This window comes from Pseudarthrobacter sp. PS3-L1 (assembly GCF_030063285.1).
GTDB lineage: Bacteria > Actinomycetota > Actinomycetes > Actinomycetales > Micrococcaceae > Arthrobacter.
In genome coordinates, this window is record NZ_JASISU010000005.1 from 1 (window position 1) to 115,343 (window position 115,343).

Below are 115,343 nucleotides of genomic sequence, written 5' to 3' on the forward strand. Positions count from 1 at the left end.
GACTACTTGCCGTTGGAAGCTCGTTACCGGGAGACTGCCAATAAGGCTTATTCGGGGTCCTAAATGAGAACGTCCGCTCATATATGACTTCCATAAATGATCGAACTACAGCGTCAGGCTTCAGCGCGTCCAGTTCCTCGACGGTGGTGATGGTGCGGGGCTTCCGGTAACCCGCGGCAAGGAGACCGTCGGCCACTTCAAGCCCTCCGAGCGTTGCGGGCCCATCTATTGCCCGGATAATTTCTGCCAGTTCGTCGCGTTCACTCATGGTGTTTTCCTTGTTCGTCGTGGCATGGGTGGTCACTGGCTTACGAGATTCATGGAAGTCTGCTCGCTCATTACGGCCTCTGCTTCTGGCCAGACGCAAAACCCTTCGCCTTGGACCCTGGCGCTAATCCAAGTAGTTCCTGGCACGTCGCACACAGCCGCTATGTCGTGATAATCCCAAGAATGGGTTCGGCATTGGGTGAAGTGTTCGGCGCAGGAAAACATTGTGTAGTCACTGGGTCCAGTCTCGGGGGAACCTGCGTAGTGGTGGTGTTCGGCCGGTTTCCCGCATATCGGATTTCCGTTATCTCCGCCGTCAAAGCCGCATAGGTGCTGCATTATTGGCTGGTATCTTCCCGGCTCTCCCGGCTTGCGAATGCAGCTCATTGCTCTTCTTCCCATGCGAGTAGGTCAAGGCCAAGCCATTGGGTGAAGCGCGCCCAGAAGGTCATGTTTCGCCTTTCTTTTCCCAGATGCGGATGATTCCGTGTCTGCGGGTGGGGTTGGTGGATAGTTTGTATCCGACGCAGTGGATGAGGTTTTGGGCTGCTGCTGCTTGGAACGCTGCCCCGGTCATGTTAGGGACGGGTGGTTTGCGCATGTCGCGGCTGATATCGTCCGCCGAGAACCGTTGACCAGACTCGGCCAGCGACTCAATCAGCGCCGCACAATCAGCCGACCAGTCAAGGTCATCGAGGGCTAACGGCTTCACCTGCCCCGCTCCTTACGCACAGCATCCGCGTAGTTCTCAGCCTCGTCCTCGGCCTGTTCAGCGAGGCACGGCTCACACCAACCACAATTACCGTCACAGTCCAGCTCGTCAGGCGGGACCATGTTCTCGTAGGCACGCTCAGCGGCCTGGAACCCTGGAATCATCACGCCCGCCGATCTATTGCACGGTTACGCATTGACTTTTCAGACACGCGCCGCAACTCGGCTAGACGCCTATCCGCAGCGTCCAGGCTGTATGCACGGCGGTAAATGAACGGGGCGACGACAATGACCGCCACAAACAACAACACCAAAATAGACGACGGGATCACTTGGTGGCCTCGTGCTTCCTGTTGTGCGCGGTTGACCAATCCAACGCCCTCTCCAAACTGTCGGTGTTGTACCCAATCCCGCACTCTTTGCACTCCGACTTCCAGCCGGACGGCCTGCTCGTTACCAAAGCGCTCACCTTGTTGCCTCTTTCGCTAGTTTCTTTGCTGCTGCTATGTCTTCTTCCGCCCGCTGCTTACGTGCCAGCTCCAACATGAGCGGCAACGAATCCGGGTCATACGGCACCCTGGCTGCCCGGCGTGACCTCGGGACAGGGTTCTCAACCGGGGCCGAACTAGCCCCGCGAGACAACGCGTTACGGTACGTGCGGACTAACACTTGGGATTCCTTGCCGTCAGGACATACGCGACACCGGCACCAATGCCAGCGGAATACCAAAGCATCCGAATGACATCAGGTGTTGCCGTCAAAATCTCCCGGATATACGCCGGTGTGATGACCGCCAGCATCAGCACGCCAAACCAAAGGCTCCACCACCTCATGCCGATACCAACTCAAGAGTCGGGGCCGACAGCGCGCCGTACTTACGCAGATACTCAATGAGCACGTTGTCAACAGCCGACTCGCCCGTTACGTCGGAGCAATCCCTGTCGTAAACCTCATCCGTGGCCGCAGCGAACAACGCCGCAAACTCAGTAAGGGCGATACCCTGAGCCAAGCGGTGGGATTCGCGGGAAGAAATAGGCGCACCAGACGCCAAATACATCGAACGGATCTTGTTTTTCATCGTCACAAACGGGATTTTGGGCATGACAAATAACCTCTCTGCGGCCGCTTGGCCTGCCGTCAAACGACGGACTTTAGGTGAAGTGGGGTTTGGTGCCCTCAACGGGGCAGGGAGCCGGCTAAATTAGCTGCGGCTTGGTGCTATGTGGTGGGCTGGGTTTCGATCCAGGAACGAACTGCGTCTGAGCGGTACCTGACAAATCCGCCGATACGAACGAATGGCGGACCCTTGTGGCTTGTGCGCCAGTTGGCGATTGTGCCTGGCTTCACCTGCAAGAGTCGTGCGAGGTCATCCGATGTGAGCCAATGTGTTTCTGCGCTTTCGACTTCGGCGGTCATGATGCCAACTCCGCAAAATGCGATGGGACGAGCGTCGAGGGTCGGATGCTCAGTGCATTCGCGATGTTCGAAACTTCTTGGAAGTTCAGGTGTCGCTCTCCGCGTAGGCTGCGGAGGAGTGGGCGGTATCCGATGCCTGATGCTTCGGATAGTGAGCGAATGTTTGACCCGTCGAGGACGAGTGCAACCTTGATTCGCTGTGCAATTTCAGCGTCCGTGCCTTGCTGGTCCACGGCGACCTTTGGGGTGTTCATATAAGTACTCTATGTGTCCGATCGGATACACGCAAGTCTAAATCAGTGTCAAGGCAACTTAGTTTTTCGGGGTATCGTCGCGCGTAAGCGTGTGCGCGTGTGACATACGTCATTAACAAAAATGTTGCAATACGTCCCGATGCGATACTAAAGTTTCAGATATGGAAACTTACGGCGAACGCATGGATGCTGCACTCTCAACCCAGATCAAAGTTGAGATGGCAGAGCGAGATATGACCCAAGCCGACCTAGCTGCCGCAGTGGGCGTTGGACGTCCCGCCATGAACCGCTACATGAAGGGCCACCAAAGCATGCCCATGCCAACCTTTTACAAGGTGGCACAGGCCTTTGGTATTACCGCTCACACGTTGATCCAGCGGGCTGAGGACCGCTTGAAATGATCAGGCTTGCGACGGTGACCTGCCGTGCTGCGGCGACGTTGCCCAGCTCGCGGATCGTCATAGCCATGATGTCGATATCTGCATTCATGTTCTGCCCCGTTTGTTCGAAGATTTGTTCGAATTGAAAACCATACACGCCGCCCCTGACACGCACAGCGGGCGGCTTTTTGCAATCACGAAGAAGGTACCAAATGCGAGGAAGAGCGCCGCTGCCAATAGGAACCAGTGGGCAGGTTTCATACTCAGGACCGAAAGGTAAGGTAGTCGCACTGACCCGATTCCGGGACTTTGACGGTCAGACTCGCAGGGTGTCGGCGCAGGGGCAGTCGCGTGCCGCAGCAGACGCGGCGCTAAAGGAAAAGTTGAAATCCCGCACCCACCTAGGCGGGCTGGAACTAACCCGCGATTCAACCATTGCGGAGCTATCCGCACGCTGGCTGCCGACACTCACGCAGTCTCAGGCAACGCAGGACGCATACCGCCAGAAGGTAGTGCGCTACATAATCCCAGGGATGGGTGCTTGGAGGCTCTGGGAGGCCACTACGGGCCGTTGTGAGGCGTTCCTAAGGTCGTTGCAGGCTACCGCTCCTGCTATGGCTTCACAGTCCCGCGTGGTGCTGTCCCTCATGATGGGCCTTGCCGTCCGTTACGACATTATTGAAATGAATCCGGTACGCGAGGTCATGATGCAGGCGGGGGAGCGTAAGCAGGTCTCCGCGCTGACTGTGGAGGAAGTTCAGGCCTTGCGGATCCACATTGCACAGTGGGCCGATGAGAAGGCTGGGCGGGCCGCAACGCTTGACGCGATGGACCTGTTCCTAGCTACAGGCCTACGTCCTGGTGAGCTGCTTGCTTTGCAGTTCTCAGATGTTGACTTTAGGGCCGGGACGCTAACAATTTCCGGGACGGTCAAGCGGGACTCGGTGAACGGGCTCCACCGGCAGAAGTTCCCCAAGTCGGAATCTGGAAAGCGAGTCCTGACGCTCCCACTGTTTGGGGTTGAGCTTATTCGACGCAGGAAGGCATCCGTAAAGGGTGATCTGATATTTCCGAACCGCAACGGGGATCCGATGGAGCCGGCGAACTTCCGCAGGCTATGGCGCGAGGCTCGTGGTGACGTTTGGGAGGCCGTAAAGCCGTCGTCCTTCCGTAAGGCCGTCGCCACGCTGATTGAGCGTGAGAGTGGATCTCTGATCGCCTCTAAGCAGCTTGGGCACAGTTCTGATGCGATAACAAAGAAGCACTACATTGAGCGGGATAGGAATGCGCCCGACTCGTCGCTAATTTTGGAGAAATTGAATCAGAGGGTCATTGTGGTCCACGATCCTGCCGTTTGATACACGTTCCAAAAGACGACTAAACGACGAGTTGGGCCGCTTTTGGGCAATAAAAAAACCGCCCCAGTACCGGGTTTTGACCAGTACTGGGGCGGTTTTGGGCACGTGCACCCCTCGGGACTTGAACCCGAAACCCATTGATTAAGAGTCAATTGCTCTGCCAATTGAGCTAGAGGTGCTGGCGATGTTTTGGCAATCTGCGGGGGATTTCTCTTCCGCGGCGATCTCCGCAACGACATGAAACTCTACACGAACTTTCCCCTGCTGTGAAATCGAAGCACGAGCTTGCGGGGAAGCTACCCCGGTGGCTGCAAAGTCAGCACAGAATCAGGGTTTTCCCGGTTCGTCAGCACCCACAGATCGCCATTAGGGGCCAGGGCCACGTCCCGCAGCCGTCCATATTCCCCCGTGAAGTACGCCACAGGTTCACCGGCCGTGGCACCGTCCAGGGGAACTCCCCACAGGCGTTCACCCCGCAGGGCACCGAGATAGGCAGTATCCCCAACGATTTCCAGCCCGCTAGGGGAGGAATCCGCCGTCGAGGGCCATACCGTCTTGGCATCCTTGTACTTCGCGTTGCCGGGAGCCCCCGTCACCAAAGGCCAGCCATAGTTTCCGCCTGCCTCGATCAGGTTGAGCTCATCGTTGACGTCTGGACCGAACTCGCTGGACCACAACTGCCCCGAACTGTCCCAGGCGAGTCCCTGCACATTGCGGTGACCCAAACTGTAGACAGGGTTCTTGTCGCCGAACGGATTTCCGGCGGCTGGGGCGCCGTCGGGGGTCAGTCTAAGGATTTTGCCGCCCAGGGCGGTGGGGTCCTGGGGCTGTTCCCGACGTTGCGCGTCTCCGGTGCCAACGTAGAGCATTCCGTCAGGTCCAAACCGAAGACGGCCACCGTTGTGCGTTGCGGATTTTGGGATTCCGTTGAAGACCACCTCCGGATCACCGACCGTCCACTGACCACCCTGTTCGTCCATGGGTAACCGGGCCACCCGGTTGTCGTCAGCGGCGGTGAAATATGCGTACAGAAAGCCGTCTGTTGCGAAGTCGGGGGACACCGCAAGGCCCAGGAGTCCGCCTTCGCCGCCGGCCACAACTCCTGGAACCGTGCCCAGGGATGAGTCGACGCCGTCCCGGATGGCGATCAGGCGAGCTGAGTCGCGCTCGGAAATGATGGCTGTCCCGTCGGGAAGGAACGCAGTGGCCCACGGCATTTCCAACCCAACATCGAGCGACTGAACCTCTTCCCCTGGAGCGGTGCTGTTGTTTGATGGCGGAGCCACGTCGGTGCAGGCACTCAGTCCCAGGACTGTGGCGAGGACCAGGGCGGACTTTCCGGCCCGTTCGCGGATCAGCGCAACAACTGATCGCCTGGCTGCCCGGCGAATGCGGAGCTTTGGAGGTATGGGGCGCATCGAGCAGGCCTTTCTTCGAAAAAACGGAAGAGGGTGGAGCGCCGGAGGTTCCGGTGCTCCACCCTCTTCAACGAACAAGGTGCAGAAGTGTGCCTGGAATGGCTAGTTGCGGGTCCTGCGCGGTTCGCGGAATCCGGCAGCCTCAGCATGCGCGGGGGAGAGGAACCACACCTCGGCGTGGGCCGAGTCGAATCCGTTGTGGTCCTCGTCGTGGTAAACCATCGTGGTGGTGTCGGCCTTGACGGTGTATCCCTCGGGTCCACTGCCGTCTGCTGCGGCTGTTGCGGAGCCTTCGCCATAAGGTTGCCCGCCAGAAGCCTCCGCGTCGGTGACTGTGATGTCATCAACAACTATTGGCTCAACCGAGATGGATTCAACCACCGGTGTGGGCTCTGGCGTCACGGTCCCGGCGTGTACGTCGGCATCATGGGTTGCACTCTCCTCCATGGATGCTGACGACGTGATTCGATCCTTCATCTCGGCGTCAGCCATCGACTGTGAGCCAGCCTGTGAGCCATCCGGTGAACCCGACTCAGGCGTCGCTTCGGGCCCAGTTTCGGCTGCCGCAGATTCCGCTCCGGGAAGCGTTGGATTGTGGGCACCCGTGTAGGTCCCATCGTGTGCGCCAGGAGCAGCCGAAGACCCAGCCGGGGGTGCCGATGCTTCATCAACCTGCTTGTCATGATGCCCCGACTCGTCATGCCCCGGCTCGTCGGCAGCATCGGGAACGGCTGCTTGGGACCAGTCGGTCTGCCACTGATCGTGGTCCACCTGGGTTGGCTCTGCCGCAGGGATAGTGGTTTCCTGCGCTGGCGCGGCTGTATTTTCCGCGGCCGGGGTTGCGGTCTCTGCTGCGGAGGCCCCGGTGTGGCCCGAGTCAGCGTGCCCGGTGGCATCCGTCGATGGTTCGAAGCTGCCCTGATCTGCTGAGGAGATCACCGGCACATTTTCTGACGTGCCTGAAGGTGACGTGCCGGTAGCAGGTGCCGCCTGCTGGTCTGAAGCCAGCTCATCGTGCCGGAATGTGGTGGGACTCGGAGTGCTCGTGCTGTCATCCGCAGTGGTGGGCGCATTCTTGTCCGCGGGGATATTGAATCCAGCAACGCCGGGGATTCCGGTGGTCGCCGCCGCCACCGCAGAGGAAGCGGTGCTGCCGCCGCCGCCGACGGCTCCGTGTGAATGGGGCGCCGTCGACTGCTCTTCACCCCGGGCATGGCTTTCACCATGCACGGCAGTGCCCGCCGACTTCCTGCGGTTGAGTACCCACCAGACAACAGCTATGAGTAACACCACAACAATGATTAAAATAATGATTTCCAAGGCCGAACCTCCTGTTAAAAGTGACGTGTCCGCCGTCCCTCGACGTTACGTGCGCTGTGAGTGCAGTGTCCAGCATGGACGCTGGAATAGGCAGCCAACCTGCACAGTTGTGTTCCGATCTACCCATATGTCCAATATGTGGGATTCATGTCCATCATTTGAACTAAATTTTCGCGTAATCCTGCGATGTCGGCCGCTATTGGTCGTTTCGCCGCTTTGCGGAGTCATAGACTTTTAGCCATGAGTGAGGACACGCAGATCGCAACCCCGGCAACACCAGACATCAAGCCCCGTAGCCGCGTCGTAACGGACGGCATTCACGCCGCACCCGCGCGCGGAATGTTCCGTGCAGTGGGCATGGGAGACGACGACTTTGCAAAGCCGCAGGTTGGCGTCGCAAGTTCATGGAATGAAATTACCCCGTGCAACCTTTCGCTGAACCGCCTTGCTCAGGGTGCCAAGGAAGGCGTCCACGCTGGCGGCGGGTTCCCCATGCAATTCGGGACCATCTCCGTCTCCGACGGCATCTCCATGGGCCACGAGGGAATGCACTTCTCCCTGGTATCGCGTGAAGTCATTGCCGATTCCGTTGAAACGGTCATGCAGGCAGAGCGCATTGACGGCTCGGTCCTGCTGGCCGGGTGTGACAAATCGCTGCCGGGGATGCTGATGGCAGCAGCACGGCTGGATCTTGCCAGCGTCTTTCTCTACGCCGGCTCCATCATGCCCGGCTGGGTCAAACTTGAAGATGGCTCCGAAAAAGAAGTCACCCTGATCGACGCCTTCGAGGCCGTGGGAGCCTGCGCTGCCGGCAAGATGAGCGTCGAGGACCTGACCCGGATCGAAAAGGCCATCTGCCCGGGCGAAGGCGCCTGCGGTGGCATGTACACGGCCAACACCATGGCCTGTATTGGCGAGGCGCTGGGAATGTCCCTTCCCGGCTCTGCTGCTCCGCCGTCGGCAGACCGCCGTCGTGATGAATTTGCCCGCAAATCCGGCGAGGCAGTGGTCAACCTGCTCCGCCTGGGCATCACTGCCCGCGACATCATGACAAAAAAAGCCTTCGAAAACGCCATTGCCGTCACCATGGCCTTCGGCGGTTCCACCAACGCCGTCCTGCACCTCCTGGCCATTGCCCGCGAGGCTGAGGTTGAACTCAATCTCGAAGATTTCAACCGGATCGGCGACAAAATCCCGCACCTGGGTGACCTCAAGCCGTTCGGCCGCTACGTGATGACCGACGTCGACAAGATCGGTGGAGTGCCGGTCATCATGCGCGCACTGCTCGACGCCGGACTGCTGCACGGTGACTGCCTCACCGTCACGGGCAAAACTGTGGCCGAGAACCTCGCGGCCATCAACCCGCCGGACCTTGACGGTAAGATCCTCCGCGCCATGGACAACCCCATCCACAAGACCGGCGGCATCACTATCCTCCACGGCTCCATGGCTCCGGAGGGTGCGGTCGTCAAGAGTGCAGGCTTCGACGCAGATGTCTTTGAGGGAACTGCCCGCGTCTTCGAGCGCGAGCAGGGTGCGCTGGAGGCGCTGGACAACGGCAACATCCACGCCGGTGACGTCGTGGTGATCCGCTACGAGGGCCCCAAGGGTGGACCTGGCATGCGGGAAATGCTTGCCATCACCGGAGCTATCAAGGGTGCAGGACTTGGCAAGGATGTCCTTCTACTCACCGATGGCCGATTCTCTGGTGGCACGACCGGCCTGTGCATTGGCCACGTCGCGCCGGAAGCCGCTGATGGCGGTCCTATCGCTTTCGTCAAGGACGGTGACCGCATCCGGGTCGACATCGCAGCTCGCAGCTTCGACCTTCTGGTGGAACCCGCGGAGCTCGAATCCCGCAAGGTTGGCTGGGAACCGCTCCCTGCCAAGTTTACCAAGGGCGTCCTGGCAAAGTACGCAAAGTTGGTTCACAGTGCCAGTACGGGTGCCTACTGCGGGTAGCACCTGTGCCACGTGACTCGCAGCGGGCATCGCTAAAAGCCTGGAAGGGCGCGCCGGCTGCGAGTTCGTGGGCCCCATTCCCAACTGGGTAGTGCTAACCGTCGTTATGAAGGCTCACGACGACGATGTGCGCGACCGAGTAGGGCAGGGAACCACAGAGTGGACCTAGAAGTCCACATAGTGAGACACGGTAAGGCCCCGTTGACACGTGTCTCACCCAGAGGGAACACTGAGTGCATGATCATTCTCGGAACCGTCGGCGTCGTCCTCCTTATGGGGCGCGTGGCTCTCTAGCCGGCTGGTAACGACAGGTCACGCGCAACCCCTCGAAAAGCCTTTCGGCTGAGGGGTTTTTTTATTGCCAGAAGTATTGTCCGGAAGTTGCACAGCCAAGCGCTTCCACCCCAAGTACGTTTCCCCACCCAGAGATCCACAAGGAAGAGTCCGATGAGCAAAGGATCGCCCATCAGCCCCTCGCTGATGGCTACCAAGTCCGCTGGAGCCCCTAAAGCCCCAGAACGCGCTGACCGCACGGCTGAAAACTCCGTCGTCGAAAACGCTGCTGTCTCTCCTGTCCTTGGGCCGAACACCGTGGTACCCCCAACGGTGATGTCAGGCTCGCAAGCAATCGTCCGATCGCTCGAAGAACTCGGCGTCGACGACATTTTTGGTTTGCCCGGTGGAGCGATCCTGCCCACCTATGACCCCTTGATGGCTTCCCGCATGAACCACGTGCTGGTCCGTCACGAACAGGGAGCTGGCCACGCCGCGCAAGGCTACGCCATGGTGACCGGGCGGGTGGGAGTCTGCATTGCAACTTCCGGCCCCGGCGCCACCAACCTCGTTACCGCCATCATGGATGCCCACATGGACTCCGTGCCCCTGGTGGCCATCACCGGCCAGGTCTCCAGCAGTGTCATTGGGACCGACGCGTTCCAGGAAGCCGACATTGTGGGCATCACCATGCCCATCACCAAGCATTCATTCCTGGTGACGGACCCCAACGACATTCCGCACGTGATGGCTGAAGCTTTCCACCTGGCGTCCACCGGCCGCCCCGGTCCTGTTTTGGTGGATGTGGCCAAGGATGCCCAAGTTGGCCAGATGACCTTCTCCTGGCCGCCCAAGATTGACCTGCCCGGCTACCGCCCAGTGACGCGCGGCCACAACAAGCAGGTGCGTGAAGCAGCAAAGCTCATCGCAGCGGCTACCAAGCCTGTCCTCTATGTGGGCGGTGGCGTCATCAAGGCGCATGCTTCCGCTGAACTGATGGAACTGGCCATGGCCACAGGTGCACCCGTCGTCACCACGCTGATGGCCAAGGGGGCGTTCCCTGATTCGCACCCGCACCACATGGGGATGCCGGGCATGCACGGCAAGGTTTCTGCTGTTACTGCACTGCAGCAGTCGGACCTTCTGATCACGCTCGGAGCACGCTTCGATGACCGGGTTACAGGCGTTTTGAAGTCCTTTGCCCCACACGCAAAGGTGATCCACGCGGACATCGACCCTGCGGAGATCTCCAAGAACCGCACTGCCGACGTTCCGATTGTGGGGTCGGTCAAGGAGATCATCCCGGAGCTCACGGAAGCCGTGCGCACGCAGTTTGAGCAGACGGGCGCTCCGGACCTCACTGGCTGGTGGACGTTCCTGAACCACCTCAAGGAAACCTACCCGCTGGGCTGGACGGAGCCGGAGGACGGTCTCTCCGCTCCGCAGCGCGTGATCAAGCGCATTGGAGAACTCACGGGACCTGAAGGCGTTTTTGTTGCAGGCGTGGGCCAACACCAGATGTGGGCAGCCCAGTTCATCGAGTACGAGCGCCCCCATTCCTGGCTGAATTCCGGTGGTGCCGGCACCATGGGCTACGCCGTGCCTGCCGCCATGGGTGCCAAGGTGGGCAACCCGGATCGCGTGGTCTGGGCTATCGATGGCGACGGTTGCTTCCAGATGACCAACCAGGAACTTGCCACGTGCGCCATCAACAAGATTCCCATCAAGGTGGCAGTCATCAACAACTCCTCGCTGGGCATGGTGCGGCAGTGGCAGACCCTTTTCTACGAGGGGCGTTACTCCAATACCGACCTCAACACCGGCCATGACACCGTCCGCATCCCGGACTTCGTCAAACTGGCCGATGCCTATGGCTGTGCGTCGTTCCGGTGCGAACGCGACGAGGATATTGACGCCACGATCGAAAAGGCCCTGGCCATCAATGACCGGCCCGTCGTCATCGACTTCGTGGTCAGCCCCAACTCCATGGTCTGGCCGATGGTGCCATCCGGCGTCAGCAATGACCAGATCCAGGTAGCACGCCACATGACCCCGGTGTGGGAAGAAGAGGACTGATCATGACGACCCGCCATACCCTCTCTGTCCTGGTTGAGGACAAGCCAGGCGTCCTGACGCGCGTGGCCAGCCTTTTCGCCCGCCGTGCCTTCAACATCAACTCTTTGGCTGTCGGACCCACTGAAGTCCCCGGAATGTCCCGGATGACCGTGGTGGTCGACGCCGACGGTGAACTCATCGAGCAGGTCACCAAACAGCTGAACAAGCTGGTCAACGTGATCAAGATCGTCGAGCTCACCGCAGAATCTTCCGTTCAGCGCGACCACATCATGGTCAAGGTTCGTGCGGATGCCGCAACTCGCCTGCAGGTCACCCAGGCTGCAGACCTGTTCCGTGCTTCAGTGGTGGATGTGTCCACCGACTCAGTCGTCATTGAAGCTACCGGCCACCCTGAAAAACTCACTGCGCTGCTTTCGGTGCTGGAACCTTTCGGGGTCCGCGAAATCGTGAGGTCCGGAACCCTTGCCGTTGGACGGGGATCCCGCTCCATCAGTGACAGGGCCTTGCGCTCAGCCTAGGGCAGGGCACCGCGCCCGGCAGTGGCCAGGGCGCCTTTCCTGACTGAAGGACGACGCGTAGGGCTCAGCACGCAGCAGCCTTTTGTACGCAGCAGTTAGTGACACAGCAGTTGGTAACGCAGCAGTTTTTTCCTACCTTAGTAATCCACTCCAAAGGAGACATCCAAGTGACTGAAATGTTCTACGACGACGACGCCGACCTGTCGATCATCCAGGGCCGCACCGTTGCCGTGATCGGTTACGGCTCCCAGGGCCACGCCCACGCCCTGAGCCTTCGCGATTCAGGCGTTGACGTCCGTGTTGGCCTCAAGGAAGGCTCGAAGTCCCGCGCCAAGGCAGAAGCGGAAGGTCTCCGGGTCCTTTCTGTTGCAGACGCCGTAGCAGAAGCGGACCTCATCATGGTCCTCACCCCGGACCAGGTCCAGCGCCACGTCTACGCCGATGACATTGCACCGTACCTGCAGGCAGGCGATGCACTGTTCTTCGGCCACGGTTTCAACATCCGCTACGGCTACATCAAGCCTCCGGCCGACGTCGACGTTGCGCTGGTCGCCCCCAAGGGCCCGGGCCACATTGTGCGCCGCGAGTTCGAAGCTGGCCGCGGCGTTCCGGACCTGATCGCCGTGGAGCAGGACGCCTCCGGCAAGGCCCGCGACCTGGCACTGTCCTACGCGAAGGCAATCGGTGGCACCCGCGCCGGTGTCATCGAAACCACCTTCACAGAGGAAACCGAAACGGACCTCTTCGGCGAGCAGGCCGTCCTTTGCGGTGGTGCGTCGCAGCTTATCCAGTACGGTTTCGAGACCCTCACCGAGGCTGGCTACAAGCCGGAAGTTGCATACTTCGAGGTCCTGCACGAGCTCAAGCTCATCGTTGACCTCATGGTGGAGGGCGGCATTGCCAAGCAGCGCTGGAGCGTCTCCGACACCGCTGAGTACGGCGATTACGTCTCCGGCCCCCGGGTCATCACTCCCGAGGTGAAGGAAAACATGAAGGCTGTCCTCGCGGACATCCAGAATGGCAACTTCGCCAAGCGCTTCATCGATGACCAGGATGCTGGTGCGCCGGAGTTCGCTGAGCTGAGGAAGAAGGGTGAGGACCACCCGATCGAGAAGACCGGCCGCGAACTGCGCAAGCTCTTCTCCTGGATCAAAACCAGTGATGACTACACCGAGGGCTCGGTTGCCCGCTAAGGACACCGACATGGTGGGGCCCAGGTTGTTCACGGCCTGGGTCCCACCACGGACGTTCTTATCCAGCGATGGCGTCAGCAAGGACCTCGGCACCCCCTCGCTGAGCTATGGGACAGGGTCAATGGACAGGGTCCGCCCCAGCGAATTCCCTCTGACCTGCCTTTTCTCTGTGGGCCGAGTCCCTGTAGTTCGTGTCCCTGTAGATCGTGTCCCTGTGACGTGCCGCGTCGCTGTCCCCACGTGTTCTTCGGGCCCTGCCCGAGGCCTTCGCTGGGAGATGGCCAAGCCTTCGCTAAAGACGGCGCGTAGCAATTACGCGTAGCAATTAAACGGACATGTCCGTTCGGGATAGGCTCAAATGAGAGCTTTTCCCGGTGCCGAAGCCGGATCCGGAATGAACTGGGTCCGGCTTCTGCCACGTAGAGCCTGATTCGCCAGCATCCCCACCTGAACATTAGAGAGCTAAAGAGGTCACCGGTGACAAGCACCAAGCCTGTAGTACTCCTCGCTGAGGAACTTTCGCCTGCCACGATCGAGGCCTTGGGCCCCGACTTCGAAATCCGCCGGACCGATGGCGCCGACCGATCCCAGCTGCTCTCCGCGATTGTGGATGTGGATGCCATCCTGGTCCGTTCCGCTACGCAGGTGGATGCTGAGGCGCTTGCCGCCGCAAAGAACCTCAAAGTTATTGCCCGTGCCGGTGTTGGCCTGGACAACGTGGATATCAAAGCCGCAACGCAGGCCGGTGTCATGGTGGTCAACGCGCCAACATCGAACATTGTCTCCGCCGCGGAACTCACGGTGGGCCATATCCTTTCCCTTGCCCGCCACATCCCGCAGGCCAGTTCAGCGCTGAAGAACGGCGAATGGAAGCGGTCCAAGTACAGCGGAATTGAACTCTTCGAGAAGAAGATTGGCATCATTGGCCTGGGCCGGATCGGTGCCCTGGTGGCAGCACGCCTGCAGGGTTTCGATACCCAGATCCTCGCCTATGACCCCTACATCACCTCGGCCCGGGCTGCCCAGCTTGGTGTCCAGCTGGTAACACTCGACGAGCTGCTTGCACAGGCGGACTTCGTGACCATCCACATGCCCAAGACCCCCGAAACGCTGGGCATGCTCGGCGCAGAAGCGTTCGCGAAGATGAAGCCCACCGCGTACGTGGTGAACGTGGCCCGTGGTGGCCTGGTTGACGAAGAGGCACTGTTCACGGCGCTGCAAGACAAGCAGATTGCAGGTGCTGCGGTGGACGTCTTCGTCAAGGAGCCCAGCACCGACCTGCCGTTCTTTGCGCTGGACAACGTCATTGTCACCCCGCACCTTGGCGCCTCGACCGATGAAGCCCAGGAAAAGGCTGGGGTCTCCGTGGCCAAGTCCGTTCGGCTGGCATTGTCCGGCGAGCTGGTCCCCGACGCTGTCAACGTTGCCGGTGGCATCATTGCTCCCGAGGTGCGCCCCGGAATCCCGTTGATCGAGAAGCTGGGCCGCGTCTTCACCGCACTGACCCACACCTCACTCACCCAGGTGGACATTGAAGTGGCGGGTGAGATTGCCGCCCTTGATGTCAAGGTCCTGGAGCTCGCCGCACTGAAGGGTATCTTCGCCGACGTCGTGACCGAACAGGTCTCCTACGTCAATGCCCCCGTGATCGCAGAGCAGCGCGGCATCAATACCCGCCTGATCACCACGGCCGAGGCGGAGGACTACCGGAACGTCCTGACGCTCCGGGGGGCCCTGAGCGATGGCAGCCAGATCTCCGTTTCCGGCACGTTGACCGGACCCAAGCAGGTTGAGAAGCTGGTGGGACTCAATGGCTACGACGTTGAAATCCCCATCAGCGACCACCTGGTTGTTGTCGCCTACTCCGACCGCCCAGGCGTGATCGGCACTATTGGCCACATCCTGGGCATGAACAACATCAACATCGCGGGGATGCAGGTGGCCCGCCAGGCCGAAGGCGGCAAGGTCCTGGCCCTGCTGACCATCGACAGTTCTGTCCCACAGCAGGTCCTGGACGCCATCAAAGCCGGAATCGGTGCTGACATGGTCCGCGAAGTAGACCTCGAGGACTGAGGCCGCCGCGCGCGGTCGCCGTGTGACACACCTCGTTTCTCCACGGCACGTATGATTGGCCGGTCTGCACAAATTGGCATGGTCCCTCACCGGGGCCAGCCACCGCAGGCCGGCCAGTCCTTTTACACCTACGGCCACACCCCACGGTCTTGCCCGTCCTGCAGTACTGCAGTGGTCCGGTGTGTGCCCACATCCAGCTTTCAGGGAGCCCCATGAACGCCCTCCAGAGGTTCGTCAGAAGCCGCGTGCTTCTGCTGACCGCTGCCATTCTGATCGTCACCATGGGACTCTCTGTCCTGGTCCAGGGCCAGTCGCAGGCCTCGCTGGACCGGACCGTGGATGAAAACTCACGTGGTCTCTACGACATTCTGGTCCAGGCCAAGGCAGGCTCTGGCGCACTGCTGCAGCCGGAAATCGCCAATGGCACCGGAGGCATCAGTTTTGACCAGCTCAACGGCATCCGGGACCTGGCAGGGACTTCCATTGCCGCTCCCATCAGCCTGGTATCCCGCGTAACCCAGAACCTTGAGGTACCCCGGCTCGACGCCATGGATTACCTGGGCTACAACCCAGCCCTGGCTGGCAGTGCAACTGCCGATCAGCCTGACGGTGTTGCTCCGACTGACTGGCCGGCGGCAGAATCCGTTTTGACAGAAGAGCCCAAGAAGTACCGCGTCACGGCCAGCGCCGTGAGCTCTGACGGGGCAAATGAACAGACCATGTTCAAATCCAGCTCCGAGGGCACCCTGGGCAAGTCCAGGCTGGTGGAGGAGAAGTCCAACGGCGGCACAAGCGTGCAGATCGAAAAGGCTGCGGGGGAGACTGGCATCAAGTTCCCGTCCCCGGCCGGGGGATCCGAGCACACGCTGTTCAACCTCTCCATCGCCCTTCCCATGGCCCCGGAAGTCACGGAATCGGTGGTGGCTGTTGACCCTGTTGCGGAGCGCGCGCTGCTCGGTGACGCCGGTGAGTTCCTCGCCCCGCTCGAAAAGGCACCACCTGCGGACGCCCGGAATGCTGGCGCCGTCGGACGTCACTTCGAGAGCCTCTTCACGCAGGGAATCACCACCAAGGAGCTCGAAGAAGGCCCAGATTTCCTAGGCGTCAAACTCAAGTACTGGGCACCGCTGATGTCCCAGTACCAGCAGGCAAAGGTCAGCGGAGAGCTCACCGAGGACTCCCAGGCCATCCCGCTGATTGTCCGTTCCGGGACTTCGCTGGACTTGCGCTATGACGTCAAGATCGAGGAAATCGACGACGCCGGCAAAGTGGTCCGCGATGTTGGCACCGCCAGCCGCTCGCTGGGTAGTGACTACCTCCCGTTCGTCTCCAAGTCACCCTTTGCGCTTTCCTGGCCAGGGTCCACCGACCACTCGGAACTTCTGGGCAATGCCGGAAACTTCAACCAGGGCCTCTACACGCCAGCGACTTGGAGCAACGACTTTGCTTCCGCTCCGCAGTACACGGACATGGGAACCGCGGCCAACGGTGCTGTCGAGAAGTCCGCCACGCCACGTGACTGGGTCACCGTGAACCGCCTCCCGGAGAAAAGCCAGGATGGGTCCCCGGTGGACCAGACCCAGCGCGCACCCGTCGATGAACGCTCCTACCGCGACAGCGTTGCCGAGGGCGACAAGGTAGCCGCGCCGCTTGCCATGGTCTACGGAACGTTTGATCCCGCAGCAGTCCAGGCCGCCGCCGGGGACGTCAACCGACTCCCTCTTGGAGGCTACGACCCCACTCCGATGACCATGGTCAAGAACGCCGCCGGGGACACTGTGGAAGCCAGCACCCTCAAGCCCTCCCTGAGCGCGACAGGGCTGGCCAGCCAGTCTGCCGGGGCCATCACCGACTACTACGGACTCGCTGCTGCCCGCGGCTTCGAAGCGAACACCGAAGTCATTGACGCCGTCCGGGTGCGGGCAAAAGCTGAAGGCAGCTGGAAGCAGGCCCAGCCCGACGTCGAGACCCTCGCTGATGAGATCCGGGACATGGGCCTGGAAGCAACAGTGGTGGCAGGCTCCGCCCGCGAGGACGTCAGTATCTTTGTCCCCGGATATTCCAAGGACGCCGCCGGCAAGGAATCGCCGCTGGGCACCGTGTCCCAGTCATGGGTCCGCCAGGATGCAGCTGGTGCGGTCTCCGGGTCATTGACCGGCACCAACACCACGCTGCTGTTCCTTACCCTGATTGGAGCAGCGCTGCTGACAGGAGCCTCAACCGTCAGCTACGTCCGCAAACGCCGCCGTGAAGCGGGAACGTTGCGTGCCATGGGCTGGACGCAGGGCCGCATCCGCACCTGGGTCCTTGAGGAGTTTGCCATCGGTGCAGCAGGGCTGGCCGCAGCCGGAGTTGTCCTGAGCCTGCTCAGCTGGAGCCTGACAACCGTCATTGTCTCCGTGTCCGTGCTGGTGCTCTATGCAGGGGCTGCATTCATTGCCGCCCAGCAGCTTCGGCACCGCGAGGTGGTGGACCAGGAACCGCAGCATGATGAGCGCCTGATCACCGTGGACTCGCCGCTGACCTTTGCGAACCGCCAGCTCAGCACCAACAGGTTCAACACCGTCGCCCTGGCCATTGCGGTTGGAGTGTTCGGGGCAGCAGTGGGAGGGCTTATCGCCCTGCTGATCGACATTCCCCGGGCTGCAGGAGCCAGTGCACTCGGTGGCCTCGCAGCGGCCAGCATCGCACTGCCCAGTATCATCCTCGCCGTCGCCGGCGTGGCAGTGGGCCTGATCCTGACGCTGGTAACGGGCCGCTTCGAACTGCAGGCCAAGCGACAGTACCTGGGGATCCTGCAGGCCATGGGCTGGAACCCGGACATGCTCCGGCAGGTAAGGTTTTTTGAGAACGCCCTGGTGGGCGCGTTCGCCCTGCCAATCGGTGTCCTGGGCGCCCTAGGCATTGGCCTGCTGCTGGCACCCTACGCCGCGCTTTGGGCAGGAATCGCCGGGCTCATCGCCGTTATTATCTGGATACCCGTAGCAACGAAAGTGGTCCAATGACACAGGAATCCGCACGCCAAAGGAACCGGGACCGCAGCCAGGCTGATGCTGGGCTGCAAACCAGGGCAAACACCATTGTCAAGGCCTCGGACCACGCCACGCCGCTGGAACTGAGCAGCCTTACCATCCGCTACGGCGGCGGAAAGAGCGGTGCAGAACCCGTCAGCGTGGTCGAAAACTTCGACCTGACCCTGCACGCCGGTGAGATGCACTGCGTGGCCGGCCGCAGCGGCTCCGGCAAGACCAGCATCCTCACTGTTGGCGCCGGACTGACGCTGCCGACGTCGGGCCGTGTCTTCTGGGAAGGTGATTCGCTCGAGAGCATGGACGACGACGAAATCGCCGACCGCCGTCGGGCCCTTATTGGCTACGTCGACCAGGGCGGTGCGCTGATTGACGGCATGAGCGCCCTGGAGAACGTCCTGCTGCCCGCCGTACCCGAGGGCGAGGTGGAACAGCGCCGCAGCATGGCCAAGGACCTGCTGGACCTGGTTGGACTGGGACGACGCATGCGCCACCGTCCCGAGCAGCTGTCCGGTGGCGAGCGCCAGCGTGTGGCCATAGCCCGGGCCCTGATCCTTGGCACGCGTGTCCTGGTGGTGGATGAACCCACCGCCAGCCTGGACCGCGCCTCCGCGAATAAGATCATCGGTATCCTCAAGGACACCTCCAATGATGGCATTGCAGTGCTGGTGGCCTCCCACGACCATGAGCTGGTCCGTCAGAGCGATACCCTTACCGAACTGATCTAGGCGCCCTTTCTCACGTCACCTCTTCCGCCGGACCGTAGTCCGGACGTTCACCCGTACGTTTCCCCGCACCGAAGGCAGCCCCACCCGTGACATCCGCCGAAAAAGCACCGTTCTATATCACCACCGCCATCACCTACCCCAACGGTGTGCCGCACATTGGCCATGCCTACGAATACATCGCCACGGATGCGATGGCACGGTTCAAGCGCCTGGACGGGCATGAGGTCATGTTCCTGACCGGCACGGATGAGCACGGCATGAAAATTGCCCAGGCAGCCGAAAAAGAAGGCATTACGCCCAAGGAACTCGTGGACCGGAACGCGGAGGTCTACCAGGGCGCCCATGCGGCGCTGGGCATCACGTACGACAGGTTCATGCGGACCACCGACGCCGACCACTACGCCGCGTCGCAGGCCATCTGGAAAAAGATGGAGGAGAACGGGGACATCTACCTGGACAAATACGAGGGTTGGTACTCGGTCCGGGATGAGGCCTACTACGTTGAGGACGAGACAGTCCTGAAGGACGACGGCGTGCGGTACTCGAAAGAGACAGACACCGAACTGACGTGGACAGCCGAAGAGAGCTACTTCTTCCGGCTCTCCGCCTACCAGGACAGGCTATTGGCCCTGTATGAGGAGCAGCCAGAGTTTGGGGCTCCGCAGTCGCGGTTCAACGAGGTCATCAGCTTTGTACGCCGCGGCCTGGAGGACCTGTCCATCAGCCGCACCACCTTCGACTGGGGCGTACCGGTTCCGGGCAACGACAAGCATGTAATGTACGTGTGGGTTGACGCGCTGACCAACTACCTCACCGGAGTCGGCTATCCAGACACCGACTCAGCTCAGTTCCAGAAGTTCTGGCCGGCTGATGTCCACGTCATTGGCAAGGACATTTCGCGCTTCCACGCCATCTACTGGCCTGCGTTCCTGATGAGCGCGGGCATTGAGTTGCCCAAGCGGGTCATGATCCACGGGTTCCTGAACAACAACGGCGTCAAGATGTCGAAGTCGTTGGGTAACGTGGTGGCGCCGGCTGATTTTGTGGAGCAGTACGGACTGGACCAGGTCCGCTATTTTTTCCTGCGCGAAGTGCCGTTCGGTGCCGACGGAAGCTACAGCCACGACGCCATTGTGGGCCGTATGAATGCCGATCTGGCCAATAACTTCGGGAACCTGGCTCAGCGTTCCCTGTCCATGGTGGCCAAGAACTGCGAGGCGCAGGTCCCCACTCCGGGCGAGTTCACCGAGGCGGACCATGCCATCCTGGGGCAGGCCAACGCCCTGCTGGAAACAGCACGTGCGGCTTTCGCCCGGCAGGAGTTCAGCCGGGCCCTCGAGGCAATCTGGGCTGTGCTGGGCGATACCAACGCCTACTTTGCAGATCAGGCGCCCTGGGTCCTGCGGAAGACCGACGTCGCCCGTATGAACACGGTGCTGTATGTGACCCTTGAGGTGCTTCGCATTGTCGCGATCCTGGCCCAGCCGGTCATGCCTACGGCTACTTCCGCGCTCCTGACCAGCCTGGGGCAGGCCGACGACGCGCGCACCTTCGCGGCATTGCCCACCCCGATTGTTGCCGGCACGCCCCTGCCCGCGCCGGCCCCCGTGTTCCCACGGTACGAGGAACCTGCCGCCTAGGGCGCATGACCAGCTAACTGCGTCACGCGACCTAGGTAGCACCACCCGGGTAGCACCACCCGGGTAGCACCACCTGGGTAGCGCCACCTGTTGTTGTGCGGCCATAGGCCCACTGTTGGCGCTACCGGATTGGGGGGAGTGGGCAGGGTGGAATGTCGGGCAGGGAGGATAGTCGAGGTGCCCGGTGGATTACCGGGTCGGATTGCCGGGAAGTCTGCTCCAGCCGCCGTGCCGCTAGCTTGTGGCCAGTCCCGCCACCGGAGAGAGCCGCGCGGCACGCCTGGCCGGAACCACAGAGGCGAGCAGGCCGGCGATAACTGCCACAGCGAGCACCCCCAGCAGTTGGAGCCACGGGATGGACGGCGTGACGTCGGCCAGGCCACCGAGTGCTGACATTGCACCAAGCCAGCCATAAACGACGCCCAGGGCTGAACCGAGAATCGCTGATACCGCCGCTACCAGTACTGCCTCGAGAGCCAACATGCCGCGCAACTGCCCCCTGGTGAGGCCGAGGGCCCGTAGCAGCGAGTTCTCCCTGGTCCGCTCCAGGACGGACAGCGAAAGGGTGTTGGCAACGCCGATGAGTGCGATCAGCACAGCCACACCCAGGAGGGCTGTAACAACCAGTAGCAGCACGTCGATGATCTGGTTGAAGGTCAGCCGTTCAATGGCGGCTCCGCTGATGAGACTTTCAGCGGTACCCAGGGTTTCGCCCACTGCCTTTTTGACTGCTCCCACGTCGGTGCTCGTGGGGGTTGTGCCAGAAGAATCCGCCAGCTTCAGCCAGACGGCTTGCCCAGCTTTCCCGGGACCCAGGTCCTGCGCGGTCGCGGTGCTCACCAAAGGCGGCATGTTCCGGGTTTCCAGGACGACGGCTGTCAGCTCCCGGGTGCCGTTGCTGCCGGTCACCGCCACAGGACCGGCGGTTGAGCCTTCGGGCAGGTAGATCTTCCCCGGTTCAAGGACCAGGCTGGCATCTCGCAGAACAGCCGAGGCCTGATCGGCAGGTAGTGCCAAAACTTCCTGGCCAGAGCCAAAGGTTTCGATGGTGCCCACAGCCGGTAGCAGCGCGGCGGTGTCTACACCGTCGATGGAACCCACTGCAGCGCGTTGGGCTTCCGTAAATTTCGGCGCATCTGGCTGATCCGCGGCGCCTGGTGTGCCGGAGGCGGTATTGCCGTCGAAGGCTGCAGATCCCTGCACCGCGACAGCCATATCGACCGGGTAGTTCTGTGCCAAGGCTTTGTCGAACGCTCCACGCGAGGTAGCGGCACCTGTCATCATCAGTGTTACAAGGGTGACGCCAATCAGCAGGGCAGCGGCGGTGATCGAGGTACGGCCTGGGTTGCGTACTGCATTGAGCGAGGCCAACTTCCCGGGCACACCTACGGGGGATGCGAGTTTGCCCACCAGGGACACCATCGAGGGAATGAAGAGAGATGAGCCCAGCAGCACGCCGCCGAAACTGAGCAACCCACCGCCGAATGCGAGAACCAGGTTGACCTGCAGGGCCCCCAAGACCAGAAGCGGGGTACCTGCCACCAGGAACACCAGCCCAAGAATCAGCCGGATGCGACCCTTCGAGTTCTTCAGGGAAGCGTCGTCCGTGGGGCGAAGGGCTGCCAGTGGGGCAACAGCTGTCGCGGCGCGAGCCGGGACGGAGGCCGCCACAAGTGTCAACAGAACGCCCACGCCGACTCCAGTAATGATGGCCAACGCCGGCACGGCCAAGGTTGCGAAAGTGTAGTCGGGTTGGCTGCTGGCCCAGCCGATCAGGCCCGCCATGAGTCCGATTCCCGCCAGCACGCCCAGGATCGAGGCGACGAGGCCAACAATCAGTGCTTCCAACAGGACCGAGTTGCGGACCTGGTGACGCCCTGCGCCCAGGCAGCGGAGTAGGGCTAATTCCCGGGTCCGCTGGGCTACGAGTACAGCAAATGTATTGGAGACCACCAGGGCCGCCACCACCAGGGCAATGGCGGCAAAGACCAGCAGGATGATGGTCAGCTGGTCCTGGCCGCCGGTCATGCCTGAGACCTGGTGGGTTACCTCTTCGTCTGCTGTGCGCAGGGTGGCGCCGTCCGCGCCAGCACCAGCCAGGGCCGAGACCAGGGCGGCCTTGGCGGTATTCGAACTGGTCTGTGGTGCCAGGACAATTTGCAGGCTGTCCACGCCGGGAGCCCCAGCCTCGTCACTGCTGTTGGCGGCCAGGGTATTAACAGTCGGTGTGAGCGCCACCAGTTGGGCCATGGAACTGGAGAACGGATCGTTGCTGGCCCGAAGGATTCCGGAGATGGTCACAGACACTTTCATGCCCTCGACACCGGGGGAGAGGGCCAGCCTGTCACCTATTGCGAGGCCGTAACGGTCCGCCGTCGTCCGATCCACGGCAATTTGGTCAGTCGACGCGGGAAGGGCGCCGCTGTCCAGGGTGGACGGTTCCAGCGCCTTGGGCGCCACGTTCCGGATTTGACCAAAAATGTCCGCTCCACCACCAAGGAAGGAGGCGTAGGCCGTCTGCTTGGCGTACAGCTCGCTGACGGCAGGATCGGCTGTGACGGCGTCCAGGGCGGCCTGGCCAAAGGAGGCACGCTGGCTGCCGTCACCGCTGGCAGGAGTGGCAACCAGGTCCGCCTTTTTGTAAGCCTCTCCGATGGAGGCGCCAAGGGATGCCTGGGTGCTGGAGCTGACCATCAGGGTCGTGGCGAGGAAAGCGACGGCCAGCATGACGGCAAGGCCAACGGCTATGAACCGCCTGCTATGGGTCCGGAGTTGGGACAACGCTACCTGCAGCACTGTTACGCCCCCAGCTTTCCAAGAGCAGCGAGGACCGATTCGGTGGTGGGATCTTCGATTTCGCCCACCAGGTTGCCGTCGCTCATCAAGACAACGCGATCCGCGTAGCTCGCGGCGACCGGATCGTGCGTGACCATAATGATGCTCTGGCCCATTTCCCGGCTGCTGCGACGCAGAAGGGATAGGACTTCACCGCCAGCCTGGGAATCGAGGTTACCTGTGGGTTCATCGCCGAAGATCACATCTGGCCGGGTCAGGAGGGCACGTGCGACGGCGACACGCTGCTGCTGCCCGCCGGAAAGTTCGTGGGGGCGGTGCCTGAGCCTGTCGCCAAGGCCGAGAGTGCTCACCACATAGTCAAACCATTCCTTGTCTACAGGCTTGTTTGCCAGCGCCAGGGGAAGGGTGATGTTCTGTTCGGCGGTGAGCGTGGGGACAAGGTTAAAAGCCTGGAACACAAAACCAATGCGCTCACGGCGCAACAGGGTGAGCTGCTTGTCGTTGAGGGCAGTAATGTCTGTCCCACCAACGCGGATCCGCCCGCCATCGACTGAATCCAGGCCTGCCAGGCAGTGCATCAGTGTCGACTTGCCTGAGCCCGAGGGGCCCATGATGGCCGTGAACTTGCCGGCGGCGAAGCTCAGGCTGACATCGCGAAGGGCTGTGACGCGGGTGTCTCCGCGGCCATATGTCTTGGCGAGGCTGGTAGCCTCCACGGCCGCGTTGGGACCTGTGAGATGCGGGTGGATCGGCTGGACCGCCGGGTGGGAATTCTGCCGGAGAGTCTGCGGCTGGGGTGCGGGATTTGTCATGCTTCCACGCTACGTTTTGGGCCCAGCCAAAGGATCGCCCCACAGGTTGGTTCTCCGCGGTATAGACCTCATCCCCTGGGGGGAGAAGCCCGCCTCCTGGCTCAACCCCTGGGACTGACAACGCCTGTCTCGTAGGCGATGACCACAATCTGTACCCTGTCGCGTGCGTCGAGTTTTGCCAGGATGTGTCCCACATGCGTTTTGACAGTGGCTTCGGACAGGAAGAGCCCGGCGGCGATTTCTGGGTTGGACTGTCCGAGGGCAATGAGTTCGAAGACCTCGCGCTCGCGGGCTGTCAGGCGGGCGACGGCGGCCTGATGCTGCGGCTGTTCGGCGCCATGGGAGCGCAGCATGGGAGCCACATGGTCCAGGAGCCGGCGCGTGGTGGACGGGGCAATGACCGCGTCACCGCGGTGCACGGTGCGGATGGCCTCCAAGAGCTCTTCCGGGGGAGCATCCTTGAGGAGGAAACCACTGGCGCCCGCGTGGATGGCGGCCAGGGCGTACTCGTCCAGGTCAAAGGTGGTCAGCACAACGATCTTCTGCTCCGCCCGGGCTGATCCCGCCGGGGCACCTGCAGCCATCTCCATCAACTGCCGGGTCGCTTCAATGCCGTCCATGCCTGGCATGCGCACATCCATGAGGACGACGTCGGCCGTATGGTTCCGGAGGGCCCGCACCGCGTCGGCACCCGTCCCTGCCTCAACAACGACAGTGAGATCTGGTTGGGAATTAATCAGCATCCCAAAACCGGAGCGGACCAGTTGCTGGTCATCAACCAAGGCCACCCGGATAGGCGCAGGGCCCGGTTCTATGGGTCCGTTGTAACCGTGCTGGGAAGGCAAAGTGGATTTACTGTCGCCAGTGTCCTGGCTGTGGGTGCTGGTGCTGGTGCTGTGCCTGTTGGTTCCATGACTGCTGGTGCCTTGGCCGTTCGTCCCAGCTCGCGATGATGGCTCCGAGTGGGGGTCCGCCCCTGGCGCCTGCGCGTTGTGATCGGACATGCTCAAGCCTCCGTATAGGGGATGTATGCGCAGACGTGCCAGCCGCCTCCGGTGGCCGGTCCGGCCTTCAGTGATCCATCGTAAAGGCTGATGCGCTCCTCCATGCCGCGCAGCCCGTTGCCGTCCGCGGACTGTGGGTCCGCAGCGGCGCCCCGGCCATTGTCGATGATGTCCAACTGCAGGCCGCGTGCTGTCCACCCTTGGCTGGTGGTGGCCTGGGCATTGGGACCTGCGTGCTTAAGGACGTTGGTCAAGGCCTCCTGGATCACGCGGTAGGCCGTCAACTCCGCACCGGAGGGCAGCTGCCTGCGGGGTTCGCCGGTCAGCTCGTACCGGAGTTCGAGCCCGGAGGCGCGGAATCCGAGGAGGAGTTCGTCCACGTCTGCGAGTCCAGGAAGAGGGCGCAGGGAAGCTTGGTCGTCCTGCCGCAGGACACCCAATAGCCGCCGCATTTCCGCCAGCGAACTGCGTCCTGTCGCGGCAATGGTTTCCAGGGTTTGCCGGGCAATGTTTGGATCCGCGGCCGCCGCATACCGTGCTCCGTCTGCCTGCGTGATGATCACGGAGAGCGAATGGGCGACGATGTCGTGCATTTCGCGGGCAATGTGGGAGCGCTCATCTGCAGCTGCCAGGGAACGTTCCTGCTGCTGTTCGATTTCCATCCGGTGCGTCTGTTCCTGCAGGGCCTGGAGTTGGAGCCGTCGCACCCTGGTGAGGTCACCTAGAGTCCAGACCACGGTAATCAACATCCAGATCAGGACCGTATACAGCGCGGCGACGGATAGATCCAGCACTCCTGATTCGGCGTTGCTGGTGTACGTGCGGGTGGTGAGCATGACGGCGCCCACGAGTCCCAGGACCAGCACCGAACGGCTTGCCCAGGCAGGGCTGTAAGCGGCAACGGCGTAGACAATCAGCGGAACAGCGATTTGCCCTGCCAGGGCTTCCGTTCCCGCTATCCACTGCACCAGGCAGACCGCGACGATTGCCGCCGCGGCGTGGACTGGTTTGGTACGACGCCAGGCGAGGGGTACAACCAGCCCGGTACAGAGAATGGCCTGCCAGGGCTGCCCTGCCAGGACATAGAGTGGGATGAAAAGTAGCAAGAGCAAGGCCATCCCGGTGAGGTCCACTTTGAACTGGTTGTTCCGAAACCACCTGTACAGGGCATGCCGTCTATTCACGCTAAAAACTCTAGTTTGCCGTGCGGTCCGGGACATCATGCCGAGGGTGGAGATTGAGGTCTTGGGTGCACCGTTTCTAAACCATCATCACGGGTTCGTATCCTGAGACAACTTGACCACAATGTGGATGCCCTGTTTAAGCTGGATCCATGAGCGCATCCACCATTGATCTGGCAGTTATTCCCGGCGACGGTATTGGACCCGAGGTCACCGCCGAGGCACTCAAGGTGCTGGAGAAAGCCGTGGCGGCCGACGGCGTCGAACTTTCTCAGACTCACTACAGCCTGGGCGCCGAGCATTGGCTTGCCACGGGGGAGACGCTCCCCGCGGAGGTCCTTGCTGATATCCGCACAAGGGATGCCATTCTTTTTGGTGCAGTGGGCGCAGCGCCGGGTGATACCAGGATCCCCTCCGGCGTGATTGAGCGTGAGCTGCTCCTTAAATTGCGCTTCAGCCTGGACCACTATGTGAACCTCCGTCCATCAAAGCTCTACGGCTCGGTTGGCAGTCCGCTGGCTCATCCTGGTGAGATTGACTTCATTGTGGTCCGCGAAGGGACAGAGGGGCCCTATGTTGGCAACGGCGGCAGCCTTCGCGCTGGCACGCCCCACGAGGTTGCCACCGAGGTTTCCCTCAACACGGCGCATGGTGTGGAGCGCGTGGTGCGAGACGCATTCCGTCGCGCCAGCGAACGTCCTCGCCGGCACCTTACGCTTGTCCACAAACACAACGTCCTGGTCTTCGCCGGACACCTGTGGAAGCGCACAGTAGAAGCTGTCGCCCAGGAATTTCCCGAGGTGACACACGACTACCTGCACGTCGATGCGGCCACGATCTTCATGGTGACCGACCCCTCGCGCTTCGATGTAATTGTGACGGACAACCTCTTCGGCGACATTCTTACCGACTTGGCCGCTGCCATCACAGGTGGAATTGGATTGGCAGCATCAGGCAACATCAACATGGACAGGACCGCACCGTCCATGTTTGAGCCGGTCCACGGTTCAGCCCCCGACATTGCAGGCCAGGGCAAAGCGGATCCCACAGCGGCCATTCTTTCGGCAGCGCTGCTGCTGCACCACCTTGGCCACCATGGCGCAGCAGAGCGGATCGAGGCTGCGGCCGCGGCCGACGTCGAAGCCCGGGATGGCTCGCCGCGCAGTACCAGCGATGTGGGCGACGCCATTGCAGCCAGGCTCTGATGCGGGAAACTCACCGCCGTTAGTTGTTCCGGGAAGGAAGCGTCATGGGGTGGAGCTGTCCAGGGTGTGGCATTTTGACGCCAACTCCCAGACCCCGTGGTGAGTCCGCGCGGGGCGTAAGCTTGTGACGAATCACCAAATGCTGCCCGTGGAGTTCGTAGAGGAACCCATCGAAGGACAGCCGATCGTGGAGGAACCATGACTCAGACCGCCCATGGCGTCGAATTCACCCAGCAACTCACGGAGACCCCCAAGTCTGCTGATGAACGTGCTGCCATCCTGGCAAACCCAGGCTTTGGCAATTACTTCACTGACCACACAGCCGTTGTTGACTACTCGGTTGATACCAAGGGTGAGGGTGGCTGGCACGATCCTCGGATTGAGGCCTACGGCCCCATCAGCCTGGACCCGTCTGCAGCCGTGCTGCACTACGGACAGGAAATTTTCGAGGGCCTCAAAGCGTACCGCCACGCAGACGGCTCGATCTGGACTTTCCGTCCCGAGGCCAACGCGGCTCGCCTGAACAACTCTGCGAGACGCCTTGCGCTTCCCGAGCTTCCCGCAGAGTACTTCCTGAGCGCCATCCGCGAACTAGTCTCCGTGGACCAGGAATGGGTTCCGTCCGGCGACGGCGAGGCGCTCTACCTGCGCCCCTTCATGATTGCTACCGAGGCATTCCTGGGTGTACGTGCAGCACGCGAGGTTTCTTTCAGGGTTATCGCTTCACCCGCCGGCAACTACTTCGGCGGCGAACTTAAGCCCATTTCCATCTGGATCTCCCGCGAGTATGCCCGGGCGGGTCGCGGTGGCACCGGCAACGCCAAATGTGGCGGCAACTATGCAGCATCCCTGATCGCCCAGCAGGAGGCGGAAGCCAACGGCTGCCAGCAGGTGCTGTTCTTGGATCAGTTCAACGACGACGCCGTCGAGGAACTCGGTGGAATGAACGTCTTTTTCGTGATGAAGGACGGGTCCATGGTCACACCGGCGCTCTCCGGCACCATTCTGGAAGGCGTGACCCGCTCCTCCGTCATCCAGGTTGCGCGCGACATGGGACGTGAAGTCACCGAGCGCAAAATCACCGTTGACGAATGGCGCGACGGTGTTGCTTCAGGTGAGATCGCCGAAGTGTTCGCTTGCGGTACGGCCGCCGTGATCACCCCGATTGGTGTGCTCCGCGACGCCAACAACACCATCGGATCAGCCGATGCTGTAGCCGGTGAAACCACGATGGCCATCCGCGGTCAGCTCTTGGGAATCCAGACAGGGACCGTCGAAGATACGCACGGCTGGCTGACACGCCTGGTCTAAGAATCTTGGTGGGAGGACAATGCCTGCCAACCCAGCCGGGGAGCGGGATTAAGGAACCTGGCCACCCAGCGGGGCTCGGAAGTCGGTCTCGGAACTCAGTACCGGCCTCTGGCATGTAGTTTGGTTTACCGGTTCGATCCAAGGTTTGCTGTCTAAAGGTTTCGTACAAGGGTTTCGTACAAGGGTTTCGCGCGAGGGTTTCGTGCACGGGTCTTGTCCCGGATGGAGTGATTGGAGCGTCAGCCCACATCATCGTCATCAAGCGAATTCATCACAACGGAAGGCACCTGACGTTTGTCGGGTGCCTTCCGTCGTGATGTGGACTGTGCTCGCGACACGCTCGCGCGCTCTCTCTTTCTAACGCTTTCCCTTTCTAACGTTCCCCTTACCCTCGACTTCTAGGGCGCTGAAGAGTCTTCGTGAGTGGTCTTGGCTCAGATCGGCACGGGATCGGGATGCGGTATTTCGGGTGGCTCCCAATCCTGGGATTCGCTCCGATATGTCCGTCCTGCGGGGGAGATCCATCCGGGAGGGTCATGCTCGGTGGCAGGGGTCGGCGTCCATGTGGTGTTGTGCTTGAGCTGATGATGCTGGTGGCAGGGCTGGCCCAAATTGGCAATCCCTGTGTGACCTCCGTTGTGCCAAGCCAGGAGATGATCGGCGTCGTTATCCAGCGAGGGGCTGCTGCATCCGGGGAATGGGCACTTACCGTCGCGCATCCGTAGCCACTGGCGCATCGCTTTGGGAACGCGGTAGCTGTTCCTGCCGATTTCGAGTGGTGCACCGGATCGGGGGTCAACCAAGACCCGGAGAAAGCTGTCCGCGCCGTTCGCAACAAGATGCCGGGCCATGGTGGCGGGGACTGGACCATAGCCATCCAGCGTGGCGGGCTCTTCCGTCAGGCCCATCAACGAGAAGACGGGAACAGTGACCAGAACTTGCGCACGCGGTGCCGGCACGTCAGCACCTATGCCCGTCGAGGAGTCCAGCAGCCAGTGGGCAGCGATGTCTGCCCGGAGCTGCGGGAGCGTACGGACTTCGTCAGGATTCTGCAGTGCCCGGGCTGCTGAGGTGGTGTGCTCCCAGATCCCGGAAGCGGTGTCCGCACCAAGGTAGAGAGACAACCAGGCCATACCGTCGCGCGCCGGTGTGTATTCGACATGCCTGTCGGAAATGCACTTAGCGTGCCGCTTTTCAATGGACTCGGGATGGTGCCGTTCCCGAAAGATTCTTGCCTTGACCCGGAATCGGCCCGGGGTCAGCTCGCTGATGGGACAGCCGCGGGCGGGATTGGACACGGTGGGATCAAGGAAGTGCGATTCGAAGGCACCAGCCGCGGCGCATTCAAGGTCCGCTGTCTCCTCGACCATGGTGCGGGCATGCTGCCACGAAAGATCACCTGAGACAAGCGCGGCACGAGTTAGAGGCAACGCGGACGTCAGTTGCTGGGCAGCCTCCAGAAAAGCTCCTGCCACTGGTCCGCTGACGGTCATCACGCAGGCAACTTCAGCGATCATCGACCTCAGATTCATTGCCTTATCGGCGAACGTTGCCTCTGGCGGCTCAAGGGACTCGCCGACTTCTACATACCTGGCCGCCAACGCTGCCTTCAGCGCAGCAACCTGGTGCTCCAACCTACAAGCTAGTTCGAGCCCGTCCAGGCACGCTTCGCTCTCAGCTCGCAGGGGATCAACAGAACGCTGATCAACAGAACGCTGATCAACCGAACGCAAATCAACCGAAGACTGGTCAATCGTGCCCTGTTTGATCGAATCCCGCTCAAACGCGCTCGGGTCACTGCAGATCACACCAGTCGAGGGCCTGCCACCAGACGGTGAAGGGGCAACCGGGACCCCGCCAAACTGGCTGGGCTCACCTTCATCGACGTCCGAAATTCCAGCAGCCCGGCAGTCCGCCCAAGCTTCGGCGCCCGGTTTCAACAGCTGCAGTTGCGCGACGGACGCCGTGATGGAACCTAGAGACGGTTCCATCACGGCCCACGCATCCCCGATGTTTCCCATACCCCAATTTTCCGGCGCTCCACCCTTACCCGCGGCAAAGAACTTTAGCTATGTGGACAACTCCACCCACAAAGTGCCGGCCATCGCTTAAGGAAGGAAGGCGGTCATTGCGTCAAGGAATGACCTACCGTCGAGCGGCCTTCCGAGCGGCGTTCTTCAGTGCTTTCCGCGAAACGGGTTTCAGTGCCTTGCGTGCGGCTTCTTCGGCGAGCGCGTGGTTCCGGCGGGCGTCGATGATGTCGTTCCACAGGGTGGTGGCAAAAACGCCGCCCTCCTGCGTGTAGACCTCGTATGGGTAGTCAGCGAAGATGGCCGACGACGGTGCTCCGGCAGGCAGTTCAGCTCCGCCCGACTGCGCAACGGCATCGCCCACGGCCCACGTGCGGGTCAGGTACGGTGTGAGGTTTTCCTGCACAAAAATGGTGGCGTCGCTCGATTCTGCGGCACGCTTCAGCAGCGCCTCCAACTCGGCGGCAACCAGGGCAGCTCCAGCTTCTTCCGTAGAGGAGGAGGATGAGGCGGAGAGATCCTTCGACGCGGCGGCTACAGCATCGTCCCAGTCGGCTGTCTCGCGGAACTTCTTCCATGTGGGGAACCAGACGATTCCGCCTGTTGCATGGTTATGGATGTGCTGCAGCCCGCTGTTCTTCTCGGTAAGGGCGTGGTCGTGACCGGCAGCGTCCGCCTCGGCGAGGAGATCGGCAACGGTAGGGGCTTTGGTGCTCATGGGAGGGGTCCCAGCTTCCTGATAGCGAGTAGATGGTCTTCACTGATGGTCAACAGGCAGCCGACGGCGTTCTATTCCACCGGATAAACCACGCACCGCTGATACGTCCAACCTGGGCCCGCTGACACGGCAGCGCATTCCTGGCACCCACCGGTGCAAGGATGGGACTGTGACTTTTTCCAGCCCCACTCCTGCAGACGCCCCCGCCGTGCAGCGCAGCTCGGCCTTGACCGAGTTCATCCTCGCGCCCAATCCAGGCCCGATGTCCCTCGACGGCACCAACTCGTACCTGATCAGCCACCCGGACAGCCACGAGGCAGTTGTGGTGGACCCCGGGCCCCTCGACGAAGCGCACCTGCAGGCCCTTGCTAGCCACGCCCGCGTTGTCCTGATCCTCATTACGCACCGCCATCCTGATCACACAGAGGGTGCCCGGCGCCTCCACGAGATCACCCAGGCGCCGGTGCGGGCAGTGGAGCCGCTGCACTGCCATGGCGGGGAACCCCTGAACCACGGTGAAAGGATCGAGGCAGGGGGCGTGGGCATCACAGTCATTGCCACGCCCGGCCATACATCGGACTCTGCCTCCTTCCACCTCCCAGCTGACAACGCCGGCATGGGTTCGGTACTTACGGGCGATACCATCCTGGGCCGGGGAACCACTGTGCTGGATCATCCCGATGGCACGCTGGCCGATTACCTTGCCAGCCTCGAAACGCTCTCGGCGTTCGCTGGCAGCATGGTGCTCCCGGCGCACGGCGCGGTGCTGCCGGATATCGCAGCGATCACTGCTGCCTATAAAGCCCACCGTCTCGAGAGGCTGGCACAGGTCAGGATGGCTGTTGAAAGCCTTGGCGGAACGCCCGACGTCGGGACTGTCACCGACGCCGTGTACGCCGACGTCGACCCTTCCGTCCGGAGGGCCGCTGAGCTTTCTGTGGCGGCGCAACTTGCGTACCTCCGCGCACAGGCGGCACGGCAGGCCTGAGACAGGCACCCCGTGCCCAAGACTGTAGGCTTTTGGCATGCGTATTGCACGGTTTGTTGTAGATTCTGACCCTTTGTATGGCGTCGTCGAGGGGGAGTCCGGCACTGAAATCATCACTGTCATCAGCGGCGATCCCTTCTTCAATGGCGTGGAGCGCACTGGTGTGCGCCACAAGCTGGAGGATGTTCGGCTCCTGGCGCCGATCATCCCGCGCAGTAAGGTCATTGGCGTGGGGCGTAACTATGCAGAGCACGCCAAGGAGCTCGGCAATGAGATCCCGGCACAGCCATTGTTGTTCCTGAAACCGAACACGGCAGTGGTGGGTCCCAACGATCCGATCATCCTTCCCGAGTTCTCCGAGGACATTTCCTTCGAAGCTGAGCTCTGTGTGGTCATTGGCCGGATCTGCAAGGACGTTCCGGAGAGCCGCGTTGATGATGTGATTTTTGGGTACACCTGTGGCAATGACCTGACCGCCAGGGATGTCCAGAAATCTGATCTCCAGTGGGCGCGTGCCAAGGGCTTCGATACGTCGGCGCCGCTGGGACCGTGGATCGAGACTGAACTGGATACCGAGGACCTGGAGATCCAGGGCCGGCTTAATGGTGAACTGCGCCAGGACGGCAATACCAGCCAGATGATCCGTGGGGTCCGTGAATTGGTGTCCATTGTGTCCCAGGCGTTCACCCTTCTGCCCGGAGACGTCATTATGACGGGTACCCCGGCGGGTGTCGGCTCCGTCAAGGCGGGCGATCGCTTCGAAGTTGAAATTGAGGGCATCGGCCGGTTGTCCAACCCCGTCGTGCGCCGCTAGCCGTTGCGAAGAGTACCGTCCGACGCCGGAGCATGGGGCGCCACGCGAGGCCGCCAGTCAGGGGCGCGCACTGTGAAGTCGTTTCTGACGTTTGCGCTCGGCTCCGCGGGCACTGCCATCATTGCCATTCGCGCAGTGGGGTATCTGAACGGTCCGCCATGGCTGGCGGTACTCTTTGGCCTCCTGGCGCTGGGTCTCCTGTGTTGGTACAGCGTACGGATGGTGCGTACCAGTGGCTGGTACCTGCGTCGTGCGGCGAAACAGGCTGCGCGGCAGGCGGGCACTCCGCAAGAGGAAATGCAGGAGAAGGCGCGGAAGCGCCAAAACTGAAACTCCAGAACTGAAGCATCAAACCTGAAGCGCCAGAAGCTCGGTGGCGGCACGCGGTAATGTTGGACCCACTATGACTACTGCTCCAGTGCCTGCCCCCGCCACCATTCCTGCCGTCACGGCCAATACCCCGGTCCGCGTGCGTTTCTGTCCCTCACCTACGGGGACCCCGCACGTGGGACTGATCCGCACTGCGCTGTTCAACTGGGCCTATGCCCGGCACACCGGCGGCAAGATGGTTTTCCGAATTGAGGATACGGATGCGGCGCGGGACAGCGAAGAGAGCTATCACCAGCTCCTGGACGCAATGGGCTGGCTTGGCATCAACTGGGATGAAGGTGTGGAGGTGGGTGGCCCGCACGAACCTTACCGGCAGTCACAGCGCGGTGAGCTCTACCAGGACGTCATCGCCAAGCTGCGCGAGGGTGGCTTCATTTACGAGTCCTATTCCACGCCCGCCGAAATTGAGGCCCGGCACAAGGCAGCTGGCCGCGATCCCAAGCTGGGGTACGACGGTTTTGACCGCGAGCTAACCGAAGAGCAGGTGGCGGCGTTCAAGGCGGAGGGCCGCGAGGCAGTCCTGCGGTTGCGTATGCCTGACGAGGACCTGACCTTCACGGACCTCGTGCGCGGCGAGATTACCTTCCGTGCAGGATCGGTGCCTGACTTTGCCGTGGTCCGTGCCAACGGCGCCCCGCTGTACACGCTGGTCAACCCGGTTGATGACGCTCTGATGGGTATCACCCACGTGCTCCGCGGTGAGGATCTGCTCAGCTCCACGCCCCGCCAGATTGCGCTGTACCGTGCGTTGCATGCCGTGGGCGTCGCCAAGTACATGCCCGAGTTCGGGCACCTGCCCTACGTCATGGGCCAGGGTAACAAGAAGCTCTCCAAGCGCGATCCGGAGTCCAGCCTGTTCCTGCACCGGGAGCGTGGCTTCATCCCGGAGGGCTTGCTGAATTATCTGTCGCTGCTGGGCTGGTCGCTGAGCGCTGATGAGGATATTTTCACTGTGGAGCAACTGGTGGCGAACTTCGATATCCACGATGTCCTGGGTAACCCGGCCCGCTTTGACATCAAAAAGGCTGAGGCTATCAACGGTACGCACGTGCGGCTGCTGGATCCGGCTGACTTCCAGGGCCGTCTGGTGCCGTACCTGCGCGAAGCGGGGCTGGTGGGGGAGACCTTGACTGCCCGCCAGGAAGAGATCCTGGCAGAAGCTGCGCCGCTCGTGCAGGAGCGCATCACCCTTCTGGGCGAGGCGCCGGAAATGCTCGCATTCCTGTTCAAGGCAGACGACGCCATTGATGTGTCAGAGGATGCCAAGAAGGGGCTCCCAGAGAACACCACCGAGGTCCTGGACGCCGCGCTCGTTGCACTTGAAGCGGACAGCCAGTGGAGTGCTGAAAGCATCCAGGCAGTGCTGAAACAGGCGTTGGTGGAGGGCATGGGCATCAAACCGAGGCTTGCCTTTGGCCCGGTGCGGACGGCAATTTCCGGCCGCCGGATATCCCCGCCTCTGTTTGAGTCCATGGTGATCCTGGGCAAGGACTCTTCCCTGGCCCGCTTGCGTGCTTTCCGCGGCTGATGGCTGAGGACTCCGCCGTCGCCGGCCCGGCTGCTCATTCTGTTTCTGCTGGTCATGGCCTGGACCCCCGGTTTGGGGATATCCAGGGGGTGCTCTTCGATATTGATGAGACCCTGGTGGATCTTGAGTACGCCATGTCCACTGCCTTCCGGGCGGTCAGCGAGCATCTGCTGCCGGGGCTGGATGCTGCCGGTTGGCAAGGCGTGGGAAAGGTTTTCACGCATGGGACCACCCACTTGTATGACAGGTACCTGGCGGGTGAGCTGAGCTTCAATGAACAGCGGATCCTTCGGGGGCGGGCAGCGTTTGGGTACGTCGGCGTGGATTTTCCCGACGATGAGGCGGCCCAGCAGTGGGTGGAGTCCTACGCGGAGACCCAGCATGGACACCTGCGCGCATTCGAGGACGTGGTGCCGCTCCTGGATGCGCTGGATGCGGCAGGGGTGCCTTACGGTGCCGTGAGCAACAACGTCCACAACTACCAGCGGGCCAAGCTGGACCGGGTGGGGCTGCAGCGCATCACGCATCTGGTGGGTACCGATACCGTGGGCGTGCCGAAGCCTGATCCTGCGATCTACCTCGAAGGCGTCCGTCTCCTGGGCACCAGTGCTGCCCGGACGCTGTATGTGGGAGATAACCTGCTGCTCGATGCACAGGGGGCAACGGCTGCGGGCCTTGTAGGCGTGTGGCTGAACAGGGGAAGTGCCCTGGACGAGGATTTTGCCGGAGCGCAAATCGCGAGCCTAGGGGAGCTGCTGGGCGGGCTCTGAGCCGCAGGTTTTCGCCACCGTATAAACCCAGGCCAACCGCAGAGATCGTTTTTGCTGACTGCTAGGTCTCTAGCTTAGGAAGGTACTTTAGAACTCGACCGGGCACACCACCCACAAGTGAATTTGCCGGAACATCCTCTGTCACAACCGCTCCAGCAGCGATGATGCAGCCTTCACCAACTGTCACGCCTCCGAGCACCATCGCACCTGCTCCTATCCATGATCCACGTCCAATGCGGATGGGTAACTTGACCGGTGTCCCTGTTCTCCTCACTTTGTCGCTTTGTTCGTGCGTATCCGAAATGAGCTTCACAAACGGTCCCAAAGATACATCCTCCTCGATCACCACATTCGGCCTTATATAGCTGTCTCGGTTAATGAAGACACGATTGCCGACCTCAATGGGACCCACCCATTCTCCACCGCGATACACCTGGACGTGATCTCCAATAATGATTTCAGATTCTGCGTGGCTGGCCATCATCCTGACTGTCGGATCGATCCATGCGGTTTCCGAAACATTCACATGATTCGTTGAAGGCCTCGCCAGGACGCTTTTCTCGAGTTGCTCTACGCGCCGGATTATTTCTCTGACTGCTTCAGTTTCTTCTTCACAGTTGTTTGTGGCAGTAGGTTCTTCCCCCAAAGTCTCCGGCATGGAACCTTCTGCCGCGGATGAGGGATCGTCCTCCAGTTCTGGCGATAGAAAAGCAATTTTTACGGGGTCTAGTCGCTCAGGATGACTTTGCTGTTTTCCTTCGCCCAGCCAAGTTGAGGTCTCCTCCGGAGACAGAGCCTGGCAAACCGAAGCAGTGAAAATATGCGGCGGTGGTGGACCATGGTTGAAGCTTCCAGCATACTCAAGTGTGGATATTCGAGAAAGGTTACCGCCACGCGCGCACGCCGCCAGCATAGGTAAGTAGTGCTGCTCATACTGAAACTCGTTAATGTTCTGGACCAGGATTACTTTGTTGTTTACCGGGTGGCTGTAACGATCAAGGGCAGAAAGACGAGGGGATACCGAACCAGTCCAGTCCTCGCGGAGTTGCTCATCGGTGACGTCGGGGCTTATCAGATCGGGCCAAACAGTACGTGCATAAGATTTTTGTGCGGCCAGAGACGTTCCGCCGTTCATGTAGTAATGAATTGCTGTCTGTGCGTTGAAGGCGACAGCCACGGAGCCGGGTATTAGTGAGCTGACTTGCAATGCGGCGAATCCGCCACCAGAGGAACCGGTCAGGACTAAGTGTGTTCCCGAAATTGCTTTTAGGAGCCGACGAAGCACATCGGCCGCTACTTCCTGAACATTGAAGTCGGACCACCCGGTGAACCAGGCCAGTTCAAGGTCGCCCGCGAGATATAGTGCTGGATCCGAGAAGCAGATTATTGACTTGTTTAGTTTCAACAAGGTGTTGAGTCTCTCGAAACGCGGAATCTCCTGCGTAGTACGGTTGAGTGCCCCGTGGAAGCTGACCAAGATCTCATCGGTGCCCCTATTTAGGACGAATACGTCAAAGGGGACATCATCCTTGTTGGTGGGCAGTTGCAACCATATCGCCTGATCTAGAGGAAATTTTAATGTCAGGAGAGCCTCGTAATCCACCGCGTTCGGATGGAGGATGCGCGGATCGAAATCGAACTCATCTTTATTTATGTGTAAGGAATCAAGCGCACCAAATTTTTCTTCACTCATACGCTCACTCTCAAACCGAGTGCATCAAACATCGCTTCCCTGACAGATAATTCGCTGCGGTGCAATTGACATGATGCTCTCGCTATCTGGACAATTTCGTCGTAGGTGCCTGATTTGATGATGTTTCGCAGGTCGACTGACTGGTCAGATGGATTGAAGCGTGGACAGCCGTGGTCGCCAAAGTTGCTCCAGATACCAGCGCGCAAATTCTTGCCATACTGGATTCCTACAGACCCTTGGGCGCCCACACCGAGGGCCAAAGTACCAGCCGCGAGTGCTCGGACGCCGCCCATACCGGCAACGCAAGCAGCGACAGCCTTATTCATCCGGATGGGCACTTCATCTGGTTCCACCCAGCCTGACCATTGAATTTCTATGTTGTTAAATGAAGCGAAGCCCTGTTCAAAACGTCTTTCAAAATTGTTCCGAAGTGGACCGTCACCCATCACGTCCAGTGTCCACTTAATACCAGGAAACTCTGAGGCTAGGTCGGTGACCAACGTGATAGTCGGATCGATCTGCTGGATCTTATCCGGCGCTAAACGCGCGGCAGTCACTACAGTAGCTTTGCCACCGCGCAACTTTTCTTCAAGTGGGATTAATGGAAGACGAAAAACTTTGTCCGGCACGCCATTAGGAACAACGGCAACTTTCCACGGTTCGACTTTCCCGACGCGAACAATGAAATCTTGAATCGAGGGGCTGGCAGCCAGAATCAGTTCGGCTTCTGGCGACCAATCGTTGACTTGGTCGAGATAGGCGCCGTGAATCATATGGTACGTAGGAATCCTTAATTGCCGTCCCACTCTTAGGGCCACATCTCTGGCTATGGGCCCATGGGAGAAGATAAGATCCCAGCCTCCCTTGTTAATCAAATCCTTGACTGTAGGTAGCCAGTCTTCCCAGCGAATAGTCGCGTAACCTGCGCCAGTCTCCAGAATGCGGTCGCGAAACAATCCCTCTTTGCCGACAACAACTACGTCTATTCCTTGAGACAATAGGTCTTCGACCGCGGATAGGGCCCATTCGTGAACGCCGCCCCAGTCAGCGACCGTTCGAACTGGCATGAGGATTTTAGTTTGCATGTATGAGTTTCCCATCTACTGACAAGAGAATATCTACTGCGTTAAGGATGCCAGCAATTCGCCGGATATCATCCGTACTGCACTTCGCGAGGAGCCGGTTGGGTACATCAATTCGGGATGCGCTCAAATCCTGCGCCATAAGGACAGGGACAGCTAGATGGACGCCAAGCGAGCTTGGCGGATAATTTGATTCTACTTCAAAAAGCCACGAATTCGACGAGACGATAAACTTATCAAACGTGAATAGTCGACCGGACGAGCTATGGGTCGGCAGCTCGCGAAATAAAATACGCCTACGATCGCCCTGACTTGGCGAGATTACTTCTTCGAGACTATTGGGACCAATAACTATTTCCACAGAGCCTGTATGAATGGCAAGTGGAATATCCGTTCCATCAGGAAGATTAATCTCATCATTGTCCAGATATTTTCTAATCTGGACTCCTAAAGAGTTTGATATTGGTCGACCCACTCGCAGGTGTCCGGTAACAAGATTCCCTAGGAGCAGAATTGTTGCGGCGGCGATCCGATCGCCAGTTAAGGACTTAGGTTGGCCATGAAATATGAGTGCTGGAAGTATAGGAGTCTCTACACCAAGTATGGACTCCATGAAATTCAACTCAGTTTCGCCGCGGTGATTGAAAACTGCTTCGACCCTCATTTAGGCGATTCCAAAGTAGCGGCTCGAAAGATCTTCAAAATCATATGTTGATGGAACAAGAATTTCCCATGTGAGATCGGAGTATTCCAAAAGCCTGCTGAATTCTTCCGCCATGCCGATTGTTTTGAAACCCAACAAGACCAATTCCTTGCGTTGATTTTCGCCAAAATTTACTGATATTTTCTTTGCGCTGAAGCAGCCTTGAATATCGGTTACATTCACATCGTCCAAGTTGAAGCTGTTAACAGTGAGAAGTACACCTGCGGGATGGATCTTCGTAATTCGTTTGAGCTCGAGTGCTTTACGGTCGCCAACGAGAAATACTTCTCCCGAAGATTTCGGAATCTGGTTCGCTTTTTCGTCCTTGACGAGCTTTGGCGAAGCCCGGAATCTACAGCCAACAATTCCCTTGCGCCGAATCTGGACCATGTCAGCAAGTGTAATAGCCTCTGCGCCACCAAGCTCTAAAGTGGATTTGCCCGTCCACATGTCAGTCTCTGCGGCAATAAAGCTAAATCGGTCATGAAGATCCAAGGAGAGAACCTTCTTTCCGACGAGTCCCTGGAAAACCAAGTCCCTATCAACGAGATGATCGGGAAGGTAAGCACCAAACAAGTGGAATAGCTTTGTTCTGTCTGCGGGAGCGGGAAATCCGAGCGCCTTGCCTTGGTCAGTCATGGTCCGGAGCGACGTGTGATCAGCGCCAAAGCTGTTTGCGTAGCGAGTAAGAACTGCAGCTGCCCGTTGACGTTTGGTGTCAGTCTGGCTGACCTGCGCCGGGTGGATGCGCCTGAGAAACAGGACTTTCTCAGAGTGTCTCCAGCGCAGACCACTCAGCACAGTCCGGACGGCCAGATTGTGATCGACAGAACTCGTAAGGGATTCGTCGTAGCGAATTGACCTGATCAAAGCCGTTGGGAGCAACCAGGTTGCATGGCCCGGGGTCTGGCCGCTGAAGGCGACAAGTTCCCGACCAAAGTTACGCTTGGTAATGTGGAGTTCCATCTCGGCGGTAACGTCGTCGAAGTTCACCCATGAACCGTAGGATGCTCGTTCTGTAGCGGTAATAGTCGCAAGACTGGTTGCCAAGCGCCATGGCAGCATAAGGTCATCGTCGTCATGCACTGCAGTGAAGTGGCCGACCGACTTGTCCGCTGCTCTGTTGCGTGCACTGCTGATTCCAGTGGGGGACTGCCGAACATAGGTGATCCTGGGATCATCAAAGGAGCGGACAATGTCCTCAGTGTTGTCTTCCGAGCCGTCATCGACGATGATGAGCTCAAATTCGTGAAAGGTCTGGGCTAGAACTGAATTTATCGAGTCGGCCAAATACGGGGCTCGGTCGCGGGTAGCTACGGATACTGAAACAAGTATGGGCCGGAGTTCTACAGGAACGGACCAATTCTCTAAGTTCCTGAAGATGCTTGAATCCGAGAGTACGTGTGGTTTTTGACTTTCCCGTGCAGGAATGGAATACGGAGTGTCATCCCTGGTCAACGACGGCAATGCTGCCTGGAGATCCATTGCGAACGACTGTGGACAGCGCGTAGATTCCCGAGTTATGCCAAGCCGCTTTGCTCTTGTGAGCAGATCCATGGTCAGGCAGTCGTTGAACGAGGCCCGTTCGTCGAAGCCTCTAAGCAGTAAGAGGTCCTTCTTGGTTAAGGCGTACATGATCGGTGAATCGTTGTGAATTGATTTTGTGAATTCAATCCCTAGCCAGTCTATCTCCGAGTGCGGCATGTCGCTTAGTCTTGGGGCGCTGGTGGGTAGTCTTCCAGATACCCGCAAAAACGAGCCGTCCTGTAGTCCAGAGATTTGCTTCCAAAGTGATTTGGTAAGTACGGGGTGCGCGGTGCTCTCGGCGATTATTACGATCGAAGTCTCCGCCTCGGCGATGAGTTGGTTCATCATTTCAGCTTTTGGCGTTCCGAACGGGAAGATGCGCACATTTGGAATAGAGATATCAGTAAGGTTCGTGGCGAGTCCGATTGATATCTCCGCATACTCAGATGCGGCATCTACGACTATTTGGCGAAATTCGTCCAAGGCAGCTGAGTCATCACTCACAAACGAATGGATCAGTGTTACGTTATTCACGGATATTCCTTCAAAAAGTACGTTCCGAGGGAATGGGCACTAGAGCTGACTTTTTCCCCATCTATCTGAAGCTTGTTTATAGCGTATCTAATTTCTTGGATCTGATCCTTCAGGGAGTATGTTAGCGCAGCTTTTGACCAGGGAATCAAAGTTATTAAAATTTCATCAAAAGTGTTCTTTGATATGACTATATTTGGGGTGAATCTATTGACAGGATCTATGTCTTCTACATATACATAACTTGTATTTTTAACCTGTGAATATTTCCAATTAACGTCACTTGGTATGACCTGTTTCCCAGAATTTCTCAGTTCAATACCGAGCAACCAATCCTTCGAAGAGGAGAATCCATCCACGAACGTGAGACTAATCCTGGCCTCACGAGCGTAGCCATCGAGTTTTATCACCGCAGGTTTCATGCATCCCCTATGAATTTTGTTCACGGTCTGGTCCGTTCCAAACCGGGCAACTCGCCGCACTGTGGCTCATTACGGCCGGCCCATTCCTCTGTAGGTCCAGCCAGCTTGTCGCCAAGCAGTCGGAGAAAGGGCATTTCGCCCGTCAAGAATTTTTAGATCCGCTACCAGTTCTGCTGTTTTAACAGGATCAAGGTCAACGTACTCGGGCCATTCCGTCACGAGCAGGATCACGTCAGCCCCAGCAATCGCTTTGGTCGTGTTGGTCTCGTAGTTCAATTCTGGAAAGCGTCTTCGGGCGTTCTCTATGGCTTCGGGATCGGTTACCGTTACCGTTGCCCCTTGGAGTTGCAGCTGCGCAGCAACTGAAAGTGCGGGTGAATCCCTCACGTCGTCTGAGGACGGCTTGAATGCTGCTCCTAATACCGTCACATTTTTACCCAAGAGGGCTCCACTACAGAGCTCCCTGGTAAGTTCAACGACTTTGGTCCTGCGCCGCATGTTGATGCTATCAACTTCTTTGAGGAAGGTCAGAGCCTGGTCTGCACCGAGCTCTCCAGCCCGAGCCATGAATGAGCGGATGTCCTTGGGAAGACAGCCACCGCCAAAACCCACGCCAGCGTGAAGAAATTTTCGCCCGATGCGGTCGTCAAGACCAATCGCATCCGCCAGTGCGGTTACATCGGCGCCCGATGCATCGCACACTTCAGCCATGGCGTTGATGAATGAAATTTTTGTAGCGAGAAAAGAATTGGCTGCAGACTTAACAAGCTCGGACGTTGCGTAATCGACAACCAAGCGGGGTGTTCCTGATGACAAGGGAACAGCATAGACCTCATCGAGACTATTCTGCGCGGAAAGCCCTGCCGGGCCGGCTGGAACTCCGTAGACGAAGCGGTCCGGCGTGAGGGTGTCTTTTACTGCGTGTCCCTCGCGCAGGAATTCTGGGTTCCAAGCGAGCGTAGCTGTAGGACAGGCAGCTGTTATAAGCGCACTCAGACGTTCAGCTGTTCCCACAGGAACAGTCGATTTGCCCACTGCAACGTCACCGGCCGAAAGAAAGGGAAGGAGTTCGCTAAAGGCTGCGTCTACATACGAAAGGTTTGCGGCGTACTCTCCCTTGAGTTGTGGAGTCCCCACACAAACAAAGTGAACCTTGCTGCCGTGTGCTTCGGCCATGGACGTCGTGAACCTTAGCCGGCCAGTTTCCAATACTTCTTCCAAAAGGTCCTCCAGCCCTGGCTCAAAGAATGGAGCTCGCCCGTCCTGTAGCTCGGCGATCTTGTACTCATCTACGTCTATGCCGATTACGTCGTGGCCTAGCTTTGCCATAGACACGGCATGGACTGCACCTAAGTAACCGCAACCTATTACCGAAATTCGCATTGAGATTCCCATTTTAGTTTCTAAGACTGTCTTCTTGAAGTATGCACGGGTGAACAGCATCGATCCAAAAAAGATGTCGGTACGGATGACTGACGCCAGGCTTGAGACCGCCAAGTCTTGTTGCTTCTACCGTGCATGTGCCGGACGCCACTACACAAGTTTCCGTAGGGTAGCGGACGGAAATTACAAGGAGCTTCACCACTTCAGCGACTAGTCTCTGTCATGCATCCGGGATCTGCACGCGGCACTGGGCTCGACGATAGGGTAAGCGCAAGTATATAAAGTGGCCCGCCATGAGACGCCGTCGCAAGGGCCTAGGAGGCCGGACTCCTTCGCTAATAGACGCCCACTTAAGCGTGACATGGGAGGCGATTTGTGTGCTCGACCAAAACCTAGTAGAGTGTTATCTCGTGCTGAGGCGCTTGCCGGTCAGAAATTGACCGTCTTCTGAGGCAGTGTGTGCAGTGGGATATGGTGTAATTGGCAACACATCGGTTTCTGGTACCGACATTCTAGGTTCGAGTCCTGGTATCCCAGCTCCAAGAACATGGTAAGTATTCCATTTCCTGGTGTTGTTGTGGTTTTTCGTCAAGTAGCAGATACAGGACTTACATTGATTTCTTGAATGTAAGAAATTCGCAGGGCCCCATCGTATAGCGGCCTAGTACGCTGCCCTCTCACGGCGGTAACGCGGGTTCGAATCCCGCTGGGGTCACAAAAATAGCCTCCCGAACTTTATAGAGTTTGGGAGGCTATTGCTTTAAGGGAGGTATCCTCTGGCGGATGACTCCATCCACCAATGGACCGCACCCACTTCCTTCTTGCTTCAATGCCCTATCCGCGTGTGTGGGAAGGTGACGGGGTTCATAGAAATTTGAGCATAGGCGGACTTATGGTTTGACGCTCGTATGGCACTCAGATCAATCCGCATTTGACTAGCTGCAATTTCGGTCCCCAGTTCCCATTGGGTATTCTCGGAAGCGTAACCCCATACCAGTCGAATACAGGAGTCTCGATGCCTACACCATGGACGAACAGGATTGCTGACCGCAACTCAGGAAAAGAGTCTGGTACGCCATGGTGGGTGAACGATAAATACCTGTTACACAAGTTTTGCAAGGAACATGGGTTCCCTATGCCTGAGGTATATAAGTTCTGGAAGACACCTCACGAACTGAACCTTGACGACACACCAAAAAAATTTGTCCTGAAACCAACCGTCATGTTCTCGGCGTGGGGTGTCATGCTGCTTGAGAGGCTCGATGATGGTACTTTCCACGACGAGCTCCAGAACCGCATTTTGACTTTCGCCCAGGTTAAGGCGGAGCAGCTAGCAGCCTATGAGCGTTGCAAATACAAAGGGTCCTACAGACTCATGATGGAAGAAAAGGTTGAGGGCAGAAACGGCGACCAGCCCATACCCTTGGACTACAAAGTTTCGGTCTTCTACGACCAGCCGGGTCAAGTGCACCAGATCAATCGGAACCCGAAAGTCCTAGAGTACGCGTTTTTTGATGGCCAGTTTGCTCCACTCGATCTGGGAGACACAATTATCAGCGATTGGGCGACTAAAAGTTTGGGGCGTCACGATCGCCCGGCGGACTCTGCAGAGATGCTGAAGATAGCCTGTGAATTGACAATGACACTTAAGACTCCATTCATGCGCGTCGATATGTTCGCTGGTCCACAGGGCCCTGTAATCGGTGAGCTCACTCCGTCGCCGGGTGATGCTTTTTACGGAAATAATTTCAAGTACACCGAAAAATATGATCTTGATCTTGGCCAGGCTTGGCTGGATGCGGAAAGGCGTATAGAAGATAGTCTGGGATAGATCCACCCGGTCTGACGTGCTCCAATCCGCGCTGGGAAGCGAACGGCAAGTGTGTGGGTGATTGATTCACTGAAAATGACTTGCGACGTCTTGTCCGGCCTCTGGCGTGGATCTTCGTTGGAACTTGTGAGCGAGTACATGTACCGTGGCTGAGGTGACGGCCGAAAATCAGGATTCCGAAGTGAACTAATCGACGTTCGGAACAGCGGATTTCTCTCAGTGGCTCGAAGGAATAGATTGCGAGTCGCTGGCCCTGGCGGCCCTTCTCGTTGGCCGCTGTCATTCGTGCCCAGGCTGGCTCCGTCAATTCAACTAAGCTGTGGGGATGCGCAACTAAGGGCCGGCAGTCCACGGATAATGCAGGACGACAGAATCAAGGCATTAGCGAGTTTTTCATGTGGCATTACTTACCGCAACCAACGCTTCGGTCTTCTGCTCTCATTCAAACCGACTACCAACCTAAAGCGGAGTTACTACTGGCTGTTTGACACTGTGTCCTTCTGGATTGCGAGCAAGAGTTTGTTGGACATATCGCTCCCGCTTCTCGAACTTTGACCACAGCAGAACCAACGAACGAGCTACCACCGCGGGCTGCCCCGAAGTGCAGTGCTCTACATTCCGATGATCTAGGAGAGAGTCGACTATTCGAGGGGATTTGGATTTTCGTATGAGTGTCATTTCATCGTCCGGGGAGCACTTGTCACGACAGTAGGAGTTTTCGTCGTCATCGATGCGGGATCCGCCGGCGGTGCTTTTAGCCTGTTTGATGCCGGCGTTGTCGGCCTCGAATTTCCCAGTCGTTGAACGTGTCTAGATGCGGTCCGTCATTTCCTTCCCCCAGCATCAGAGTAACCCGCCAGAGGCTCGCGGTCTTTTGTTACTTCTGTGTTTTGACTAACTCCTAGGGGCGTTTCAGGCTCAGTATCACAACACGCAGGAGCCGCATTCGGTCCCCTCAACCCGGATCCACTGACCCTGCCTGGCTGCCACAAGTACGATGGGCCAGCAGTTCACGGATTTCGTTTATCGCCTGGTTCGCCCGGATACCAGATGGAATTGGTTCAACCACGCAGCTGCACGTGGTGGCGACATCCAAGGGGACTCGCGGAACGCAAGTCATGATCAATCTTGACGATGTGCACCTCAGAGCGCGGTTCTTCGATTTGTCGAATTAGACTTACCCAAACGCTGGCACGATCGCGGCTATTTGACTGACTAAGAACCTGACCAGTACTAAGATCAACAATGCAAAAAATCCATCTCATAAAACCTTCTCGCACCATGGTTATTGGGTCCTTGAAGGAGCGCATGAATCAGAATCGCTATGCATAGATGCCGACGATCCGTATGCAAATCGGATGAATTTATGTTAGAGCAGCCAAGAAAACGCCATTCACTGCCGTCCGGACACTTAGCCGCGACACCGCCAAACCGGCTAGATTCGCTGATAGCGCCCTTACTAAGTGCATGACGGCTTCATGAATGGTGCCCGAGTTCGCCGGTGGAACGCATCACCGCAGGCACCGGGAGCCCAACGAACGATGGCCTCGCAGAGGTCAGCTTCTCGTCCGAGGAACCGATGTTGCGTCCACGACACGTTATCCGACAGGTACCGGCGTATCCTTTGTTTTCTCGAAGCGGCGCTCCTTCATGCAAACAGGACCAACATCCCAACTGATAACTGCACAATTTAGGACGATGACTTGGTTGCGACCATCAGCGCTCAAGCTCATTGGCGTGACCGGCAGGTCAGACAGACTCAAAAGAGTCGCAGAGGGGGTCAGTGGCAACGACGACAACCCCATTTAGGAGTTATATATCCCTTTAGGCGCATAAGCACACATCGCTCAGCTGACTACGGCAATAGGCCCTCTGTTCAACGACGTCATAGACCGTGAGCCACACTTACCAATAGGACGAAGGTAATCGTGGGTCCTCCCAGCGGATGCACGAACACGCGGATCATAGGACTGCTTGGTTCCCTCCTAAGAGATGCCCAGCTTTTCCTGTGCTTTCCCCCAAAGATAACCGAGGCGGAAGGATAACTCGGGCATCATAACCTCACGATCTTCGTAATAGAAGGTGCCAGGGACCAGAGTAAATTCCCCGAAGATGGGTCCTTCAGAGGTGTTGTACATATCAACCCGAACAAAAGGAGAGGGCACAGCAACGGAAATTCTTTTGGCTAAGTTCAACAGACGTTCCCAGTGCTCGGGTCGCTGCTCAACCACCTTTTCTATTATCTTTCTATTTGGAGCAATGAGTTTATCGTTCGGGTCATTGATCGGGATAAAATCTCCGTCAAAAAAGGCGTGACGATTTTTTTTAGAATCTCGGATTGTTCTGTGAATAAGGCCGATCTCACCCTGAAATGTAAAAAACTTATAGTCATCTGGAATCAAATTGCTTTCGACATCCACAATCCGTTCTTCAACCATCCAGAAGTGCTCTACAGCAGGGTGCTTATCGGCCAAGGATTTCTGCTCATCCAGAATTGCACGTGCACTCAGTTCCCGACGACGCAAGTAGTCGTAAAAACCTTTTTCTTTTCGCTCCAGTACCATTACTCCAAAAGATGAAGATGAGAAAGTGGGTTTTAGAACAAATGAATCCGGGAGAATGTCCAGATCAATTTCTTCTGGGGAGGAGAATGTAGCGAGCAATTTGGGGACAGGTCCGCCTATAGATTCAACAAATTTGCGTCCCAGGATTTTATTATGGAGATGAGTAGGTACATTTAGTTCCTCACCTCGGCCACGAGCTCGGATATGACTTAAATAATCCACGCCAAACCTTTCCTAATCGAATACACGATTTTATCGTACTCCCTGAGCCGGCATCAATCCGGATAATTATGAATCCACTATAAACGCAATAGAAACATCTAACACATTAGACTATGCCGATAGATAATAATTTCGACAATCAATTTATGTTTCTTTGATACCTAAACCCCGGTTTTAACGGAAACTTTCTCTGTTTGCCCGTTCAAATTCAAGATAATCGCAGTCGTTTTAGACTGAAAGAAGTCCCAGTGCCGAAATTCACATCATCGGACTAGCAGAAATTCGATTTGCCAATTCCTCGATGTCGCCTACCGGGACCAGCTCCAGAGATCCCCAGTCACTCAGTCTCTCTTCGATAGCGCCAACTGAGTAGGCGATGGCAGGTAGCCCTGTCGCCATTGATTCGGCTACACCATATCCGAAGGATTCGCCCAGACTTGTGCTGACGAAATACCCGGAACGATCCCGCGCATAGCGGTAGAGCGATGCCACGTCCGCTGGTGCTAGGTTCATCATTACTTCCAGACGATGACTGACCCCGTAAGCAGCCGCATCGGCCAGGAATCCTGCCATTCTGTCAGGAGAATCTTCCATGCTCACCACCACGACTCCGACAAATTCTGGTGTCAGGAGACTCAAGGCCCTGACGAAGTCTCTACAGTTCTTACCTTTATCGAAGCGTCCGACCCAGATAAGCGGCCTTATTCCAGATTTCATATTCCAAGTACCGGTGGTTCCTTCAGCCGAAAAGACCGTTAAGTCGACCAGGTTCTTTTCAACCTGGACAAGGAAAGCGAAGTCCTGAGGGACTAGAGACTTCACCACCTCTGCCAAGTATTGGCTTGGAACACGTATTTCGTCAATATTGGAAAGAGCAAGTACATCAAGTTCTTTCCGCAGCACGGTCTCATCTGACGAGTGAAATTCGTAGACTAAACGACTGGAGCCACGATTCTTGAGCAAATTGGACAGCTCGGGCAAAGATGTGATGCGAATCTCAGCGTAGTGCTGTTCCAATGCGGCAAGTTCTACGTACGGAGCGAGTCGCTCTTTTTTGACTATATCTACCCGGGTGTTTGGGAACTGGTCATACACTGACGAGGCACCAAAGTCTTTGAAAAACACCAGGTGGTGATGGTTGGCGGGCTCGCTGACCACTCTGTTGCGATAGACGGTCATCATGCCGCCCATACTGCAATTGGGGTAAACAGTTAGAATTCTAGAATTCGTCACGGTCATCGCCGCTTTTTGTTTGTGTCGTCAAATATTGAAAGCATAGTGTAAGCACGCTCATCCCATGTAACTTGTTTCAGGAATTCTTCTATCGCCTCTTGATCGTGGGTCCCCATTTCAGCCTGCATTGCATCGGAAAGTTCTTGAACAAATTCACTTCTATGCTCATAAACATGGGTTACCGGACACAGGGCGACGCTACCCATGGCAGCCGTGACGACGCGCAAGCCCAACGCGAGATACTCATAAATTTTGTTGGGATCTACTGCGTATGTCAATGCAGACGCCTTGAATGGGATAATTCCAACCTTCCATCTGGCCGCAATTTCCACAAACTCCGAATGAGGTTTGGGTCCAAGAAATGTAATATTTTTCGGAAGTACTAAATTGTCTGGCATTCCATGTCCGATGATCTCGAACGTCCAGTTTGGGCGTTCGATTGCAGCTGAAATTATGAGGGTCCAATCGAACCATGATGGTGTGAGATGACCGATATAGCCAACAATTGTTGACGCGTCTCTTTCTGCATAAAGTTTGCTGACACGAAGTGGGGCCGCATCGGAAACTAGTTCTGAGGCTACTCCATTGGCGACTACAATAGAATCTTTTCGACCGCTGATGACGTTCATTTTGGAGGCAAGTCGTGGACTGACGGTTATGATTTTGTCAGCTCGGCTCGCTATTCTCTGTTCGAGTAAAGGGTTGAACCATTTTGAGTATCCCACACGGTTAAATTCCTCCATGTCGTCCCTGACTTCGTAAATTAGCTGCCAGTTATGAAGTTTCAGATAGTCGAAGGCCGCTACCGCCTGAATATCTGGGAAGGAACTGCATATGAATACGTTACGCATACCGGTTCGTGCCGCGACAGCCTCGAGAAATATTCCCATATTTTCGCGTGAGATCTGGTGGGATTTTTCGGAATGGGATTCTGTTCCAGGTGTAACTTTACTGAACGGGAAAAAAACTATCCATTTACCTAGTTTCTCGTATTCCTTTGCCAGTCTATTAGGCCTCAAGGCAAGTGTTTCGTGACCTAGCGGCGGGGCGGTCGTATAAAAAACAATAAGGTGACCATCCTCAGGAATTGAATCAATGAATTCTCGAATTCCATCCTCTGTGGTTTGCAGTTCGGATCGATTCTTTTCGATTTTTCGAACGTGGGGAGACCCCAAAACAACTACTTGTCGACCGTGCTTCCACGGAACGCCGGAGATGTGAAGGAACTGAGACGATGGGGGTACATCTACTGTTATTTTAGTTTCGGCTGGCGAGTGTATATTGCCGAGGTTTACGTACGTATAGGCTCCAAGTTTGCCGTTGATAGCAGAACTTCCAATGGGATGTACGATCGCGCCTGATTCGTCCCTGAACGAAAACGTCAGGAGTGCGGATGCAGGTTGCAACGGATTGGAGTCGTAGGCAAGCATGCTTATCTCGACCGCCGAGCAGTCTTCAAGGGAAATTACCCGGCTTATTTCTCCGATCGGATATGCATCGATCGCCTGAATCTCGATCTCGCGGGCGTTCACGTCCCCCTTGCCCTTGACGCGCAGGGCAGCTGACACGAACTGAGTGTCAGCTGTGGTCTCCAGCTCTACCGACATACTCCCGTTGGTTTCCAGAGCAACTGTTGGTTCGCCCTCAGCCGAATAGCCGATCAATGCCCATGCGGTTTCTATTCCGGGTGAGGCCTCTACTTGTCCGCGCAAAATAATTTTTTGACCCGGCACGAACTCAATGACAGAGGCATCTGGGGGGACTAGGAAATTTCCCACCGTCCGGTTAGCCAGCGTATAAAAGTGAGACGGCGTGGCTGACGTGACTTGAAATGCAGAAGAATTTTGGCGGAGGATTGCTGCTTCCTCGCGTGTGTCGAGTGACCAAGTCAGCATTGAGCTCCCCAGGGTTTAATTTTATGTAATCCTACAGACATCCAAACATGGATGTTGCGTGGCGGATCGTTTTAGGCAACTACCCAATGGTACGCGAAAACGTGTACGCGGCGGGCCGTCTCGGAACGCAATGGGCGCGACGATATCGATGAGGAGCAATCTCGGTAGTTGGGCAGAGTGTTGGTTGTGATCTTGTTGCCCGCAAAGCGCTTCGTGCGGTTGGGTTTTGGCGTCTGAGCCTAGCTGGTACGTGGCCCTCGGGATAGTTACTTGCTATTGAGTAAGTCATGGTGACGGCAAGGATGCACACCATCCCCTTCAAACACTGCCGTTTCCTGTGGTTTTACCTTTTATTGGACAGGTAGCAAGACGACGGGGTGCTTCGGAACGTGGATGCGACTCCTGTCGCCCGGACCATGTAGGACAACGGCTTCACTTGCAACTAGCAATTGGGGCAACGATTAATCTGGAACAAGACTGCATCAACATTTTCTTGGGTCTGGATGTTGGTAGGACCCGCCATCACACAGTGGTCCCTAACTGGGGTGAAAAGCATTACAACGGGGTCCTCAGGCAAGACGAAATGAAGTTACGGAGAATCATCACAGAGCTGTCTGGCCACGATAACGTCCTGGATGTAACCGACCATCCCGCGATCATCAGCGCACTGCCGGTCGAGTTTGGCGATGCGCCGGATCGCGGACCTACACCCCGGCCAGGCGAAGACCGATGGCCGGGACGCAGTAGGCATCGCCGAAGCCGCACAATCCACGCCGTACTTGCGCTCCTAGGAACAAGACTTTCAAACACTGGCCGAAGTTGCGGTAATCTGCGGTATCGACGCTGACTTCACCGGGCAAATCACCTCAACGTCTAATAGGACCCGCTTACTGCTCACCCAAAATCACCCCACCCTGAAGCGAGCCCTAGGCCCCTGGACCCTTCGGTCGTGAGTGACCCGCTCACCCCCTATCTCAACCCGCGAGAGTTGAAAACCGCCAGCCGCAGGCACATCAAAGCCAGACTGTAGATCCAAGCATCGCCCGCCACCGCGGCCGGATTGTCGTGGCGAAAATGGCCAAGTCGCTTTTGTCCCTGTGCCGGCAGCGCGACGAGCTCACAGTCAAGATCGAGGTCCTCGTGTGGCGTGCCCAATCTAAGGAATCTTCATCTAAATGCCCTGCAACGGCGTCAGGACCTGCGCACGAATTCTGGCCGACGTTACCCCAGCGTTCCGCCGAGCCAGGACCTCAATGTGCGGAGAACATCCCAGCCAGTGGGGCAACAAAGAACTCAAACGCCCCCTTCTTCTATGTGCCTTCGCCCCCTCCACCACCCGCCCCAAAGGGCCGTATGCGAATGCAAGCGCGCCGAAGGTAACCGCCACAGCCAGGTCCTTCTCACGCTCGCATAAAGCCTTTCCGATGATCTCTTCGAGATGCTGCGCGACGCCACCTCGACGAAGTCCCAGCACCGAAGACCCTGCTCGCAGTCACTTGGCCAAAAGCACAGAGACACCGACCGATCCGGCATTGAGCCCCCATTACAGTTACTTCGCTATGCTGCCAGCTAGATTCCACAGGTGTGGATTACGTCGTTAGAATCGTTCCTATGAAGATTCTTGTAACTGGGGGTGCGGGTTTCATAGGTTCGCACACGACTCTTGCCCTACTGGAAGCCGGACACGATGTTGTAGTCGTCGACAGCCTGGCTAATTCTGACGTTGAGTCCCTCAGGCGTGTCTCGGACCTTTCGAAGAAAACGCTCACGTTCAGAGAGCTAGATTTGTTGGACGTAGAGTCCTTGGCCGAGGTCTTTACTGAGACTATTTTTGATGCGGTGGTCCACTTCGCTGGCCTCAAAGCTGTGGGTGAATCGGTCACTTCACCGCTCTTGTACTACCGGAACAACGTAGTGGGTACCCTCAATTTATTGGACGCGATGATTGAAGCCGGAGTGAAGACGTTTGTGTTCAGCTCTTCAGCCACCGTCTACGGTGATTCGGATGCTTTGCCTCTAACGGAAGGGACACCGCTCGGGGCGACCAATGCATACGGTCGCACGAAAGAACAACTCGAAGGGATTCTCACCGACCTGGTTGCCTCCGATCCGGCCATGAGTGTGGCTATTCTTCGGTACTTCAACCCAGTTGGAGCTCACGAATCTGGACGAATTGGAGAAGATCCAAGGGGGACGCCCAATAATCTGCTTCCTTTCGTTGCTCAGGTAGCTGTAGGCAGGCATGAAAAAGTATCCATTTATGGCGACGACTACGACACTCCGGACGGTACCGGCGTACGCGACTACATCCACGTTATGGATCTCGCTGAAGGGCACCTTGCTGCCCTGGATTTCTTAATGTCCCAAAAGGGCGTCTTTCGCTGGAATCTAGGGACTGGAAATGGATCCTCCGTCCTGGAGGTCATTCGGGCATTTGAGCGTGCCGTTGGCAGGAATCTCCCTTATGCTGTTGCAGCCCGGAGGCCAGGAGACTCAGCGATGAGTTTCGCAGATTCGTCGGCCGCAAAGAGAGACCTGGGATGGTCTGCAACTCGAGACCTAGATCAAATGTGTGCTGACCATTGGCGATGGCAAAACACCAACCCCGAAGGGTACACAACTTCAAAATAGAAGTTCACGGAATTGTCGCATTAATGCGGGACCATAGCGCCGCTTTGCTGAGCGTCAGGTGCGATGATGAACCTGTGACCAGCAATGACAGTCCCGACCGGCAACGGAGGCAACAGGATCCCCTCGGCGGGGATGGTGCTCACCTGCTGCTAGTGCTGGAAAGCCTTAACCACGATCTTGGCCGGCTCGACCTGCCCCTTACTGTTCCTGGCGCAGACCAGGCCCGCAAGGAATCCGCGCAGACAAAAGCCCAACTGGATGACTACATCCTGCCGCGCTTCCGCAGCCTGGATGCTCCGCTGTTGGCTGTGGTGGGTGGCTCCACCGGTGCCGGTAAGTCAACGCTGGCTAATGCACTGGTGGGATTTCCTGTGACACGATCCGGTGCCATACGTCCTACGACCCGGCAGCCTATCCTGCTGCACCATCCCGAGGACGCACACTGGTTCGAGGACCGACGTGTCCTTCCTAACCTGCGTCGCATCCAGGGAACCGTTGCTGCAACTCCGGTTCCTGCCAACAGCGCAGGTGCCACTCCTGACGCGGCGTCGATCTCGTCTTTGGTCCTGGTAGGTCACCCGGCCGTACCCCAGGGAATTGCGCTGCTGGACGCGCCCGACGTCGATTCGATCTCCGATGACAACCGTGCCCTCGCAGGCCAGTTGTTGGCCGCTGCTGACCTTTGGATTTTTGTTACCACTGCCAACCGCTACGCGGACGCCGTGCCATGGACCCTCCTGCTGGATGCTGCAACCAGGGACATCACGTTGGCAATAATCCTTGACCGCGTGCCCGCCGAAGTGCAGGAGGAGGTATCGCAGGATCTCCGAATGCTCCTGGACAGCCAGGGCCTTGGCGAAGCGAAGCTGTTTGTGGTCAACGAAGTCCCGCTGGACGGGTTGGGGATGCTTCCTGCTGAGTCGGTGGCACCGCTGCAACTGTGGCTCCGGCAGTTGGCTGCCAGTTCGGCGGACCGTGCCCAGGTGGCCCGGCGGACACTTGCGGGCGCCGTGCGGGGGCTGGCCGCGACAGTGGAGGCTCTGGCCCACGCCGCGGCTGGGCAGGACGTGGCCGCGAAGGATCTCCGCCAGACTGTCCTTGACGAACATCACCAGGCCGTGGCTGCGATTCTCGAGTCCACCAAAGACGGCACCCTGCTCCGCGGAGAGGTTCTGGCCCGCTGGCAGGATTTTGTTGGCACCGGTGAGTTCTTTCGGGCTGTGGAGCAAAATGTAGGCCGCTTCCGGGACAGGGTTGGCGCGTTCTTCCGCGGACAGCCGCCGCCCGCCGTCAGGGTTGAGACAGCCATCGAGTCGGGGCTGCAGGCCGTCATTGTTGCCGAGGCTGGTACTGCGGCAGAAAACTCCGACCGTCGCTGGCGCAACGATCCAGCCGGCCGCCAACTCCTGGATCTGGACGATCTCTCAGGAGTCAGCCCAGATTTCCCGGAACGGGCAGCTGCAGAAATCCGGGCCTGGCAGGCAAGCCTGATGGAGTTGATCCGGACCGAGGGAGCTGGCAAACGCTCCCAAGCCCGCTGGCTGTCCATTGGAATCAACGGACTCGGGGCCGCGCTCATGATTGTGGTCTTCTCCATGACCGCTGGCCTTACCGGGCTGGAAGTTGGCGTGGCTGGAGGCACGGCCGTGGTGGGGCAGAAGCTATTAGAAGCTGTATTCGGGGAAGACGCCGTGCGTCGGATGGCCAAACACGCACGCGATGATCTACATACCCGATGCCAGACGTTATTGGCCACCGAACAAGAGCGTTTCCTGAGCCGCCTTCCGCCAGATTCCAGTACCGCAGATGACCTCAAAGCCCATGCCAAGGTCCTTTCAAGAATGGCGGACCGCGCATGAGTCGGCATGGCGCGGCCCGCGACGCCTCTAAGCTGCAGCAGCGCCTCGAGGCGCTCAACGAAGCCCGCGAGCTCGCCGGGGGAGTCCTGGCCGATGACGTCCTGGACCCTGTCCTTGATGTTCTGGAACGCGCCACAGCCCGCCGGTCGCTCTCAGCTGAGCACACGGTGGTGGGCTTCTTCGGGGCAACCGGCAGCGGAAAGTCGTCCTTGTTCAACGCCGTCATGGGAAAGACTCTCGCCACGGCAGCAGCCCGCAGGCCCACCACGTCGGAACCGTTGGCCAGCATCTGGGAGCAGCAGGGCAGCGATGAGTTGCTGGACTGGCTGGAGATCAGCCAGCGCCACCAGGCAGAACCTGTTGCGGGTTTGGCCGGCGAAACCAGTGGGTTGATCCTTCTGGACCTACCCGATTTTGATTCCACCAGGGCAGCCAACCGTGACATTGTGCAGCGCCTGGCGGGCATGGTGGATGTCCTGATCTGGGTGCTTGACCCGCAGAAATACGCCGACGCGGCAGTCCACAAGGGCTTCCTGGCACCCATGTCGGCGCACGGGGCCGTCACCCTGGTGGTCCTGAACCAGGTGGATCGCCTGCCCGCCCAGGATCTGGAGCCTGTGCTGGAATCGCTCCGGTTGATCCTCGCCGGTGAAGGCCTGGGGAGCGTTCCCGTCCTGCCGGCTTCTGCCATGACCGGGACTGGAATTGATGCGGTCAGGGCAGCAATCAGTACCGTGGTCCTAAAGCGTGAAGCCCTGTCCCAACGGCTTGCCGCTGACATTAGGCAGTCAGCCAACACCCTGAGGGACGCATCGGGAGCGGGGACGCCCAACGGCGTTCGCTCCGGTGCCGACAAAAAACTCTCCCGGGAATTGGCGACGGCGGCCAACGTCCCAGTGGTGGTGGACGCCGTTGAACGTTCCTACAGGCTGGAAGCGGCCAGGCGAACGGGGTGGCCGGTCACCCGGTGGCTGGCCCGGTTCCGTCCTGATCCACTGCGCAGGCTCAATCTCCGGCGTGACCCGGCGCAGGCGGATGTGCACCGAACGTCGCTGCCGCCGGCAGGGGCCTCCCAGCGTGCCAGGACGGACTCTGCTGTTCGGGTCTTCGCCGATGTGGCCAGTGACGGGGCGTCTGGTCCGTGGCGCGCTGCCATCAGGGATGCCGCGCGCGAGGGCCGGGAGAAACTCCCCGATGAACTTGACCACGCCATCGCCGGGACCGATCTGCAGGCAGGGCGCACCTCATGGTGGTGGGGTTTTTTCAACGTCATCCAGTGGGCGGCGCTGCTGGTGGGCCTTGTGGGTGCCGGTTGGCTGGGAGTGCTGGCGGCCTTGGGCTACCTGCAGCTGCCGGTCCCTGAGGTTCCCCGAGTTGAGGGGTGGCCGTTGCCCACGCTGATGATTGTGGGCGGGGTCCTGCTCGGTGTTGTGCTTGCGATCGCTGGACGCGTGATTGCCGCCGGCGTCGCCCGAAAACGCGCACATCAGGCACGACGACGCCTGGAACGGGCTGTCGCGGACGTGTCGGAGCGGTTGGTGGTGGAGCCGGTCAAGGTTGAGGTGGTGCGCTGCACGGCGTTCAACCAGGCGGTGGAGCGCGCTTCAACGGGTGCGGCGGCGTAGGCCCAGCGCTACGCCCAACACTGCATTGATCATCGCAAACATCATCACCAGGCCCGGTTGCCCTTGATGTCCAGCCCGAACGTCCAATAGGCCGCACCAATGGCGACGAAGGACTGGACGGCGGCCATGAGGGAGTAAGCCAGGCCATAGCCAAAAAGGAGGTCTGCCTTGTGGGCGGGTGTGGTGAGAAGCCGCTCCAGTGTCCCGGTGGTCCGTTCCCGCAGCATGGTGATCGAGGTGACAAGGAACCTCATCAGGAACGTGTACTCCAGGTCCAGGCAATAGCCCGGAAACGAATTCAGAGATCCGCGCGGAGGACAGGGTCGAGGCCCACGGTCAGTTCGTCCATCATGAGCATGGCCGGCCGGGCCACCAGTGCGCAGGCCAGCGATACCTGGCTGAGCTCGCCACCGGAGAGGTCTGCCGTTGTGGTCCGGGCATGGCCCTCAAGCCCGACGGCAGCCAGAGACTCTGCGACATCATCCCGGTTCCTAGCATGCATGGCACCAAAATACCGGACATTCGATTCAACGCTGAGGTCAGGATAGACACTGGGGGATTGGGTCACTTAACCCAGCTCATGACGACGGGCAGGCTTCCCGGCAGGCTTCCCGAGCACAATCACTGTGCCGGAGGTGGTGGGTAGACAACGAGGACCACTTTCCTCTTGGCACCAATACAGTTGCCGACTTTCCGACCGGAGGTTTCCTCAGTGGTTGTTCTTCTGCTATGAATGCCATACAGGTATAGGTTCGGCTGGGCGGATCTGTGCTTGAGATTGGGCCTTCCCCTGCGCCCGGAATCCATGGTGACTCCGGATATCGACGAGGACAGGATACCCATGTCATATTCCAGAAAAATCATTGGACGAAGAAGCGTCTTGTCCATGGCGGTAGCGATCGGTGCAGGGGCGGCTTTTTCCTCACGGGCTGAGGCTGCGCCGACGTACGTTCCAGGAAACTCGTTGCAAGCCCTTGAAGGAAGTAGTAGGCCTCTGACAACTGTTGGAAGCGAGCCTGCGAAGGTGCTGCGACGTTTTGCTGATGTGTTCAAAAGTGTGCCTGATCCAAGCGCGAGTTTCTTCCGAAGCAACGATGGGGCCTTAAAGATCGCAGCCGGCTGTCATGGCCTATCTGCACAGGTGCAGGTATTCGACGCAGAAACAGGAAAACTGGAAGTTACGGCAACTCCATTTCCCGAGGGAGGCGGTGGTGCGGGGAATGTCAGTTACGAGCCACGGTCAAACTCGTATTTTGCCTTCGGGTCAACCATCAAGAAAGTTAGCTCAGCTGGGGTCGTAACAAGTGGATTTGCTGCGGCCCCCGGCACAACCAACGTTTCCTTCGCCAGAGTCGTCGACTCAAAGAACAGGGTTTGGTGCGGCAATTATCCCACGGGGAGCGCAACTCGATACGATCCTGCTACGGGAGCAACAGTTCACACTCCTCAGGTGCATGCGGGTGCGCAGTACGTTCGTTCTCTAGCAATTGATATCAAGGACAATGTTTACGCTGGAACGGGAACGCAGAGTCCTCGGATCGTCACTTGGCACACTGATACTCCCACAAAATTAACGGAGATACCCCTGCCTGGGGCTGCGACCAAGGGTTTTGTCCATAGCATCTCGGCCCACTGTGGCTGGCTTTTTGTTTCATTCGATGGTGCTGATGGTGTGGTGGTTTTCAAAGCCTATGACCTAGTGGCGAAGGCATGGAAGTTGCTCCCTTGGGCTTGGTCGCCTGCCGGCCGAGTGTCGGCCGGCTTGGGTGAGAGTGGTGACATCTATGCCGTCTGGAATACCGTTGGAACGCACAAATTGATGCGAATAAACTCCAAGACAATGGCTGCCGATCTTGTGTGCCTAGTTCCTGATACGCCGTGCGCCCTTAGCGTGGAGATAATCAACGGAGCGGTCTCTGTGAACATGCTTTGCGGACAGGGGAAAGACTACAAATACATCAAAGTCTCGGTATCCTCTAAAGCTGTCAACAAGGCCACAGTAATAACTTTCGCTGAGAGTCCCTTCAAAGTGCAAACTCTATTGCCATCGACATCCGGAAGTGTTGTGTATGTAGGCGCGTTTATGGGTGATGGTATCGGGTCTGTTGACGTTAGTACGCGCGAAACCTGGCGATCTTCCACTGACACTGGCATTGCCCAAATTGAAGGCATGTTTCAGTACGATTCATCAACAATTTATGTCGGATCCTATGGCGCTGGCCGACTCTTCAAATTTAATACGCAGGACAGGAGCGTGACGAAGCTGATTGAGCTCGGCGAAAAGTACCTTCAGTCCCGGCCGTTCGCATGGGCTTCTGCAGGTGGTCGAGTAGTAGCTGGCACTGTAGCTGAATATGGATTCAATACTGGAGCCTTAATTAGTATCAACCCGTTGAAAGATTCTGATGTCTCCGTGATCAAGGGACCCGTCCTGGGACAGTCCGTTCTTGGCCTTGTGGGAGAAGCGGACCTTGTATACGGAACAACTGGTGTCATGGGTGGTTATGGTTCAGTAAACGACACCAAACCGGCCCACGTATTCGCCTGGAACGCTAGGCTCAGCAAGCTTGTTTGGAGTCGCGAGGTCCCTGGTGAGGTTGAAATCAACAGTCCAGTGTTGGTCAAGGGAATACTTTACGTAAGTACGAGTAACGGTGTTATTAGATTAAATAAGTCCAGTGGAAGCACTGTATCAACGTATAGGCTCCTGGATCGAGATGCGGCTGCTGGCTACAAGACGAGCTCAATTTCCTATATTCCGAAATTGAACTCATTAGTGCACGAATGCGGAGGTACACTAACACTGCTTGACCTTGGTACTTTCACTAAGAAGGAAATTCTCAGGGGTGTATATTCTGGTGTAGTTGTATCAAATACGGGCCGGTTGTACGCGTCCGAACGCGGCACAAATGTCGTTGAGATCGACACGGTCCAGTCGCCTTCCATACGCTCGAGCGCAGACCTTGTCACGGTTGGTGATGGCGGTTGGCTTTACGTGGCTAGATCTCTGGGCAGCGGGAAGTATGCAGCTCCGCTTCGCGCCGATTCTGGATTCAACACACAGGTTCGGTCGTGTCATGTTGTGGACTGGAACGGAGACGGAACCTTCGACGTGGTGACTAATCATGGTGACGGGACCCTGCAGTTGCACAAAGGCCTACCAAAGGGCGGATTTGCTCCTGGGTCTGTAATCGGGGTGTCTGGTTGGCTGGACCGAAAGCTGGCTATCGGCAACTGGGGGCAAGGTCTCACGGTTGTTTCGTCGGAGAATATTTCAGGAGTCCTTCAGGCGTGGCCTGTGCTGTCCAGTGGCTTGCTGGGAGCGCCCACGGCTATCGGAACCGGATGGAAGCGTAGGCAAATGGTTTTGCTAGCGCCGTCCCGGACGTCTACTGCTGCGTTGATTGTGAATGATGCCGGCTCGCTCTTCCGGTACGACAGGACTTCGACCGGCAAGGTATCGACTACGCCTGTTCGGCTAAGCAGCGGCGGATACTCCGACATGATCGCCATGACGGGAGTCGTCAATCACAAACCAGATCTCAACGGCGTTGTGGGAGTGGATGCTATGGGCGCGTTGAAATACTCAGATGTTGCGTCAAATTCAATAGGAACGCCCCTCCGCTACTCCTTCTTAATGAAGGGTTACAGGTTCGCCAGCAGCTAGCGGGCTGACGCTTACCTTTCCTGATTGCCTAGAGCGTTCCGGACCTTGATCATGGTCCGGAGGTTCCGGGTGGTCGTTGTCGATTTATAGCGGGCCTTGGACGTCAGTTTGCTGAAAGGGCTGTCCAGGGTTCCGCCTGCTGGGGCGAGCCAAGCGATGGCATCTAGGCCCAAGGAAGTGAGCTCAGTTCCGCCTGTTGCGCCCGCGTGGCGGAGTTCCGTCAGAACGTGTGCATCTGAAGAGAGCGTGACGTAGGTATGGGTTTCAGCGTCGTCGCTAGGGTAGGGGCAATCTGCGATGAGCTGGATGACTCTCTCAGCAGTCAGGACAACAACCCAGGCGTCGTAGCCAAAAGAGTTCCTCAGGCAGCCTTCCACGGACACCTTAACCGCTGCCGCATCTTTGTTGCTGCTGAGCACCACGTTGCCGCTGACCAGGAGAGTCTTCGTGTTGGCGAATCCGGCTGCCTCCAGGGCGTCCTTCAATTCGTTCATCTTGATGGTAACGCCGCCGACGTTGACGCCCCTGAGAAACACCGCATAGCTAGTCATGGGGTCAGCCTACGCCGGGGGCCAACCCACCCACGTCAGTCGTTGTTTTTGCGCAGTGCCTCGGTCAGGACCCGGGCTGCGTTGCAGACTACCTCTGCGTGCAGGCGTCCAGGTTGTCGTGTGAGGCGTTCAATCGGGCCCGAGATGGACACGGCGGCAATTACGCGCCCGGAGGGTCCCCTTACGGGCGCCGAAACAGAGGCGACTCCCGGTTCACGTTCACCAAGGCTTTGGCCCCAGCCTCGACGTCGCACTCCTGCCAGGACGGTGGGCGTGAAGCGGGCGGACTGCAAACCCTCCAGGAGCCTGTCGTGATCCTCCCACGCAAGGAGCACCTGCGCCGCAGATCCTGCCTTCATGGACAGCTGGGTACCCACCGGGATGGTGTCCCGCAGGCCAATGGGACGCTCGGCCGAGGCTACGCAGATACGCCATTCGCCCTGCCGGCGGAAAATTTGGGCGCTTTCACCTGTGGCATCGCGCAGTTGCATAAGTACGGGGCCAGCGGAGGCAATCAGCCGGTCTTCGCCAGCGGCTGAGGCAAGTTCAACCAGGCGGCTACCCAAAACAAAACGGCCCTGGATGTCCCGGCTCACCAGCCGGTGGTGAACCAACGCCAGAGCCAGCCGGTGCACGGTGGGCCGGGCAAGTCCGGTGGCAGCAACAAGCTGCGCCAGGGTGGTGGGTCCGGCTTCAAGAGCGTCCAGCACGTGTGCTGCTTTATCGATGACGCCAACGCCGCTAGAATTGTCCATGTGATGATATTGCCGTCTCATTATCTGAGATGCAAATCTGTTGGCTGGCATATTACGTTGCTCTGCTGATTCAGTTGAAGGACAACACCACAGTATTGAAGGGAGAAGGCCATGGCGAACACATTGGCCGAGAAGGTTTGGGACGCGCACGTGGTGCGCAAAGGCGACGGCGAAGGTGCCAATGCTCAGCCTGACCTTCTCTTCATCGACCTTCATTTGGTCCACGAGGTAACGTCCCCGCAGGCCTTTGAAGGACTGCGCTTGGCTGGCCGCGGGCTCCGGCGCGTTGACCTCACTATTGCCACCGAAGATCACAACACGCCCACGTTGGACATCGACAAGCCTATTGCCGACCTCACCAGCCGTACCCAAATCCAGACGCTGCGCAATAACTGTGCAGAGTTTGGCGTCCGGCTGCACTCCCTGGGCGATGCCGAACAGGGCATTGTCCACGTAGTGGGTCCCCAGTTGGGCCTCACGCAGCCGGGAATGACAGTTGTATGCGGCGACTCCCACACCTCAACGCACGGTGCCTTCGGTGCACTGGCCATGGGCATTGGAACCTCTGAGGTGGAACACGTCATGGCGACGCAAACGCTGTCGCTCAAGCCTTTCAAGACCATGGCCATCAACGTCGAAGGTTCCCTGCGTCCGGGCGTAACGGCCAAGGACATCATCCTGGCCGTCATTGCCAAGATTGGTACCGGCGGTGGCCAGGGCTATGTCCTGGAATACCGTGGCTCGGCAATCCGCGCCCTGTCCATGGACGCCCGGATGACCATCTGCAACATGTCCATTGAGGCGGGTGCCCGTGCAGGGCTGGTTGCACCGGACGAAACTACCTACGCGTACATGAAGGGACGTCCGCATGCTCCAGAAGGAGCAGAGTGGGACGCCGCCGTTGAATACTGGAACACCCTTGTGACGGACCAGGACGCAATTTTTGACGCTGAAGTGGATCTGGACGCAGACACGTTGGAGCCGTTTGTCACCTGGGGCACCAACCCCGGCCAGGGGGTCTCGCTGTCCGCCAATGTTCCTTCCCCGGAGGACTTTGGTGACGAAAACGCCAAAGCCGCCGCCGAGCGTGCGCTGGCGTACATGGACCTCAAGGCCGGAACGCCCATGAAAGAAATCCGGGTAGATACCGTCTTCCTGGGCTCCTGTACCAACTCCCGCATTGAAGATCTGCGGATTGCGGCTGACATTATCCGTGGACGCGAGAAGGATCCGCAGATCAGGATGCTGGTGGTTCCCGGTTCTGCCCGTGTCCGCCTCGAAGCAGAAGCTGAGGGCCTGGACCAGGTCTTCAAGGACTTCGGCGCTGAGTGGCGTTTTGCCGGCTGTTCCATGTGCCTAGGCATGAATCCTGACCAGCTGGAACCGGGGGAGCGGTGCGCCTCAACCTCCAACCGTAACTTCGAGGGACGCCAGGGCAAGGGTGGCAGGACCCACCTGGTATCGCCTGTTGTTGCAGCTGCTACAGCAATCCGCGGAACCCTGAGTTCGCCGTCGGACCTTGACCCGGCCCCTTCCTCTGCCATCCGCGTCGACGCTGCCTAGGAGTAGGACACCATGGAAAAATTCATCAAGCACACGGGAATCGGCGTTCCGCTGAGGCAAAGCAATGTCGACACCGATCAGATTATTCCGGCAGTCTTCCTGAAAAGGATCACGAGGACCGGGTTTGAGGACGCGTTGTTCTCCGCCTGGCGCAAAGATCCGGAATTCATCCTGAACAAGGAGCCGTTTTCTTCCGGATCGGTGTTGGTTGCCGGTCCTGACTTTGGGACTGGTTCCTCACGGGAGCATGCCGTGTGGGCGCTCAAGGACTACGGCTTCAAGGCAGTACTGGCTTCCCGGTTTGCGGATATCTTCCGCGGCAACTCCGGTAAGCAGGGGCTGCTGGCCGCTGAGGTTGCCCAGGATGACATTGAGCTGATCTGGAAAGAGCTGGAAACGCATCCCGGCACGGAGATCGCGGTGGACCTTGAGTCCAAGACCGTGATGTGCGGGAACATTGTTGCGCCGTTCGAGATTGACGACTACACCCGCTGGCGCCTGCTGGAGGGCCTCGATGACATCAGCCTGACGCTGCAGCATGAAGAAGACATCACTGCCTTCGAATCAACGAGGCCATCCTTCAAGCCGAAGACCCTGCCTGCCAAGCTCTCCTGAGCCAATTCAACCGCACAGGCAACAGTGCCGCCGTCGAACTTTCGACGGCGGCACTGTTGATTTCTGGCTTCTGCCTCATGGACGCTGCGGGCAGGCGCGCGGCGCGGCCCAAGGCCCGGTGTTTCGGTTCAGTAACGCAATCTCCTATGCTGGGTGAAGGCCTTTTTAAGGATCTGGGGGCTAGCAATCGTAAGGAAACCGGTAAATGAGTAGTGTTCTGACAATCCGCGGCGGAGTACCGCTGACGGGACGCGTCAGCGTCCGCGGGGCGAAGAACCTCGTTCCAAAGGCGATGGTCGCGGCCCTGCTTGGTAACGAGCCCTCCATCCTGCGCAACGTGCCTGAAATCAAGGATGTTGAGGTTGTCACGTCACTGCTTCAGCTGCACGGCGTGACAGTTGTGAAGGACGCCGTGACAGGGGATCTGACGCTCGATCCGAAAGCTGCGAAGACCGCTTCCAGCGCAGCTATTGATGCCCACGCTGGTGACTCCCGGATTCCGATCCTGCTCTGCGGACCCCTGATCCACGCGATCGGCGAGGCGTTCATTCCGGACCTTGGTGGCTGCAAAATTGGCGACCGCCCCATCGACTACCACCTGAACGTCCTCCGCCAGTTTGGCGCTGTCGTGGAGAAGCGCCCGGGCGGCATCCACATCTCCGCTCCCAAGGGCTTGCAGGGCGCCAAGATCACCCTGCCCTACCCGTCGGTTGGCGCCACCGAGCAGGTCCTGCTCAGTGCGACCCGCGCTGAGGGCATTACGGAGCTGATCGGCGCGGCTACCGAACCTGAAATCGTTGACCTGATCGCCGTCCTGCAGAAGATGGGCGCCATCATCAACATCCAGACGGACAGGACCATCCGTATTGAAGGTGTCCGCGAACTGGGCGGGTACAACCACAAGGCACTTTCGGACCGCAATGAAGCCGCCTCGTGGGCATCCGCTGCACTGGTGACCAAGGGCGACATCTTCGTTGAAGGTGCTTCGCAGCGCGACATGATGACGTTCCTGAACACCTATCGAAAGATCGGTGGCGGGATGGACATCCAAGAAGACGGTATCCGCTTCTTCCATCCCGGCGGGAAACTGAATCCGTTGGTCCTTGAGACGGATGTACACCCCGGGTTCATGACGGACTGGCAGCAGCCCCTGGTGGTCGCGCTGACCCAGGCGGAAGGTGTGTCCATTGTGCACGAAACCGTGTACGAGAACCGTTTTGGTTTCACCGAAGCGCTGATCCGCATGGGCGCCAACATCCAGGTCCACCGCGAATGCCTGGGCAGTATCCCGTGCCGTTTTGGCCAGCGAAACTTCCTGCACTCCGCAGTGATCTCCGGACCTGCCCAACTGACCGGCGCAGACATCGACGTGCCTGACCTGCGCGGTGGCTTCAGCCACCTCATTGCTGCCCTTGCCGCGACAGGGACATCCCGCGTCACAGGCATCGACATCATCAACCGTGGCTACGAGCGTTTCACCGACAAGTTGGCCGGGCTTGGCGCGGATTTTGATTTCACCACCGACGACGCATCGGTCAGCGCGTGAAGGAAACTGCCAAGAGCAGGGCAACCTTTGTTGTGATTGCCGGCATTGTCCGCACTGCGCTCAATGCGATGATGAGCAAAAAGTGGTCAGGCGTGGAAAACCTTCCCGCAGGCGGATTCATTGCCGTCCCCAACCACTGCACCGAGATAGACCCCCTAGTGGTAGGGCACATGCTCTACAACCAGGGACGCATGCCGCACTTCCTCGCCAAAGGATCCCTTTTTAAGGTTCCTGTGGTTGGCTGGGTGCTGACTGCCACCAAACAGATTCCCGTGGAACGCTCGACGGCGGGAGCCAACCGCTCCCTGAAGCTCGCCCAGGAGGTTGTGGCGGAGGGTGGATCAATCATCATCTATCCGGAGGGGACACTCACCCGTGACCCAAACCTGTGGCCCATGAAGGGACACACCGGAGCAGCGAGGCTGGCACTGGAAAGCGGTCTGCCTGTTGTGCCCATGGCGCACTGGGGAGCCCATGAACTGTTCCCGCGTTACTCCAAGCGCTTCCACGTCTTTCCACGCAAGACGTCCAGGATGCTGGTTGGTGCGCCGGTGGATCTGAGCGCGTACCTGGGCAAGCCGTTGGATAAGGCAACACTCAAGGCCGCCACCGAGGCCATCATGGATGACATCACGGGCCTGTTGGAAGAACTCCGTGGCGAACAGGCTCCCGCCGAGCGCTGGGATCCGAGCAAAAAAGGCCAGAGCGCCCATGGCCGATTCGAAGACCGCGACACAACGGAAAATGGGGACAAGCACCAGTGAATATCGATTGGGCAGATTCGGCCCGGTCAGTCGCCGTCCTGGGAGCGGGATCGTGGGGAACCACATTCGCCAAGGTACTGGCCGACGCCGGCACTGCGGCCGGTGTGGACCGTGGCATCCGCATCTGGGGGCGCCGCCCCGAGGTCGTTGCGCAGATCAACGAGCGGAACCTGAACAGTCAGTACCTCAAGGAGACAATCCTTCCCCCAGCAATCACTGCGTCCACTGACGTGGCGGAGGTCCTCTCCGGGGCCGATCTGGTGATCCTTGCTGTTCCTGCGCAGACGCTCCGTCTCCAGCTCCGGGAATGGAAAGACCTGGTGCCGGAGGATGCAGTGGTTGTCTCCCTGATGAAAGGGCTGGAGCTTGGCACTGACTCACGTATGAGTGAGGTTGTTGCAGCTGAGCTCAGTATGTCTGCGGACCGCATTGCCGTGGTTTCCGGCCCCAACCTGGCCATGGAGATTGCCCGGGAAGAGCCCACTGCCTCAGTGGTGGCATGCTCTGATTCGGCAGTAGCCGGCTGGATTGCAAGGAGCTGTACTGCACCCTACTTCCGCCCGTACACAACGTCCGACGTGACCGGGGTGGAAATTGGCGGAATCGTCAAGAACATCATTGCCCTGGCTGTGGGGATCTGCGAGGGAAAGCGGATGGGTGACAACACCAAGGCATCTGTGATTACGCGTGGACTGGCTGAAACATCCCGCCTTGCGCTGGCCCTCGGCGGTGAAGCACAAACCATGGCCGGGCTGGCAGGGCTGGGTGACTTGGTGGCAACGTGCTCCTCGCCGCTGTCACGCAACCACACCGCTGGCCGCCTGCTGGGAACGGGCATGAGCCTGGACCAGGTCACTGCAGAGATGCGGCAGACGGCCGAGGGCATAAAATCCAGCCAGGCTGTCCACGAACTGGCCCAGAAAGTCGGCGTCGACATGCCCATCACTGCAGCCGTGGTGGCAGTCCTTGCTGGCAAGCTGTCCGTAGACCAACTGGGACCGCTCCTGCTGTCCCGGGACCTGAAACCCGAAGGCGATCACTAGTATGTCCCACTTCGACGTGACCCACCCCGACGTGACCCCCGCCGCCGTGGCAGCGCCGACCAGACCTCGCGTCGCAGTCCTTTTTGGTGGACGCTCCAGCGAACATGCCGTCAGTTGCGTCACTGCCGCCGGTGTCCTCGGCGCTATCGACCAGGAAAAATACGAGGTGATTCCCATCGGGATTGCCAAATCGGGGCAGTGGGTCCTGCCAACGGCGGATATCGAGCAGTGGTCCCTGACGGCCGAATCCCTACCAGAGGTGGTGGCATCCGCCAAGACAGTAACTCTTGCTGAGATCGGTGGCGCCCACCAACTGATTGTTGCCGCACCCAATGCTGTGCCCCAGGAACTGGGAACTGTCGACGTCGTCTTTCCCCTCCTCCATGGACCGTTCGGTGAGGACGGCACCATCCAGGGCCTCCTGGAACTCTCAGATACGCGGTACGTGGGTGCTGGCGTTTCCGCTTCTGCCATGGGCATGGACAAACACTTCATGAAAGTCGTGTTTGAGTCCGCTGGCCTCACTGTCGGTCCGTATGTGACAGTGACGGACAGGCAGTGGCTCAACGATCCCGAGCTGGTACGCCAGCGCGTGGAAAAGCTCGGATTTCCCGTTTTCGTCAAGCCTGCCCGGGCAGGTTCCTCCATGGGGATTTCCAAAGTAGATTCCCTGATGACCCTGGACGCCGCGATTGCGGAGGCCAGGCTCCATGATCCCAAGCTTGTGATTGAAGCCGGAATCATCGGCCGTGAAATTGAATGCGCCGTCCTGGAAGGCCGGGGGACAACAGCTCCCAGGACCTCCATGCCCGGTGAAATTGCCGTTACCCAGGGCGATCACGAGTTTTATGACTTCAACGCCAAATACGTTGAGGACAATGCCGCTTCACTGAGCTGCCCTGCGGACATTCCTGAAAGTGCTATAGCCCGCGTGCGGGAGCTCTCTGCGGTGGCGTTCGACGCGGTTGGTGCGGAAGGACTCAGCAGGGTCGATTTTTTCTACACGGCCGAGGGCGAGCTCATCATCAACGAGATCAACACCATGCCCGGGTTCACGCCCAAGAGCATGTACCCACAGATGTGGGCCGCTTCAGGGATGGATTACGCAACGCTGATTGACGAGCTGATCCACTTGGCACTGAACCGCAAGACAGGATTGCGGTAGGCCAGCAGCGCAGTCTTGCCGCTCTACTGGGGGCTTGTGGGAAGGTTCTGAAGGTCTTCCTGGCCCACGCAGTTCCGGGCAGCTGAAATTTTGCCGGCTGCGCTCGAAAGGTCTGCCAGTACAGTGGCCGAGCTGATTTTGTCCGGATCAATCAGTATTTCCGTGGCGGGATTCCGGCCGAAGGTGGTCAGCGTCCACACCGGGTCGCCTTCCTTGATGACCCAGTCGACGTCGTTGACCGTGACGCACCGATCGGTGGTGGGACCAGGGACGTTGACGCCGCACCGGAGAATTACCAGCGAAGGATCGCCCCAGGCCGCCGTTGCCTGCGCGTTGGTCTGGCGGAGCTTTGCGTCCCCAATAGCATCCGGCAGCGCCACCATCATGGGAGCGCAGGCAGGGTTGGCTGCATCCTCGGCGGGCTTCACATCCACGGTAGGAGCACACCCTGCAAGTGCGAGGACTACAAGTCCGGCGGCAGTAAAGGCCGCCACTCGGGGAGGGTGTTTCAACATGGTGGATGAAGAGAAGAACATGAGTCCAGCCTAACGGTGGTGGGGGCATGCCACCGTAGGGGGCCAACCGGGCCAATCTCCTTGTGTATTGGTGTGGAGTATAATGAGAAACTGTGCGTATCATCGGCCAGACTTTGGCTTGGCGCAAGTCTCAGGGGAACTATCAATCGTACTTAGCGTGGGGGAGGAACCGACCATGATTGCTTGTGGCTGGAAACAAGCGTCAGCGAGGTTTGCGCTCGGCGGCCTCTTGGCGTTGAGTCTCACCGCAGGACCAGTGACTGCAGCGCTTGCAGTTGATACAACAACGACAACTCCCCCCGAAAGCCCTAGACCAAGCGAGCCGGTTACGCCATCTGAGGTGCCGACAATTACGCCTACCGTAGCTCCGACAATTGAACCGCAACCTGAGCCAGCTTTGCCTCCGGCAGCGGAGGCACCTCCCGAAGCCCCCCCGGCTGAGGAGCCCGCAGAAGTCATCCCGCAGCCTGCCCCCGCTGAGATGTTCGTTCCGGCGCCCCAGTATTTCGAGGCGCCTGTGGCGCCGGAAGTTCCTTATGTGCCAGAGGAAGAACCAACTCCCGTGGACGTTCCTTCAGAGGAGCCCAAGGAATCTGCACCGCCAGAGACAAGACCAGCTCCAACACCCAGACCGGTAGTCTCTGAGACAGGTGCCGCTGCTGTTCCAAGCAGTTCACCCACTAGGTCCCCCGAACCGAAAAAACCGGAATCGGTTGCTGCTTCTGCAACGGTCAGTGCTCTGCCGTTGCAGGCCGGCGTCGTTGTGCTTCTTCTCGGCCTAGGGTTCCTCTACTTCCGGTTTCTGGGACCTCAAAAAAATACCCTCCCTCGGACTGGCAAGTCCTGACGCGTGGTTGACCAAGTATCGAGTGACGACCGCGAGGAGCTGATGTCTGAGGACAAGCTCCGGATAACGCTCATCACACATTCCTACTGGCCAGAACACAGTCCGCCGCAAAGACGGTGGAGCGCCATGATCAAAGCGTTCAGCGCCGCTGGCTGGCAGGTGGACGTGGTTACGCCGATTGCACACTACCCTTTCGGCAAGCGGCATTTGCCCCGTACTGAAGCGGGGTGGCCGTTCATGACCCGGAAGGGACAGTATTCCGAACGGATCATGCCCGTTCCCTACCTTCGGCATGGGACGTCCAGGTTTGCACGGCTCCTGGATCAATCCTTTTCTGCGTTGTTTTCCATCCCCGCTGGCCTGATGGTCAAGAAGCCGGACGTTGTCATAGTCACCGCACCCAGCCTTCCATCCCTGGCGGCAGGCTTCGTGCTGTCCAAGCTGCGTAGGGTTCCCCTGATCGTAGAGATGCGCGACGCATGGCCCGATCTTGCGCGGGACGCCCGGCTGGTACAGGGCAGCGTAAAGAGCCTCATTGAGCACGTTGTGGAGTTCGTTCAGCGCCGGGCAGACCTCGTCGTCACCGTAACGGACGGCTTTGCGGCAACATTGCGTTCACGGGGTGTGCGTAACGTTGCCACCGTGAGCAACGGCGTCTACCTTGACCGCATCCCTGTACTGAGCCCGCCCCCGCTGGAAAAGTCAGTCTTCGAGGCCCTGTACCTCGGCAACCACGGTGAAAGCCAGCGCCTAGATGTGGCCATAAGGGCCAGTGCGCTAGTGGGCGAAGAAATGCATCTTCACCTAGTAGGACATGGGACGCAGCGTCAACAGCTGGAAGAACTTGCTCTAAGCCTTGGCGCTCCCGTGACATTCCACGCTCCCTTAAGTGGCCACGCGATGATTGAAAGGTATGCCTCTGCAGATACATGCCTGGTGTCGCTCCGTGATGACTGGAAGTCATTTGAGACCACGGTCCCTTCCAAAACTTACGAAGTTCTTGCCTTGGGCCGCCACGTGACCGCAGTGGTGCGTGGAGAGGCAGCGCGAATAATTGTCGATGCTGATGCTGGCGACATAACTCCAAGTAGCCCTGAAGCGCTGGCTACTCTGTGGCGCGAACTTGCCCGCAACCGGGGACGTCTTATACGAACAGATCAAAGTAGGCAATGGGTCAAAACCCATGCAGATTACAACCTGTTGGCCGATAAATACATGGACATCATCTCCGATCTCCTGGTCCGGAAGAGAACTCGGTGAACTACGTCTTGCGCAATTTTCGGTTAGGGCTCAGAACCGCAGTCCAGCACCTGACGGATGACCCGATACTCCTTGCCTTACAAATTTCACGACGTCTTCCTGATTCAATTGTCGGGCCTTTTGCAAAATCAATCCGTGCAGTGAGCGGTGGCGAAACAGTACTCGCCCCATCGCTGGTGAGCTTCATGCACCTTGGTGAGCACGAAGAGGTAGAAAGGCGTATCGAACTTGCTCTGGAGCGTGGCATGTCTCCTGTTCAGGCTGCCCGGCTTGCGGATTTCGCCGTTTGTATCAACAGGCTCGACCTGGCGGACCGCGCTTTGGAGCTCTGTGATAGTAGCGATGCCGCATCTGCGGCGAAGGCGCGGCGGCTCTGGCATGCGGGCGACCTAACGGCAGCGGTAGCCGCCATCTCCGGACAGAGCAGACGCCAGCGCAACCTAAGGACTAGATTAGGCGGAGAGCTGGCTGTGCTCAAGGGTGCGGTTCCGTCGCTGCCCAGGCAATCATTTTCTCCGCTACCCAACAAAGTGCTTCACCTCATCACCAATTCGTTGCCGCACACTGGCAGCGGCTATGCACAGCGAACTCACTCCATGTTGCTTGCACAACGCGACCAGGGGTGGGAGGTTCATGCCGTGACCCGGCTGGGCTACCCGGTCCAGGTGGGGAAATTCTTCGCAAAACCTCAGGATGTGGTGGATGGCATCACATATCAGCGTCTCATCCCATCAGTGCTTGGATCCAGTCTGGCCGAGCGTCTCCAGCAGCAAGCAGAAGAGCTACTCAGGATTGCGATGGCGTTCCGCCCCAGTGTTCTCCACACAACCACCCACTTCGTCAATGGCATTGTGGTCAAGGCTGTCGCGGAGGCTCTTGGCATCCCCTGGGTCTATGAAGTTCGCGGGCAGCTCGCTGACACGTGGGCGTCCACACGTAGTTCTTCCGCCTTGGCGAGTGAAAAGTACCAACTTTTTAAACGAGCGGAAGCCATGGTGATGCTGAGTGCAGACGTGGTGGTAACTCTCGGCCAGGAGATGAGGTCCAAAATCGTGGCGGAAGGAGTTTCGGCTCGACGCGTAATCATTGCGCCTAACGCGGTTGGAGGAGACTATGAGCGCGTTCCAATGGGAATGGCGCAGGCGCGTCTAGAACTTGGTCTCGACACTGAGGCGTTCTTCGTCGGAACTGTCAGCAGCCTTGTGGACTATGAAGGTATCGACGATCTGATCAGGGCGTTTGATTTGCTCGCCGCGGACCATCCCGCGCTTCATCTCCTCATTGTTGGGGACGGAGTGTCTCTACCTGGACTTCGTGCTCAGGCTCTGCGGAGCCCTTGGAATACACGAATCGTTTTTACGGGCAGAGTGCAGCGAAGCCGGGCTATAAGATACCACCAGGCACTGGATGTTTTTGTGGTTCCCAGAAAAAACATGGCTGTCACCAGATCGGTGACACCACTCAAACCTGTGGAAGCCATGGCATCTTCGAAACCGGTGCTTGCGAGTAGGCTGCCTGCGCTGGAGGAAATTCTCGAGGATCAAAAAAGTGGTTTATTGTTCGAAGCCAGCGATATTCATGACTTGGCAAGTAAATTAGAAATCCTAATCAGGAGCTCTGGTTTAAGAAATGAAATCGGAGTGGAAGCCAGAACGAGAGTTTTGGCCACGCGAACTTGGAAAAAGAATGCGAACGTTATTGGTGACGCTTACGCAATGATCTCGGAGAAAATTAAGTGACTACCGTCAGTGGCCCTCCTGTTGGGGGAAATAAGGCTGAATTCGTTTCGACATCTGTAAATCTTCGTGGATTACGAAGAGTGGGCGCGAGACCCCCTTTTCTAGAATACTTGGTGTCACTTTGGAATTACCGTCATTTCGTTGTCTATGATGCGCAAGCGAGAATTCAGACCGGAAATGAGCAGGATAAGTTAGGGAGGGCCTGGCTCGTTTTGGGTCCCCTACTTAATGGACTGATGTTCTACCTCATCATGGGAGTGCTATTGCAGTCGGGGCGTGGAATCGAGAATTTCATCGCGTTCTTGATCATTGGCGTTTTCCTATTCCAGATGACAAGTAGAGCCGTAAGCAAGTCTTCTTCAGTTATAAGATCAAACAAAAATGTCATACAGGCATTCCACTTCCCTCGAGCGAGCCTTGTTTTAGCGGCAAATATTCGTGAAGTACTTTCCAATATACCGGTACTAATAACCATGCTCATACTTGTCGTAATCTTACCTCCTTTTGAGTCAATAACTTTTCGCTGGTTTTTGATTATTCCTATTGTCATTCTGCAATTTATATTCAACCTTGGAGTCGGACTGATACTAGCTCGAGTGGTATCTAACTTTAACGATGCAAGTCGGCTCATTGGTTACGCAATGCGATTGTGGATGTACGGATCGTGTATGTTTTTCTCGATCGATAGGTTCGATAAATTCCCAACAGCTAGAGCAATCATGGAGTTTAATCCTCTGTACATTGTGCTAGACCTAGCTCGACAAAATATCATCTACCAGAATGTTGGTGATCTTCGAGCTTGGCTAATTCTAACTCTTTGGTCACTGTTGGCGATAACTGTTGGTCTTTTCTATTTCTGGAAGGGTGAGGAAACATATGGACGCCAAATCTGATCTGGACTACATTCCGGGAACTCCGGCAGTCGTTATAGACAAAGTTTCGATGACTTACCAGACAACAAGTAGACCTCGTGAAACCGAATCTGAACCTAAGCCAGAAGGACACTCCGGCGGAAGCAAAATGCGATCGCGTAACGTTGAGATCCTTGCCCTTAAGCCGACATCGCTAGTTGTGGAACACGGCGAATCAATAGGGATCATCGGACGCAACGGTTCTGGCAAAAGTACTTTACTGAAATTGGTGGGTGGACAGATACCACCGACCAGCGGCGCTGTATATGCGACCTCTACGCCTGTCATGCTGGGTGTCAATGCCGCATTGATACCTGGTCTTTCCGGAGATCAGAATATAGTCCTAGGCTGTTTGGCAATGGGGATGACACACCAAGAAATCAACAAGCGATATTCCGAGATCGTAGAACTTTCAGGACTTGAGGATGCAGTCCACATGCCGATGAAATCGTACTCGGCGGGTATGGGGTCTAGACTTCGCTTCGCGATTGCGGCGGCTATCGATCCAGAGATTCTCATTATCGATGAGGCGCTGAATACTGGCGATGCTCAGTTCAAGGACCGCACTAGGACAAAGATGTTGGAACTACTTGACCAGGCGGGAACTGTTTTTTTAGTCAGTCACAGCATGCCTACCATTGCTGATCTGTGTAATCGGGTGATCTGGTTGGACAAAGGTGAACTCATTGCAGATGGTGAACCTGCAATTGTAATAAAGTCCTATCGGATGTTCGCCAAGAAGCTTGCTGCGAAGGACCGTGCCGGTGCGATGGCGTTCAGACGTCGAATGGTTCGAAACCTTAAGATTGCTGACGTGACTGACCGAAGTCAGCTGAGGAGGTCAAAGCAATGAAATTTCGACTTTCATCTACTAGGAAGCTGCTCTGGCATTTTAGAGCAGGCGGTGCCAAACAGGTCAAGGTGTGGCTAGAACGAGAAAGTCACCAGGCTGGATTTCGGAAGATAGAAACACTCAGGGGGGCTGAAGGCGCTTGGGTTGGACGCGGTAAGAATAAGCAACTTACTTTTAGGCCTATGAATTTAGATGCCATTGAACTTATCGGTGGAGGCAAGCCAAGTGTAGGTGTAATTCTCGATGAATTTTCACTGATTGGTTTCTCCTTTGAATGGAACTGCATTCCACTTTCGCCTGCTAATTGGCGGCAAGAATTGGATTCTCAGGCTGTAGATTTCGTTTTTGTCGAATCAGCATGGAGAGGAAGCGAGGGTCGTTGGGCCGGGAAGATTGCCAGAACTTCGAATCCCATGATCCTTTCCGAGCTGACCAAATGGTGCAGGCGACATGAAATTCCAACTATTTTTTGGAATAAGGAAGATCCACCTCACTATGAAGATTTTCTTCCAGCTGCGCGTCTTTTTGACTACGTATATACAAGTGATGCCAATAAGCTACCTGACTATCAGCGGGATCTTGGTCATAACAATGTAGACGTCCTAGCTTTTGCAGCACAGCCATTAGTTCACAACCCGATTCGGCCTGCCGCAGGGTGGCACGAACGCGACGTTGCGTTTGGAGGCATGTACTTTACTGAAAAATATCCAGAACGCCAAGACCAAATGGACCTGCTCTTGGGCGCAGCCACTAAGGCTTCAAGAGCGATGGACACCGGTCTGGAGATTTTTTCTCGGCAGCGTTCCGACGATCCGCGATATTCTTTCCCTCCAGCACTGGAGGAGAGAGTCGTTGGGTCCCTGACATACCCTCAGATGCTTACGGCTTACAAGGCGTACAAGACGTTTCTGAACGTGAACTCCGTTGTCGATTCGCCGACCATGTGTTCCAGGAGAGTTTTCGAGATTATTGCGGCCGGCTCTGTCGTAGTCACGACCGCCAGCCGCGCCATTGAAACGTATTTCAAACCGGATGAGATATTTGAAGTCTCGAGTTCTGGCGAGGCGGATTCCTTGCTGCGTGCTCTTCACCGGAATCAGGATATTGGCGACCGTCAACTCCACCGTGGACAACGTAAAATCTGGCAAGAACACACGTATGCACTGCGTAGTGAACAGATTATTAAAGCCGCTGTACCCAAATTTCATCGAGAAGCAACTCGGCGTGCGTCCATCTCGGCTCTCGTTCCAACCATACGACCTTGGCAGCTAGAGCATGTCTTTAGGACGATTGCGAGCCAACGTAATGTCAATGTTGAACTAGTTCTACTGACTCACGGATTCTCTGTCAAAACTAAAAAAATCGATGAATTAAAAGCAATGTTTGGTTTAGCAAAAGTGTCAGTTATCAAAGCAGAAAAGCATATTTCTCTTGGGGAATGCTTGAACCTTTGCATTGAGGCTGCCGAGGGCGAAGTTTTGGCAAAGATGGATGATGACGATTTCTACGCTCCCGACTATCTAAGTGATCAGCTTTATTCTTTAGAGTACTCGCGGGCTGACATTGTGGGTAAGCAAGCCCACTACATGCATCTTGAGTCCCGTAATACGACAATCCTTCGATTTCCTTCGTGGGAACACCGGTACACTCGAACCGTCATGGGGCCGACGTTGATGGGCTATAGCAGTGTGTTCACAAGTAGTGGGTTCGCACCTATTGGCTCTGGCGAAGACACACGCTTCCTCAAGGATGTGTCCGAGCAAGGCGGAGTGATTTACGCGGCTGATCGGTTTAACTACTGTCAGCAGCGCAACTCTCAAGGGCACACGTGGAAGATCAGCGACGATGAGCTGCTGGCCACTGGAGATTTCAAATTAATTGGAGACTACCGGGACCACGTCTCGGTCTAAATAGGGGTTTTATATGAATACGATCGAAAATGTAGCTGTTATTGGGTTGGGGTACATCGGTCTGCCCACTGCTGCCATTCTGGCGGCCAACGGTATAACTGTGACGGGAGTTGATGTCAACGATCGTACGATCGAAGCGGTTAACCGCGGCGAGGTTCCGTTTGTTGAGCCTGACTTGTCTTCGTACGTTGCAGGGGCCGTGAGTCAGAACAAGCTCTCTGCCTCGAAGGACACTCCCGAAGCACAGGCGTACATCGTGGCGGTGCCAACGCCCTTTAACCCTGACTACACAGTCGATGTTAAATACATCAAGGCAGCCGCAACGAACATAGCGCCAAAGCTGTCCGGTGGAGAGCTAGTGATTCTTGAGTCGACCTCTCCTCCTGGAACGACCCAGTTGATGGGTGATTTCTTGATAGCGCTACGTCCTGACCTGAGCCTTGACGGTGCTGATGGAAAACCTGCAATTCATGTTGCCCACTGCCCCGAACGTGTTCTGCCGGGTCGAGTCATGATCGAGCTAGTGACAAACGACCGCATCGTTGGCGGGTTGACGGAGGAAGCTGCCCAACTTGCAAAGCACTTGTATGCCGTGTTCTGCCAAGGCGAAATCCTCATCACGGACGCTGCAACTGCCGAGATGGCGAAGCTTGTCGAGAATTCGTACCGCGACGTCAACATCGCATTTGCCAATGAGCTTTCGGTCATCAGCGACAAACTCGGTATCAACGTGTGGGAGCTCATTCGTTTGGCGAATCACCACCCACGCGTCAATATCCTCCAGCCGGGACCTGGCGTCGGTGGGCACTGTATCGCTGTCGATCCGTGGTTTATTGTTGCTGCAGCTCCAGAAGAATCGCAGTTGATTAAGCAGGCCCGAATAACAAATGATCAGAAGCCTGACTGGGTTGTTGACCGAACGATGCGCGCGGTAGAGGGCATTGATAGCCCAGTCATAGCGGTCCTTGGCCTGGCCTTCAAAGCCAATATTGATGATCTCCGGGAGTCGCCTGCCGTTGCGATCGTGGAGAAGCTGAGTCGGAAGCTCAGCACCGCAGATCTAAGCGTCGTCGAACCCCATGTTAAGGAACTCCCGAAGCAGCTGGTCGACCTGCAAAATGTGTCTCTCGCTGAGCTGGAGTCATCAATATCCTCGGCTGACGCCGTGCTCCTCCTTGTGGATCACGATGATTTCAAAGAGTTTGATCGAACTCTGCTCGAGGGTAAACATATTATCGACACTCGCGGTGTCTGGCAGTAGATCCAAAAGATACCGCTGTAGTCATACCATGAGCTTGGTTAGGGATTTCTTATGAAGCATCCGGATGAAATAGTTCAAACCTCCGCAGTCCAATTGGCTAAACGTCGACAGTATGCACAGGATATCGACGCATTGATAGCTGATTATGAGCGGCTCCTTATCGAAGAGAAGTCCCTAACCGAAGCCTCAGCCCGGCTCACCAGTGAACTTGCACGAATGAGACGGGGACGTGATACCTATAAATCGGCTGAAATAGCTCTTGCGGCGGAAAATCGGACACTGAAGGAAAAGCTCAGATCTCTGCGTGGATCTAAGACCATGAAGATTGGCCGGTTGGTCACCGCTCCGATATCCAAAATCCGGACATTGCCCCATATTGCCCAATCCTTAGTTGTTTCCAATAGCGGTGAGTCGTCCACGCTCAAAAAAGGCAACACGGCACAAGTCGAAAATATTACGCCGGTCAAAAGGGAAACAAAGCCAGATTCTACATCGTCTATTTCGATCGATGATCTAGAGGCTGAATTCAGCAAGAATCCCTCCAGGGGAAGCCTGTTCCGGCTCATATCATATGAGTATTTTACCCTCGGACGCGTACTTTCCCCGGCCGACAAAATTAGTCTCAATTCCGAACTTCTTGAGAATAGTTCGAAAAAAGAATCTCTTGTTATTCAAAACATAATTGGCCAAAGTCTCCTGCTTCGGCGTAAACCGTTTCTTCCTCCGCGGCAATCCAACTACGGATTTTTACCGGAACGCGGACGCATTATGTATTGCGCCCATAGTACTGCAAGTTATAACAGCAATGGATATTCAACGAGAACCGCCGGACTAGTTACCGGACTAACTGCGAATGGAGAGGATGTCTTTGTCGCTGCGCGTCCAGGATATCCTTGGGACGCAAGGACTGATAAGCCCGCGCTCAAAGACAGGCGTTTTGAAGAGTCAATAGGCGGCGTTACTCATGTTTTCAATCCAGGACCGAGTTGGACGGGTGACAGGCTCGATTATTATTTGGCTGAGTCGGTGGACGTTTATGTTAGGGAAGCCCAGAGAAACCGTGCCTCTATCATTCATGCCGCGTCGAACTTCATAACAGCTTTGCCTGCTCTTATTGCAGCACGTAGATTGGGGATTCCATTTGTCTACGAGGTTCGGGGTCTATGGGAAATTACGGACCTCTCTTCAAGGCCAGATTGGTTCTCATCTGACAGGTTCAGGTTATCTGCGGAATTGGAATCGTTTGTCGCTCAGGAAGCAGACTCGGTACTAGCAATTACAAGCCAAGTAAAAAATGAACTTGTTCGACGTGGAGTTCCAGAAAGCAGCATAGAACTACTGCCCAATTCCGTCGATACAGATATTTTTACGTCCATGCCGTCATTGCCAGGCTTAAAGACGGCCTTGAAGATTGACGAAGAGGCTGTTGTTATAGGCTACTCAGGAAGCCTTGTAGCCTATGAGGGTTTGGACGATCTTCTAGTAGCCGTGAGTCTCATGGTCAAAGATTCCGAAAATATCCATCTGGTGATTGTTGGAGATGGAAAGCATCTCGCTGGACTAAAGGCGTCGGTTGCTGAACTTGGAATTAGTGACTTTGTCACGTTCACTGGACGCGTTAGTGCTTCAGCTGTTCCCAATTACATCAGCATATTCGACATAATGCCCTGTCCACGGACATCCCTTCCCGTGACAGAAATGGTTTCTCCTCTTAAACCGCTTGAGGCTATGGCGAGTGGGAAGGCAGTTGTTCTTACGGATCTGGCGCCACTCCGTGATCTGGCTGGAATTGGGCAAGAACGGGCTTTGCTATGTGAACCAAGCAATCCCGCGTCATTGGCTAAGGCCATCCGAACTTTAGTTGACTCTCAAGAGCTTCGCCTTTCTATGGGCCGGCGAGCAAGACTATGGACTATTCAAGAACGCACATGGAAGAAAACCGGTCGGATAGCTTCAATTTGTCACGAACGATTACAAACTGATCGTGCATTCATAGACTACCGAACCCTGCTGAGCCCAAAGAACCTTCGGATAGGCATCATTTCTGATGACTTCACTATGGCCGGTCTGAGACCAGAAGCTGACTTCGTGGTTCTAGATCCTGACACCTGGAGGCAACAGATTGAAGAATCTCCGATTAGTGCGCTATTTGTAGAGTCTGCGTGGGAAGGGGCCAATGGTGCTTGGAGAGGTAAAGTTGGTTTTTATGGGGATAGCGAATTCGAAGTGCTTCGGTCTTTACTGCGCTACTGCAATAAACTATCCATTCCTACACTTTTCTGGAATAAAGAGGATCCTGTTCACTTTAACCGGTTTAGAGTTACGGCAAAATACTTCGATCATGTTTTTACTACAGATTCTGACTGCATCAGGCCGTACTGGAAAAACGCTGGTGGCCTACTAAAGACAGTCGCCTCACTTCCTTTTTATGCGCAGCCTTTCTTGCACAACATCCTCCCTTCCGAGAGGCAATATGAACATTCGGTCAGTTTTGCAGGTTCATTTTATGGAAAAAAGTATGCAAAACGATCATCCGAATTGGTGACAATTCTAGATTCTGCTAAGAGTCATGGACTTGTTATATACGACCGACAACACCTAAATTCGGAAAGCCCGTATCGCTTTCCCGAATCTCTATCGTCCTATGTGCGGGGTGGACTGGACTATATGGAAATGGTGCAGGCTTACAAAGCGCACCCGGTTCACATTAATGTAAATTCTGTTTACAATTCTCCGACAATGTTTTCACGCAGGGTTATGGAACTGGCAGCATCTGGAGCAGGAACGATAAGTGGAGCCGGAAGGGGTGTCGAGGAAATTTTTGGGGGCCTTGTGCCCGTGGTCGAAAACGGTAAAGATGCAAAACTCCTCGTCGATGAATGGATGTCCAACGAGACCGTACGAATGCGTGACGCCTGGATGGCGTACCGGCTTGTTCACAGATCGCACACTGCAGCGCATCGAATTACTTATGCGTTGAGGACAGCTGGATTTAGTGTTGCCGCACCAGAACGGCATCGCTATGCAGTGTACTTGGACAAGCTTTCGGCAACAGATGTTGAGGATCTGTGCAGACAAACGGTGAGGCCCGTTTCGATATATTCCTGTGATCCCGATGTAGAAAAAGTGGAGTCGACTATTCCTCTCGTATTTGCAACGAGTATGGAAGATGCTTTGGCTAAAGCTCGATTTATAAACGTTGAATTCGTCGGAACTTGGGCGCCTGGACTTGATGATAGGACTGTCTTCGAGGATCTGCTTAGTGCGGCATCTTTTGGTGATTGGATGAGCCTTGGCTATTCGGAGGAAAATCTTGCAGTAAGAGGATTAGGCCTCGCTCAGCTTGCCACACATGATTCGACATTGCCGTTTCTGAAATCGGTACGACTCATTACGGGTGGGAAGGATCTAGTTCTCCGGCGACATCTTCGTCGACGCGAGAAGGCTTCAAGTATTCTGCATAAATGTCGACCTTCCAAAGCGATTCTAATTGCAGGACATGATTTAAAATTCGCACAGGATCTCATTGTGGGCTTGGAATCGGTGGGAAATACTGTTCTGATCGACGAATGGCTAGATCATAACAAACATGATGAAGTCAAAAGTAGGGTTCTCCTAGGCCAAGCTGATGTGATCTTCTGCGAGTGGGCTCTAGGTAATGCTGTTTGGTTCTCTCACAATAAATCCCCAAATCAGCGTCTAGTGATAAGACTTCATTTGCAGGAGATAACTCTCCCGTTTCTCGAGCGTATCAATTTTGCTTCTGTTGACGAGATAATATTTGTAGGTCAGCATATTCTCGATATTGCCGTACGTGATCACAATGTACCGTTATCCATATGCCGCGTAGTCGGCAACTCAGTGAAAACCAAGGACCTTGACCTTGCTAAGAAGGTAGATTCAAGATTCAATATCGGATTTGTTGGGATGGTTCCAGCTCGTAAAAGGCTGGACCTAGCCCTCGAGGTTTTGAAGGAGCTTCGTCGAGTTGACGATCGGTACAAGCTATTTGTGAAGGGAAAAAGACCGGAAGAATTTGCTTGGATGACAAAGCGGCCCGACGAGATGGCCTATTATCAGAATGAGTATGAGCGGATAGCGAGTGATTCGCTGTTGATAGGCTCTGTTACATTTGATGCCCAGGGATCTGATATGGAGGAGTGGTATTCGAAGATCGGCCATGTGATTTCTACAAGCGATTTCGAGTCTTTCCATCTGACGATTGCCGATGGTGCAGCGTCTGGTGCCGTACCTGCAAGTCTTGCTTGGCGGGGTGCTGATCAAATATATCCGTCGAGTTGGCTCCACGCGTCAGCCACAGAAGTAGCAGAGTCAATTATTGCCGCGAATAGAAGCTGGGCCCAGAATTCTGAATCTGCCAAGAATTTCGTAAAGTTGAATTATGGTTCGGACATCATAATTCCGAGTCTCATCCGGTCAATCGTGAGTTAGGTGGATTGTACGGTGCCTAATTCGAAGAAACTAGGTATGCGCCGAAGCTAATTCTCTCTAATTCGGGTGTATCTTCAACTTTGCGCATCAGCATAATTTGATATGGCTTGGAATTATTTTAGGCTTCTGTTCTATTTCTATCCCCAATGTTCTGTCAGCTTGTGAAACTAGCGAGGTACTTCGTACGCTGGGGCTTCGTCAAGGTTGGGTGCCCACTGAGGGCCAGGCCTTGGAGTCACGGACCGAGAGGTGTGCTTCGGAACGGTAGAATAGCTGTATGGGAAACATCTTCATCTACGGTGGCTGCGTTACGCGTGACACTTATGAGCACTTGGTTGGCCACACTCTCCTTGAGTATGTGGCCAGGCAGTCTCTGATAAGCGCCAATTCTCCTGCTACTAAAATGTTAGGAGCAGGAGAGCTTGCTTCCCCATTTCAAAGTCGATCTCTAAATGGGGATGTCGACTCGGTATTATTCTCAAAAGTTAGGAGTCGGTCATCTGAGGTCGATCTGGTCCTTGTCGATCTTTTGAGTGAGAGACTTGGTGTCTTTGCACTTCCAGACAAAACCTATATAACTCATTCAGTTGAGTTGAAAAAGAGCGGGCGTTTGGGAGATTTAAAACCACCTTTGGTAAAGTTTGGTACGGATAAACATTTTCACTTGTGGAGACGTGGGATGCTCAAATTTGCGAGAGTTCTAGAGTCCCGGGGGCTTCTTGAAAAGACTCTCGTATTTGACACTCCGTGGGCAGAGTTTACTGATTCAGGTGAAGAAGTCCCCCTATTCAGGAACATATCGGCAGTCGAGGCAGGATTGCTGTATGTTCGTTACTATTCTTTTATTGAAGAATTGGGTATACGTGTCGTGAGACTCCCAGTTGAGCTTGCAATTTCAACTGAATCTCATAAGTGGGGCGTCGCGCCCTATCACTATATTGAATCTGCATATCTTTGGATGAGGGACCGAGTGTACGAAAATGTCTAAAGTGTTTTCGTTTGTAATGCTCGAGAGCTTCTAGGAACGGTTGTTGTGATTCATGAATGTTGAGGATCGCTTCGATGAGGCATTTGTGAACGTTTATATCTGATCCTAGGTTCGAGCGTTTCCTCGGAGTTAGTTGATGCTATCTGGCACTCCACTTGATGCATGAAGTCATCCGAAGAGTTGACGTTTGCCGATGCTCTTCGATCCTGGCATCGAAAGTCTTTGTATAGGTGGGGGATATCAGCCTTTTACCAAGTGTATTCGCTATCAATTACGGCTTACCAGAAAGTATGCAGGACCCCTACTAAAAGTGAATATGGTTTGGGGTGTTTTTCCACTGACTGCAGTGGTTCACCTATGGACGGTCTTGAAGTTAACCAGCTTTTCGTCTCGGGAGTACAGCGTCAGCCACTACGGTGATCTTTCGGTGGCGATTTCGTTTCGTCTAAGGGGGGCTTCGTACTATATCCTCCACGGTTTAGGGTCCGCCGCAATGGCGACGTGCGCCTGGAGCGGATTTTACGCTTCGTCTTGAGTACGCGCTGATCGTTCCCTTTGCAGGCCTGGGCTATTTCCTGAGTTTCGTAGCAAATCGCTGGCCGTTGTCCTTGAGAGCTAGTTCTCGGGACCTATCTGGTGAAGGCATCACTCAGAGATGAAGGCCCACCATTGGTGCATATGATGAGCCATGGTGCGTCGGCGGCCAGACTGCATGGACTTCCATCTGGGCTGGCCCGTAAAGCGACACACGCCGGTGCCAGTCTGGGTTCTGAGATGAGAATGGTTGTTCGGGACCAGAACCCAAGAAGTAGCTCATCGCGGCCTAGGCGCGTTCATGACCAGGTCCCGTTAGACCACGCCACGGAGAGAGCTTGCGGAGCTAGTAGAGGCTGTGCCACTGAACTCAGTGCCAGCATGTTGACTTGCATTCTGCAGCCCAAGGGAGGAGTGGGATAGCGTTGGTACGCCGATAACTATTTCTAGGAACGCACTTTAGGGCGTAACAGGATTCATCACATAATTAGCGTGGACAAAACAAGCGCCGATGCCCCGCTAGGACACGTCCTTGGATTTTGCCCTTGAAACAACGACTCCATTTCTACGCACCATTGCTCGGACAGTAAGACCTCTTTTTTGAGTCTTGAACTCGACCACATCAGAATGGCTATACCATTTCGTTTCGAGTTGAGTTGATCCCCTCAGCAAGACGTAGGCAATCTTGTGTGAATCATCATAAACTCGAGAAAAGTTACTGCTGACCCTTACTGACTGCAGGTCAATCCTTCGAAGATTGACAACAAAAACTCGGGAAAGCGGCTTGGACGTATACGCTTTTGATATCGACTTAGAAAGGTCCTTCTCAATAAGGGTCCTAAGTAAAGCAGCTTCGCCCTCTGCTGCGAAACCTTCGTATCTCTTATCAATTGAATGATCTTTTGACTGTCCAGATAGATTTGACTGGCGTCGCATATATGCGAATGTTGGCTGATTATCTCTTATGAGGTTGAGGCGTATACGTCTTCGTGAGAATCTTTCGACCGATTCCTCATCAATCCGTTCGGGAATCGACCAAGGGCTAAATTGAGAAATCTCATCTATACTTTGACTAGGGATAATAAAAAACTTATTGCCTGGAATTACGCGACGAAAATCAACAAATTCTGCTGTGGCCCGGTCTGGGTTGCTACTAACAATGTAGGACCTGTAGAGACCGGCAGCGCTCACTTGTTCTGGATTCTGGAGGTAGAGCTGGTCAGCAATAGCCTTTACTTGATTTAAGTGGTTTGGAAGGAAGAAATCGTCATCGTCCATCGAGATGCGTATTACGTAGTCATACTTTTCGAACGAAAATCCAAGGCTAGCATCCTCAAACAAGAGTTCACGTCGCCCAGGTTGTTTGTTTGGGTTAACCCTTAGATCGGGGTGTGAGCTCGCCAGTTCCCCGTACCCTTCAACCGGATGATCATAGAAGTGGATCTGACTCTTCCATCGCTCCAATTTCGGAAGTTGAGCCATAATCTCATTAATAGCCTCGATAAATTGCTTTTTGTCTCTAGACAAGTGCACTGTAAAAATGACATCGGTTTTATTGATATCTTTTTGCGCTGATAGACCAGCAACGGATGTCCTGAACCTATCGATGTAGCTGCTGACAATTCTATTGTCGGTTTCAGCATCGCATATTATGACATCGAGCCATATCATTGAGACAGGAGCCTTTTCCGGTCCAATTTCAGTGACGGCGGGTTCTTCGGAGATACCAAGTGTGGCGGCAGGCGGAATGACTATTTCACTAAGGTTTTGCCCCCAGCTTTCTAGTGCAGAGTCAATAAAAGGGTTCATCACGAGCCGGTAAGGCATGTTGTGTCCGCTTGCGAAGTGGTCAACCACTATACGAGTATTTCCGTCTTTGGAATTACCCGAAACCGGGGCTAGTCCAAGCGGCTTGATGTAAGGGGTCAGATGTCGTTGGATATGGTGTGGATCATCATCATTTTGTACAATGATCGCTTGACGAGTGTGATCGTTCGCTAGGTGCCCAGTAATTTTTACTCGTGCGCCCAGTGTTTCGAGAGCCTGGAGGGAACTTGTCTCTGGATAGAGAGCATGCCTATATGATTCAACTGCACTCCGCCAATACCGTAAAATATCAGTTTGCGGATTAAAAGCAAGGGCCCTGCTGTTGGGTACCAATGATGATAGGCGGAGGGATGCGAAACCTCCACCTGATCCTCCGACGAAAAGGAGCTTCTTAATGTGGAGTTTATTGACAGTGTTTTCAATAAGGCGAGAGTAGCGGAGCGTAAGATCATCTGACTCTGTGCCCGTGAACCAGGCGAGGTTTAGTTTATCGTCGATCTCCAGTGCAGTATCCGCGAGAAACATAATATTTTCCTCGCGTTCACGAAGCGTTGCAAACGATTCAAATCGTGGAATAACGTGTTTTGGTCTCGTTTGCGCACCATGACTCACTACGACCAGGGTGTCTGAAGGATTTGTTATTAGAAGAAATTCAAGTGAAAGCGACTCATCGGGCGACTTTGGTCTGATTATGTTGTGAGTGCGAGTCTTCGGTAAAAAGCTCGTGTCTTCTATTGAGTTCCAGTATTGAATCGGCGAATCATATCTGAAATCCCAAGACGCAAACTTTGGCGAATTTGATTTCTGTACTTGCAACACGTTGAAGAATTTTTGTCCTAGAACTTTGTACACTGATTCGTGAAAGTTGTAGGGCGCTCGACCCCAGGGATGATCTGATGCAGCAAGCGTTTCGGAGAGTTTTATCCTCTTTATTCCAAGTGAACAAATATAGTCTGTGTATTTCTTGAAGTTTCTATTTGCGGTATCCGAGGAATCGCCAAAGGCAAGTTCGACACTTTTCGCATTTTCGTCTTCCGAGGCCCAAGAAACATCTAAAAGGATCGTTAAATCGAGTAAGCTACTTTTTTCCAGTTCATTTATGAACCATCTCGCCGCCGTTTTCCATATCTCAAAATGTGCAGCGGTTCCAAACTTAAGGGTGCGCTGTACTTCAACATTTGTATCAATCTGTTGGAGGCGTTCTGGAGTTCTCGTGATGTATCCACCAGTGGTAAGAAGATCGACCCCGAACCGCTCGTCAAACAGGTCAAAAAGAAGATAATCTGTTTTGCTCCGAATTTCGGAAATTGATTTCTTGAGGGAGCCGGTAATGTCCCCAAATAGATTCCGAGAAGCGGCCCCGCTGGAATTTCTGATCAGATCTTGCTGCACTGAAGCAACACCAGACATTGCACTAATGAGAGACTGCCGCTCAACGGATCCAACTGACTTGAGTCTCAGGTCTGGATAATTGGCTGCTAATTGCTTCGCCGGGCCGCTTCCGTAGGTAAAGACATTGATTGAGTCCATTATCAGGAAGTGAAAACTTTCTCATTGGATGCTAAACCGAATTCACCAATTCGTTTTCCCGTTCCCAGCAACTCAGCGATGGCTGCCACGGTTCGTTCTGCAGCCCTGCCATCGCCGTAGGGGTTGACGGCGTTGGCCATGGTGTCAAAATGATCTTGATCATTGAGGAGACGTTGAACTTCGGTGACTATGCGGTGCTCATCAGTACCAATGAGGGTGACTGTTCCTGCATCGACAGCCTCGGGACGCTCGGTGTTATCGCGCATGACCAGAACCGGCTTTCCAAGGCTGGGAGCCTCCTCCTGAACTCCACCGGAGTCAGTCAACACAATGTGGGCCAGTGAGAGCATACGGGTGAATTCACCGTACGCAAGAGGTTCGGTCACGATCACGTTGGGCTTGCCCTCAATGGCCGGGAGCACTGCTTCGCGGACGATCGGATTTTTGTGGGCGGGGAGGACGATGACCAGTTCCGGGTCCGCATCGGCAATACGCGCAAGGGCACGGCCCACTCCACGCATTGCATCGCCTTGGTTCTCGCGGCGGTGTGTTGTGACCAAAAGGATGCGCCGGCCACTTGCTGCCAGCTCCTCGAGCTGAGGATCAGAAAAGGGGATTTCTTTGCCAACGGTAGTCAGGAGCGCATCGATTACTGAGTTGCCACTGACCACGACGTCTTCCTCCCGGACGCCTTCTGCCAGCAGGTTGCCCTTGCTGACGCTGGTAGGAGCAAGGTGCAGGCTGGCGATCTGGCTGGTGATCTTGCGGTTCGCTTCTTCGGGGAACGGAGAAAAGAGATCCCCACTGCGAAGTCCGGCCTCAACGTGTACTACTGGGATGCCGTGATAGAAGGCTGCAATAGCACCGGCCGTGGAGGTGGTGGTGTCGCCCTGCACGATAACGGCATCGGGCTTAGTGGTTGCAAAGAGCTTGTCCAGTCCATCAATGGTGCGCGTCATGATCGCCGAGAGCGACTGACCTGGCTGGAGAATGTTCAGATCGTGGTCAGGAACGATGCCGAAGAGATCATTGACCTGGTCCAACATCTCGCGGTGTTGGCCGGTTACAGTGACAAAACAGTCAAAATCTGGGGATTCCTGCAGGGCGATGACGATGGGAGCCATTTTTATGGCTTCCGGACGTGTTCCGAAGATAGGCATGATGACAGGCATAGGTGTCCCCCGAAAGTGGCGAGTAAGTGATGCAACCCAACGAACTTTACGCGAGTAACGTTACGAACCCCCAAAATCGCGCCTTGTGCATCCTTAGGACAGCAGGATGACCGCGATAAGGAGTACTGGGATAGACACGCATGCAGCGATCAACAAGGACAGTGCCACCCGAAGTTTTACCGTCTGAGCGTCGGGCCGCTCCCGCTCACTGGTCTTGGAACGTTTAGATTTTCTTGCGCTTTGCGCTGGCTCAGAACCGGCGTCCTGGGCTGGGTTTTGACGCTTCCCGTTTAGCTGGGATACCGGAGCGCCCTCAACAGCCTCAAAGTGAATTTTTGCCGCGTAGTGGGCAGAAAAAGCGTTGCTGTCCACCGGGTGGAAGAGCCCCGCGGATTTGAGGTGGCGTGGCGCGGCAGGCAATGTCTGCTCTTCGCTGTCCATCACACGCTCCTTCGGTTCCGACATAACGTCCTGTTCCACCCCAAGCCCTGCGTTTGCGGGCCTTTGGCGATTCTAGCGGCGCGAGCGCCCAGCCCACCATTCCAGTCCATGGACAAGACGCAGAGAAGACTCAGCGAAGACGCAGACACAAGATAGTGATTCAGCGCCGAGGCCCGTCGCACTCGGGCCGCATCGATGCATCGAGCAACCCACCGGTCTCCACCACAAAACGCCACAACCAGTCGCCCGGTCCCATGGACGCTGGCGCTGGCACCATCTGTACCTCCGCCGTCGTACACTGCCTGATCAGCCGCCCGGCGCGCGTGACGTGATAGTTGGAGGTGACCACCGAGACTGACCTCCAGCCATTAAGCTCGATCATCCGGGAGATAGCCAGCGCCTCACCACGCGTATTCCTGGGGGCCGGCCGGAAACAGAGAAGGTCATCATCCGGGCGCTGCAGTGAGCCGCAGACGGAGTCTGCTGACACGTTGCCCTTGAGTCCCGTGGTGGCGAGCACCAGGACCGGAACATCGAATTCGGCCTGCAAAGCGCGCGCGGCAGGAAGCCGCTCCTCGGAATCCCCACCAAGCATGATCACCGCATCTGTCCTATCCACCGCCAACGGCTCCACATTCACGAACAGTTGGACCGCCAGCAGCAACCACAGCGCAAAGCCACACAGCGCCACAATGAAGGCACGCTTGAGGGCGGTCTGGACCGCGCGGGGGGAAAGATGCACGCCGTTGAGTCTTTCACGCTGCGTTTGCACGGCGAAACCATACCGCTTGTGCACACCGGGCCGCGGGCCCCTGCCAAACTGTCCCACCCCCGCGGTACCGTGGTTTTCGTGACTGACACCCAACCCTCCACCACGGCGCACCAGACACGGGACATGACTGTCTCTGACCTCACGGAGGGCCAGCTCCTGGCCCGGATCTTCCCACGGCTGGAACTGCCCGCCCACCACCACTCCGCCACGCTGCTGGGCCCGGGCGACGACGCTGCCGTGGTCACTGCACCGGATGGCCGGACTGTCATCAGCATTGACACCCAGGTCCAGGACCAGGACTTCCGCCTCCTGTGGCCCAACGGGTACCAGAGCTCGGGCACCGACGTCGGCTGGAAAGCCGCCGCCCAAAACCTCTCTGACATCAACGCCATGGGCGCCACCGCCACCTCCCTGGTGGTCAGCCTCACCCTGACGCCCAGCACACCGGTGGACTGGGTGGAAGACTTCGCAGACGGCATCAACCTGGCCCTGCGTGAGCTGGGTGCCACCCAGTGTTCGGTAGCTGGCGGGGATTTGGGCCGCGGTACGGAAATTTCCGTTACCGTCGCCGTCCTGGGAACGCTCGACGGCGTGGCCCCGGTCCTGCGCTCCGGCGCCAAGGTGGGGGACACCGTGGCCGTGGCCGGCACCCTGGGCCGCTCAGCTGCCGGACTGGCCCTGCTGGAGTCCAATCTTCCCGTTGCGGCGCTGAGTGCCGAACAGCTTTCCCTGGCAAGGAATCAGAGCAGGCCACGGCCCCCGTTGGATGCCGGCCCGTTGGCCGCCACAGCCGGGGCAACGGCCATGATGGACATCTCCGACGGGCTGGTCAGGGACGGAGAACGCCTGGCCAACGCCAGTGGCGTGCAGCTGAACCTTGCAGCGGGAGTCCTGCAAGAATTTGCCGCCTACCTGGCCCCTGCTGCCGATGCATTGGGGGCTGACCCCATGGCATGGGTCCTCGGCGGGGGAGAGGACCACGGAATCCTCGCTACGTTCCCAGCGAACGCTCCGCTGCCACAAGGGTTCACTGTTATAGGCTCGGTAGCGGCGCTTGCGCCGGAAAGTACGGGCGTCGCTGTTGGGGGACTGCCCGCCAACTCTGTGGGATGGGATCACTTTGCACACTAAAATTGCCGCAAATGCGCAGGCGATGAGGCGGTGGCTCAGCAAAGCGGAGACGGCGTTGGGAAATCACAGCGACAGGCTGAACGCGATCAACATCTTTCCCGTTGCCGACGGTGACACCGGGACCAACCTTTACCTGACTGTCCGCTCAGCCGCAGAAGCGCTGGATACCCTGGACGCCGCCGTGACGGACGTTGGGGAAGTCCTGGCACATGCGGGCCAGGCCGCTATGGAAAAGGCGCGCGGAAACTCCGGCACGCTCTTCTCCGTGTTCCTCTGCGCCGCCGCAGAACCCATGCGCGGACACCAGCGTCTGAGCGCCAACCTGCTGGCCACTGCACTACACCGTGCCCAGATCCGCGCCTGGACAGCGCTCAGCGACCCCGTACCAGGAACCATGCTCTCCATCATGGAAGCCGCAGCCGTCGCCGCAGCAGAAATCGACTCCCTGCACCCGGGCGATGACAGCAACCATGCCCTGGGCGTCACCCTCGACGCTGCGGTAGCCGCAGCGCTTGCGGCCGTGGTGGATACCGAAGCCCAGCTGGATGCCCTGCAGGCCGCCAGCGTGGTGGACGCCGGCGGCGTAGGGATGCTGCTGATTTTCGACTGCCTGCGTTCCGTGGTCCTCGGGGAGGAGCTCCAGGGTGAACTCCTGGACGGCCTCAGCGGTTACGACGTCCAGTCCCCGCACATCCACACGGCAATGCCCGTGGATGACGGCGTCGAGGTCATGTGCACCATCAGCCTCTCGCCCCTAGATGCCGCCACGCTGCGCCAGCACCTGGATGAGATGGGCGATTCAGTGATCATGAGCCAGGTAGGCGGCGGCGAAGCACCCGACGGTACCTACCGATGGCGGGTCCACGTCCACGTCCCCACGCCAGGACCAGCCGTGGAGCTCATCCGGTCCCTGGGTACGCCCACGGAGATCTCCATCAGCGCGCTCGCGGAAGCCACGGACCCCAATGCCCCCAGCGGGTCAGGGACTGCCGGCGACGTATCCGCCGGACCCGGGACCGCGCACCAGCTGGGCCAGGACCACGCCACGGACCTGGTGGACACCATGGACTTCGGCGGGCATGAACGCTGAGTTTGACCTTGGTCTGGAGCGGCGGATCGGAAAGCGTTCTGCGGCCGTCATTGAAAAACACCTGGGCATAACCACCGTAGGCGGCCTGCTGAACCACGTGCCCCGGCGCTACCTGGACCGCGGTGAGTTGACCCCCATTGCGGACCTGCCCATGGATGAGGACGTAACCCTGATAGCCAGGGTCCTGTCCACCAACTCGCGCAGCATCGCCAAAACCCAGGCCCGGCGTGCCCTGCAGGTGACCGACGTCGTCATTTCCGACGAATCCGGGGGCACCTCGAGCAGTTCCCCGCACATGGTTGCGAGCACCCTGAAGGTGACGTTCTTCAACGGCTTCCGCGCCAAGGCAGAGTTGCTGCCCGGGCGCCGTGCCATGTTTTCCGGCAAGGTCACCCGTTTTGGCGGGGCGCTGGGCCTGACCAATCCGGACTTCCAGCTCTTTGACGATGATCCCGAGATGACGGGAAAAACCCCAGAAGAACTCGCCGCCATGCCCGTTCCGGTGTACCCGGCCACGGCCAAACTCAGCAGCTGGTCCATCCAGAAAGTCGTTGCAACGCTGCTTGAGACGGTGGACCTTGAGACCCTAACCGATCCGCTGCCCCGGGACATTACGGCGCGGGAGAAATTCCTGTCCCTTCCCGAGGCATACCGGTTGATCCACACTCCCGAGACATCCGCCGACTGGCCGCGGGCACAGAAGCGGTTTCGCTACCAGGAAGCGCTGGTGCTGCAGACTGCCCTGGCCAGGCGCAGGGCAGAACACGCAGGCCAGGAAGCCACAGCTCGCAAACCCACAGGCAACGGGATTCTGGCCGCCTTTGACCAGCGGCTGCCCTTCACACTCACGGCCGGGCAACTCTCAGTGGGCAAGACCCTGGCTGCGGAACTTGCCCGCCACCACCCCATGAACCGGCTCCTGCAGGGGGAGGTGGGCTCCGGAAAAACCATTGTGGCGCTGCGGGCGATGCTCCAGGTGGTGGACGCTGGGGGACAGTCCGCCCTCCTTGCACCCACGGAAGTCCTCGCCGCGCAACACGCCATCTCCATCCGCCGGACCCTGGGCACCCTGGCACGTGACGGGATGCTGGGCGGCCTCAGCGAGGACGGAGTCCACCTCACGCTGCTGACCGGATCCATGAGTACCGCCGCGAAGAAGCAGGCGCTGCTTGATGCCGCGTCCGGGACAGCGGGCATTGTCATTGGCACCCACGCGCTGCTCAGTGAGCACGTCAGCTTCTATGACCTGGGCCTGATTGTGGTGGACGAACAGCACCGGTTCGGTGTGGAGCAGCGTGATGCCCTCCGTGCCAAGGCCAGCCAGCCCCCGCATTTGCTGGTCATGACCGCTACACCCATCCCGCGCACAGTGGCCATGACCGTTTTTGGTGACCTGGAGACCTCCGTCCTTGACGAGCTCCCCGCTGGCCGGGCACCCATCACCACCCATGTGGTGGGCCTGACCGAGCACCCCGCCTGGTGGGACCGGATCTGGACCCGCGCCAAAGAGGAGATCACCGCAGGTCACCAGGTCTATGTGGTGTGCCCCAGGATTGGGGAGGACGACGACGGCGACTTTAGCCCCGGAGAAGCCGCGCCACCGCCAGAGGGCGGCAGCACTGGGGCCCGGGAACTTGCCTCCGTGACCGCCGTCGTGGAGGCCCTCGCGCTGGAACCCGCCCTGGCCGGAGTCCGGGTGGCTGCCCTGCACGGCAAGCAGGACCCTGCCCTGAAGGCCGAGACCATGGCCGACTTCGCAGCCAACAAGATCAACCTGCTGGTCTCCACCACCGTCATTGAGGTGGGGGTGGACGTTCCCAATGCCACCATGATGGTGCTCCTGGACTCTGACCGTTTCGGCATCTCACAACTGCACCAGCTGCGTGGCCGCGTGGGCCGTGGGGGACTGCCCGGAACCTGCCTGCTGGTCACCACGCTGGAACAGGGGCATCCCAGCCGGCAACGCCTGGACGCCGTGGCAGCCACCACCGATGGCTTCGAACTGTCCCGCAGGGACCTCGAAATGCGACGGGAGGGGGACATCCTGGGTGCCTCGCAGTCAGGTGGCCGCTCCACCCTGAACCTGCTGAGGGTCCTCAAGCACGAATCGATCATTGCCGATGCCAGGGAGGACGCGCAGCGCATCATTGGCGCTGACCCAAACCTGAGTGGTCACCCGGCCCTGGCGGAAGCCATCAACGAATATCTGAATCCAGAGAAAGAGGCCTTCCTTGAACGCGGCTAGCTTTTTGTCCACCAGCGCAGGACACCCGGCGTGAGCCGGATCATTTCCGGTGCTGCAGGCGGAACCCCACTGACAAGTGTTCCCGGAACCATGACTCGGCCCACCACGGACCGCGTCAAGGAAGCCCTGTTCTCCCGGCTGGACGCCTTTGACATCATTGCCGATGCCCGGGTCCTTGACCTGTACTCCGGCTCCGGATCCCTGGGGGTGGAGAGTGGCAGCCGGGGAGCGGCCACCGTGGACCTGGTGGAATTTGATGGCAAGGCCAGTGCCGTGTGCCAGCTCAACGCAGCGATCATCGACAAGGTCCTGGGCCGCAGGATTGTGCGCGTGCACCGGGCCAAGGTGGAGCAATTCCTGGAGCGCGCCGCCCCGGAGACCACCTGGGACCTGGTCTTCATGGACCCGCCCTACCCGGTAGACCAACTCACGCTGGCCGACGTCCTGGAACGCCTGGCGCCGCACCTTGCCCAGGGCGCCGTGGTGGTGGTGGAACGCTCAGCACGCACAGCGGAGCCACAGTGGCCCACGGCGATGGAACGGTTTGCCGAGAAAAAGTACGGCGAGACGCGGCTGTGGTTCGCGGAGCCAGTGACTGCCGAGGCTACCGAAGGCCAAGCTCCAGCAGGTGACTAACCCGCCGCGAGCCTGTCCAACCCTGCTCCCGTGAGGACGGTGGCCGGGTGCGGGCCGCGCGCCGTCAGCGCCGCAGTCCACCGTTCCGGCCACGGCCCCTGGGTGCCGGTGAGGATGATGTTGCCTGGGTAGCGTCCGGCGAACATGCCCGTTTCGGCAAACGCAGCAACATCTTGAACTGCCCCGCGCAGGGCAGTGATCTGGCTGCGGACCAGGCTCAGCTCTGGCTCGTCGCCAACGTTGACAATCAACACGCCCCGTTCACTCAACGTTGCTGCCACCTCCTGGTAGAACTCGGTGCAGGCAAGGTGCTCCGGTGCTTCCGGCCCAGAGAAGATATCCAGGATCACCACATCGAAGCGCTGGCCGGTGGGCAGGTCGGCGAGAGTGGCCCGGGCGTCTCCCACCACCGTGTGCAGGACAGTGGCCTCCGGCAGCGGCAGGTACTCCAGCACAAAGTCCAGCAGTTCACCTGAGAGGTCCACAGCCCACTGGTGTGAACCGGGCCTTGTTGCCTGGATGTACCTGGCGAGCGTCAGAGCGCCGGCCCCCAGGTGCAGGGCGCTGATAGGTTCACCCCACGGTGCCGCCAGATCCACCACATGGCCAATGCGACGCAGGTACTCATAAAAAATATCTGCCGGGTCCGCCAGATCAACATGGGACTGCTCGGCACCGTCAATACTGAGCACAAACCCACCGTCGGTGAACTCATCGGCCTCAAGCGCCGCGTCCTGGCCGGTGCTCTCCAGGAAGATCCGCTGCACAGGGGATGCTTGTGGTGGGGATGACTGCGTTGCGTCCGCCGTTGTGGGTTCGCCGGGGTGCTGAGGTGCGGCCATCAGAGCTTGTCCTTCAGGGTAGCGAGCCGGTGTGCGGCTTCCTTGAGCAGGTCAACCTTCTTGCAGAACGCGAAGCGCAGGAGGCTGCGCGTTCGCTCGGCTCCTTCGGGGTGACAAAACACAGGAATGGGGACGGCTGCCACCCCCACAAGTTGCGGTAATCGCCTGGCGAGAGTGACGGCGTCGTCAATCCCTAACGGCGCGGTATCCACGGTGATGAAGTACGTGCCCTGCGAATCGAACACGTCAAAGCCGGCTGCCTTCAATCCGGCGCCCAGAATGTCCTTCTTGGCCGCCAGTGTGTTTGCGGCGCGGGTGAAAAACTCGTCCGGCAAGCCCAGGCCCAACGCCACAGCACCCTGGAACGGGGTCCCGGAACTGTAGGTGGTGAACTGCTTGACGGTCCGCACTGCGGCAACCAGTGCCGGTGGACCACTCAGCCAGCCAATTTTCCAGCCGGTGAAAGAGAACGTCTTCCCCGCCGAGGAAATGGTCAGGGTCCGGTCCAGCGCACCGGGCAGGGTGGCCACGGGGATGTGCGGGACACCAAAAGTGAGGTGCTCATAGACCTCATCGGTGAGAATCACGACGTCGTGGAGTTCAGCCAGGCGCACCACCTCGGCCAGGATATGACGCGGAAAGACAGTCCCGGTGGGGTTGTGGGGATTATTGACCAGGATGATTTTGGTACGGTCCGTGAACGCCGCAGCCAGCGCTCCAAGGTCCGGCAGGAAATCCGGAACAAGCAGTGGAACGGTGACGTGGGTGGCGCCGGTTAGGGAGATCATGGCGCCGTAGGAGTCATAGAAAGGTTCGAACGTGATGACCTCGTCACCCGGGCCAGTGAATGCCAGCAGCGCCGCGGCTATGGCCTCCGTGGCGCCAGTGGTGACGATCACGCCTTCCTCGGGATCCGGGGTGAGCCCATAAAACCGCTCCTGGTGTGCGGCGATTGCCTGACGCAGCACTGGAAGGCCCTTGCCCGGCGCGTATTGGTTGGCGCCGTCATTGATGGCAGCCTGGGCTGCATCCTTCATGACCTGTGGGCCGTCCTGGTCCGGGAAACCCTGCCCCAGGTTGATTGCGCCGGTACTGAGTGCCAGGGTGGTCATTTCCTCAAAAATGGTGACTGCCAGGGTTCCGTCTCCACCGAGGAGGTTGGCGCCCCTGGCCGCGTGCTGCCACGGTTCATCCCTGCTTTCCGGCGGGGTCTGCGCTGCCGGATCCGGGTGTTGGTGGGCATCCTGCTGGGAGGCTCTGGTTAGGTCAGGAGTATCGGCCGGCTGCATCCAGTCATCGTAGCCTGCGGGGGTGGGGCCACGGCTGAAGCTTCAGGGATGCATGCAGGCGATTTCCTGATGGCGCAGCCCGCGGATGACGGCCGCAGAACCATTCCCCGCAGACACCCCGTTGCTGATTCCCATACGGTAAATTCATGACTATGCGACGCGCAGTATGCCCAGGCTCCTTTGATCCCATCCACCACGGCCACCTTGAGGTTATTGCGCGCGCCTCCGGCCTGTTCGATGAAGTGATTGTGGCTGTATCCACCAATCCCGCCAAGAAGTACAGATTTTCCCTGGCGGAACGCATCAGCATGGCCCAGGAAACGTTGGCTTCGCTCCGGGGGATCGTGGTGGAGCCTGCCAGTGACGGCCTGCTCGCCGAATATTGCCGCGCGCGGGGCGCATCGGCAATCGTCAAAGGGCTGCGCTCGTCCTCGGACTTTGACTATGAACTGCCGATGGCAACCATGAACCGTCAGTTGAGTGGTGTTGAAACGGTCTTCCTGCCTGCCGAATCTCGCTATCTGCACCTGTCCTCCACCTTGATCAAGGAAGTTGCCGGACTGGGCGGAGACGTCTCCGACTATGTACCCCGCTCCGTCTTGAAGAGGCTCCTTGCGGGCGAGCCGTCCCCGCAACCGCAGCCCGACCTGTAGGGTTGACCGGTACCTGCAGGCCTGATGGCCGCAAGGACCAGGCTGGAAAGTAGCGGATCCGTCCGCTGGCACCTCCCGGTTTGAGTCCTTCCGGGTGTTCGGGCTAAGATGATACGTCGGTCATATGTTCAACAGGAGTTCTCATTAAACGGAATGCAAGTTCGCCCTTGGTAATTGATGTCAAGGACCTTGGACGCAGTCCGGGTAGCATGCGAGTTCTTGAAGAGCACGTTGCTGCGCCGAGTGATCTTGGTGTCGCGCTGATTGGTGTTCAGGAAGGCTCGGATGTCGAGCTCGCCCTGAGGCTTGAGGCCGTATACGAAGGAATTTTGGTATCGGGAACCGCTGCCGTCGACGTTGTTGGCGAATGTGGCCGATGCCTGGATCCCCTTGGCTACGACCTTGAGGTTGATATACAGGAACTTTTCTTCTACGAGGGCAATGTGCCCAAGGCGGAGGAAGGCGAAGAAGAGCAATATCGCGTTGATCACGATCTTATCGATCTTGAACCGGTGTTGCGGGACGCAGTTGTAACAATGCTGCCGTTCCAGCCGGTGTGCCGGGAAGACTGCCAAGGCTTGTGCTCCGAATGTGGAGCCCGCCTGGAAGACGAGCCGGGGCACCACCACGAGGTCTTGGATCCTCGCTGGGCTGCCCTAGCTGATATGGCTAAGCCTGACCGGCAAAACTGATTTGTACGTGTTGATCTAGAGAGAAATGAGTTAGCCGTGGCTGTCCCGAAGCGGAAAATGTCTCGCTCGAATACCCGCGCCCGTCGCTCCCAGTGGAAGGCAACTGCCCCCCACCTGGTGAAGACCGTAGAGAACGGCCAGGTTACTTACAGCCTGCCGCACCAGGCAAAGGTCGTCACCGACTCTGCTGGTACTGCGCTGTTCCTTGAGTACAAGGGCCGCAAGGTCGCAGACGTCTAATCGGCCACACGGCTGATGACGTCTTCAACTGAAGAGCTTCTGAAGCGTCTCGGTGTCTCCATTGACGCCGGGACGCTTCGTCTTGCTCTGACACACCGTTCCTACGCATACGAAAACGGCGGGATCCCCACCAACGAACGCCTGGAATTCCTGGGCGATTCAATTCTGGGTTTCTCCGTGACCGATGCGCTCTACAGGGATAACCCGACCCTGCCCGAGGGAGAACTGGCCAAACGCCGCTCTTCAGTTGTCAGTACCCGCGCACTTGCCGGTATTGGCCGCAGCCTGGGCATTGGCGAGTTCATCTACCTGGGCCAGGGTGAGATCATCACCGACGGCAAAAACAAGGCCTCGATCCTTGCAGACACCATGGAGGCGCTGATTGGCGCCACCTACGTCTCCAATGGGATTGAGATCGCCCGGCAGCTTGTCATGCGCCTGGTGGGAGACCTGCTGAACGACGCCGCGTCCCTGGGCGCCGGTACTGACTGGAAGACGAACGTCCAGGAGCTTGCAGCAAACCGTCACCTGGGTGCCATCCAGTACGTAGTGGAGGGCTCCGGCCCGGACCACGCGCGGATCTTCAACGCGGTTCTGAATGTCGGCGGAGTTCCGTACGGAAAAGGCGCTGGCCACTCCAAAAAAGAAGCCGAGCAGGAAGCTGCGGCTGATGCCTGGCAGGTCCTCTCCGCTGCGAAGGCCGTACCCAAAAAGGCGACGACCAACGGTGCCGCTCTTCCGACGTCGGACCCAACCGGAGCCGTCCCGTCAGTGTCCCCACTCTCCACGTGAGCCTCCGTGCCTGAACTGCCTGAAGTTGAGGTGGTCCGCCGCGGCCTGGTGAGCTGGGCGCTGGGGCGCACCATCACCGCTGTCGATGTCCTGGACCAGCGGTCTATCCGACGCCACGCACTGGGAGTCCATGATTTCCGCGGCAATCTTGAGGGTACTGTCATTCGCGACGTTGTGCGCCGCGGCAAGTTCCTCTGGCTGCCGCTCGCTGAGCCCGGTGCAGCTCCCGATTCCATTCCCACCGTGGCTTTGATGGCGCATCTGGGGATGAGCGGCCAGCTCCTCATGCAGGGCAACAGCGTGCAGGACGAGAAGCACCTCAAGGTCCGGCTGCGGCTTAGTGGTGAGGCAGAGAAGCCGGAGCAGTTGAGGTTTGTGGACCAGCGGATCTTCGGTGGGCTGTTTGTCACAACACTGATTCCCACGAACGACGGCGGCCCTGGCGGGCTCTCCGAGACGCCGCTGCCGGTGATTGCCGCTGAGGCTGCCCACATTGCCCGCGATCCGCTGGACCCAGCGTTCTCCTTCGAGGCTTTTTATGCGCGGCTGCGGCAACGTAAGACAGGTCTCAAGCGCGCACTGCTTGATCAGGGCCTCGTTTCTGGAATCGGCAACATCTACGCTGATGAATCGCTGTGGCGGGCCAAGCTGCATTACGCGCGCCCGACCGAAACGCTGCGTCGCGCCGATGCCCTGCGCGTGCTGGACACGGCGCGTGATGTCATGGGTGACGCACTGGCTGCGGGCGGGACCAGTTTTGACGCTTTGTACGTCAACGTCAACGGTGCCTCCGGCTACTTCGACAGATCGCTCAACGCCTACGGGCAGGAAAACAAGCCGTGCCCCCGGTGTGCTGCTGTTGGCCTGACCTCGCTGATCAAACGTGAGCAATTCATGAACAGGTCCTCGTTCACCTGCCCCGTCTGCCAGCCCAAGCCACGGAACGGGCATTGGTAGGCAGACACGCTCACACGCGGTGCTTCTGCGACATCACCGTCTGCCCACTACTGACGGGCTCATGTGGAAACCCCCGGGAAAGTCAGCGGAAAAGATGTGGGAAAACGGCATGCGTTCCGGCATCCGCGGTGCCACACTGAAGCCATGTTGATGAAAAGACTCGCCCTGGTTGGGGCCGGCGTGGCCATCGTCCTGGCCGGCGGGGCACTTGTCCTGGACGGTCTCAGCAACGGGTCCGCGGACGTAGTAGCCGGAGCGAAACCCGGGGTCTCCGCTGAAGCCAGCCCGACGGCGTCGTCCGTCCCTGGAACTTCCACCCCCAGCGGCAGTCCCACCAGCACGCCCCGTGGTTCCGACGAAGCTGCTTCGTCACCAACGGGCCCGGCAGCCACCACCCCCGCTGGCCCGCAAGCCGACGCAGCAGCGCCCCGGGTCCTCGAAGTACCCCAGCCGGTCAGCTCGGGGCCAGTTAGCCTTCCTGCACCGGAACCGCTGAAGGCGCTGGTCAGCAGTCCGCTGCCGGACGTGGCAGTAAGCCAGGGAAAGATTGTGGACGGATTTCCCACCGACGTGGTGGTGTTGCCAGTAGGGACCACAGTCATTACAACAGGCGTGGCCAGCTCCGACGGAGTGCTGCAGGCAACTGCCGACGGAATCGTAGCCGTGACGCCCGAGCAGTTGCTGGCACACTTCCAGCAGTCCCTGCTGCCCCTTGGGTTTGTCTCGACAACAGCGCCGTCAGGCCAAGAACAGCAGGCGCTGGCCCTGACACGTGGGAACGACTCCGTCAACGTCACCACCTCCGTGACAGGCACCGGCAGCACCCGCTTCACGCTGCTCGCAAACCTCCACACCGAGCCGGAAGCCTGATTCGTGTACCTCTCCATGGCCGACCGAAAGGGCGGCGCAACTGACGAGCCCGTCGAGGAGTCCGCCGGGACCGGGATCCAGGCGCCTGTCCCCGTCAAGGCGACCACCCGCCGTTCCCTTCGGCCCTTCAGACTCTCCCCGGTGATCTTGTCCCTGGGGGTGGTGAGCATGCTCACCGATGTGTCTTCCGAATCCGTAGCTGCGATCCTTCCGCTCTATCTCACCGGATTCCTGGGACTGTCCACCATTGCCTTCGGCATCATTGATGGAATCAACCAAGGTGCCAGTGCGCTGGTTCGCATTGCGGCAGGCTGGGCCTCGGACCGGATGGGACACCCCAAGCGCATTGCTATTGCCGGATACGGGCTCTCGATGCTCGCGCGGGTGGGCTTCCTCTTCGCCGGTGGATTCTGGTCCATTGCCGGGCTGATCGCTGGCGACCGAATTGGCAAAGGAATCCGCACTGCACCGCGCGATGCCCTGATCACCATGTCAGCACAGCCTGAGCACCTGGCCAGGCATTTTGGAATCCACCGGATGCTTGACAACATTGGCGCGGCACTTGGGCCGTTGCTCGCGTTCTTCATCCTGATGCTCATCCCCAACGGTTACGCAACAGTGTTTGTTGTGTCCCTGGCTTTCGCCGTGATCGGAGTGGTTGCCCTGGTGCTGCTGGTTCCCGACCTGCGACCGGGGACCTGGGCCGGAAGGAACGCTGGGCGACAGCGTGCCGAGGTGGCTGCGGACATGCCCAGTGGTGCTGCGGTGGCTGCGGACATGCCCAGTGGTGCCGCAGCGCAGCGTGCTGAGAAAGCGACCCGACCGGCACTCCTGGTGTTCCGGTGGTCCCTTTTCCGCGAACCTGGGCTGGGTAGGCTCCTGGTGGCGGCAGGACTTCTGGGATTGCTGACAGTGGGCGACGGGTTCATTTACCTGGTTCTCCAGGATCGGGATGCTTTTGCCGTCCAGTGGTTCCCGCTGCTGTACGTCGGAACCAATGTGGCGTTCCTGCTTTTTGCGATTCCCATGGGTCGGCTGGCGGACAGGTGGGGGCGGGGCAGGGTATTTGTTGCCGGACACGCTGCCCTCCTGGTGTGCTATCTGCTCGCTGCGGCACCGCTCACGGGGTTGGGTCCCACGCTGGCCTGCCTGGCCCTGCTCGGAATCTTCTACGCGGCTACTGACGGGGTGCTGGCCGCGCTGGCCAGCCGCCTGGCTCCAGCGCACCTGCTGGCCACCGGAATCGGGGCCGCCCAGACCGTTGTGGCGCTGAGCCGAATGGCAGCATCCGCACTGTTCGGCGTCCTCTGGTTCGCCGTCGGGCCCTCCACTGCCATGGTGATTGTGAGCAGTGCCCTGGCGGTGGCGGTTGCGGTATCAGCCGTGATCCTGCGTGGCGCCACAAAGCAGGAAGCTGCTGCGTGAGCCCGGAACTTTCGACGCCGGTCACTGCCCGAACACGCTGGATCATCCTGCTGGTAATAACCGGGGTGGTGCTCGCTGGTGCGGGGGTATATGCAGTGAGTGCTTTCCAGCGTTTCCAGCAGGGCCAGCTGGCCGGATCGAGCGTCAAGGTAGCAAGCGGCGACACTGCCCTGCCAGTGGAACCGTTTGTCCTCTTCCGAAATACTGCTGCAGGTCAGGGCTACGGGAAGGCTGCGACGGTGCCGCTTGATGACGTTCAGGGCGCGCGGTCCGTGAGCGGTGTGGCTTGCGACAGGGTCTACGGCAACCACCAATCGATGGTGTGCCTGCGGACAAACCGCGGACTCGTGACCAGTTTCGAAGCGGCTGTCTATAACGCCGACTACCAGCAGGGGAGCAGCGAAGCCGTACCCGGTGTTCCCAGCCGGGCCCGGATTGACCCTACCGGCACCATGATGTCCTCCACCGTCTTTGTTACAGGACACTCTTACGCGGGGAGCGGTTTCTCCACTGAGACAGTTATCCGCCCACTTGCCGGCGGGGATAGCCCCGGGAACCTGGAAAAATTCACGTTTATTGTCAACGGTGAAACCGTGACCGCCACTGACCGCAACATGTGGGGTGTGACGTTTGTACCCGGTGACCCGGACTCCTTCTACGCCACGACGTCGTCCTCCGGGCGATTGTGGTTGGTGCGTGGCAGCATTTCCGCACGGACGCTGACCGCGGTTCACGACGGTGTGGAGTGCCCCTCCATTTCGCCGGATGGAACCCGGATAGGATTCAAGAAAAACACGGGAACCCAGGTGGCGCCGCACTGGAAGATCGCCGTACTCGACCTTGGATCGGGTATGGAAACGGTGCTTGCCGAAACCGCATCCGTGGACGACCAAGTGGAATGGCTGGACAACGACTTCCTGCTCTACGGCCTGCCGCGGGCAGATCAGCCAGGCGATTCCGACATCTGGAAGATCCCTGCAGTCCAGGATTCAGCGCCAGAGCTGTTTATTGAGCACGCCTGGTCCCCATCGGTGGTCCACTAGGGCGCTGTTGGGCTTGAACTGCCCACGCCGCAGGAGTTGGGCCGGTCAAGACCGCGCATGCGGATTCCGGCAATTCCAACAGGTGCGGTCAAAGGGAACATACCTGGTGCTGGCCCGCTACCTCCAGAAGCTCATCGAGATGCGGTATGGGCACCTTACCGAGGATCCCACTCGCAGATAGTTCGTCTGAGTAGTGAGAGTGAAACGGTCAGTCCATGGCTAGTGCTCGAACGCGGGGGACCGCACCCCACTGCAGGTCACTTTTGTGACCACCTTTGCGTGGAACCTCACTTGAGCGGGCTGAACACCACATCGACAAAGTAGTTTGTAGAAAGCGATGACTGGGTTGGCACCGTAGTTCCTGCGCCGAAGCGGTAAAGGCCATTTTGGCCCGACGGCGCTGTAAGGTTTCCGCTTGTCAACGTGGTGAGGAAGAACCCCGTGGTGTAGGAGAAACGTCCTACGGGCGCCGTGTAGGACACGACGTATTTTGCGCCGGGCGTCAGTTGCACAGGGGTCGAAAGAGCAGCTGTCTGCCAGCCGCTGGCGGTTTCGTTGCTGAATGTCACCTGTGCCAGACGGGTTCCAGTCGCATTCCACAGGGACCCCACATGAACCCCCGTGTTTCGGGTGCCCTTATAGAAGCGGATCCCCGTAACGGAGCCGGCTACCGATGCAGAGAACGATACGCCCAGCTCAGAAACGCGTGTCTCGATTGAGTTGGCAACAGCAGGTAAGCGGTTCGCCAGAAGGGTCTGATTAGGAGGATTTGCTGTGGTGAATTTCCAGGTCGTGGCGGCCAGGGCTGCCCCTGCGCTTGAGACAACATTTGATGCCGTCACTGTCACCACCGTATTGGCCGGTAACCATTGCGCTGGCGTGACAACCAGGGTTTTTGCATCCGCTGACAGCGCCGTGGTTGCGGAGACAGCTGCGGACCCGGCCAACAACGTCAGAGATCCACCGGGGGCCAGGGCTTCCGACACGGTGAGGCTGGGTTTGACGTCCCGCGATACAGCTGTGGCGTTCGGGGCTGGCGACTGCGATACGACGGAGACGGGTGGCGCCGCTGGAATCGTCGGCGTCGGCGTCGGTGTGGGTGTCGGTGTCGGTGTGGGTGTTGGTGGTGCCGTCGGGGTTGGTGTCGCTGTTGGGGTCCCTGCTGTAGCAAAGACCACGTCCACCAGGTAACTGGCACGTGATGTGGCGCCCGGGAACGGTCCAGGGTAGGCGAAGGCGCCTGAACTCTCCGCTGTCCGCAGCGGCCCACTGGTGAACCCGGTATCGAAACCGCCCGCAGTATAGGAGTAGGTGCCGGTGGGTGTTGTATAGGCCGCTATGTACTCCGTGTCCGCAGCCACCGTAATGGGCTGGTCGAATGTGGCGCTCTGCCAGCCGGCCGTGGACTCATTGGCAAAAGTCACGGTGCCCAGTTGCTGGCCACCGACGGTGAAGAGGTATCCCGTGTGGGTCCCGGTGTTGCCTGCAGATTTGTAGTAGCGGATACCGGTGATGGTGCCGGCGGAACTGCTCGCGAACCGAACGCCCAAGGTCAGTGCGGTGCCGTCGGCAACCTCCGCGGTGGTGGGTGTGACGGTGTCCTGGTAGAGCGTACACGGGCACGTTCCCTCGACTCGCGGCTCGGGAACTGTGCTGAAAGTCCATGTTGCACCAGCGCTCACTTGCTGTCCTGACGTGGAGATTGCAGCCAGGGTGGCAGTGAACGTTCCGGCCGGCGGCAACGCGGCGTCAGGAGTGAAAGTCACCTTCCTGCTCACGGTGTCGTAGGCAGTGGTTCCCGGGATGGTTGCGCCAGCGGCCGTTTTGAGGCCCAACGTCACTGAACCTGCGGTGGCAGGGGCAGACAGCGTGGCGGAGACGATGCTGGTGAGGGCCGCACTGGATGATCCGCCGAGGGGCGATTGGTTGCCAGCACTAAAAGGTTGCTGCGGGTACTGGACCATGACGTCCACCAGGTAGCTGGCGGATGATCGACTCCCAGGATAGTCGGCGGAGTAGGAATAGCTGCCAGCGTCCGAGTTTGCCCGGAGATTGCCCACACTGAGTCCGGGACCGAAACCATTGACTGTTGCCGAGTATGTTCCGGTGCTCGACTTATAGGCCACCACGTATTCTGTGTTGGCGCTCATGCTGACGGGTTGGCCGAATGTGGCGCTCTGCCACCCCTGACTGCTCTCGTTGGCGAAGGTTACGGTGGCCAACTGCTGTCCGGTCCCGGAGAACAGGTATCCGGTGTGGGAGCCGGTGTTGGCCGCTGTCTTGTAGAAACGCAGACCGGTCACAGTCCCATCGGCGACGCTGGCGAAACGCACTCCCAGCGACAGCGCGGTCCCATCCTTGATTTCCTGGATTCCGGGAACTGTGGCATCCGAGAACAGTCCGCAGGGGCATACGCCCGCCACGGGCGCTGCCTGCACAGTGGTAAACGACCAATTCCCGCCTGCCGTGATGGCTCCGCCGGTGGTGTCCGACGCCGAGAGTGTAGCCGAGTAGGTTGTTGCAGTTCCGAGCGGCCCAACGGGCGTGAAGACTGCCTTGCGGGTGGCCGCATCGTAGGTGGTGCTGCCGGCGACTGTGGCGCCGTCTGAGCTCTTCAGTGTCAGAACGACGCTTGCTGTGTTGATCGGCTTGGACAGTGTGGCACCCACGGTGGTGTCCTGGGGGACCGATGATGAACCGGGAAGCGGGAATTGAGTCGTCGCCGACAGAGGTGTGTTGTCCGTGGTCTCGAAGAGAGCGTCAACGAAATAGTTGCCGCCACCAAAATTCGACGTTGGCAGTGTTCCGGGCTGACCGTAGACTCCGGCTGGCTGGGCACCGAAACCGCCGGCAACAGTCAAAGGAGGCTGCGCTGATCCGAAGCTCGCCCATTGATAGGACTGAACTGCGTAGCGGCCCACGGGTGCTGTGTAGGAAATGGTGTATTTCTGCCCGGCGGTGACGGGGACCGAAGCGGGAAACTTTACCTTCTGCCAACCGGATGCCGTCTCGGCAGTGAAGGTTGCTGTGGCCAGGCGTTCGCCCGCCGCATTCCACAGGGACCCTGTGTGCGTTCCGGTGTTGGCAGCGCTCTTGAAGAACCTCGCCCCGCTGATGAAGCCATCGACGCTGGGGGTGACCTGCAGGCCCAACTCATACGAGCCGCCGTCACCGGAATCGGCCACGGTGGGCACTTGATTTCCGAAAACGGAGTACGGGCCGGTCAGGAGCAGATTGCGCGTGGCGACGGTACCAATATTGGCGCTGTCATCTGTTGCCCGAACCTTGATGGTGGCTGTCGCCAGGCCTTTCTGGAGGTAGTTGTAGGTCCAGTTCTGTTTTCCCTCGGCTGCGCGCCAGGTGGTACCACCGTCCGTGGATACCTCCACGCCGGCCACCTGGCCGCCCACGTCGGTGGCAGTCCCGGTGACAGTAACGCTGGTGCCGTGGGCTGCCGTGGTGCCTTCTGCAGGTGAAGTAATGGCCGACGTCGGACCTGTAGCGTCAGTGCTCGCTGTGGTTTGCGTCAAGGAAGGATCAAGGGTTCGCGCCTGTGCGCCCATGTCAGCGAAGAGGTTGACCTGTGCCTGCTGCATGCGGGAGTCCGCGGGTGCGCCATCGCCGTCGTGGAACTGGTCCAGGCCCCATGTCCATTGGACGGTCCCGGCTCCGAAGACAAGTGCACCACTGGCGGCTCGATAAAGGGTGACGTTGTGCGTGGTGGTACCGGCCTGGACCACGTTGCCGAAGTCCTGGAGGTATTGCGGGGTGGGACCGGTGCTGGTGGAAAGCCTGATCAGGCCAGCGGGGCGGAAGCCGTTGTCCAGGTCCTCGTCCGATTCATAGCCGATGGTGTGCGGCGCAAGAGCCTGGGAGGTTCCTGCCGCCAGGTTTGCCAGCGGCGTGTTGCGCCAGAGCCGCGTCTTGCCTTCCTCGGAGTTCACTGTGATGGGAAGGTCGGTGAAGTTGGAGACGTAGGCTGTCCCCGTTAATGCGTTTTCGGGCTTGCCGCCGCCATTGGCGGGCGCAGCGAAGCGCGGATCCCGCCATGTCCCGGTCCATCCCGGACTTGGATCAATCTTGGCGTTGGCCCAGGTTTCCTTATAGGACGTGATGGTTCGATGCGCGGAACCGTCAGTCGGTGAGGCGTCGAAGCTGGTGCGCCAGTAGACCTCGTTGCCGGACAGGAACTGCAGGTGTACGCCAGCATCACGTGCTGCCTCAACATTGGCCCGTTGCGCCCCTGACCAGTACTCGTCATGGCCCACGGACAGGAAGACCTTGTGGTTCAGGAGCTTTGCCCCGCTTCGGTCAGTGTCAGCGCTCGCGATGTAGCTGACGTCGTAGCCGTTCTTCTCCATGAACCGGACCAACGGATATTCGGCGCCGAAGTAGAAGTCCCGGCCCGCGGACTCTCCACGGGTGGCAAAGGGCCTGTTGTAACTGATCTTGTAGGCCCGGCCATTGGCGGCACCCTGGTAAAAGTCTGATCCGCCATAGGTGTTATATGCCTGCCAGGATGCATCGGAGGTCTGGAAGACGACGTCGGACTGGCTGGCGTCGTTACGGACCACAAAGGTGATGTGGCTCTTGCCGCCGGTATCAGCTCGCGTGAGAAGGGCCACGTACACTCCCGAAACGGCAGTTGCCGGGACCTGCCAGGTGGCCGAGACACCCCAGGTTCCGCAGTCGTAGAGTTCGGTGGTCACATCAGTGAGGCACTGTGGCTGGACCTGCTTCAGCACTGTAGGGGCGACGTCCGCCACCTTGCGGGCCCCCAGGCCCTGATACCAACCGGTGCGGAAGATAGCGATGGAGTAGTTCGCTGCACTGGTATCGATCTTAAAATCCACAGAATTGCCTGCATTGGTGCTCATCTGGGTGGCAAAGCCCTGGATCGCGGGATCACCAGCACCGTCGATGTCCCAGTCGGCCACAGGTGTCCCCGGCTTGGAATTCTCGCATGCAATGGCGTTGACTACTGGAGCGCACGGATCTGCCGCATTCGCTGCCGAGACCATGCCAAGGGGAAACTGCAGGAGTCCAGCTACGACCGCCAGGACGGTGATCATCACGCACCTGGCCAAGTACCTGGCCAGGAAGGGGCCGCGTTGCAGGCCCTGCCCGCGTCCGCCCCGGTATCTGTTGTTCAGGGGTGGGGGCTCGAACGGGACAGACATGAGGGCTCCTGGATCACTAGCGCGGTGGGTGAGGACGTTTCCAACAGGAAGTTCCAGGGCCGCTGCAGGTGCCCGTGGCATGATGGGGGTATCGCTGGGCGATACCAGAACATGCTGCGTGGCACCTGGTGCTCTGACTCTAGGTTCCCTCAAAAACCGCTGCAAGCGCAGATGTGGACTTAGTGCATAATCCGCAAAAGTGTGTGGATGTCCACATAGGGGCACAAATCCAAGGAACAGTCGGAGCTCGGCAGTAGATTTGATGTGCGGTACCCGCCGTGGCTGGAATTACCGGCACCCGCAATCCCAGGAGAAGCGAAGTACTTTGCACCTAAAGAGCCTCACCGTCAGGGGATTCAAGTCTTTTGCGTCAGCAACGACCTTCGACTTTGAACCAGGTGTCACTGCAGTGGTGGGACCTAACGGCTCAGGCAAATCCAACGTTGTTGATGCTCTTGCCTGGGTGATGGGCGAGCAGGGCGCCAAGACCCTTCGCGGCGGAAAAATGGAGGATGTCATTTTCGCCGGGACATCCGGACGGCCGCCCCTGGGCCGCGCACATGTATCACTGACCATCGATAATGCCGACGGCGCCTTGCCCATTGAATACAGCGAGGTCACGATCTCCCGGACCCTGTTCCGGAGCGGCGGCTCGGAGTACGCGATCAACGGTGCAGGGTGCCGCCTGCTGGATATCCAGGAGCTCCTCTCTGATTCGGGTCTGGGCAGGGAAATGCATGTCATTGTGGGCCAGGGGCAGCTGGACAAGGTCCTCCACGCCACCCCGGAGGAACGCCGTGGTTTTATTGAGGAAGCTGCTGGAATCCTCAAACACCGGCGGCGCAAAGAAAAAACGGTACGCAAGCTCGAAGCCATGCAGGCAAACCTGCAGCGTCTGAGCGACTTGACCGCAGAACTCCGCCGGCAGCTCACGCCCCTGGGAAAACAGGCTGAGGTGGCACGGCGGGCACAGACTGTTCAGTCAGATGTCCGTGACGCCCGGGCCCGGCTCCTGGCTGATGACCTGGTCTCGCTCCAGGAAGCACTTCGCCAAGATGTTGCCGATGAATCAGCCATGAAGGCGCGGCGGCTCAGCGTGGAACAGGACCTCGAAACCGGCCGCCGTCGCCAGGCTGAGCTGGAGCAGCTGGCAGCAGAAGCCACGCCCCGGCTCAATGCGGACCGCGATACCTGGTATCAGCTCACAGCGGTCCGCGAAAGATTCCGCTCCCTGGGAGCCTTGGCCCAGGATCGCAGCCGTCTGCTGGGTGCCGCGGATCCTGTCCCAGACACCGGCCGCGACCCCGATCAGCTGGACCGCCAGGCAGAACGGGTCCGGACGGACCATGCCGGGCTTGTTCGTGCCGTGGATGGCCACAGGGCTGCGCTGGCAAAGGCATCCCGGGTGAAGGGCGAAGCGGAAAGCGAAGCTGCCGCTGAAGACCGCCGTCTCACGGCTGTGCTCCGCGCTGCCGCGGACCGACGCGAAGGACTTGCCATGCTCGCCGGGAAGGTTGGTTCTGTCCGCTCCCGGGTGGAATCCGCCCAGGCCGAGGTAGGCAGGCTTCGGACATCGGTGGCCTCCGGCGCTGAGCGGACCCGTGCCGCCCAGGAAGAATTCACAGCCCTAGAATCCCAGGTTGCCAGTGTCGAAGATGGCGAGGAATCGCTGGATGCCGACTACGAGTCGGCCAGCGAAGCCCTCGATCAGATCACGGCGCACATTGCTGAGCTCACGGCTGCGGAGTCTGCCGCAAGCCGGGAACGCGACACCCTGACGGCACGCCGCGATGCCCTGCAGGTTGGCCTGGTCCGTAAGGATGGCGCCGCGCACCTGCAGGCCCTGGATCTGCCGGGAATTCACGGGCCGCTCTCCGAAGACCTGTCCATCGAGCCCGGATTCGAAACAGCCATCAGCGCAGCTCTGGGGTCAGCCAGTTCTGCCCTGCTGGTTGAGGATGCAGACTCGGCTGCCGCCGCTGTCCAGGTTCTGAAGGACGACGACGCCGGGCGGGCTGACCTGCTGTTGCCGGGGACCGCAGCAGCAAAGGCCGCCGCAGCCGAGACGTCAAAAGCCGAACCAGAGGTGTCTCGTTCTGGGCCGAGAACCGTGGACCTGCCGGCACATACACACTGGGCGCTGGACGTGATTCACGGCACCGCCAGGCTCCGTGAGGCAGTTGCACCACTGCTGGCGGGTGTTGTCATCGTTTCCTCCCTGACCGACTCACCTGACCTGCTGCAACGCCACCCTGAGCTGACACTGGTGACCAGGGAGGGTGACGTTCGCACCTCCGCCCTGTTGTCGGGCGGTTCCGCCACTGCTCCATCACTGCTTGAAGTCCAGGCGGCCGTCGATGACGCAGAGGCTCGGCTCAAGGATCTCACTGCGGACCTGGAGCGTAGCCGGTTTGCACTTTCCGCAGCGCGCTCGCAGCTCAAGGACGCCCAGATCCGTGCCGATACTGCCCTGGCCAAACTCCATGATTCGGACGCCCGGCTGGCTGCGGTTGCCGAGCGTCTGGGGCATCTGAACTCCGTGGTGCGCAGTGCTGCGGGCGAGAGCAAGCGACTCACGGACTCACTGGCAGCTGCCGAGACCAATGTGCAGGCCGAACAAGCAGCCCTGTCAGTAATTGCCGCACGGTTGGCGGCGGCGCAGGAAGCACCTGCCGAGGAAGAACCGTCCACAGAACACCGCGACGCGCTTGCGCTTGCGGCGCAGGCGGCCCGCGCGGCGGAAATGGACGCCAGGCTTGCCCTCCGCAGTGGCGAAGAGCAGCTCACAGCTACGGCCAACCGCGCCGAATCACTGGCCCGAGCGGCGGCCACAGAACGTAGGGCCCGCGAAGAAGCAGCGCATAGGGCCCGTCGGCGCCAAGCCCAGGCCAAACGCGCGGCAGCAGTGTCCGCTGCCGTTGAGATTGTTGCCGCACGGACAGATGTCTCGGTCCAGGCAGCCAAGGATGCCCTTGACGCTGCGGAGCACCAGCGCACGGTCCGTGACGCAGAACTGCAACAGGTCCGCAGCAGTACCGCAGAGCTGGCACGGGAGCTAACCGACCTGACCGATTCAGTTCACCGGGATGAGCTGGCGCGGGCCCAGCAGCAACTGCGCATTGAGGCGCTGGAAGCCCGGTCCATCGAGGAGCTTGGCTTGACTCCTGATGTGCTGGCCAGGGAGTTTGGCCCTTCTGTTCCCGTCCCCTTCGCCGCAGATGAGGCAGACAAGTGGGCAGCGCTTCGCGTCGAAGTGGATGAATCAGGTGCACCCGTGCCGGTGGGGAAACCCTTTGTGCGCGCGGAACAGGAAAAACGCCTCAAAAAAGCCCAGCGGGATCTTTCTGCGCTGGGAAAGGTCAACCCCTTGGCGTTGGAGGAGTTTGCCGCCCTCGAAGAACGCCACCAGTACCTCAGTTCGCAGCTCGAAGACCTACAGTCCAGTCGAAGGGATTTGCTCTCCATCATCAAGGAAGTTGATGACAGGGTACAAAAGGTCTTTGCCGAAGCTTTCGAGGATACCGCAGCCCAGTTCGTCGGCGTCTTCGGCAGGCTGTTCCCCGGCGGCGAGGGGAAGCTGGTCCTTACTGACCCGACAGACATGCTGACCACCGGAATCGACGTCGAAGCCAGGCCGGCTGGCAAGAAAATCAAGCGCCTTTCGCTACTCTCGGGCGGCGAGAGGTCATTGACCGCCGTCGCGCTGCTCGTGGCGATCTTCAAAGCCCGGCCTTCCCCGTTCTACGTGATGGATGAGGTCGAGGCCGCCCTGGACGACACCAACCTGGGTAGGCTGATCACCATTTTTGAGGAGCTACGGCAGTCCAGCCAGCTGATCGTCATCACGCACCAGAAACGCACCATGGAAGTAGCCGACGCCCTGTACGGAGTCACCATGCGCGGGGACGGCGTTTCTACAGTCATCAGTCAACGCCTGGACCCGGTTCCCTGACAGCGTTCCGCCTGCCCAGCAGTGGATTTGGCCCGCCAGCCGTCATGGATGACTGTGAGAAGCTAGGGGAGTGAATGACTTTCTCCCTTTAATCCTGTCCATTGTTGCTGCCCTTGCAGTGGTTGGCGCCCTGATTCCGGTCCTCATGAAGACCCGGCGCAATATCAAGCAGTACCCGGGAACCCGGGATGCCAACGACCCTGAAATTCCAGCTGGGCAGCCCGGCGGAACGCTCCTTGACGAACCGCCAACAGGACCAGGGACCGCAGCTGGCCCGACCGAGACATTTTCCGGCGTCGACGTTCCGGACGACGCGGCTGGCCTGGAAAAGATCACCACAGATACGCCACTTCCCGTTGCTGGACGCCTGGTCCGCCTGCGGGAACGCCTGAGCCGTTCGAACAATGCACTGGGCAAGGGCCTGCTGACGCTTCTTTCCGGCGACCGCATCGATGAAAATGTCTGGGACGAGGTTGAAGAGACCCTCCTGATGGCAGACCTGGGCACCGAACCAACGCTGCAGCTGATGGACGCACTGCGTGCACGCGTCAAAGTATTGGGGACCCGGAGTCCGGACCAGGTGCGCGAGTTGCTGCGTGAGGAACTGGTGAAACTGGTGGACCCTACGATGGACCGCACGCTCGCCACGGACAGGCATGATGGCAAACCCGCTGTGATGATGGTGGTTGGTGTTAACGGCGTGGGTAAAACAACAACCGTGGGCAAACTGGCACGGGTCCTGGTGGCCGAGGACAAGGACGTCCTCCTTGGAGCAGCTGACACCTTTCGCGCGGCTGCGGCCGAGCAACTGGCTACGTGGGGACAGCGCGTGGGCGTCCCGACAGTGAAGTCCGACGTCGACGGTGCCGATCCAGCATCGGTTGCCTATGAGGCAGTCAAGGCAGGCATTGACCAGGAGGTCGACGTTGTCATGATTGATACGGCCGGCCGGCTGCAGAACAAAACTGGCCTGATGGATGAGCTGGGCAAGGTCAAGCGTGTGGTGGAAAAGCTGGCTACCGTGGATGAAGTCCTTCTGGTCCTGGATGCGACCACCGGTCAGAACGGCCTCAACCAGGCGCGGGTCTTCTCCGAAGTTGTGCAGGTCACGGGCATTGTGCTGACCAAGCTCGATGGCACTGCAAAGGGCGGCATTGTGGTCGCCATCCAAAAGTCGCTGGGCGTCCCGGTGAAGCTCATTGGCCTCGGTGAGGGAGCCGATGACCTGGCGCCCTTCGACGCCGAGTCCTTCGTGGATGCGCTGCTGAACTAGATCCCGTACTGATCACAATGCCGCACAATGCGGCGTTAAAGGCCAAGGCCCCACTTCCCAGAGAGCAGGAGGTGGGGCCTTAGCTGTCAGAACTTCTGACGGATCAGTATGTGAAGTTGAGAACCGTCACTGTTCCGGGAGTGATCTTGATGTCCTGTTTGGCGGACCCGTAGGCGAAACCGGGGACAGTGGGGCGTTCGGCGACAGGGACGGGACGGGCATCCGTGGCATCAATGGCTGTCGCATCCTGGGCATCGTAGCTGGGACCTGTCATCTGGCTCATGGTTCCAGTGAGTGCGCGGTCGGGAAGCGTGATGGTGATTTCTGACTGCGCCGAGACAGTGGGGTCGTTCTCATTGACAATCACCACCGAGGTGCTGCCATCGTCATTCTGGAGGGCGTAGGTGAAGCTGAGCCCACCCCCTTTTTGCTCAAGGTCCAGGTATTTTCCGCCCGCGAGGCCCGAGAGAATCGACATGCCGAAGAAGTTGGCACGGCCGGACATGACACCATTGCCCTGGGGATACGGCCCTGCGCTGCAGAGGACCGACATGGGAGGTCCGCCCTTGCAGGTCAACATGGAGCTGTGGAAGCCCATCTTTGTGATGCCAAGGCGTGCGGCATTCAGGGCGTAGTCAGCAGTCCAGAGGGCCGAGGCATGGGTCTTGGAGGTTTCGTTGGAACCCGGGCATGCAGCGATGCCCGTTTCTGGAAGCCATGTTTCGAGGCCAGCAGCTTTTCCAGCTTCCAGGGCAGCGGTTTGGTAGTCGTTGCCCCGTGCGTGCATCTGTTCAGTCATGAGGTTTGCGAGCGTGGGGGAGGCTTTGGGGTCGCCCGCATCGCAGCTGTACAGCGGGTAGTTGTGGAACGTGAAGATCTTTTTCTGGGGAATGTCGGCATCGATGAACGGTTGCCACCATTTCTGGTCATAGGCGCCTGGGCCAGCGATGGGAAGATCGGGGGCAAC

At 58.2% G+C, this 115,343-nt stretch carries 85 protein-coding genes, 3 tRNA genes and 1 pseudogene (1 of these 89 running past the window's edge); 52 read left to right on the forward strand and 37 right to left on the reverse strand.

Annotated elements, in window-relative coordinates:
- The 6 genes from QMG79_RS14220 to QMG79_RS14245 form a co-directional block, all read right to left on the reverse strand.
- Positions 1-268 (reverse strand): hypothetical protein (locus QMG79_RS14220; RefSeq protein ID WP_283539281.1); only part of this gene is annotated, 268 nt, incomplete at its 3' end.
- Between the two features lie 447 nt (positions 269-715).
- Positions 716-979: a hypothetical protein gene (locus QMG79_RS14225; RefSeq protein WP_283539282.1), complete on the reverse strand. Its 264-nt coding sequence runs from the start codon at positions 977-979 to the stop codon at positions 716-718.
- A 661-nt stretch (positions 980-1,640) separates the two neighbouring features.
- Complete coding sequence (locus QMG79_RS14230) at positions 1,641-1,811, reverse strand: hypothetical protein (RefSeq protein ID WP_283539283.1); 171 nt, start codon at positions 1,809-1,811, stop codon at positions 1,641-1,643.
- Entirely contained in the window at positions 1,808-2,080 is a 273-nt protein-coding gene (locus QMG79_RS14235; RefSeq protein WP_283539284.1) for a hypothetical protein, read from the reverse strand. Before QMG79_RS14235 ends, QMG79_RS14230 begins: the two co-directional genes overlap by 4 nt.
- Positions 2,081-2,196: 116 nt before the next feature.
- On the reverse strand, positions 2,197-2,394 hold the full coding sequence (locus QMG79_RS14240; RefSeq protein WP_283539285.1) for a helix-turn-helix domain-containing protein: 198 nt from the start codon (positions 2,392-2,394) through the stop codon (positions 2,197-2,199).
- A complete protein-coding gene (locus QMG79_RS14245) occupies positions 2,391-2,648 on the reverse strand; it encodes a hypothetical protein (protein ID WP_283539286.1) in 258 nt (85 codons plus the stop codon). Before QMG79_RS14245 ends, QMG79_RS14240 begins: the two co-directional genes overlap by 4 nt.
- A 161-nt stretch (positions 2,649-2,809) precedes the next feature.
- On the opposite strand from QMG79_RS14245, the gene QMG79_RS14250 reads away from it, so the two are divergent.
- Together QMG79_RS14250 and QMG79_RS14255 are read left to right on the forward strand one after the other, a co-directional pair.
- On the forward strand, positions 2,810-3,049 hold the full coding sequence (locus QMG79_RS14250; RefSeq protein ID WP_283539287.1) for a helix-turn-helix transcriptional regulator: 240 nt from the start codon (positions 2,810-2,812) through the stop codon (positions 3,047-3,049).
- Between the two features lie 593 nt (positions 3,050-3,642).
- On the forward strand, positions 3,643-4,386 hold the full coding sequence (locus tag QMG79_RS14255; RefSeq protein ID WP_283539288.1) for a tyrosine-type recombinase/integrase: 744 nt from the start codon (positions 3,643-3,645) through the stop codon (positions 4,384-4,386).
- Positions 4,387-4,492: 106 nt separating this feature from the next.
- On the opposite strand, the gene QMG79_RS14260 is transcribed toward QMG79_RS14255, so the two are convergent.
- The 3 genes from QMG79_RS14260 to QMG79_RS14270 form a co-directional block, all read right to left on the reverse strand.
- Positions 4,493-4,565 (reverse strand) — tRNA-Lys (locus QMG79_RS14260).
- A 117-nt stretch (positions 4,566-4,682) separates the two neighbouring features.
- Positions 4,683-5,804 (reverse strand): PQQ-dependent sugar dehydrogenase, encoded by a 1,122-nt coding sequence (locus tag QMG79_RS14265; protein ID WP_502934750.1) that lies wholly within the window; start codon positions 5,802-5,804, stop codon positions 4,683-4,685.
- A gap of 102 nt (positions 5,805-5,906) precedes the next feature.
- Entirely contained in the window at positions 5,907-7,124 is a 1,218-nt protein-coding gene (locus QMG79_RS14270) for a sunset domain-containing protein (protein ID WP_283539289.1), read from the reverse strand.
- A gap of 240 nt (positions 7,125-7,364) precedes the next feature.
- On the opposite strand from QMG79_RS14270, the gene ilvD reads away from it, so the two are divergent.
- From ilvD to metG, 8 genes are all read left to right on the forward strand, one after another.
- Positions 7,365-9,086, forward strand: coding sequence for a dihydroxy-acid dehydratase (gene ilvD / locus QMG79_RS14275; protein WP_283539290.1), 1,722 nt, complete (start codon positions 7,365-7,367; stop codon positions 9,084-9,086).
- A 447-nt stretch (positions 9,087-9,533) separates the two neighbouring features.
- Positions 9,534-11,435 carry an acetolactate synthase large subunit gene (locus tag QMG79_RS14280; protein WP_283539291.1) on the forward strand — a complete coding sequence of 634 codons (1,902 nt, stop codon included), beginning with the start codon at positions 9,534-9,536 and terminating at the stop codon, positions 11,433-11,435.
- 2 nt (positions 11,436-11,437) lie between these two features.
- Positions 11,438-11,953 carry an acetolactate synthase small subunit gene (gene ilvN / locus QMG79_RS14285; protein WP_283539292.1) on the forward strand — a complete coding sequence of 172 codons (516 nt, stop codon included), beginning with the start codon at positions 11,438-11,440 and terminating at the stop codon, positions 11,951-11,953.
- A 167-nt stretch (positions 11,954-12,120) separates the two neighbouring features.
- Positions 12,121-13,146: a ketol-acid reductoisomerase gene (gene ilvC, locus QMG79_RS14290; protein ID WP_283539293.1), complete on the forward strand. Its 1,026-nt coding sequence runs from the start codon at positions 12,121-12,123 to the stop codon at positions 13,144-13,146.
- Positions 13,147-13,623: 477 nt separating this feature from the next.
- Positions 13,624-15,219: a phosphoglycerate dehydrogenase gene (serA, locus tag QMG79_RS14295; protein ID WP_283539294.1), complete on the forward strand. Its 1,596-nt coding sequence runs from the start codon at positions 13,624-13,626 to the stop codon at positions 15,217-15,219.
- A 212-nt stretch (positions 15,220-15,431) separates the two neighbouring features.
- Positions 15,432-18,224: an ABC transporter permease gene (locus QMG79_RS14300; RefSeq protein ID WP_283539295.1), complete on the forward strand. Its 2,793-nt coding sequence runs from the start codon at positions 15,432-15,434 to the stop codon at positions 18,222-18,224.
- Complete coding sequence (locus tag QMG79_RS14305; protein ID WP_283539296.1) at positions 18,221-18,976, forward strand: ABC transporter ATP-binding protein; 756 nt, start codon at positions 18,221-18,223, stop codon at positions 18,974-18,976. Before QMG79_RS14300 ends, QMG79_RS14305 begins: the two co-directional genes overlap by 4 nt.
- 86 nt (positions 18,977-19,062) lie before the next feature.
- On the forward strand, positions 19,063-20,616 hold the full coding sequence (gene metG, locus QMG79_RS14310; protein WP_283539297.1) for a methionine--tRNA ligase: 1,554 nt from the start codon (positions 19,063-19,065) through the stop codon (positions 20,614-20,616).
- Between the two features lie 234 nt (positions 20,617-20,850).
- Here the strand turns inward: metG and QMG79_RS14315 are convergent, their stop codons facing one another.
- The 4 genes from QMG79_RS14315 to QMG79_RS14330 form a co-directional block, all read right to left on the reverse strand.
- Positions 20,851-23,412 carry an ABC transporter permease gene (locus QMG79_RS14315; protein ID WP_283539298.1) on the reverse strand — a complete coding sequence of 854 codons (2,562 nt, stop codon included), beginning with the start codon at positions 23,410-23,412 and terminating at the stop codon, positions 20,851-20,853.
- 2 nt (positions 23,413-23,414) lie between these two features.
- A complete protein-coding gene (locus tag QMG79_RS14320) occupies positions 23,415-24,224 on the reverse strand; it encodes an ABC transporter ATP-binding protein (RefSeq protein WP_283539299.1) in 810 nt (269 codons plus the stop codon).
- 101 nt (positions 24,225-24,325) lie between these two features.
- The gene (locus tag QMG79_RS14325) at positions 24,326-25,012 is read right to left on the reverse strand and encodes a response regulator (RefSeq protein ID WP_502934755.1); all 687 of its coding nucleotides are present in this window, start codon (positions 25,010-25,012) and stop codon (positions 24,326-24,328) included.
- Positions 25,013-25,230: 218 nt separating this feature from the next.
- Positions 25,231-26,412 carry a sensor histidine kinase gene (locus QMG79_RS14330; protein ID WP_283539300.1) on the reverse strand — a complete coding sequence of 394 codons (1,182 nt, stop codon included), beginning with the start codon at positions 26,410-26,412 and terminating at the stop codon, positions 25,231-25,233.
- Positions 26,413-26,561: 149 nt separating this feature from the next.
- On the opposite strand from QMG79_RS14330, the gene QMG79_RS14335 reads away from it, so the two are divergent.
- On the forward strand, positions 26,562-27,614 hold the full coding sequence (locus tag QMG79_RS14335) for a 3-isopropylmalate dehydrogenase (protein WP_283539301.1): 1,053 nt from the start codon (positions 26,562-26,564) through the stop codon (positions 27,612-27,614).
- A gap of 198 nt (positions 27,615-27,812) precedes the next feature.
- Positions 27,813-28,925: a branched-chain amino acid aminotransferase gene (locus QMG79_RS14340; RefSeq protein WP_283539302.1), complete on the forward strand. Its 1,113-nt coding sequence runs from the start codon at positions 27,813-27,815 to the stop codon at positions 28,923-28,925.
- Positions 28,926-29,359: 434 nt separating this feature from the next.
- On the opposite strand, the gene QMG79_RS14345 is transcribed toward QMG79_RS14340, so the two are convergent.
- Together QMG79_RS14345 and QMG79_RS14350 are read right to left on the reverse strand one after the other, a co-directional pair.
- The gene (locus tag QMG79_RS14345; RefSeq protein WP_283539303.1) at positions 29,360-30,946 is read right to left on the reverse strand and encodes an HNH endonuclease signature motif containing protein; all 1,587 of its coding nucleotides are present in this window, start codon (positions 30,944-30,946) and stop codon (positions 29,360-29,362) included.
- Positions 30,947-31,070: 124 nt separating this feature from the next.
- Complete coding sequence (locus QMG79_RS14350) at positions 31,071-31,673, reverse strand: hypothetical protein (RefSeq protein WP_283539304.1); 603 nt, start codon at positions 31,671-31,673, stop codon at positions 31,071-31,073.
- A 169-nt stretch (positions 31,674-31,842) separates the two neighbouring features.
- Here QMG79_RS14350 and QMG79_RS14355 point away from each other — a divergent pair, with 169 nt between their 5' ends.
- From QMG79_RS14355 to QMG79_RS14375, 5 genes are all read left to right on the forward strand, one after another.
- Complete coding sequence (locus QMG79_RS14355; RefSeq protein WP_283539305.1) at positions 31,843-32,661, forward strand: MBL fold metallo-hydrolase; 819 nt, start codon at positions 31,843-31,845, stop codon at positions 32,659-32,661.
- A 37-nt stretch (positions 32,662-32,698) separates the two neighbouring features.
- A complete protein-coding gene (locus QMG79_RS14360) occupies positions 32,699-33,475 on the forward strand; it encodes a fumarylacetoacetate hydrolase family protein (protein WP_283539306.1) in 777 nt (258 codons plus the stop codon).
- 72 nt (positions 33,476-33,547) lie between these two features.
- Positions 33,548-33,805, forward strand: a complete 258-nt coding sequence (locus QMG79_RS14365) for a hypothetical protein (RefSeq protein WP_283539307.1) — start codon at positions 33,548-33,550, stop codon at positions 33,803-33,805.
- A gap of 73 nt (positions 33,806-33,878) precedes the next feature.
- Positions 33,879-35,393 (forward strand): glutamate--tRNA ligase, encoded by a 1,515-nt coding sequence (gene gltX / locus QMG79_RS14370; RefSeq protein ID WP_283539308.1) that lies wholly within the window; start codon positions 33,879-33,881, stop codon positions 35,391-35,393.
- Positions 35,393-36,163 carry an HAD family hydrolase gene (locus QMG79_RS14375; protein ID WP_283539309.1) on the forward strand — a complete coding sequence of 257 codons (771 nt, stop codon included), beginning with the start codon at positions 35,393-35,395 and terminating at the stop codon, positions 36,161-36,163. Before gltX ends, QMG79_RS14375 begins: the two co-directional genes overlap by 1 nt.
- A 61-nt stretch (positions 36,164-36,224) precedes the next feature.
- Here the strand turns inward: QMG79_RS14375 and QMG79_RS14380 are convergent, their stop codons facing one another.
- Genes QMG79_RS14380 through QMG79_RS14405 form a run of 6 tightly spaced genes read right to left on the reverse strand, consistent with a single transcriptional unit; the run spans position 36,225 to position 43,504 of the window.
- A complete protein-coding gene (locus QMG79_RS14380; RefSeq protein ID WP_283539310.1) occupies positions 36,225-37,856 on the reverse strand; it encodes an acyltransferase in 1,632 nt (543 codons plus the stop codon).
- On the reverse strand, positions 37,853-38,941 hold the full coding sequence (locus QMG79_RS14385) for a glycosyltransferase family 4 protein (protein WP_283539311.1): 1,089 nt from the start codon (positions 38,939-38,941) through the stop codon (positions 37,853-37,855). Before QMG79_RS14385 ends, QMG79_RS14380 begins: the two co-directional genes overlap by 4 nt.
- Positions 38,931-39,602 (reverse strand): hypothetical protein, encoded by a 672-nt coding sequence (locus QMG79_RS14390; protein ID WP_283539312.1) that lies wholly within the window; start codon positions 39,600-39,602, stop codon positions 38,931-38,933. Before QMG79_RS14390 ends, QMG79_RS14385 begins: the two co-directional genes overlap by 11 nt.
- On the reverse strand, positions 39,603-41,702 hold the full coding sequence (locus QMG79_RS14395; protein ID WP_283539313.1) for a glycosyltransferase family 2 protein: 2,100 nt from the start codon (positions 41,700-41,702) through the stop codon (positions 39,603-39,605).
- Entirely contained in the window at positions 41,699-42,145 is a 447-nt protein-coding gene (locus tag QMG79_RS14400) for a hypothetical protein (RefSeq protein WP_283539314.1), read from the reverse strand. Before QMG79_RS14400 ends, QMG79_RS14395 begins: the two co-directional genes overlap by 4 nt.
- Positions 42,146-42,190: 45 nt before the next feature.
- On the reverse strand, positions 42,191-43,504 hold the full coding sequence (locus tag QMG79_RS14405; RefSeq protein ID WP_283539432.1) for a UDP-glucose dehydrogenase family protein: 1,314 nt from the start codon (positions 43,502-43,504) through the stop codon (positions 42,191-42,193).
- Positions 43,505-43,969: 465 nt separating this feature from the next.
- On the opposite strand from QMG79_RS14405, the gene QMG79_RS14410 reads away from it, so the two are divergent.
- From QMG79_RS14410 to QMG79_RS14420, 3 genes are all read left to right on the forward strand, one after another.
- Positions 43,970-44,041, forward strand: a tRNA-Gln gene (locus tag QMG79_RS14410).
- Between the two features lie 105 nt (positions 44,042-44,146).
- Positions 44,147-44,219 (forward strand) — tRNA-Glu (locus QMG79_RS14415).
- Between the two features lie 300 nt (positions 44,220-44,519).
- Positions 44,520-45,335 carry an ATP-grasp fold amidoligase family protein gene (locus QMG79_RS14420; protein ID WP_283539315.1) on the forward strand — a complete coding sequence of 272 codons (816 nt, stop codon included), beginning with the start codon at positions 44,520-44,522 and terminating at the stop codon, positions 45,333-45,335.
- 1,985 nt (positions 45,336-47,320) lie between these two features.
- On the opposite strand, the gene QMG79_RS14425 is transcribed toward QMG79_RS14420, so the two are convergent.
- From QMG79_RS14425 to QMG79_RS14435, 3 genes are all read right to left on the reverse strand, one after another.
- The gene (locus tag QMG79_RS14425) at positions 47,321-48,121 is read right to left on the reverse strand and encodes an ATP-grasp fold amidoligase family protein (protein WP_283539316.1); all 801 of its coding nucleotides are present in this window, start codon (positions 48,119-48,121) and stop codon (positions 47,321-47,323) included.
- Between the two features lie 258 nt (positions 48,122-48,379).
- Positions 48,380-49,303 carry a glycosyltransferase family 4 protein gene (locus QMG79_RS14430; protein WP_283539317.1) on the reverse strand — a complete coding sequence of 308 codons (924 nt, stop codon included), beginning with the start codon at positions 49,301-49,303 and terminating at the stop codon, positions 48,380-48,382.
- A 53-nt stretch (positions 49,304-49,356) separates the two neighbouring features.
- Positions 49,357-51,249, reverse strand: coding sequence for a glycosyltransferase family protein (locus QMG79_RS14435; RefSeq protein ID WP_283539318.1), 1,893 nt, complete (start codon positions 51,247-51,249; stop codon positions 49,357-49,359).
- 1,611 nt (positions 51,250-52,860) lie between these two features.
- Between QMG79_RS14435 and galE the strand changes: the two genes are divergently transcribed.
- The 3 genes from galE to QMG79_RS14450 all read left to right on the forward strand — a co-directional run bounded on the left by galE (position 52,861) and on the right by QMG79_RS14450 (position 57,364).
- The gene (gene galE, locus QMG79_RS14440; protein WP_283539319.1) at positions 52,861-53,880 is read left to right on the forward strand and encodes a UDP-glucose 4-epimerase GalE; all 1,020 of its coding nucleotides are present in this window, start codon (positions 52,861-52,863) and stop codon (positions 53,878-53,880) included.
- 74 nt (positions 53,881-53,954) lie between these two features.
- Positions 53,955-55,739, forward strand: a complete 1,785-nt coding sequence (locus QMG79_RS14445; protein ID WP_502934751.1) for a dynamin family protein — start codon at positions 53,955-53,957, stop codon at positions 55,737-55,739.
- Positions 55,736-57,364: a GTPase gene (locus QMG79_RS14450; RefSeq protein ID WP_283539321.1), complete on the forward strand. Its 1,629-nt coding sequence runs from the start codon at positions 55,736-55,738 to the stop codon at positions 57,362-57,364. The genes QMG79_RS14445 and QMG79_RS14450 overlap by 4 nt, the downstream gene beginning before the upstream one ends.
- Here the strand turns inward: QMG79_RS14450 and QMG79_RS14455 are convergent.
- Both QMG79_RS14455 and QMG79_RS14460 read right to left on the reverse strand, forming a co-directional pair.
- Positions 57,362-57,618: pseudogene (locus tag QMG79_RS14455) on the reverse strand (ABC transporter permease); the annotation flags it as partial. The gene QMG79_RS14450 and the pseudogene QMG79_RS14455 sit on opposite strands and share 3 nt — an antisense overlap.
- 44 nt (positions 57,619-57,662) lie before the next feature.
- On the reverse strand, positions 57,663-57,932 hold the full coding sequence (locus tag QMG79_RS14460; protein WP_349357265.1) for an ATP-binding cassette domain-containing protein: 270 nt from the start codon (positions 57,930-57,932) through the stop codon (positions 57,663-57,665).
- Positions 57,933-58,169: 237 nt separating this feature from the next.
- On the opposite strand from QMG79_RS14460, the gene QMG79_RS14465 reads away from it, so the two are divergent.
- Complete coding sequence (locus tag QMG79_RS14465; protein ID WP_283539322.1) at positions 58,170-61,031, forward strand: PQQ-binding-like beta-propeller repeat protein; 2,862 nt, start codon at positions 58,170-58,172, stop codon at positions 61,029-61,031.
- Between the two features lie 11 nt (positions 61,032-61,042).
- On the opposite strand, the gene QMG79_RS14470 is transcribed toward QMG79_RS14465, so the two are convergent.
- Together QMG79_RS14470 and QMG79_RS14475 are read right to left on the reverse strand one after the other, a co-directional pair.
- Complete coding sequence (locus QMG79_RS14470; protein ID WP_283539323.1) at positions 61,043-61,582, reverse strand: DUF1697 domain-containing protein; 540 nt, start codon at positions 61,580-61,582, stop codon at positions 61,043-61,045.
- Between the two features lie 35 nt (positions 61,583-61,617).
- Positions 61,618-62,337, reverse strand: a complete 720-nt coding sequence (locus QMG79_RS14475; protein WP_283539324.1) for an IclR family transcriptional regulator — start codon at positions 62,335-62,337, stop codon at positions 61,618-61,620.
- A gap of 111 nt (positions 62,338-62,448) precedes the next feature.
- Here QMG79_RS14475 and leuC point away from each other — a divergent pair, with 111 nt between their 5' ends.
- The 6 genes from leuC (at position 62,449) to QMG79_RS14505 (ending at position 69,033) form a co-directional block, all read left to right on the forward strand.
- Positions 62,449-63,900 carry a 3-isopropylmalate dehydratase large subunit gene (leuC, locus tag QMG79_RS14480; RefSeq protein ID WP_283539325.1) on the forward strand — a complete coding sequence of 484 codons (1,452 nt, stop codon included), beginning with the start codon at positions 62,449-62,451 and terminating at the stop codon, positions 63,898-63,900.
- A 12-nt stretch (positions 63,901-63,912) separates the two neighbouring features.
- On the forward strand, positions 63,913-64,515 hold the full coding sequence (gene leuD, locus QMG79_RS14485; protein WP_283539326.1) for a 3-isopropylmalate dehydratase small subunit: 603 nt from the start codon (positions 63,913-63,915) through the stop codon (positions 64,513-64,515).
- Positions 64,516-64,720: 205 nt separating this feature from the next.
- Positions 64,721-66,061: a UDP-N-acetylglucosamine 1-carboxyvinyltransferase gene (gene murA, locus QMG79_RS14490; RefSeq protein ID WP_283539327.1), complete on the forward strand. Its 1,341-nt coding sequence runs from the start codon at positions 64,721-64,723 to the stop codon at positions 66,059-66,061.
- Positions 66,058-66,825 carry a lysophospholipid acyltransferase family protein gene (locus QMG79_RS14495; RefSeq protein WP_283539328.1) on the forward strand — a complete coding sequence of 256 codons (768 nt, stop codon included), beginning with the start codon at positions 66,058-66,060 and terminating at the stop codon, positions 66,823-66,825. Before murA ends, QMG79_RS14495 begins: the two co-directional genes overlap by 4 nt.
- Positions 66,822-67,868 (forward strand): NAD(P)H-dependent glycerol-3-phosphate dehydrogenase, encoded by a 1,047-nt coding sequence (locus tag QMG79_RS14500; RefSeq protein WP_283539329.1) that lies wholly within the window; start codon positions 66,822-66,824, stop codon positions 67,866-67,868. Before QMG79_RS14495 ends, QMG79_RS14500 begins: the two co-directional genes overlap by 4 nt.
- 1 nt (position 67,869) lies before the next feature.
- Positions 67,870-69,033, forward strand: coding sequence for a D-alanine--D-alanine ligase family protein (locus tag QMG79_RS14505; RefSeq protein WP_283539330.1), 1,164 nt, complete (start codon positions 67,870-67,872; stop codon positions 69,031-69,033).
- A 23-nt stretch (positions 69,034-69,056) separates the two neighbouring features.
- On the opposite strand, the gene QMG79_RS14510 is transcribed toward QMG79_RS14505, so the two are convergent.
- Positions 69,057-69,548 (reverse strand): DUF3515 domain-containing protein, encoded by a 492-nt coding sequence (locus tag QMG79_RS14510; RefSeq protein ID WP_283539433.1) that lies wholly within the window; start codon positions 69,546-69,548, stop codon positions 69,057-69,059.
- A 910-nt stretch (positions 69,549-70,458) separates the two neighbouring features.
- Between QMG79_RS14510 and QMG79_RS14515 the strand changes: the two genes are divergently transcribed.
- From QMG79_RS14515 to QMG79_RS14550, 8 genes are all read left to right on the forward strand, one after another.
- The gene (locus QMG79_RS14515; protein WP_283539331.1) at positions 70,459-71,676 is read left to right on the forward strand and encodes a glycosyltransferase family 4 protein; all 1,218 of its coding nucleotides are present in this window, start codon (positions 70,459-70,461) and stop codon (positions 71,674-71,676) included.
- Positions 71,673-73,415 carry a glycosyltransferase family 4 protein gene (locus QMG79_RS14520; RefSeq protein ID WP_283539332.1) on the forward strand — a complete coding sequence of 581 codons (1,743 nt, stop codon included), beginning with the start codon at positions 71,673-71,675 and terminating at the stop codon, positions 73,413-73,415. The genes QMG79_RS14515 and QMG79_RS14520 overlap by 4 nt, the downstream gene beginning before the upstream one ends.
- Before the next feature lie 113 nt (positions 73,416-73,528).
- Positions 73,529-74,308, forward strand: a complete 780-nt coding sequence (locus tag QMG79_RS14525; protein WP_283539434.1) for an ABC transporter permease — start codon at positions 73,529-73,531, stop codon at positions 74,306-74,308.
- Positions 74,292-75,179, forward strand: coding sequence for an ABC transporter ATP-binding protein (locus QMG79_RS14530; RefSeq protein ID WP_283539333.1), 888 nt, complete (start codon positions 74,292-74,294; stop codon positions 75,177-75,179). The genes QMG79_RS14525 and QMG79_RS14530 overlap by 17 nt, the downstream gene beginning before the upstream one ends.
- A complete protein-coding gene (locus QMG79_RS14535; RefSeq protein WP_283539334.1) occupies positions 75,176-77,089 on the forward strand; it encodes a glycosyltransferase family protein in 1,914 nt (637 codons plus the stop codon). Before QMG79_RS14530 ends, QMG79_RS14535 begins: the two co-directional genes overlap by 4 nt.
- Before the next feature lie 13 nt (positions 77,090-77,102).
- Entirely contained in the window at positions 77,103-78,350 is a 1,248-nt protein-coding gene (gene wecC / locus QMG79_RS14540) for a UDP-N-acetyl-D-mannosamine dehydrogenase (RefSeq protein ID WP_283539335.1), read from the forward strand.
- 51 nt (positions 78,351-78,401) lie between these two features.
- Entirely contained in the window at positions 78,402-82,802 is a 4,401-nt protein-coding gene (locus QMG79_RS14545) for a glycosyltransferase (RefSeq protein ID WP_283539336.1), read from the forward strand.
- 277 nt (positions 82,803-83,079) lie between these two features.
- Positions 83,080-83,790 (forward strand): DUF6270 domain-containing protein, encoded by a 711-nt coding sequence (locus QMG79_RS14550; RefSeq protein WP_283539337.1) that lies wholly within the window; start codon positions 83,080-83,082, stop codon positions 83,788-83,790.
- Between the two features lie 1,053 nt (positions 83,791-84,843).
- Here the strand turns inward: QMG79_RS14550 and QMG79_RS14555 are convergent.
- The 4 genes from QMG79_RS14555 to QMG79_RS14570 all read right to left on the reverse strand — a co-directional run bounded on the left by QMG79_RS14555 (position 84,844) and on the right by QMG79_RS14570 (position 90,066).
- Positions 84,844-87,681: a DUF6270 domain-containing protein gene (locus QMG79_RS14555; protein ID WP_283539338.1), complete on the reverse strand. Its 2,838-nt coding sequence runs from the start codon at positions 87,679-87,681 to the stop codon at positions 84,844-84,846.
- A 2-nt stretch (positions 87,682-87,683) separates the two neighbouring features.
- A complete protein-coding gene (gene wecB / locus QMG79_RS14560; RefSeq protein ID WP_283539339.1) occupies positions 87,684-88,853 on the reverse strand; it encodes a non-hydrolyzing UDP-N-acetylglucosamine 2-epimerase in 1,170 nt (389 codons plus the stop codon).
- 93 nt (positions 88,854-88,946) lie between these two features.
- Positions 88,947-89,294 carry a hypothetical protein gene (locus QMG79_RS14565; RefSeq protein WP_283539340.1) on the reverse strand — a complete coding sequence of 116 codons (348 nt, stop codon included), beginning with the start codon at positions 89,292-89,294 and terminating at the stop codon, positions 88,947-88,949.
- Between the two features lie 160 nt (positions 89,295-89,454).
- The gene (locus QMG79_RS14570; RefSeq protein WP_283539341.1) at positions 89,455-90,066 is read right to left on the reverse strand and encodes a YdcF family protein; all 612 of its coding nucleotides are present in this window, start codon (positions 90,064-90,066) and stop codon (positions 89,455-89,457) included.
- Positions 90,067-90,189: 123 nt separating this feature from the next.
- On the opposite strand from QMG79_RS14570, the gene thiL reads away from it, so the two are divergent.
- From thiL to rsmD, 4 genes are read left to right on the forward strand one after another with little or no spacing between them, the layout of a single operon-like run.
- Positions 90,190-91,197: a thiamine-phosphate kinase gene (gene thiL / locus QMG79_RS14575; RefSeq protein WP_283539435.1), complete on the forward strand. Its 1,008-nt coding sequence runs from the start codon at positions 90,190-90,192 to the stop codon at positions 91,195-91,197.
- 22 nt (positions 91,198-91,219) lie between these two features.
- On the forward strand, positions 91,220-92,287 hold the full coding sequence (locus QMG79_RS14580) for a DAK2 domain-containing protein (RefSeq protein ID WP_283539436.1): 1,068 nt from the start codon (positions 91,220-91,222) through the stop codon (positions 92,285-92,287).
- Positions 92,277-94,532 (forward strand): ATP-dependent DNA helicase RecG, encoded by a 2,256-nt coding sequence (locus tag QMG79_RS14585; protein WP_283539342.1) that lies wholly within the window; start codon positions 92,277-92,279, stop codon positions 94,530-94,532. Before QMG79_RS14580 ends, QMG79_RS14585 begins: the two co-directional genes overlap by 11 nt.
- Before the next feature lie 30 nt (positions 94,533-94,562).
- A complete protein-coding gene (gene rsmD, locus QMG79_RS14590) occupies positions 94,563-95,168 on the forward strand; it encodes a 16S rRNA (guanine(966)-N(2))-methyltransferase RsmD (RefSeq protein WP_283539343.1) in 606 nt (201 codons plus the stop codon).
- Here the strand turns inward: rsmD and QMG79_RS14595 are convergent.
- Both QMG79_RS14595 and QMG79_RS14600 read right to left on the reverse strand, forming a co-directional pair.
- Complete coding sequence (locus QMG79_RS14595) at positions 95,165-96,010, reverse strand: spermidine synthase (RefSeq protein ID WP_502934752.1); 846 nt, start codon at positions 96,008-96,010, stop codon at positions 95,165-95,167. The genes rsmD and QMG79_RS14595 overlap by 4 nt on opposite strands.
- Complete coding sequence (locus QMG79_RS14600; protein WP_283539344.1) at positions 96,010-97,299, reverse strand: aminotransferase class I/II-fold pyridoxal phosphate-dependent enzyme; 1,290 nt, start codon at positions 97,297-97,299, stop codon at positions 96,010-96,012. Before QMG79_RS14600 ends, QMG79_RS14595 begins: the two co-directional genes overlap by 1 nt.
- A gap of 152 nt (positions 97,300-97,451) precedes the next feature.
- On the opposite strand from QMG79_RS14600, the gene coaD reads away from it, so the two are divergent.
- The 8 genes from coaD (at position 97,452) to QMG79_RS14640 (ending at position 103,971) form a co-directional block, all read left to right on the forward strand.
- On the forward strand, positions 97,452-97,952 hold the full coding sequence (gene coaD / locus QMG79_RS14605) for a pantetheine-phosphate adenylyltransferase (protein WP_283539438.1): 501 nt from the start codon (positions 97,452-97,454) through the stop codon (positions 97,950-97,952).
- A 167-nt stretch (positions 97,953-98,119) separates the two neighbouring features.
- Positions 98,120-98,644, forward strand: coding sequence for a YceD family protein (locus QMG79_RS14610; RefSeq protein WP_283539345.1), 525 nt, complete (start codon positions 98,120-98,122; stop codon positions 98,642-98,644).
- Between the two features lie 36 nt (positions 98,645-98,680).
- Complete coding sequence (gene rpmF / locus QMG79_RS14615; protein ID WP_009356569.1) at positions 98,681-98,884, forward strand: 50S ribosomal protein L32; 204 nt, start codon at positions 98,681-98,683, stop codon at positions 98,882-98,884.
- 15 nt (positions 98,885-98,899) lie between these two features.
- The gene (rnc, locus tag QMG79_RS14620) at positions 98,900-99,676 is read left to right on the forward strand and encodes a ribonuclease III (protein WP_283539346.1); all 777 of its coding nucleotides are present in this window, start codon (positions 98,900-98,902) and stop codon (positions 99,674-99,676) included.
- Positions 99,677-99,682: 6 nt separating this feature from the next.
- Entirely contained in the window at positions 99,683-100,633 is a 951-nt protein-coding gene (gene mutM, locus QMG79_RS14625; RefSeq protein ID WP_283539347.1) for a bifunctional DNA-formamidopyrimidine glycosylase/DNA-(apurinic or apyrimidinic site) lyase, read from the forward strand.
- A 144-nt stretch (positions 100,634-100,777) separates the two neighbouring features.
- On the forward strand, positions 100,778-101,503 hold the full coding sequence (locus QMG79_RS14630) for a hypothetical protein (RefSeq protein ID WP_283539348.1): 726 nt from the start codon (positions 100,778-100,780) through the stop codon (positions 101,501-101,503).
- Positions 101,504-101,506: 3 nt separating this feature from the next.
- Positions 101,507-102,928, forward strand: coding sequence for an MFS transporter (locus tag QMG79_RS14635; RefSeq protein WP_502934753.1), 1,422 nt, complete (start codon positions 101,507-101,509; stop codon positions 102,926-102,928).
- Positions 102,925-103,971 (forward strand): TolB-like translocation protein, encoded by a 1,047-nt coding sequence (locus QMG79_RS14640; RefSeq protein ID WP_283539350.1) that lies wholly within the window; start codon positions 102,925-102,927, stop codon positions 103,969-103,971. Before QMG79_RS14635 ends, QMG79_RS14640 begins: the two co-directional genes overlap by 4 nt.
- A 287-nt stretch (positions 103,972-104,258) precedes the next feature.
- On the opposite strand, the gene QMG79_RS14645 is transcribed toward QMG79_RS14640, so the two are convergent.
- Complete coding sequence (locus tag QMG79_RS14645) at positions 104,259-109,043, reverse strand: DUF4082 domain-containing protein (protein WP_283539439.1); 4,785 nt, start codon at positions 109,041-109,043, stop codon at positions 104,259-104,261.
- A gap of 433 nt (positions 109,044-109,476) precedes the next feature.
- Between QMG79_RS14645 and smc the strand changes: the two genes are divergently transcribed.
- Complete coding sequence (gene smc, locus QMG79_RS14650; RefSeq protein ID WP_283539351.1) at positions 109,477-113,103, forward strand: chromosome segregation protein SMC; 3,627 nt, start codon at positions 109,477-109,479, stop codon at positions 113,101-113,103.
- 70 nt (positions 113,104-113,173) lie between these two features.
- Positions 113,174-114,376, forward strand: coding sequence for a signal recognition particle-docking protein FtsY (gene ftsY, locus QMG79_RS14655; protein WP_283539352.1), 1,203 nt, complete (start codon positions 113,174-113,176; stop codon positions 114,374-114,376).
- A gap of 103 nt (positions 114,377-114,479) precedes the next feature.
- Here the strand turns inward: ftsY and QMG79_RS14660 are convergent, their stop codons facing one another.
- Positions 114,480-115,343, reverse strand: the 3' portion of a protein-coding gene (locus QMG79_RS14660) for a hypothetical protein (protein ID WP_283539353.1). The gene runs 831 nt beyond the window's last position; only the last 864 of its 1,695 coding nucleotides appear in the window; its start codon lies beyond the right edge, outside the window; the stop codon is at positions 114,480-114,482.

Bases quoted from the DNA above. Each gene is read 5' to 3' on its own strand.
- QMG79_RS14230 (WP_283539283.1), bottom strand. From the start codon at position 1,811: ATGAGGTGGTGGAGCCTTTGGTTTGGCGTGCTGATGCTGGCGGTCATC.
- QMG79_RS14235 (WP_283539284.1), bottom strand. From the start codon at position 2,080: ATGCCCAAAATCCCGTTTGTGACGATGAAAAACAAGATCCGTTCGATG.
- QMG79_RS14240 (WP_283539285.1), bottom strand. From the start codon at position 2,394: ATGACCGCCGAAGTCGAAAGCGCAGAAACACATTGGCTCACATCGGAT.
- QMG79_RS14245 (WP_283539286.1), bottom strand. From the start codon at position 2,648: ATGAACACCCCAAAGGTCGCCGTGGACCAGCAAGGCACGGACGCTGAA.
- QMG79_RS14250 (WP_283539287.1), top strand. From the start codon at position 2,810: ATGGAAACTTACGGCGAACGCATGGATGCTGCACTCTCAACCCAGATC.
- QMG79_RS14255 (WP_283539288.1), top strand. From the start codon at position 3,643: ATGGCTTCACAGTCCCGCGTGGTGCTGTCCCTCATGATGGGCCTTGCC.
- QMG79_RS14265 (WP_502934750.1), bottom strand. From the start codon at position 5,804: ATGCGCCCCATACCTCCAAAGCTCCGCATTCGCCGGGCAGCCAGGCGA.
- ilvD (WP_283539290.1), top strand. From the start codon at position 7,365: ATGAGTGAGGACACGCAGATCGCAACCCCGGCAACACCAGACATCAAG.
- QMG79_RS14280 (WP_283539291.1), top strand. From the start codon at position 9,534: ATGAGCAAAGGATCGCCCATCAGCCCCTCGCTGATGGCTACCAAGTCC.
- ilvN (WP_283539292.1), top strand. From the start codon at position 11,438: ATGACGACCCGCCATACCCTCTCTGTCCTGGTTGAGGACAAGCCAGGC.
- QMG79_RS14300 (WP_283539295.1), top strand. From the start codon at position 15,432: ATGAACGCCCTCCAGAGGTTCGTCAGAAGCCGCGTGCTTCTGCTGACC.
- QMG79_RS14305 (WP_283539296.1), top strand. From the start codon at position 18,221: ATGACACAGGAATCCGCACGCCAAAGGAACCGGGACCGCAGCCAGGCT.
- QMG79_RS14320 (WP_283539299.1), bottom strand. From the start codon at position 24,224: ATGACAAATCCCGCACCCCAGCCGCAGACTCTCCGGCAGAATTCCCAC.
- QMG79_RS14335 (WP_283539301.1), top strand. From the start codon at position 26,562: ATGAGCGCATCCACCATTGATCTGGCAGTTATTCCCGGCGACGGTATT.
- QMG79_RS14340 (WP_283539302.1), top strand. From the start codon at position 27,813: ATGACTCAGACCGCCCATGGCGTCGAATTCACCCAGCAACTCACGGAG.
- QMG79_RS14345 (WP_283539303.1), bottom strand. From the start codon at position 30,946: ATGGGAAACATCGGGGATGCGTGGGCCGTGATGGAACCGTCTCTAGGT.
- QMG79_RS14350 (WP_283539304.1), bottom strand. From the start codon at position 31,673: ATGAGCACCAAAGCCCCTACCGTTGCCGATCTCCTCGCCGAGGCGGAC.
- QMG79_RS14360 (WP_283539306.1), top strand. From the start codon at position 32,699: ATGCGTATTGCACGGTTTGTTGTAGATTCTGACCCTTTGTATGGCGTC.
- gltX (WP_283539308.1), top strand. From the start codon at position 33,879: ATGACTACTGCTCCAGTGCCTGCCCCCGCCACCATTCCTGCCGTCACG.
- QMG79_RS14375 (WP_283539309.1), top strand. From the start codon at position 35,393: ATGGCTGAGGACTCCGCCGTCGCCGGCCCGGCTGCTCATTCTGTTTCT.
- QMG79_RS14380 (WP_283539310.1), bottom strand. From the start codon at position 37,856: ATGAGTGAAGAAAAATTTGGTGCGCTTGATTCCTTACACATAAATAAA.
- QMG79_RS14385 (WP_283539311.1), bottom strand. From the start codon at position 38,941: ATGCAAACTAAAATCCTCATGCCAGTTCGAACGGTCGCTGACTGGGGC.
- QMG79_RS14390 (WP_283539312.1), bottom strand. From the start codon at position 39,602: ATGAGGGTCGAAGCAGTTTTCAATCACCGCGGCGAAACTGAGTTGAAT.
- QMG79_RS14405 (WP_283539432.1), bottom strand. From the start codon at position 43,504: ATGCGAATTTCGGTAATAGGTTGCGGTTACTTAGGTGCAGTCCATGCC.
- QMG79_RS14420 (WP_283539315.1), top strand. From the start codon at position 44,520: ATGCCTACACCATGGACGAACAGGATTGCTGACCGCAACTCAGGAAAA.
- QMG79_RS14430 (WP_283539317.1), bottom strand. From the start codon at position 49,303: ATGATGACCGTCTATCGCAACAGAGTGGTCAGCGAGCCCGCCAACCAT.
- QMG79_RS14435 (WP_283539318.1), bottom strand. From the start codon at position 51,249: ATGCTGACTTGGTCACTCGACACACGCGAGGAAGCAGCAATCCTCCGC.
- galE (WP_283539319.1), top strand. From the start codon at position 52,861: ATGAAGATTCTTGTAACTGGGGGTGCGGGTTTCATAGGTTCGCACACG.
- QMG79_RS14450 (WP_283539321.1), top strand. From the start codon at position 55,736: ATGAGTCGGCATGGCGCGGCCCGCGACGCCTCTAAGCTGCAGCAGCGC.
- QMG79_RS14465 (WP_283539322.1), top strand. From the start codon at position 58,170: ATGGTGACTCCGGATATCGACGAGGACAGGATACCCATGTCATATTCC.
- QMG79_RS14470 (WP_283539323.1), bottom strand. From the start codon at position 61,582: ATGACTAGCTATGCGGTGTTTCTCAGGGGCGTCAACGTCGGCGGCGTT.
- QMG79_RS14475 (WP_283539324.1), bottom strand. From the start codon at position 62,337: ATGGACAATTCTAGCGGCGTTGGCGTCATCGATAAAGCAGCACACGTG.
- leuC (WP_283539325.1), top strand. From the start codon at position 62,449: ATGGCGAACACATTGGCCGAGAAGGTTTGGGACGCGCACGTGGTGCGC.
- leuD (WP_283539326.1), top strand. From the start codon at position 63,913: ATGGAAAAATTCATCAAGCACACGGGAATCGGCGTTCCGCTGAGGCAA.
- murA (WP_283539327.1), top strand. From the start codon at position 64,721: ATGAGTAGTGTTCTGACAATCCGCGGCGGAGTACCGCTGACGGGACGC.
- QMG79_RS14505 (WP_283539330.1), top strand. From the start codon at position 67,870: ATGTCCCACTTCGACGTGACCCACCCCGACGTGACCCCCGCCGCCGTG.
- QMG79_RS14510 (WP_283539433.1), bottom strand. From the start codon at position 69,548: ATGTTGAAACACCCTCCCCGAGTGGCGGCCTTTACTGCCGCCGGACTT.
- QMG79_RS14515 (WP_283539331.1), top strand. From the start codon at position 70,459: ATGTCTGAGGACAAGCTCCGGATAACGCTCATCACACATTCCTACTGG.
- QMG79_RS14530 (WP_283539333.1), top strand. From the start codon at position 74,292: ATGGACGCCAAATCTGATCTGGACTACATTCCGGGAACTCCGGCAGTC.
- QMG79_RS14535 (WP_283539334.1), top strand. From the start codon at position 75,176: ATGAAATTTCGACTTTCATCTACTAGGAAGCTGCTCTGGCATTTTAGA.
- wecC (WP_283539335.1), top strand. From the start codon at position 77,103: ATGAATACGATCGAAAATGTAGCTGTTATTGGGTTGGGGTACATCGGT.
- QMG79_RS14545 (WP_283539336.1), top strand. From the start codon at position 78,402: ATGAAGCATCCGGATGAAATAGTTCAAACCTCCGCAGTCCAATTGGCT.
- QMG79_RS14550 (WP_283539337.1), top strand. From the start codon at position 83,080: ATGGGAAACATCTTCATCTACGGTGGCTGCGTTACGCGTGACACTTAT.
- QMG79_RS14555 (WP_283539338.1), bottom strand. From the start codon at position 87,681: ATGGACTCAATCAATGTCTTTACCTACGGAAGCGGCCCGGCGAAGCAA.
- wecB (WP_283539339.1), bottom strand. From the start codon at position 88,853: ATGCCTGTCATCATGCCTATCTTCGGAACACGTCCGGAAGCCATAAAA.
- QMG79_RS14565 (WP_283539340.1), bottom strand. From the start codon at position 89,294: ATGGACAGCGAAGAGCAGACATTGCCTGCCGCGCCACGCCACCTCAAA.
- thiL (WP_283539435.1), top strand. From the start codon at position 90,190: ATGACTGTCTCTGACCTCACGGAGGGCCAGCTCCTGGCCCGGATCTTC.
- QMG79_RS14580 (WP_283539436.1), top strand. From the start codon at position 91,220: ATGAGGCGGTGGCTCAGCAAAGCGGAGACGGCGTTGGGAAATCACAGC.
- QMG79_RS14585 (WP_283539342.1), top strand. From the start codon at position 92,277: ATGAACGCTGAGTTTGACCTTGGTCTGGAGCGGCGGATCGGAAAGCGT.
- QMG79_RS14595 (WP_502934752.1), bottom strand. From the start codon at position 96,010: ATGGCCGCACCTCAGCACCCCGGCGAACCCACAACGGCGGACGCAACG.
- QMG79_RS14600 (WP_283539344.1), bottom strand. From the start codon at position 97,299: ATGCAGCCGGCCGATACTCCTGACCTAACCAGAGCCTCCCAGCAGGAT.
- coaD (WP_283539438.1), top strand. From the start codon at position 97,452: ATGCGACGCGCAGTATGCCCAGGCTCCTTTGATCCCATCCACCACGGC.
- rnc (WP_283539346.1), top strand. From the start codon at position 98,900: ATGACGTCTTCAACTGAAGAGCTTCTGAAGCGTCTCGGTGTCTCCATT.
- QMG79_RS14630 (WP_283539348.1), top strand. From the start codon at position 100,778: ATGTTGATGAAAAGACTCGCCCTGGTTGGGGCCGGCGTGGCCATCGTC.
- QMG79_RS14645 (WP_283539439.1), bottom strand. From the start codon at position 109,043: ATGATCACCGTCCTGGCGGTCGTAGCTGGACTCCTGCAGTTTCCCCTT.